General features: G+C 40.7%; 92 protein-coding genes and 1 tRNA gene. 54 read left to right on the top strand and 39 right to left on the bottom strand.

The features are described from left to right. Positions 1–176: 176 nt before the first annotated feature. The 4 genes from galE to VK159_RS17500 form a co-directional block, all read right to left on the bottom strand. Positions 177–1,232: a UDP-glucose 4-epimerase GalE gene (galE, locus tag VK159_RS17515; protein ID WP_324231462.1), complete on the bottom strand. Its 1,056-nt coding sequence runs from the start codon at positions 1,230–1,232 to the stop codon at positions 177–179. Positions 1,233–1,254: 22 nt separating this feature from the next. Continuing rightward, positions 1,255–2,118, bottom strand: a complete 864-nt coding sequence (rfbA, locus tag VK159_RS17510) for a glucose-1-phosphate thymidylyltransferase RfbA (protein WP_324231461.1) — start codon at positions 2,116–2,118, stop codon at positions 1,255–1,257. A 192-nt stretch (positions 2,119–2,310) separates the two neighbouring features. Beyond that, entirely contained in the window at positions 2,311–3,450 is a 1,140-nt protein-coding gene (locus VK159_RS17505) for an inorganic phosphate transporter (protein WP_324231460.1), read from the bottom strand. Positions 3,451–3,553: 103 nt separating this feature from the next. Next, entirely contained in the window at positions 3,554–4,204 is a 651-nt protein-coding gene (locus tag VK159_RS17500) for a DUF47 domain-containing protein (RefSeq protein ID WP_255460292.1), read from the bottom strand. A 149-nt stretch (positions 4,205–4,353) separates the two neighbouring features. Between VK159_RS17500 and VK159_RS17495 the strand changes: the two genes are divergently transcribed. The 3 genes from VK159_RS17495 to VK159_RS17485 all read left to right on the top strand — a co-directional run bounded on the left by VK159_RS17495 (position 4,354) and on the right by VK159_RS17485 (position 9,987). Next, positions 4,354–5,661 carry a porin gene (locus tag VK159_RS17495; RefSeq protein WP_324231459.1) on the top strand — a complete coding sequence of 436 codons (1,308 nt, stop codon included), beginning with the start codon at positions 4,354–4,356 and terminating at the stop codon, positions 5,659–5,661. A gap of 101 nt (positions 5,662–5,762) precedes the next feature. Further along, the gene (locus VK159_RS17490) at positions 5,763–8,576 is read left to right on the top strand and encodes a carboxypeptidase regulatory-like domain-containing protein (protein WP_324231458.1); all 2,814 of its coding nucleotides are present in this window, start codon (positions 5,763–5,765) and stop codon (positions 8,574–8,576) included. A 37-nt stretch (positions 8,577–8,613) separates the two neighbouring features. Then, positions 8,614–9,987: a hypothetical protein gene (locus VK159_RS17485; RefSeq protein ID WP_324231457.1), complete on the top strand. Its 1,374-nt coding sequence runs from the start codon at positions 8,614–8,616 to the stop codon at positions 9,985–9,987. Between the two features lie 465 nt (positions 9,988–10,452). Here VK159_RS17485 and VK159_RS17480 read toward each other — a convergent pair whose 3' ends face one another. Both VK159_RS17480 and VK159_RS17475 read right to left on the bottom strand, forming a co-directional pair. Then, on the bottom strand, positions 10,453–11,514 hold the full coding sequence (locus VK159_RS17480) for a sensor histidine kinase (protein ID WP_324231456.1): 1,062 nt from the start codon (positions 11,512–11,514) through the stop codon (positions 10,453–10,455). Between the two features lie 33 nt (positions 11,515–11,547). Further along, positions 11,548–12,234 (bottom strand): response regulator transcription factor, encoded by a 687-nt coding sequence (locus tag VK159_RS17475; protein WP_324231455.1) that lies wholly within the window; start codon positions 12,232–12,234, stop codon positions 11,548–11,550. Between the two features lie 156 nt (positions 12,235–12,390). Between VK159_RS17475 and VK159_RS17470 the strand changes: the two genes are divergently transcribed. The 10 genes from VK159_RS17470 (at position 12,391) to atpA (ending at position 22,886) form a co-directional block, all read left to right on the top strand. After that, positions 12,391–14,574: a hypothetical protein gene (locus VK159_RS17470; RefSeq protein ID WP_324231454.1), complete on the top strand. Its 2,184-nt coding sequence runs from the start codon at positions 12,391–12,393 to the stop codon at positions 14,572–14,574. A 46-nt stretch (positions 14,575–14,620) separates the two neighbouring features. Further along, positions 14,621–15,892, top strand: coding sequence for a DUF5690 family protein (locus VK159_RS17465; RefSeq protein ID WP_324231453.1), 1,272 nt, complete (start codon positions 14,621–14,623; stop codon positions 15,890–15,892). 95 nt (positions 15,893–15,987) lie between these two features. Next, positions 15,988–17,775 (top strand): ABC transporter ATP-binding protein, encoded by a 1,788-nt coding sequence (locus tag VK159_RS17460; RefSeq protein ID WP_324231452.1) that lies wholly within the window; start codon positions 15,988–15,990, stop codon positions 17,773–17,775. A 48-nt stretch (positions 17,776–17,823) separates the two neighbouring features. Further along, positions 17,824–18,036: a hypothetical protein gene (locus VK159_RS17455; RefSeq protein WP_324231451.1), complete on the top strand. Its 213-nt coding sequence runs from the start codon at positions 17,824–17,826 to the stop codon at positions 18,034–18,036. Positions 18,037–18,047: 11 nt separating this feature from the next. Further along, positions 18,048–18,536, top strand: a complete 489-nt coding sequence (locus VK159_RS17450) for a hypothetical protein (protein WP_324231450.1) — start codon at positions 18,048–18,050, stop codon at positions 18,534–18,536. Between the two features lie 87 nt (positions 18,537–18,623). Then, positions 18,624–19,745, top strand: coding sequence for a F0F1 ATP synthase subunit A (gene atpB / locus VK159_RS17445; protein ID WP_324231449.1), 1,122 nt, complete (start codon positions 18,624–18,626; stop codon positions 19,743–19,745). 34 nt (positions 19,746–19,779) lie between these two features. Next, a complete protein-coding gene (gene atpE, locus VK159_RS17440; protein ID WP_182803889.1) occupies positions 19,780–20,016 on the top strand; it encodes an ATP synthase F0 subunit C in 237 nt (78 codons plus the stop codon). Between the two features lie 93 nt (positions 20,017–20,109). Then, complete coding sequence (gene atpF, locus VK159_RS17435) at positions 20,110–20,604, top strand: F0F1 ATP synthase subunit B (protein WP_324231448.1); 495 nt, start codon at positions 20,110–20,112, stop codon at positions 20,602–20,604. A 74-nt stretch (positions 20,605–20,678) separates the two neighbouring features. Then, complete coding sequence (atpH, locus tag VK159_RS17430) at positions 20,679–21,242, top strand: ATP synthase F1 subunit delta (protein WP_324231447.1); 564 nt, start codon at positions 20,679–20,681, stop codon at positions 21,240–21,242. A gap of 63 nt (positions 21,243–21,305) precedes the next feature. Beyond that, a complete protein-coding gene (atpA, locus tag VK159_RS17425) occupies positions 21,306–22,886 on the top strand; it encodes a F0F1 ATP synthase subunit alpha (RefSeq protein ID WP_324231446.1) in 1,581 nt (526 codons plus the stop codon). A gap of 108 nt (positions 22,887–22,994) precedes the next feature. Here atpA and VK159_RS17420 read toward each other — a convergent pair whose 3' ends face one another. Continuing rightward, positions 22,995–24,365, bottom strand: a complete 1,371-nt coding sequence (locus tag VK159_RS17420) for a vanadium-dependent haloperoxidase (protein WP_324231445.1) — start codon at positions 24,363–24,365, stop codon at positions 22,995–22,997. A 320-nt stretch (positions 24,366–24,685) separates the two neighbouring features. On the opposite strand from VK159_RS17420, the gene VK159_RS17415 reads away from it, so the two are divergent. Next, the gene (locus tag VK159_RS17415; protein ID WP_324231444.1) at positions 24,686–25,825 is read left to right on the top strand and encodes a sensor histidine kinase; all 1,140 of its coding nucleotides are present in this window, start codon (positions 24,686–24,688) and stop codon (positions 25,823–25,825) included. Further along, positions 25,797–26,510: a LytTR family DNA-binding domain-containing protein gene (locus tag VK159_RS17410; protein ID WP_324231443.1), complete on the top strand. Its 714-nt coding sequence runs from the start codon at positions 25,797–25,799 to the stop codon at positions 26,508–26,510. The genes VK159_RS17415 and VK159_RS17410 overlap by 29 nt, the downstream gene beginning before the upstream one ends. Before the next feature lie 41 nt (positions 26,511–26,551). Here the strand turns inward: VK159_RS17410 and VK159_RS17405 are convergent, their stop codons facing one another. After that, positions 26,552–26,983, bottom strand: coding sequence for a GNAT family N-acetyltransferase (locus tag VK159_RS17405; RefSeq protein ID WP_324231442.1), 432 nt, complete (start codon positions 26,981–26,983; stop codon positions 26,552–26,554). Between the two features lie 229 nt (positions 26,984–27,212). On the opposite strand from VK159_RS17405, the gene VK159_RS17400 reads away from it, so the two are divergent. The 5 genes from VK159_RS17400 to VK159_RS17380 all read left to right on the top strand — a co-directional run bounded on the left by VK159_RS17400 (position 27,213) and on the right by VK159_RS17380 (position 31,210). Then, positions 27,213–27,449 (top strand): acyl carrier protein, encoded by a 237-nt coding sequence (locus tag VK159_RS17400; RefSeq protein ID WP_129131635.1) that lies wholly within the window; start codon positions 27,213–27,215, stop codon positions 27,447–27,449. Between the two features lie 45 nt (positions 27,450–27,494). Further along, positions 27,495–28,745, top strand: coding sequence for a beta-ketoacyl-ACP synthase II (fabF, locus tag VK159_RS17395; protein WP_324231441.1), 1,251 nt, complete (start codon positions 27,495–27,497; stop codon positions 28,743–28,745). Between the two features lie 75 nt (positions 28,746–28,820). Beyond that, positions 28,821–29,531, top strand: a complete 711-nt coding sequence (gene rnc / locus VK159_RS17390) for a ribonuclease III (protein WP_324231440.1) — start codon at positions 28,821–28,823, stop codon at positions 29,529–29,531. Positions 29,532–29,553: 22 nt separating this feature from the next. After that, positions 29,554–30,018, top strand: a complete 465-nt coding sequence (locus VK159_RS17385) for a hypothetical protein (protein WP_324231439.1) — start codon at positions 29,554–29,556, stop codon at positions 30,016–30,018. Positions 30,019–30,148: 130 nt separating this feature from the next. Further along, positions 30,149–31,210 (top strand): TlpA disulfide reductase family protein, encoded by a 1,062-nt coding sequence (locus VK159_RS17380; RefSeq protein ID WP_324231438.1) that lies wholly within the window; start codon positions 30,149–30,151, stop codon positions 31,208–31,210. Between the two features lie 99 nt (positions 31,211–31,309). Here the strand turns inward: VK159_RS17380 and VK159_RS17375 are convergent. Both VK159_RS17375 and VK159_RS17370 read right to left on the bottom strand, forming a co-directional pair. Continuing rightward, a tRNA-Ser gene (locus tag VK159_RS17375) sits at positions 31,310–31,396 on the bottom strand. A gap of 121 nt (positions 31,397–31,517) precedes the next feature. Further along, complete coding sequence (locus VK159_RS17370) at positions 31,518–32,282, bottom strand: TatD family hydrolase (protein ID WP_324231437.1); 765 nt, start codon at positions 32,280–32,282, stop codon at positions 31,518–31,520. 163 nt (positions 32,283–32,445) lie between these two features. Between VK159_RS17370 and VK159_RS17365 the strand changes: the two genes are divergently transcribed. Next, the gene (locus VK159_RS17365) at positions 32,446–33,339 is read left to right on the top strand and encodes a hypothetical protein (protein ID WP_324231436.1); all 894 of its coding nucleotides are present in this window, start codon (positions 32,446–32,448) and stop codon (positions 33,337–33,339) included. A gap of 114 nt (positions 33,340–33,453) precedes the next feature. Here VK159_RS17365 and VK159_RS17360 read toward each other — a convergent pair whose 3' ends face one another. Further along, on the bottom strand, positions 33,454–34,080 hold the full coding sequence (locus VK159_RS17360; RefSeq protein WP_324231435.1) for a polysaccharide deacetylase family protein: 627 nt from the start codon (positions 34,078–34,080) through the stop codon (positions 33,454–33,456). Between the two features lie 8 nt (positions 34,081–34,088). Continuing rightward, positions 34,089–35,030, bottom strand: a complete 942-nt coding sequence (locus VK159_RS17355) for an ARPP-1 family domain-containing protein (protein WP_324231434.1) — start codon at positions 35,028–35,030, stop codon at positions 34,089–34,091. A gap of 78 nt (positions 35,031–35,108) precedes the next feature. Between VK159_RS17355 and gltX the strand changes: the two genes are divergently transcribed. Beyond that, positions 35,109–36,623: a glutamate--tRNA ligase gene (gene gltX / locus VK159_RS17350; protein ID WP_324231433.1), complete on the top strand. Its 1,515-nt coding sequence runs from the start codon at positions 35,109–35,111 to the stop codon at positions 36,621–36,623. Positions 36,624–36,681: 58 nt separating this feature from the next. On the opposite strand, the gene VK159_RS17345 is transcribed toward gltX, so the two are convergent. Next, complete coding sequence (locus tag VK159_RS17345; RefSeq protein ID WP_324231432.1) at positions 36,682–37,671, bottom strand: aldo/keto reductase; 990 nt, start codon at positions 37,669–37,671, stop codon at positions 36,682–36,684. 35 nt (positions 37,672–37,706) lie between these two features. Here VK159_RS17345 and VK159_RS17340 point away from each other — a divergent pair, with 35 nt between their 5' ends. From VK159_RS17340 to VK159_RS17325, 4 genes are all read left to right on the top strand, one after another. Next, entirely contained in the window at positions 37,707–39,263 is a 1,557-nt protein-coding gene (locus tag VK159_RS17340; protein ID WP_324231431.1) for an ArnT family glycosyltransferase, read from the top strand. A gap of 71 nt (positions 39,264–39,334) precedes the next feature. Beyond that, positions 39,335–39,742, top strand: coding sequence for a cobalamin B12-binding domain-containing protein (locus VK159_RS17335; protein WP_324231430.1), 408 nt, complete (start codon positions 39,335–39,337; stop codon positions 39,740–39,742). 25 nt (positions 39,743–39,767) lie between these two features. Further along, on the top strand, positions 39,768–40,544 hold the full coding sequence (locus tag VK159_RS17330) for an enoyl-CoA hydratase/isomerase family protein (RefSeq protein ID WP_324231429.1): 777 nt from the start codon (positions 39,768–39,770) through the stop codon (positions 40,542–40,544). Positions 40,545–40,590: 46 nt separating this feature from the next. Next, entirely contained in the window at positions 40,591–41,286 is a 696-nt protein-coding gene (locus tag VK159_RS17325) for a hypothetical protein (RefSeq protein ID WP_324231428.1), read from the top strand. 5 nt (positions 41,287–41,291) lie between these two features. On the opposite strand, the gene VK159_RS17320 is transcribed toward VK159_RS17325, so the two are convergent. Beyond that, positions 41,292–42,653 (bottom strand): alpha-L-fucosidase, encoded by a 1,362-nt coding sequence (locus VK159_RS17320; RefSeq protein WP_324231427.1) that lies wholly within the window; start codon positions 42,651–42,653, stop codon positions 41,292–41,294. A gap of 86 nt (positions 42,654–42,739) precedes the next feature. Between VK159_RS17320 and fumC the strand changes: the two genes are divergently transcribed. Continuing rightward, positions 42,740–44,137: a class II fumarate hydratase gene (gene fumC / locus VK159_RS17315; protein WP_324231426.1), complete on the top strand. Its 1,398-nt coding sequence runs from the start codon at positions 42,740–42,742 to the stop codon at positions 44,135–44,137. 48 nt (positions 44,138–44,185) lie between these two features. On the opposite strand, the gene VK159_RS17310 is transcribed toward fumC, so the two are convergent. Further along, positions 44,186–44,407, bottom strand: a complete 222-nt coding sequence (locus VK159_RS17310) for a hypothetical protein (protein ID WP_324231425.1) — start codon at positions 44,405–44,407, stop codon at positions 44,186–44,188. Positions 44,408–44,477: 70 nt separating this feature from the next. After that, entirely contained in the window at positions 44,478–48,443 is a 3,966-nt protein-coding gene (locus VK159_RS17305) for a PQQ-dependent sugar dehydrogenase (RefSeq protein WP_324231424.1), read from the bottom strand. Between the two features lie 473 nt (positions 48,444–48,916). On the opposite strand from VK159_RS17305, the gene VK159_RS17300 reads away from it, so the two are divergent. Together VK159_RS17300 and VK159_RS17295 are read left to right on the top strand one after the other, a co-directional pair. After that, positions 48,917–52,075, top strand: a complete 3,159-nt coding sequence (locus tag VK159_RS17300; protein WP_324231423.1) for a hypothetical protein — start codon at positions 48,917–48,919, stop codon at positions 52,073–52,075. Positions 52,076–52,334: 259 nt separating this feature from the next. Next, complete coding sequence (locus VK159_RS17295) at positions 52,335–55,955, top strand: T9SS type A sorting domain-containing protein (protein ID WP_324231422.1); 3,621 nt, start codon at positions 52,335–52,337, stop codon at positions 55,953–55,955. Positions 55,956–56,030: 75 nt separating this feature from the next. Here VK159_RS17295 and VK159_RS17290 read toward each other — a convergent pair whose 3' ends face one another. The 5 genes from VK159_RS17290 to gldF are packed head-to-tail and all read right to left on the bottom strand — an operon-like array spanning position 56,031 to position 62,832. Further along, on the bottom strand, positions 56,031–56,735 hold the full coding sequence (locus tag VK159_RS17290) for a lipoprotein signal peptidase (RefSeq protein WP_324231421.1): 705 nt from the start codon (positions 56,733–56,735) through the stop codon (positions 56,031–56,033). 60 nt (positions 56,736–56,795) lie between these two features. After that, on the bottom strand, positions 56,796–59,255 hold the full coding sequence (locus VK159_RS17285) for a bifunctional UDP-N-acetylmuramoyl-tripeptide:D-alanyl-D-alanine ligase/alanine racemase (RefSeq protein ID WP_324231420.1): 2,460 nt from the start codon (positions 59,253–59,255) through the stop codon (positions 56,796–56,798). Between the two features lie 16 nt (positions 59,256–59,271). Next, entirely contained in the window at positions 59,272–60,243 is a 972-nt protein-coding gene (locus VK159_RS17280; protein ID WP_324231419.1) for a TerC/Alx family metal homeostasis membrane protein, read from the bottom strand. A 27-nt stretch (positions 60,244–60,270) separates the two neighbouring features. Next, a complete protein-coding gene (gldG, locus tag VK159_RS17275) occupies positions 60,271–62,103 on the bottom strand; it encodes a gliding motility-associated ABC transporter substrate-binding protein GldG (RefSeq protein ID WP_324231418.1) in 1,833 nt (610 codons plus the stop codon). A 6-nt stretch (positions 62,104–62,109) separates the two neighbouring features. Next, positions 62,110–62,832 carry a gliding motility-associated ABC transporter permease subunit GldF gene (gene gldF / locus VK159_RS17270; protein WP_324231417.1) on the bottom strand — a complete coding sequence of 241 codons (723 nt, stop codon included), beginning with the start codon at positions 62,830–62,832 and terminating at the stop codon, positions 62,110–62,112. 212 nt (positions 62,833–63,044) lie between these two features. Between gldF and VK159_RS17265 the strand changes: the two genes are divergently transcribed. Further along, positions 63,045–65,819: a T9SS type A sorting domain-containing protein gene (locus VK159_RS17265; RefSeq protein WP_324231416.1), complete on the top strand. Its 2,775-nt coding sequence runs from the start codon at positions 63,045–63,047 to the stop codon at positions 65,817–65,819. Positions 65,820–65,903: 84 nt separating this feature from the next. Here the strand turns inward: VK159_RS17265 and VK159_RS17260 are convergent, their stop codons facing one another. Continuing rightward, complete coding sequence (locus tag VK159_RS17260) at positions 65,904–66,236, bottom strand: iron-sulfur cluster assembly accessory protein (RefSeq protein WP_324231415.1); 333 nt, start codon at positions 66,234–66,236, stop codon at positions 65,904–65,906. 156 nt (positions 66,237–66,392) lie between these two features. Between VK159_RS17260 and mce the strand changes: the two genes are divergently transcribed. After that, entirely contained in the window at positions 66,393–66,794 is a 402-nt protein-coding gene (gene mce / locus VK159_RS17255; protein ID WP_324231414.1) for a methylmalonyl-CoA epimerase, read from the top strand. Positions 66,795–66,832: 38 nt separating this feature from the next. On the opposite strand, the gene VK159_RS17250 is transcribed toward mce, so the two are convergent. From VK159_RS17250 to VK159_RS17240, 3 genes are all read right to left on the bottom strand, one after another. Then, positions 66,833–67,870, bottom strand: a complete 1,038-nt coding sequence (locus tag VK159_RS17250) for a T9SS type A sorting domain-containing protein (protein ID WP_324231413.1) — start codon at positions 67,868–67,870, stop codon at positions 66,833–66,835. Positions 67,871–68,038: 168 nt separating this feature from the next. Beyond that, the gene (locus tag VK159_RS17245; protein ID WP_324231412.1) at positions 68,039–69,316 is read right to left on the bottom strand and encodes a UDP-N-acetylmuramoyl-tripeptide--D-alanyl-D-alanine ligase; all 1,278 of its coding nucleotides are present in this window, start codon (positions 69,314–69,316) and stop codon (positions 68,039–68,041) included. A 118-nt stretch (positions 69,317–69,434) separates the two neighbouring features. Next, positions 69,435–70,982, bottom strand: coding sequence for an SUMF1/EgtB/PvdO family nonheme iron enzyme (locus VK159_RS17240; protein WP_324231411.1), 1,548 nt, complete (start codon positions 70,980–70,982; stop codon positions 69,435–69,437). Between the two features lie 263 nt (positions 70,983–71,245). On the opposite strand from VK159_RS17240, the gene porU reads away from it, so the two are divergent. From porU to VK159_RS17210, 6 genes are all read left to right on the top strand, one after another. Further along, entirely contained in the window at positions 71,246–74,653 is a 3,408-nt protein-coding gene (porU, locus tag VK159_RS17235) for a type IX secretion system sortase PorU (RefSeq protein WP_324231410.1), read from the top strand. A gap of 67 nt (positions 74,654–74,720) precedes the next feature. Next, positions 74,721–75,875 carry a type IX secretion system outer membrane channel protein PorV gene (porV, locus tag VK159_RS17230; RefSeq protein WP_324231409.1) on the top strand — a complete coding sequence of 385 codons (1,155 nt, stop codon included), beginning with the start codon at positions 74,721–74,723 and terminating at the stop codon, positions 75,873–75,875. A gap of 64 nt (positions 75,876–75,939) precedes the next feature. After that, entirely contained in the window at positions 75,940–76,416 is a 477-nt protein-coding gene (gene ispF / locus VK159_RS17225; RefSeq protein ID WP_324231408.1) for a 2-C-methyl-D-erythritol 2,4-cyclodiphosphate synthase, read from the top strand. 109 nt (positions 76,417–76,525) lie between these two features. After that, on the top strand, positions 76,526–76,960 hold the full coding sequence (gene dut, locus VK159_RS17220; RefSeq protein ID WP_324231407.1) for a dUTP diphosphatase: 435 nt from the start codon (positions 76,526–76,528) through the stop codon (positions 76,958–76,960). A gap of 6 nt (positions 76,961–76,966) precedes the next feature. Next, complete coding sequence (locus VK159_RS17215) at positions 76,967–77,797, top strand: DUF4292 domain-containing protein (protein WP_324231406.1); 831 nt, start codon at positions 76,967–76,969, stop codon at positions 77,795–77,797. A gap of 85 nt (positions 77,798–77,882) precedes the next feature. Next, positions 77,883–79,226, top strand: coding sequence for a peptidoglycan DD-metalloendopeptidase family protein (locus tag VK159_RS17210; protein WP_324231405.1), 1,344 nt, complete (start codon positions 77,883–77,885; stop codon positions 79,224–79,226). Here the strand turns inward: VK159_RS17210 and bshA are convergent. Next, complete coding sequence (gene bshA / locus VK159_RS17205; protein ID WP_324231404.1) at positions 79,212–80,348, bottom strand: N-acetyl-alpha-D-glucosaminyl L-malate synthase BshA; 1,137 nt, start codon at positions 80,346–80,348, stop codon at positions 79,212–79,214. The two genes, VK159_RS17210 and bshA, sit on opposite strands and share 15 nt — an antisense overlap. A 249-nt stretch (positions 80,349–80,597) precedes the next feature. On the opposite strand from bshA, the gene VK159_RS17200 reads away from it, so the two are divergent. Further along, positions 80,598–81,971, top strand: coding sequence for a M20/M25/M40 family metallo-hydrolase (locus VK159_RS17200; protein WP_324231403.1), 1,374 nt, complete (start codon positions 80,598–80,600; stop codon positions 81,969–81,971). A gap of 27 nt (positions 81,972–81,998) precedes the next feature. On the opposite strand, the gene VK159_RS17195 is transcribed toward VK159_RS17200, so the two are convergent. After that, positions 81,999–83,564: a peptide ligase PGM1-related protein gene (locus VK159_RS17195; protein WP_324231402.1), complete on the bottom strand. Its 1,566-nt coding sequence runs from the start codon at positions 83,562–83,564 to the stop codon at positions 81,999–82,001. 192 nt (positions 83,565–83,756) lie between these two features. Between VK159_RS17195 and VK159_RS17190 the strand changes: the two genes are divergently transcribed. Genes VK159_RS17190 through VK159_RS17175 form a run of 4 tightly spaced genes read left to right on the top strand, consistent with a single transcriptional unit; the run spans position 83,757 to position 86,733 of the window. Next, positions 83,757–84,494 carry a LiaF transmembrane domain-containing protein gene (locus VK159_RS17190; RefSeq protein WP_324231401.1) on the top strand — a complete coding sequence of 246 codons (738 nt, stop codon included), beginning with the start codon at positions 83,757–83,759 and terminating at the stop codon, positions 84,492–84,494. 50 nt (positions 84,495–84,544) lie between these two features. Then, entirely contained in the window at positions 84,545–84,898 is a 354-nt protein-coding gene (locus VK159_RS17185; protein WP_324231400.1) for a DUF4288 domain-containing protein, read from the top strand. A 43-nt stretch (positions 84,899–84,941) separates the two neighbouring features. Continuing rightward, positions 84,942–85,973 (top strand): sensor histidine kinase, encoded by a 1,032-nt coding sequence (locus VK159_RS17180; RefSeq protein WP_324231399.1) that lies wholly within the window; start codon positions 84,942–84,944, stop codon positions 85,971–85,973. Between the two features lie 16 nt (positions 85,974–85,989). Beyond that, positions 85,990–86,733 carry a LytR/AlgR family response regulator transcription factor gene (locus VK159_RS17175; protein ID WP_324231398.1) on the top strand — a complete coding sequence of 248 codons (744 nt, stop codon included), beginning with the start codon at positions 85,990–85,992 and terminating at the stop codon, positions 86,731–86,733. A gap of 158 nt (positions 86,734–86,891) precedes the next feature. On the opposite strand, the gene VK159_RS17170 is transcribed toward VK159_RS17175, so the two are convergent. Beyond that, complete coding sequence (locus VK159_RS17170; protein ID WP_324231397.1) at positions 86,892–87,497, bottom strand: anhydro-N-acetylmuramic acid kinase; 606 nt, start codon at positions 87,495–87,497, stop codon at positions 86,892–86,894. 158 nt (positions 87,498–87,655) lie between these two features. Here VK159_RS17170 and upp point away from each other — a divergent pair, with 158 nt between their 5' ends. Beyond that, a complete protein-coding gene (gene upp, locus VK159_RS17165; RefSeq protein WP_324231396.1) occupies positions 87,656–88,306 on the top strand; it encodes a uracil phosphoribosyltransferase in 651 nt (216 codons plus the stop codon). 139 nt (positions 88,307–88,445) lie between these two features. Then, positions 88,446–89,456: a PorP/SprF family type IX secretion system membrane protein gene (locus tag VK159_RS17160; protein ID WP_324231395.1), complete on the top strand. Its 1,011-nt coding sequence runs from the start codon at positions 88,446–88,448 to the stop codon at positions 89,454–89,456. A 73-nt stretch (positions 89,457–89,529) separates the two neighbouring features. Here the strand turns inward: VK159_RS17160 and VK159_RS17155 are convergent, their stop codons facing one another. The 3 genes from VK159_RS17155 to VK159_RS17145 all read right to left on the bottom strand — a co-directional run bounded on the left by VK159_RS17155 (position 89,530) and on the right by VK159_RS17145 (position 94,970). Continuing rightward, positions 89,530–93,405, bottom strand: coding sequence for a zinc-dependent metalloprotease (locus tag VK159_RS17155; RefSeq protein ID WP_324231394.1), 3,876 nt, complete (start codon positions 93,403–93,405; stop codon positions 89,530–89,532). Positions 93,406–93,822: 417 nt separating this feature from the next. Then, entirely contained in the window at positions 93,823–94,674 is an 852-nt protein-coding gene (locus VK159_RS17150; RefSeq protein WP_324231393.1) for an SDR family oxidoreductase, read from the bottom strand. Between the two features lie 17 nt (positions 94,675–94,691). After that, a complete protein-coding gene (locus VK159_RS17145) occupies positions 94,692–94,970 on the bottom strand; it encodes a hypothetical protein (protein ID WP_324231392.1) in 279 nt (92 codons plus the stop codon). Positions 94,971–95,119: 149 nt separating this feature from the next. On the opposite strand from VK159_RS17145, the gene VK159_RS17140 reads away from it, so the two are divergent. The 4 genes from VK159_RS17140 (at position 95,120) to VK159_RS17125 (ending at position 98,371) form a co-directional block, all read left to right on the top strand. Further along, on the top strand, positions 95,120–95,689 hold the full coding sequence (locus VK159_RS17140) for a sigma-70 family RNA polymerase sigma factor (protein WP_324231391.1): 570 nt from the start codon (positions 95,120–95,122) through the stop codon (positions 95,687–95,689). Continuing rightward, positions 95,686–96,402 carry a hypothetical protein gene (locus VK159_RS17135; protein WP_324231390.1) on the top strand — a complete coding sequence of 239 codons (717 nt, stop codon included), beginning with the start codon at positions 95,686–95,688 and terminating at the stop codon, positions 96,400–96,402. Before VK159_RS17140 ends, VK159_RS17135 begins: the two co-directional genes overlap by 4 nt. A 465-nt stretch (positions 96,403–96,867) precedes the next feature. Next, positions 96,868–97,179, top strand: coding sequence for a hypothetical protein (locus tag VK159_RS17130; protein WP_324231389.1), 312 nt, complete (start codon positions 96,868–96,870; stop codon positions 97,177–97,179). Positions 97,180–97,339: 160 nt separating this feature from the next. Next, positions 97,340–98,371 carry a fasciclin domain-containing protein gene (locus VK159_RS17125; RefSeq protein WP_324231388.1) on the top strand — a complete coding sequence of 344 codons (1,032 nt, stop codon included), beginning with the start codon at positions 97,340–97,342 and terminating at the stop codon, positions 98,369–98,371. A 73-nt stretch (positions 98,372–98,444) separates the two neighbouring features. Here the strand turns inward: VK159_RS17125 and VK159_RS17120 are convergent, their stop codons facing one another. The 4 genes from VK159_RS17120 to ffh all read right to left on the bottom strand — a co-directional run bounded on the left by VK159_RS17120 (position 98,445) and on the right by ffh (position 101,966). Then, positions 98,445–99,254: an alpha/beta hydrolase gene (locus VK159_RS17120; protein WP_324231387.1), complete on the bottom strand. Its 810-nt coding sequence runs from the start codon at positions 99,252–99,254 to the stop codon at positions 98,445–98,447. A 74-nt stretch (positions 99,255–99,328) separates the two neighbouring features. Then, complete coding sequence (gene rimM, locus VK159_RS17115; RefSeq protein ID WP_324231386.1) at positions 99,329–99,844, bottom strand: ribosome maturation factor RimM; 516 nt, start codon at positions 99,842–99,844, stop codon at positions 99,329–99,331. A gap of 236 nt (positions 99,845–100,080) precedes the next feature. Continuing rightward, a complete protein-coding gene (gene rpsP, locus VK159_RS23735; protein WP_324231385.1) occupies positions 100,081–100,542 on the bottom strand; it encodes a 30S ribosomal protein S16 in 462 nt (153 codons plus the stop codon). A gap of 98 nt (positions 100,543–100,640) precedes the next feature. Then, on the bottom strand, positions 100,641–101,966 hold the full coding sequence (gene ffh, locus VK159_RS17105; protein ID WP_324231384.1) for a signal recognition particle protein: 1,326 nt from the start codon (positions 101,964–101,966) through the stop codon (positions 100,641–100,643). A gap of 174 nt (positions 101,967–102,140) precedes the next feature. Between ffh and VK159_RS17100 the strand changes: the two genes are divergently transcribed. The 3 genes from VK159_RS17100 to VK159_RS17090 all read left to right on the top strand — a co-directional run bounded on the left by VK159_RS17100 (position 102,141) and on the right by VK159_RS17090 (position 103,923). Next, positions 102,141–102,878, top strand: coding sequence for a glycosyltransferase family 2 protein (locus VK159_RS17100; protein WP_324231383.1), 738 nt, complete (start codon positions 102,141–102,143; stop codon positions 102,876–102,878). A gap of 42 nt (positions 102,879–102,920) precedes the next feature. Further along, positions 102,921–103,256: a hypothetical protein gene (locus tag VK159_RS17095; RefSeq protein ID WP_324231382.1), complete on the top strand. Its 336-nt coding sequence runs from the start codon at positions 102,921–102,923 to the stop codon at positions 103,254–103,256. Positions 103,257–103,371: 115 nt separating this feature from the next. Further along, positions 103,372–103,923, top strand: a complete 552-nt coding sequence (locus VK159_RS17090) for a thioredoxin family protein (RefSeq protein ID WP_324231381.1) — start codon at positions 103,372–103,374, stop codon at positions 103,921–103,923. Positions 103,924–103,956: 33 nt separating this feature from the next. Here the strand turns inward: VK159_RS17090 and VK159_RS17085 are convergent, their stop codons facing one another. The 3 genes from VK159_RS17085 to ade all read right to left on the bottom strand — a co-directional run bounded on the left by VK159_RS17085 (position 103,957) and on the right by ade (position 106,397). Then, positions 103,957–104,328, bottom strand: coding sequence for a hypothetical protein (locus VK159_RS17085; protein ID WP_324231380.1), 372 nt, complete (start codon positions 104,326–104,328; stop codon positions 103,957–103,959). Between the two features lie 67 nt (positions 104,329–104,395). Beyond that, positions 104,396–104,614 carry a hypothetical protein gene (locus tag VK159_RS17080; RefSeq protein ID WP_324231379.1) on the bottom strand — a complete coding sequence of 73 codons (219 nt, stop codon included), beginning with the start codon at positions 104,612–104,614 and terminating at the stop codon, positions 104,396–104,398. A gap of 121 nt (positions 104,615–104,735) precedes the next feature. After that, complete coding sequence (ade, locus tag VK159_RS17075) at positions 104,736–106,397, bottom strand: adenine deaminase (protein WP_324231378.1); 1,662 nt, start codon at positions 106,395–106,397, stop codon at positions 104,736–104,738. A 151-nt stretch (positions 106,398–106,548) separates the two neighbouring features. Here ade and VK159_RS17070 point away from each other — a divergent pair, with 151 nt between their 5' ends. Continuing rightward, entirely contained in the window at positions 106,549–107,274 is a 726-nt protein-coding gene (locus VK159_RS17070) for a DUF4292 domain-containing protein (protein ID WP_324231377.1), read from the top strand. Between the two features lie 60 nt (positions 107,275–107,334). Beyond that, on the top strand, positions 107,335–110,400 hold the full coding sequence (locus VK159_RS17065; RefSeq protein WP_324231376.1) for a VPS10 domain-containing protein: 3,066 nt from the start codon (positions 107,335–107,337) through the stop codon (positions 110,398–110,400). Between the two features lie 54 nt (positions 110,401–110,454). Here VK159_RS17065 and VK159_RS17060 read toward each other — a convergent pair whose 3' ends face one another. Further along, positions 110,455–112,971, bottom strand: a complete 2,517-nt coding sequence (locus tag VK159_RS17060; protein ID WP_324231375.1) for a DUF5916 domain-containing protein — start codon at positions 112,969–112,971, stop codon at positions 110,455–110,457. A gap of 324 nt (positions 112,972–113,295) precedes the next feature. Between VK159_RS17060 and VK159_RS17055 the strand changes: the two genes are divergently transcribed. Further along, positions 113,296–115,343 (top strand): WD40/YVTN/BNR-like repeat-containing protein (locus VK159_RS17055; RefSeq protein WP_324231374.1); only part of this gene is annotated, 2,048 nt, incomplete at its 3' end.

The raw sequence follows: 115,343 nt of genomic DNA, 5'->3' as shown, positions 1-115,343 counted from the left end.
CAGAAGTTTAAATAAGACGTTTGTTATGTTTTATATGAGCAGGTGGAGGAAGGCTCCAGCCTCAATTTCGCTGCAAAGAAAAGGGAAAGTTTTGAGTTGAGCAGAAACAAAAAATCGCAGAACGAACGTGCGTCGGTCTGCGATTTTTGTTGCAGCAACAAGCTGCATTTATTGCATTAATTCAGGATGCTGTTCTGGCTTCCGTAAAGGCTCTCGTCTTTTTTGAGTTTCAGCTCCCACTGCCAGGCCGTATCCATCATTTGCTCAAGGCTGTATTCGGGGTTCCAGCCTAAACGGGTTCTTGCTTTATCATTGTTAGCATAAGTTGCCACCACATCACCTGCACGACGGGGACCAATTTTATAATTGAGTTTTTGTCCGCTTACTTTTTCAAACATGTTGATGGCTTCCAGTACGGTAACGCCATTGCCCGTGCCAAGGTTGAACACTTCGCAGCGGGAAAGATTTTTTTGTTCTACCAGGTAATCAATGGCCAGTGTATGTGCATGTGCAAGATCGCAAACATGAATAAAATCACGCACACATGAGCCATCTCTGGTTGGATAATCATTACCAAACACAGTCATTTGCGGTAGTTTACCAATGGCTGTTTGTGTAATGGCAGGCACCAGGTTCTGTGGCTTTCCCAATGGTAATTCGCCAATAACGCAACTTGGGTGTGCACCAACCGGGTTGAAGTAACGCAGCAAAATAGCATTGGTTGAAAAACTCTTTACCGATTCACTTACGATCTGTTCGCCCATTTGCTTGGTATAGCCGTATGGACTTTCAGCCGGTTTGGGTGGTGTTTCTTCTGTTACAGGCACCACATCCGGATTACCATATACTGTGCAGGAAGATGAGAATACAAAATGCGGTATCTGGAACTCCTGTACACATTTCAACAGGTTGATGAGTGAAAGCAGGTTATTTTCAAAATACATTAATGGGCGTTCAACACTTTCACCCACGGCTTTGTACGCAGCAAAATGAATAACGCCAGTGATGTCGGGGTTTTCCTGCAACACAGCATATGTTTCATCGTAGTTACAAAGGTCAACTTTGTAGCTTTTTACTTTCTTACCGAGAATTGTTTCGGCACCTTCCAGCAGCTTGGTGTTGGAGCGTGAGTTATTATCTACGCAAACAACATCGTATCCGTTTTCAACAAGATCAACAATGGTGTGTGCTCCTATATAACCACATCCGCCAGTAACTAAGATTTTTTTCATAAATATGTATCGCTGTATTGTTTTATTGTTTGATGAGATTCATAATATACTGTCCGTAACCGCTTTTCAATAATGGCTTCGCCAGTTCCTGTAATTGCTCTGTTGTTATAAATCCTTTGCGCCATGCAATTTCTTCGATGCAGGCGATCTTAATGCCTTGTCGCTGTTCAATTACCTGTACAAACTGTGAGGCCTGCATCAGTGAATCAAAGGTTCCTGTATCTAACCAGGCAGTGCCACGGTCGAGAATTGACACCTTCAATTTACCAAGTTTCAGGTATTCTTTATTCACATCGGTAATTTCATATTCACCACGTGGACTTGGTTTTAATTCCCTGGCGATACGCACCACATCATTATCATAGAAATATAAACCGGGGACTGCGTAATTGCTTTTTGGGTTCGAAGGTTTTTCTTCAATGCTCAAGGCGTTCATGTTCTCATCAAAGTCAACCACACCATAACGTTCGGGATCGCTCACATGATAAGCGTAAATGATACCGCCATCAGGATCGGTGTTGTTGGCGAGTAACTTGCCTAAACCTGCACCGTAAAAGATATTATCACCAAGTACAAGCGCTACTTTATCGTTCCCGATAAATTCTTCGCCTATTACAAATGCCTGGGCGAGTCCGTTGGGAACTGCCTGTTCAGCATAGGAAAATTCAATGCCCAAATTCTTTCCATCACCCAACAGCCTTTTGAAGTTAGGAAGATCCTGCGGAGTGGATATGATCAGTATTTCACGGATGCCTGCCATCATTAAAACCGATAAAGGATAATAGATCATCGGCTTATCATAGATCGGCATGATCTGTTTGCTGATGGCAAAGGTGATGGGGTGTAATCGTGTGCCAGATCCGCCAGCAAGAATAATTCCTTTCATGTGTTATTTGTTATTTGATTTTGGCCACATAGTATATCCAAAAAAGTCAGCATACTCCCGGTCAATTTCCTTCAATTTCTTTTTTTGGATATTTCACAGGTCACTTATTGAGCCGCAAAGATGCAACTACCTGCCATAAATAAAAAATCCAACCTTGGGGGTTGGATTCTTCATTAACTATTGAAATGCTGTTTAATCAAAACCGGGAATAAAAAAATGGAACAGTGCATAAACCAATGCTGCTACCAATGCACTAACAGGAATCGTCAATATCCACGCCCACAGGAGGTTGATGGTTACACCCCAACGCACCGCACTTAAACGTCTTGTTGCGCCCACACCCACAATTGAACCTGTGATGGTATGAGTTGTACTTACCGGTGCACCCAAATTAGCTGCGGTAAATAAAGTAATGGCACCTGCCGTTTCCGCAACCACACCTTCTAATGGAGAAACCTTGGTGATCTTGGTACCCATGGTTTTAATGATCTTCCAGCCGCCACTCATAGTACCTAATGCAATTGCTGAGTAACAGGCGATCGGTATCCAGTTAGGCATTTCACCTAAATGAAACTGGTTAGGATCGTAGGCAATTAAAGCTGCCATGATAATACCCATTACTTTTTGCGCATCGTTACCACCATGACCAATACTGAAAATGGCTGAAGAAACCAGCTGCAGTTTTTTATACATGTTTGCTGTGCGGTACGCTGTTTCGCCACGCCAGTGATTATAGATATAGGTGCTCACGAAAATAACACCGAGTATAAGTAAGGCCCAGCGTTCAAAATCTTTTTTGAAAGGGATCAAGAATACACTTCCGGCAACCAATCCAACTATAATGGCAATCTTAAGCCAGAAATTTCGCTGGATGGTTACGATGGTAATGAAAACTGAGATCAGCATTCCAATGATAGGGGCAAGTATAATAAAGATGAGTGTTTTATAAATACTGGTAGGATCAATACTTTCAAAACCTGCATGCGCAATAGCTGCTCCTGCAAAACCACCGATCAATGTGTGTGATGACGAAGAGGGAATACCATACCACCAGGTAAGCAGGTTCCAGAAAATAGCTGCCACCAAACCGGAAAGTACAAGCGGCATGGTGATGAATTCTTTATGTACTGTTTTTGCAATGGTATTTGCTACGGCATGATCAGTAAAAATAAAGAAGGCAATAAAGTTGAAAAAAGCTGCCCACACAACTGCCTGGAAAGGCGTTAATACTTTGGTAGAAACAATTGTGGCAATGGAGTTGGCCGCATCATGAAACCCATTGATATAATCAAAGATGAGTGCCAGTGCTATGATGATTACAAGTAAAGTCATAAGATCAATTTGAAAATAAAGGGATTTGAGAATTTGAAAATGATATCAGCATCCGTTCGCTTTGCATTTTCAAATGATTATGTTTTCAGGATTTCAAATTGGGTTATGCGTATTTAACAATGATGGATTCAATTACATTGGCTGCATCTTCGCACTTATCAGTTGCAATTTCCATCACCTGGTAGATCTCTCTTTTCTTGATCACTTCTTTTGCATCGTTCTCGGTTGCAAACAGGCGTTCAATGCTGTAATCAAATACATCGTCAGCCTGATTTTCGATACTGTTCACACGCACTAACGCATCCGTGATTTGGCGCATGTTCTTCATATCTTTTAATTCAGTAACAGCTATTTTAATGTTTTCGCAACCTTGTACAATCAATTCAGCCATTTTGCTGAAACTCTCATGCTGCGGATCTACACGGTAGAAGTTTATCTTTTTTGCAGAAGCGAAAATATAATCGGCCACATCGTCCATTGCAGTGGCGAGATAGTGAATGTCTTCACGATCAAAAGGCGTAATAAAGTTGCGGCTAAGCTCAGTAAAGATCTTATGGGTAAGATCATCATTTTTATGTTCCAGGTCTTCGATCTGGCGGAGAATGTCGGCCCTTATATCGAACTCACGTTCATTTACCATTTTCTTTAAGAGCACGGCCATTTCTAATGAGGTTACAGATACTTCTTCAAACAACTGGTAAAAAACACGGTCTTTGGGTAAGAAGAACTTCATGAATGAACTAATAACTGACATAGCGGTTTTTAAATTTCGGCAAAGGTAAAATAATGCGATTGCGACCTACCTCAATTTAATGACTTAATGATTTCTTAACACAGAGCTAATAATTTCTTAACCTAACAGGGTGAGGGGCTTAATACCTTTGCAGCGCTTAAGGAAATTACATGAATAAATTGTTTTACAGGGCTTTAGTGGCTCTGCTCATCGCTTTGCCCCTGGCAGGCAACGCCCAGTTTCTAATGGATATGATCGATACCACCAAAGAAGCAGGCAAGGGGATGCTCGGTATTTACAAGAAATTTGATCATTTGCGCCTGTCAGGCTATATCCAACCTCAGTTCCAACTCGCTGAATCAAAAGGCATAAAGAATTTTGAAGGCACCGATTTTGCTGCCAATGTAAACAACCGTTTCATGCTGCGCCGCAGCCGTGTACGCATTGATTATGTACACTTCGGTAAAGAAACCAAACCTGGCGTACAGATCGTTTTCCAGTTTGATGTAAATGAGCGTGGCTTTACCATTCGTGATGTGTGGGGCCGTGTGTTTGAAAATAAGTACCAGATGTTTGCTTTCACCACAGGTATGTTTGCCCGGCCAATTGGATATGAGGTAAACGTGAGCAGTAGTGATCGTGAAAGCCCGGAACGTGGACGCATGAGCCAAACATTAATGAAAAGTGAGCGTGACCTTGGTGCCATGCTTACGTTTGAACCAAGAAAGAAAGATCACAAGCTTCGGTTTTTAAAAATGGACCTGGGTTTATTTAACGGACAAGGTATTAACGCCACCGGTGATTTTGATAATACCAAAGATCTGATGGGAAGAATTGCTTTGAAGCCACATCCGCTTGGAAAGAAATTTATCATATCATCAGGTGTATCTATTTTGCAAGGTGGGTTATTGCAAAACACAAAGTATAAGTATAAAACAACGGAAGAAGCAGGTGTAACAAAATTGATGGTTGATTCTTCACTCACAAATATTGGTGCAGTTTCCCCACGTAAATATTACGGAGCAGATCTTCAGCTGAAATTCCGCAACCGTAAAGGTTTTACTGAATTGAGAGGTGAATATTTAACCGGAACACAAACAGGAACAGCTACTAACAGTGAAACACCTGTTGCATTGGTTGCTGCAAATGATGGTTTTCATATCCGCCAGTTTAACGGAGCGTATTTTTATTTTCTTCAACACCTGTTCTCAGAACAACATCAGCTTGTTGTAAAATATGATTGGTACGATCCTAACAGTAAAGCAAAAGGAATGGAAATAGGTGCACCAGGATCAAACTTATCCGCAGCGAATATAAAATACTCAACACTTAACCTTGGTTACGTAAATTATATTACAGAGAATGTAAAACTCTTGCTTTACTACGCCATTGTTAAGAACGAAAAAACACAATTGGCAGGCTATACAAAAGATCTTAAGGACAATGTGTTTACCTGTCGTTTACAGTTCCGTTTCTAAAGCTGTTAACATTGGCTTAATATGCAAGTAATGTTTCCTTAACGTGGCCTTCACTTTGCGATAACATTGCAGGAGTTCCTTTGCGGCATCAACCTGATACTATGCAAAGGAAAAATTTAAGGAAATTAATTACCCTCTTTTTACTTTTATTCATCGCCCTCTCTACATCTGCACAAACCGTACGCCTGAATGGCCGTGTGCTAAACCAAAAGAATGAACCTATTGCCGGAGCGTCGATTTCTGTATCGGAGATCAACCGCTCTTTTGCAGCTGATATTGAAGGCCGTTTTGTGATCAGTTTAGAAACGGGAAAGAAATATACATTCACTGTTACGGCAGTTGGTTATCAAACCAAAGCCGTGGATGAAGTAGAAGTAAAGACAACAGAGATAGATAATACAATTACTATCATGTTGAATGTTGCTGCAAAAGAAGGAACTGAAATTGTGATCCGCAGCACAGCCCGCAGAGAAAACACTTCCGGTTTATTAAGCTTTCAACGTAACAACACTTCTTTATCAAGTGGCTTGTCTGCCGATTTTATCCGTCGAACACCCGATAAAAATACCGGTGAAGTGTTGAAGCGTGTAAGTGGAGCTTCTATCCAGGATAATAAGTTTGTGATCGTTCGTGGTTTGAGCGATCGTTACAACCAGGCACTCATCAATGGAGCACAGTTGCCATCATCAGAGCCTGATAAAAAAGCGTTTTCATTCGACGTGATTCCTTCGCAGTTGATTGATAATATCATCATCAACAAAACAGCAACACCTGATCTTACCGGTGAGTTTGCAGGTGGTTTGGTGCAGATCAATACAAAAGATATCCCGACAAAAAATTCGTTGACACTTGGTGTTGGTTTTGGTTTCAATACGCAATCAGCATTTAAACAATTCATCAGCAACGAACGTGGTGCGACTGATTTTTTAGGATTTGATGACAGAAGAAACCTTCCCTCATCTTACCCGGTGAAGTATGGCGTGTTCAATACATTGTCTGCTGAGCAACGCAGAGAGATCGCTGCTGATTTCCGTGATGATGTATGGGCTGAACAAAATTCAGTTGCAGGACCTATCCAATCGTATAATCTTACATGGGCAAATGCAGTGCGTAGTGAAAAAGGTGGAGCATTTGGATCAGTAATTGGTCTTACTTACCGCAATTCAAAATTGTTGTATAACGCAACAAAGGAGTTGTTTGAAAGAGATGGTGGCCAAGCATTTTTCTCGTACGAAGATCAGCAGAATAAATACAGCACATCAATTGGCGCACTTGCAAACTTTGCATGGACGAAAAAGAATCATAAAATTGCATTGAAGAATCTCTTCAACCAACTTTATGAAGATAATTACTATAACCGTCAGGGACCAAATACAGAAAACCTGCAGGATATTTATCTACGTTCTTCTGTGGTAAACCAAAGAAGTTTACTCTCATCACAATTAGAAGGTACACATACTTTCTGGCGTGATCTGAAAGCTACCTGGAACATCAACTATTCATACAACAGTAAAGAACAACCTGATCTGCGTGTGTTGACTTATGGCCGTAGTCTTGGTACAAACGATCCATTCGCCGTTAACCTGCGTGGTAACAATACCAACCGTTTCTTCAGCAATCTTACAGATCATGCAGCGGGTTACAATTTATCACTTGCCTACACATTCAATATCGGTAAGCAAAAGCAAACCGTTAAAGCAGGTGGTAATGCATTGGTGCGTATCCGTGATTTCAGGGCGATTATCCTTGGTTATGGTGAACCTGGTGATGCAAATCTTAACCTCCTACCTTACAACAGAATTTTTGCAAGCGAAAATTTCCTGAAAGGAAATGGTTTTGAAATGACCACTTCATTACAGAACCCACAGGATAAATATTTTGGTATCTCTGCATTGAATGCAGCTTATATAATGTTTGATAATAAGCTGGGTGATAAATGGCGTTTGGTGTGGGGCTCACGTGTTGAAAGTTTCCAGCAGTTCTTAAAGTCGCAACAACAGGGAACAGATAAAGCTGTTGTGATCAATACAGAGAAAATCGATTTCCTTCCTTCGTTCAATTTAACCTATAGTCCTGTTAACAGAACGAATATCCGTATTGCGGGTTCACGCACTGTGGCAAGACCTGAGTTCCGTGAAATTGCACCGTTTACATTCTTCGATTTTGAAACCATTGCTTCAACTGCAGGTACACCTGATCTTAAACGCAGCAGTATTTTAAATGCTGATGTTCGTTACGAATGGTATCCACAAGCCGGTGAAGTTGTTTCAGCAGCAGCGTTCTACAAACAGTTTACTGATCCTATTGAATTACGTTTGAACAGTGCGAGTGTGGCAACACGTCGTCAATACCAATTCCAGAATGCAGTAAGTGCTGATCTGTATGGTGCTGAATTTGAATTCAGAAAGAATCTTTCTTTCTTCTCTAAATCTTCTGAGTGGTTAAAACGTTTATTCATTACCGGTAACGCATCCTTTATTTTCTCTGAAGTATTATTAGCTAACACAGATGCTTCTGGTAATCCATTGCCGGCAACAAGTCGTCCGTTGCAGGGTCAATCACCCTACCTCGTGAATGCAGGTTTACAGTATGATTCTGAAGGAGGATTTGGTGCATCTATATTGTATAACAAAATCGGTCAGCGTTTAGCATTGGTTGGTAATACTGATTTTGGTGATATCTATGAGCGCCCACGTGACTTATTCGATATCCAGATCTCACAGAAAGTGATCAAACGTAAAGGTGAAGTTCGGTTAACCATCAGTGATCTGCTGAATCAACCCATTCAAACATATGAGAACAGGAACAGTGCAAAAAGTTATCAACCGGGTACCGATAAAACATTCAGCTCTTTTAATCCCGGTACAACATTCACCGTTGCCTTTACTTATGATTTTGATTTAAAAGGAAAATAATTCATCAACAAAAAATTAAAAACTACAAACAAAGAATATGAAACAGCTTTTATGGACATTGGCTGCAGCAGTTACGGTAAGTTTTACTGCCTGTATTAAAGTAAACATTGATGATTCTACTACTAACACCGGTACTACACCGGTTGGAACATCGTTACAGGATAAGTTTATTTCTGCTAAAACAATCTCAGGCGTAATTAACGAGAATGTTGAGTTGCCAAAAGGCAGATATGTTTTAAAGGGATATGTGTATATAAACAACCGTGCACGTTTAACACTTGCTGCAGGTTCAGTGATTGTTAGTGATACTGTTCAAAAAGGTGCTTTGATTGTTGAGCAAAACAGCCGTTTGATCGCCGATGGTACATCAAGCGAACCAATCATTTTTACATCAGGTAAAAAACCGGGCGAACGTAAGCCAGGTGATTGGGGTGGAATTATTTTATTGGGTAATGCACCAACAAACCGTACAACAACTCCAATTATTGAAGGTGGTGTGAATGCGGTGTATGGCGGAAGTATTGCGAATGATAACAGCGGCATCATCCGTTATGTACGTATCGAGTTTGCCGGTATTGCAGCCGATCCTAACTCTGAGATTAACGGTTTAACATTGGGCGGTGTTGGTAATGGCACAGTGATCGAAAATGTTCAGGTGTCTTATGGTAACGATGATGCGTATGAATTTTTTGGTGGAAATGTGAATTGTAAAAATCTCATTGCATTTGCGACAGCCGATGATGATTTCGATTTTGATTTTGGTTACAATGGCCGCATTCAGTTTGCTGTTTCATTGCGTGATCCGAAATTTGTAGATGGCGGCGATGCAGGCAACGGTATTGAGTGCGACAATGATGGTCCGGGTACAGTTTCTTCTCCACGCACACGCCCTCAATTGAGCAACTTCACATTTGTGGGTCCAAATGGTGCAGATGGAACATTAGGTAATCACAACTTCACAACACGTTTCCGTCGTTCAACTCAATTTGCTTTAACCAACTCTATCCTTATTGGTTATCAAAAAGCAGGCTTCCAGTTTGAAAGTGATTCAACTGCTGCTGCATACATTGATGGTCGTTCACGTTTCCGTCATAACCTGGTGCATGGTGTAGTTGAGCCTTACAAAGTAAGCAGTACTTCATTGATCAATGCTGCAACAGTGCAGGCAAAGGCTGAGGGTGTAGATAGCTGTAAAACATTTGCATCAGCAAACGATGTAATGTTAGAGAATCCATTTAACCTGACTGCGCCTAACTTCTTACCTAAAGCAGGTAGCCCGGCTTTAGCAGGTGCAAGCTTTTACGGTTTAACAGGTTTTACAACTACAACTTATATTGGAGCATTCGGAACAACGAACTGGATGGCAGGCTGGACGAGCTTTACGCCACAAACAAATGATTATTCGAAATAATTTACTCGTAAAACGAGTTGAAGGATTTCCTTAAGCAAGTATCCTCTACAGCCTCCTGTTCTCAGGGGGCTTTTTTGTGTTGGAGCTGTAAGCCTTTAGCTGTTTGCAGTAAGCAAGAAATGTTCTTAAACGGCAATTGTATTGCTAAAAGCTTGCAGCTTGTTGTTGAAATAACAATTCCTACATGCTTTGATAATAATGCGGTAAAACTGCAATTGCATCTTTACATCATCAGTTAAAAACTTAATCGTTTAGCACAGTTTATAGCAATCAATCGAGGGTTCATTTTTCTCATGACTTGACTGGGAACTACACCGTTCTGATTCTTCAGGACGGTCTTTTATTTTAGGGGAAGAAGGGTTTGCATTGTGTTGTTCGTGCAAATCCTTTGTGTCTTTAGTGGTGATTTTTCTACCACAATGAATATAAAGTTTGCTGAGGGTGCCGGTTGTTGAAGAGTAATAATTATTCCCCTTCAACCTCCACACGACCCTGTAGTGTAAAACCAAATGTAGTGCCCACATCGAGCCTGCTGCGTACATGCATGGTTTGCCCGTGTGCTTCCACAATATGTTTGCAGATAGAAAGCCCCAATCCGCTACCGCCTTCCTTTCTGCTTCGAGCAAGATCGGTTCTGTAAAAACGTTCGAAAATACGGGTGAGGTGTTCTTCTGCAATGCCAAAACCATCATCACTGATTTCAATCAATACAAGATTTTCATGGGTTTTATAAGCACTAAAGTTGATGCTGCCGTTTTGTTTGCCGTACTTAATCGCATTGTCAACCAGGTTGATCAGTACCATGCGGATCTTTTCTTTATCAGCATAAACAGTAATGGGCAATTCGCAACCTTTTTTAATAAAGGTTTTGATATTCTTGGCAGCCGCTTTAATCGAAAGACTGTCGAAGATCTCGTCAACAAGCTCCTGGATCACAAAATTTTCCTTGTACAATTCCTGTTCACCGCTTTCCAGTTTCGAAATTTCATCGAGGTCATCAACAAGGTTAACCAGGCGATCGATATTCTTAGAAGTATTCAGTAAAAATTTTTTTGCTACTTCTTCTTTATGCATCGCACCACTAAGTAATGTATCAACATAACCCTGCACTGCAAAAATGGGTGTCTTCAATTCATGACTAAGATTCTGTAAAAATTCTTTGCGGTACTGCTCGTTTTGCTTGAGGGTTTCAATCTCTGCTTTCTTTTGTTCTGCCCATTTCTCCACCTCTTCACTTACTTCCTGCAAACTTTTTTCGGGTAACAGTGATTTGTTGTAGAATTCTTCCCGCTTGGTAGCTTTTGTTTGAGAAATGAATTTGTAAATGAGTTTAATATGCCGGTAGATAAACCGTTCGGTAAAATAACGGATAAGCAGGTAACTGATAATAAAGAGCACCACAAAACTCAACAAAGCGATCCACCAGCTGCGGATAAAAAAATAATTCGCCAGGCCAACCAGTAATGAGATGGTGAAGGCGTTGATCGCTGCAACCTGGATCGGGTTTATCTGACGGGAGTTGAGCATGCTGTTTGTTGTTTAATAACAAACAAATGTAAATCAACTAGTGCCAAGTTCGAACTTATAACCAACACCTTTAACGGTTGTAATACAATCGATGTTTAGTTTTTGCCTGATCTTGCGGATGTGTACATCAATAGTGCGGTCGCCCACAATTACATCAGCACCCCACACCTGGTTCAATATTTCATGACGAAGGAATACACGGCCAGGTTTTGAAGCAAGGAGAGCCAGCAATTCAAATTCTTTTTTAGCGAGTATAATATCCTGCCCGTTGTATTTAACAAGAAACTGTTCTTTATCGATCTGCAGGTCGCCCACCTTAATAATGGTTTCATCGCCTTTGAATGTTCGGCGGAAGAGTGCATTCACCCGGCTGATGAGTACTTTGGGGCTGATGGGTTTGCTCACATAATCATCGGCACCCATTTCAAGGCCTTTGATGTGATTGGCTTCATCATTTAAAGCAGTGAGCATAATAATGCGGGTATCAGCAAAATCAGGTTGAGATCGTAAGATCTGGCAAACCTCCATGCCTGTTTTGCGGGGCATCATTACATCAAGAATAATAAGATCGGGATGCTGTTGTTTGGCGGTATGCAGGGCTTCGTCGCCATCTTTTGCCTTCACAACCGTATATCCTTCAACTGTTAGATTGTATTCTAATATCTCGAGGATATCCGGCTCGTCGTCGGCAATAAGAATTTTTTTTCCTTTGGGCTCCATGACTGTGCTGCAAATTTATACGCATGCTCCTATGCAAACTCCAAGGTAATATTATAAAATTGTTAACGAGTTTTAGCGCTTTCGGCATGTTTTTGTAAGTATACCCGATGCACCGCCTCGCTGCTGAATGAAAAATAGAGGCTAATTTTGTACATAATGAGAAAATATACACTCACAGCTTTGCTTACCTGTTCTGTTTTTGGAGCTTTTGCGCAAAACAGAATAACGTTCGATACTTCGAAGATTGATATCCCGATGACCCGTGTGATATGGCATGAGAATATTGATAAGGAACAAAAACGTACCGACCGTGTTGATGGTAAGATCGATAATTTCCTGAAGCTTACGAATAATGAAGATCTGAATATCCAGATTACAGATGTGGTGTTGCGTCGTGTTGATGAATTGCAGCTCGATATAGAACGGATGGAAGGTGATAATAATTTCAAGATCGGTCAGTTGCGTTCTTTACGGGAATTGCTGCAGGCCATAGCCGTTCGTGCAAAGGATAAGGAGATTGCTCCGCTTGTTCCACAACTGTTCAATAGTTATGAAGAATGTATGCGTTTGCAGCAGAGTGGTGAAAGCCTGATGCCTGTTTTTAATAAGTTGCCCTACCAGGGTGCTGAAGTATTATCAACCATTTTTGTACAGGCCAAAGAGTTACCTGAGATCAAAAAAATGGTGTTCCTGAAAAAAGCAAGAATTGATCCATCAAATATTTTATCGGGTATTGCTCCGTTTGAGAACGAACCCTTTGCTGATAGTTTAATTATACTTGCTGCTGATAAAATTCCGTTGGAAGTGTACACCTATGCACAGGCAACAAAAACAGTTGCAGCCAGAATCATCCGTCGTAATACCAATCCAAAGGTTCAAACCATAGCAAGACTTAGCGGTATCATGAACGGTACTTTGTACCTACCGTTTCTTGATGAGTTATTGAATAAAAGACTTGAGATCGACGATATAAAGGCAGTTGTTGAAAATGAGCTGGCTTATTATAAGTTACTGGTGAAAACACAGGTGAAGTACTATGACCGTATTTCAACCGGCGATACCCCGGTTTTAGCTTCTGTATTATACCAGATGCTGGAACGTAAAGCAACCGATGTGTTTGTGAATGTGATGAATGATCTTCATGATTCACCTGATGCAGTGCGTATGCGTGTGAGCGATCCGCTTACTTCCGAAGAAATTTATTACCTCATTGTTACAACAGAAGAAGTTATTTATACCAGCACATATACTAAGTTGTATGATCGTATGATGACACGCTTCCCCGGCCGCAGAAGTGATTCATTGCTGATGACAGTTCATTTCGACCGTTTCAAGAAGTTTATTAAAATGGCGGCGAATTATAATCGTCTTGATGACTTTCTGAAATCGATGCCTGAGTTACGTGGCACACAACTGATGCATGCTTTTGTAAATGGTTTGCAGAAAACCAACTCATTGGAGGATGCAGTGGATGTGGCCGATAGTTATGGAAGTATTACCAATGTTGATCTGCAGAATTTCTTAAAGCAACAGGTGAAAAAGAATTATGAGGAAAGTTTGCAGAATAAAGATCGGAAAGGTGAAGTGATTTATAATATTCTGCAAACATTGTTTAAGTCAGCATCAGATCCATCCATGGATCTGTCTGCAATACTTGGCATACCGCCGGTATATAAAGTAGATTACAGCAGCATAGCAGATAGCAGTGGCGCAGTGGTGCAACATGTGTTCTTTTATGGTGATGAAGATGGGATAACTTCTTTCCGCAATTTCATGGGTATGTTCAATGGCAAACCTGAGTGGAAAGTGGTAACAGGTAAAGAGTGGGTAACGATCACTTCAACAAAAGGAAAGCCTTATACGATCTATGCAAACCTGCCGCTCGATTACAAACAGGATCTTGATGCAAAAGCACAGGAAAGTTTGATTAACTATCTTACAAAGAATAATATCAATCCTTCAATTGTGGTGCATCGTGGCCACAGTTATCATTTGAAATATACCATTCAGCAAATGTTGCCCTCATCACGAATTGTGATGTTAGGTTCATGTGGCGGTTACCAAAACCTGGCGAAGATTCTGAATGTAAATGAAGATGCGCATATCATCTCCACCAAACAGGTGGGTAGTTATTCGGTGAACGAACCAATTCTTCGTGCATTGAATGAAGATATCCGCAACGGAAAAAATATTGAATGGATCCCCATCTGGCAACAGATCACTGCTTCAGTTAAGGGCGATGCAAAAGCAAGCGAACTGATGAAAGATTACGTGCCACCGCACAAAAATCTCGGCGCAATCTTTATTAAAGCATACCGCAAATCAACAGGTGAAATGTAATTTGGCCGGGTGAGTCACCCGAAAAAACATTTATCTTCCCGTTGCTTTGAGTCAACAAATAAATACCCCTTCAACTTTTACAGCTAAGCAAATAGCAGCAGCAGTTTACTTAGCTGTTGTTGTTTTCTTTACTTACGCTTCCATCTTTGCATTCCGTAAACCATTTACAGTAGCAACGTTTGATGGGTTGAAATTCTGGAATGTATCTTATCAAACCCTGCTCATCATCAGTCAGGTAATTGGTTACATGCTCAGTAAATTTTATGGGATCAAATTCATATCTGAATTACGGCGGCAGGGCCGTTGGAAAACAAGTTTACTAATGGTTGGAGTGGCATGGTTAAGTTTATTATTATTTGCTGTTGTTCCTGTTCCATTTGGAATGCTTTGTTTTCTTATTAATGGATTTACACTTGGTTTTATGTGGGGTGTTATATTTAGTTATGTTGAAGGAAGAAGGGCAACTGATTTTATTGGTGTGGTGCTGGCCGTGAGTTTCATTTTTGCAGGTGGCTTCAGCAGGAGTGTAGGCAAATGGTTATTGCTCGATTGGAATGTCAGTGAATACTGGATGCCGTTTGCAACAGCTTCTTTGTTTGCTGTGCCGTTGGTTGTTTTTTATGCGCTGCTTGAAAAAGCTCCTTTCCCGGATACAGATGATGTAGCAGAACGAACAGTGCGTTTGCCAATGAATCAACCGGAACGAAAGAAATTTTTACAACAGTTCAGCGCTGGCGTTGTTGCGTTTGTCATTATTTATTTATTGCTCACTATTATGCGTGATCTCCGTGATAATTATATGGGCAATATGTGGACTGAGCTTGGTTATGGTGGCAATGCATCCGTATTTGCAAAAACAGAAACCATTACTTCGTTGGTGGTGCTTGGATTGATCGGTATGCTTGTGTTTGTGCGAAAGAATATGCGTGCTTTCCGCATTATTCATGTGTTGCTGATCGTTGGATTTTTATTGACGGGCATTGCTTCATTCTTATACAGGCAATCATTGCTCGATGGTGCCTTGTGGATGCAGCTCACCGGGTTGGGTCTTTATATTTCTTATGTATTGTTTAATAGTGTGTTCTTCGAACGGCTGCTTGCATCCTTCAGCATTGCAGGTAATGTTGGCTTCTTAATTTATACCGCCGATGCATGGGGTTATCTCGGCAGTATTTCAGTGATGTTATCAAAAGAATTGCTGAAACTACAATTGAACTGGGTTTCGTTTTATTCGCAGTTGGTGATTGTGTTTGCGGCAGTGGGTGTGCTGGCCAGTTTGTTTTCATTGTTCTATTTTAACCGCAAATACAAATCGTAGGCTTTGCCATTCATCCTTTTTAGCTTCCGGTTAATATCCTGTATTGCTGCCGCAAAATGAAAGCGTTTAACTTTGCCCCTAAATTTTAAAAAGGCTTGGCACAGAAAGAAGGGAAAAAACAAGTATTCGATTTCCGTTTACTCGGCAGGATCATCCGCTATGCATCGCCATACAGAAGACGACTGAACAGCTCAATCATCCTGGCGATTGTTTTGGCAGTAATGGCGCCCATTCGTCCATGGTTGATCAACACAACGGTGAATGATTATATACAGCACAATGTTGCCGAAATGGTGATCCGCATTACCATCTTCCAGATTGCTCTCATCATTCTTGAAACTGTTCTTCGTTTTTTCTTTTCTTATTATACAGCATGGCTTGGACAAACAGTGGTAAGAGACCTGCGTGTCAATGTCTTCAAAAAAATACTTGGCTTAAATCTCCGCCAGTTCGACCAAACACCTATTGGTACTTTAACCACACGCACAGTTAATGATATTGAAACCATCAGTGATGTATTTGCAGAAGGCTTCATACCAATTCTTGCGGATTTTCTAACCATCATCGCTGTATTGTTTACGATGTTTTATATCAACTGGCAGTTGACGCTGGTTTGTTTAATTCCTTTTCCATTCCTTATTCTAGCCACCTATTATTTTAAAGAAAGTGTAAATAAAAGTTTTCATCGTGTGCGAAATGCAGTGGCAGCACTCAATGCTTTTGTACAGGAGCATATACAAGGTATGCAGGTTGTGCAGGCATTTGCCGTAGAGCAAAAAGAGCTTAATAAATTTAATAAGATCAACAGAGATCACCGCAATGCTAATATTCATGCCATTTTCGCTTACTCGGTATTCTTTCCGGTAGTGGAAATTATTTTGGCAATATCATTGGGTTTGTTGGTTTGGTTTGGGGCAGGACAAGCAGTATCAGCTACAAATGGTGAGGCGGCAAAAATGGCTGGTGAAATTATGGCGTTCATCATTTTGCTGAATATGTTGTTTCGTCCGCTTCGTTTTATTGCCGATAAATTCAACGTATTGCAAATGGGTATGGTGGCGAGCGAACGTGTATTTAAAGTGATGGATAATACGGATGAGATTGCGCCTTCTGCTCATCATGCATTTCAACCCGAAGGTGCTGTGCCCGGTAAAATTGAATTTGATCATGTGTGGTTTGCTTATAACGATGAGAACTGGGTATTGAAAGATCTTTCGTTCACCGTAAATCCGGGTGATACCGTTGCTATTGTTGGGCATACAGGTAGTGGTAAAACATCTATCATAAGTTTGCTCAACCGTCTTTATCATATTCAGAAGGGTGCTATTAAGCTCGATGGCGTTGAATTAGAAGATTATGAATTGGATGCTTTACGCAGTAAGGTTGGTGTGGTATTGCAGGATGTGTTCCTGTTTGCAGGTACCATTACAGATAATGTAACACTGCGTAATGAAAACATCAGTAAAGAAAGAGTGATAGAAGCAGCCAAACTTATCGGTCTGCACGATTTCATCATGCGTTTGCCGGGCAATTATGATTTTAATGTAATGGAACGTGGTGCCACCATGAGCCAGGGACAGCGGCAACTGTTGAGTTTCATCCGGGCATTATTATTCAATCCATCTGTTTTGATCCTGGATGAAGCCACTTCATCTGTTGATACAGAAACCGAACAAATGATCCAGCATGCCATCGATAAGCTGATTGAAGGCCGCACTTCCATTGTGATTGCACATCGACTTTCAACAATCCGCAAAGCCGATAAGATCATTGTATTAGATAAGGGTGAGATCAAGGAAATGGGCACCCACGATGAATTACTTTTGCTCGGCGGTTATTATGCCAAGCTGCATGAAATGCAGTTTTCGAAGGCTGTAGTTTAACTTATGCTCAAGTAGGTAAAGCAGGGGATATTTTTTATCTTGCAGACAGTGGAAAAGAAGAAGTACGATACAAATTCTGAACTCTCAATCTTGAATGAAACATTTATTCCCTATTCAAGACAAGAAGAATACGAAACAGCTAAAAGGCGGGAAGCTATTCTTATGACTGATGAGGAAAAATTCACGGTATTTTGCCGCCTCATGCGCATTGGCAAAATGCTTTCCACTGCAAAGATCACTCATAAGAAGCTGGATGAATAAACAATCAGAATATGGATGTTTACAACGACAGTCTCTTGCTTTTCTGGGAATCATTAAATAAAAATCACGTTGCTTATATCATGGTTGGCGGTTTTGCTGTTAACATGCATGGTTATATGCGGGCAACAAAGGATGCTGATATGTGGATCAAGGATTCTCTTCAAAACCGGCAAAATCTTCGAAAGGCTTTCATTGAATTGGGTTATGGGGATTATGAATCCTTAGAGACTATGCAATTCGTGCCAGGTTGGTCAGAGTTTTATATCGGAGACGGAATTGTATTAGATATCATGACAGCTATGAAAGGTCTTGAAGGCTATTCTTTTGACGATTGTTTACAAAAGGCTTCGGTTGCAGATTTGAATGGAATCATGGTACCCTTCCTGCACCTCAACCAATTACTCGCCAACAAAAAGGCAGTATCCCGACCTAAAGACCAACTTGATGTAATTGAACTCGAAAAAATTAAAGAAGAGCGCCGCAAAATGGGCCTCGATTAACCTGAACAACTTTTTTCCTTTTTCGGTTTATCATTTCCCCGTTTTTCACCTGCCGCCCCTTATCTTTGCGCCAAATTTAGGAAACGTATGGCGTTCAAGAGCATCAAATCCTTATTGGTAGCGGTTTTCAGCGTTTTTTTTATGGGAATATCAGCTCCTGTTTTAGCACAGCACGAACCGGCTGAGCATGAACCGGCAGCGCAGGAAGGCGAGCATGCTCCTAAAAAGGAAGGCTTTGATGCCAAAGAAGTGATTTTCGGCCATATCATGGACGGTCATGACTTTCATTTTTTCGATTGGAACGGTCATGCCGTAGGTTTCCCACTCCCCGTTATTATTTATTCGCAGCAAAAAGGTTTGTCGGTGTTCATGTCTTCAAAATTTGAACATGGCCATGCAGAATACAATGGTTACAAGCTTGTAAAACAAGAGATTGGCGAGAAGATCGTATCAAGCGATCCCAACGAACAGTTTTATGATCTGTCGCTCACCCGTAACGTGGTGCAGATGTTGCTGGCATTGATCGTTCTTGTTTGGATACTCATCAGCATTGCAAAAGCATACGGCAAAGGACTTGGCGTAACATCAGCTCCAAAAGGGAAGCAAAACTTTTTTGAACCGATCATTACGTTTGTTCGTGACGAGGTAGCGGTTCCAAACCTTGGCGCAAAATCACCCAAGTATCTTCCTTTCCTCCTAACTGTGTTCTTCTTTATCCTCATCAATAATATTTTCGGATTGGTTCCGGGTTCAGCAAACGTAACAGGTAATATTGCCTTCACAGTTGTGTTGGGTATTATTGCGTTCATCGTTATCCTGTTCAGTTCAAACAGACATTACTGGGGGCACATCTTCAATCCTCCTGGCGTACCATTAGGTGTAAAATTCATATTGGTGCCTGTAGAATTGTTGAGTGCTGTGTTAATTAAGCCAGGCGCATTGATCATACGTCTTTTCGCCAACATGGTGGCGGGTCACATTATCATTATCTGTTTGATCTCCTTGATCTTCGTATTCACAGAAAAATTAGGACAGGGTTTTGGTATTGGATCAACCGTGATCTCAATCCCATTCACCATCTTTATTTATTTCATCGAAATATTGGTTGCTTTCCTGCAAGCCTTCATCTTCACTATGCTTACTGCTGTATTCATCAGCCAGGCAATGGAAGGTGATCATGGTCACGGTGAAGAAGCAGCTCATCATTAATCGTTTTATTTTTCACAATCATAAATTCAAAACAATGGATTTAATTCTTTTAGATGCGGTAGCAAATGCAGGTGGTGCAATAGGTGCAGGTTTAGCAGCTGTAGGTGCCGGTATCGGTATCGGTCAGATTGGTAAAGGTGCATTAGAATCAATTGCCCGTCAGCCAGAAGCTTCTAACGACATCCGTGCAAACATGATCCTTACTGCGGCTCTCGTAGAAGGAGCTGCTCTGTTTGCTATTATCGTAGGCTTCCTTGCAATGGTACTCTAATCATTGCCGCACAAACATTTTACTGCATCCAAAGCACAGGGCGGAGGATGCAGTATTTTAAACTAAAATCGAACGTTTTAAAATATATAAATCATGGGTTTACTTACTCCCGCTTTAGGTTTACTCTTCTGGACGCTGGTTGCTTTCCTTGTTGTGTTTTTCATTCTGAAAAAATACGCATGGCCTGCAATTATCAAAGGTTTGCACGAAAGAGAGCAAGGTATTGCCGAAGCACTGGAAACTGCTGAAAAAGTAAAAGCTGAGATGGCTCAGTTGAAAAACGAGAACGAATCGTTGCTCGCAAAAGCACGTGAAGAAAGAGCCCAGTTATTGAAAGAAGCTCGTGAAACAAGAGATAAAATTGTAAACGAAGCAAAAGAGCAGGCAAAAACAGAAGCCAATAAAATTATGGTGGAAGCAACAGCTGCTATCAACCAACAGAAGATGGCTGCTATCACTGATGTAAAAAATCAGGTGGGTAACCTGGTAATAGAAGTAAGCGAAAAAGTATTGCGTCGTGAACTGGCAAATAAAACAGAACAGGAAGCATACATTGGCAAACTGGCTGAAGAAATTAAATTAAATTAATACAGCAATAAGCTGTTAGTTGTAAGCCGTTAGCTTGCAGCTTGCAGCTAAAGGCTAAAAGCTGAATTTATAACATGCAAAATCCCCGTCTCGCAGGTCGTTATGCAAAGTCTCTGGTTGATCTCGCACAAGAGAGAAATGAACTGGAAGCGGTGTATGCCGATATGAAATATTTGCAGGATGTGTGCAAGAAAAGCAAGGAGTTTACGAATGTATTGCGCAGCCCTGTTATTAATGCTGATACAAAAGAGAAGATCGTGAATGAGATCATTATCAAAAACATCAGTAAGCTTTCTTCTGCATTTGTAAACCTGATCGTGAAGAAAGGGCGTGAAAAAACATTGCCTGAAATTGCCCATGCTGTTATTGATCAGTACAATGCAATAAAAGGTATTCACAAAGTGAAACTCATCACTGTTTCACCTGCTAGCGAAGAGTTGAAAACGGCAATTGCAAATAAGGTGAAAACAGATGCGAAGCTGGCACATGTTGAACTGGAGAATGTGGTGAACGAAGCAATTATTGGCGGCTTTCAACTGGAGTATAATGGCAACCTGGTAGATGCAAGTATTGCACGTGATCTGAGAGACATCCAGAAGCAATTCCAGAAAAATACATATATCAGAAACATCAGATAAAAATTCAATTGTAAACTTTCCTCACAATTCAACAGAGCGTGGGGGCTAAATAAAGCAAGCGTCATGGCAGATATTAAACCGGATGAGATTTCAGCGATACTTCGCCAGCAGTTAAGCAACTTTAACGTTGGTGCTGATTTGGAAGAAGTAGGTACCGTATTACAAGTGGGTGATGGTATTGCCCGTGTATATGGATTGAACAACGTTCGCTACGGTGAACTGGTAGAGTTCGACAATGGTGTTCGTGCCATTGCACTTAACCTTGAAGAAGATAACGTGGGTGTGGTATTGATGGGTGAAGGAAAGGGTATCAAAGAAAGTTCTACAGTTCGTCGTACAGGTCAGATCGCCTCTATCAAAGTTGGTGAAGGTATGAGCGGTCGTGTGATCAACGTATTGGGCGAACCAATTGATGGTAAAGGTCCTCTCACCGGCGAATTATATGAAATGCCATTGGAGCGTAAAGCGCCAGGTGTAATCTTCCGTGAGCCGGTAAAAGAACCACTGCAAACAGGTATCAAAGCCATCGATGCAATGATTCCTATTGGTCGTGGACAGCGTGAGTTGATTATTGGTGACCGTCAGACTGGTAAAACTGCAATTGCAGTTGATACCATCATCAACCAAAAAGAATTCTACGAAGCAGGTAAGCCTGTATACTGTATATATGTAGCGATTGGTCAGAAAGCATCAACTATTGCCGGTGTTATGAAAACATTGGAAGATAACGGTGCCATGAAGTACACAACAATTGTTGCAGCATCTGCAAGTGATCCGGCTCCTCAACAGTTCTATGCTCCTTACGCCGGTGCTGCCATTGGTGAGTTCTTCCGTGATACCGGACGTCCTGCATTGATCATTTATGATGATCTTTCTAAACAGGCCGTAGCTTATCGTGAAGTATCATTGTTGCTGAAACGTCCTCCTGGTCGTGAAGCATATCCTGGTGACGTATTCTATCTCCACAGTCGTTTGCTTGAGCGTGCAGCAAAAGTAATTAACGATGATAGCGTTGCGAAGAACATGAACGATGTACCAGACAGCATCAAACATCTTGTAAAAGGTGGTGGTTCATTAACTGCATTGCCGATCATTGAAACACAAGCTGGTGACGTATCTGCTTACATTCCTACAAACGTGATCTCAATTACTGATGGTCAGATTTTCTTAGAAGGTAACTTGTTCAACGCAGGTATCCGTCCGGCGATCAACGTAGGTATCTCTGTAAGCCGTGTGGGTGGTAACGCTCAGATCAAATCAATGAAGAAAGTTGCAGGTACACTGAAACTTGATCAGGCTCTTTACCGTGAGTTGGAAGCCTTCTCTAAATTTGGTGGTGATATGGATGCTGCTACAAAATCTGTAATTGATAAAGGTGGACGTAACGTGGAAATCCTGAAGCAGGCACAGTACTCTCCATACAAAGTAGAAAATCAAATTGCAATCATCTACTTAGGTACAAATGGTTTACTGAATGCTGTTCCGGTACGTAAGATGAAAGAATTTGAAGAACATTTCTTACATGAAATGGAAACCAAATTACCGGATGTATTGGCTGAATTTAAGAAAGGTGCATTACCTGAAGATGGCATTAAGAAAATGGTGGATATGGCAAACAGCCTGATTCCTCAATACAAAGCTTAAGTATATAGCGAGAAGTGAAATAAGAAAGGGAGTCGAAAGACTCCCTTTTGTTTTATAGGTGTGGCTTTACAATTTTTGTGGCGGAAATGTTTGCCCTCAACAAGCCGGTTAATCTTTCAGGAATTTCAGAGAAGAAATAATGTTATGTGCAACTTTTCTTCCTTGCCAAAATCCTCTCTCAATTGAAATGCGATAGTGAATGCCTCCGTAGAGTCTTGACCAGCCGGCTTCTTCTCCAGCCTCACGGAAAGAGTTGAAAGAGCGTGGAGGTTGTTTGCTTCCTACAGGATTAACGGTTTCATAAATATAAAATGTACTGTCAGTAAAAGAATAGTTGTCGCCAAATATGGCTGTCATTGCTTCTGCATTGGCTGAAGATAATGTAGCATGACCGGCAGGATATTCCGGATGAGGTGCGCCAAGCAGTGCGGTAAATGGTTGGCCAATCACATCATCGTAATTAAATGGTCGTGCTAAAAGATATTTGTATTTATCCTGCCATGTGCTGATGGTTATATCAACATCAATAATTCCACCCAGTGCATAAGCAAGCGCTGCTACATCAAGACTTGCGTGTTGTTTTTGTAACACCTGTCTTAAAATACTTACATAATGGCCGGGGGTACTTGTTCCGGGGAAATCTCTCCACCAGAATGCTTTAAAAAAACCTTGTTCACCGGGATTTGGTTTTGCCTGAATTACTTCAATCGTCATCGCTTCAAGTTCATCATAAGGTGGGGGAGGCAATGCTGCACCATCACCGCTATTCGCCACTATTCTGCGAAGATTTCCGATATAAGGTAAACTATGCACAGGCAACACAGCTGGCGGTGTCCAATAAACACCTCCAATTTTATCAGCAGGCGGTGTATACGGATTATTGATATTCTGGTAGCCATCAGTTTCTGCCCAGTTCAATACGGCTTCGGCAACTGCTTTGCCAAATGCAACAGACCGTTCAATGATGGCCGCATCGGCTTCGTTACTGTATTGTGCAAGCAACGTTGCTTCAAGATCATCCATTGCTGCTTTATTTTCCGCACTCGCTGCAGGAAAAAGCTTTTTATTCATGTAAGCTAATGCAGCGTTGGCGCTTGCAGCCCAATGATAACCTGCACCGGGTTTTGTTTTTGGCAAACCGGTTAACCCGTTCAGTTGCGGGGCAATTGATTGGTAAGCCGGCATACCCGGTACTACTGCTTCATATAAAGCAATACCGCTGTAAGCATAATGGCGTGAGTAAGCCACGTTGCCGATAATGCCCGGATACTTATACATCTGCCATACCTGCATGTTCATCCATTGAATAGCAACATCGGCGGAAAATGTTTTGGTTTGTTTTAAATGGCCCTGGTCGCTGTTTCTAATTGCGATTTCGGATGATGTTTCTTTGCCTGTAACTGAAATTTCTTTCTGGCAGGAATAATGAAGAAATGTTAGTGATGCAAATAAAAGTGCATAGAGAATGTTCTTTTTCATAATGAAGTGTTTTGTAATTGATGATGTATAGTTTGATGATGATTATTATTTCGGTTGCTGATATTCTGTTCTGCATTTATTTACAAAGGCTCAATTCCTTTTTACGGCATGCTTGTGTAAACAAGATAGACTGCTACTTTTTTGCAACAGACATGCAATCGCTGAACGAACTTATTTGCGGAAATACAACAGGAGGGTGTGCACCAAAGGTTTTTGGCGACGAAAAATGTTGTTTGTCGGAAATACTGGCATTTAGTCTATTTCATCTTTCCGTATTGAAATGATCCTGCGTAATTGTTTAACTTGTGTAAGACAAGAAAATGAACTCCTTCCTCTATAACGAATTTATTTTTTCTTCCCGCTATCGTATATGGCGGCACTTACTTTATTGGACATTTCATGTTGCAGTATGGGCTGCCTTTTGGATGGTGATGGGCGTACCCCTTTCATATGGCCGGCAACTGCTCAATATGGTCATGTGGGTACCAGCGTTTATTATATTTGGTTATCCATTGGTGTATGGTGCTATTCCGCATCTTTTATTAAAAGGAAGAGTGTGGCAATTCTTTCTGTTTGTATTACTATGGGGAGTGGTAGGCCTTTATATTGATGCGGGTTACAGAAGTTATGTGTTAATTCCGGCGCAGGAAGCAATGGGGTTAGATAACATTTTGCCGAGAGGACCACTTGCTTTTTGCTATTTGTGTATGACCACTTCAGCAGCAAGCCCTATGATCATTAAATTCTTTAAACTGTGGACAATCAAACAACGAGAATGGATACAAGCGCAGCAGGAAAAAACAACTGCTGAGCTTCAGTTGTTGAAGGCGCAGGTGCACCCGCATTTTTTATTTAATACACTTAATAACATTTATTCTTTTTCACTCGATAACTCACCTAAAACACCCGGCCTTATTTTAAAACTTTCATCATTGCTGAGTTATATGCTTTACGATTGTAAAACAGATGAAGTGCGACTTGAAAAAGAAATCGATATCATGAAAAATTATATCGATCTGGAGCGGGAAAGGTATGGTAACAAAATTGAAATATCGTGGTGTGTAGAAGGGGAAATCAAAGACAAATTGATTGCGCCATTGTTGTTACTTCCGTTCCTTGAAAATGCATTTAAACATGGCGTGTCAGAACAAATAGAAAAACCGTGGCTTGGTGTTGACATATCGGTACAACACGGAACGCTTCGTTGTAAAATTGCCAATAGCAAAAATGAATATGTTCCCGAAAGTGATAAAGGCATTGGTATCGACAATGTGAAGCAGCGTCTTGCATTTATCTATCCCGGCAAACACGAATTAAAAATAAATGATGAAGGAAGTTTTTTTGTGGTATCGTTGATGTTGGTTTTGGCTGATGAACTTCCTGCTGCCAGTTTTACATCTGCTTCCATGTTCATCCCACAAACCACACAGCATGAAACTTCGCTGCCTGCTTATAGATGATGAACCGCCGGCATTAAAAGTGTTGTCGACCTACATTGCTGCCATTAACGGCCTTGAGATTGTGGGCCAGTGCAGAAATGCAATTGAAGCGTTGAGTATTCTGCAACAAAAAGCTGTTGATGTTATATTCCTCGATATAAAAATGCCACGCATACTTGGCACAGAGTTTCTGAAAAATCTTTCACATCCTCCCAAGGTGATCTTTGTTACGGCCTACAGGGAGTATGCTGTTGATGGGTTTGAATTAGATGCAGTTGATTACCTGGTGAAACCAGTTTCATTTGAACGTTTTTTTAAAGCGATTACTAAACTGAATCGAATGATGGGACATGAAACTTCAGCTGTAGCAACTGCGGAAACAAACAGTTCAGCTGCTTTTGTGTACCTGAAAGTTGATAAGGATATGAAGAAGGTTTTTGTAAATGAGATCGACTATCTCGAAAGCTGGAAAGATTATGTCATGGTTTTTCTGAGCGATGGCAAACACTTTCTTGTAAAGCAATCGATCTCTGCCATGGAAAACTTATTATCAGAACATAAGTTTATGCGTGTGCATCGTTCTTACATGGTATCGCTGAGTAAAATAGCCGGCTACAATGGATTGTCGGTTCAGTTGGCACAAAAAGAAATTCCTATCGGCAGGTTATATAAACAAACTGTAATGGAACGTTTACAACCCAAATAAATAAAGGGAAAAATTCTTGGGATTCAGGAGATCATTTCTTTTCACCGCAACTTCTTCACCATCTTAAAATGAGGAATCGTTAACTGTATAAACTCATCGCCTTCAATTTTATAACCCTGCTTTTCGAAAAAATGGCAGGTTGTTTTTCTGGAATGCATCATCATGGTCTTATACCCACGGTCACGTGCAATGTTTTCAGCAAAATTCATGAGTGAAGCACCAATGCCTTTCCCCTGCAGATTATTTTCTACGGCCATCTGTCGCAAACGTACAGTGGCATTATCTATATGTGTAAGAAAGCAGCAGCCCAGCATTTTCTCTTCTTCAAAGGCTGCAATCAGAATGTCGTTTTTTTCTTTCTCCAGTTCTTCCGGCGTAAAGTTCAATCCAAGCGGTTTGCGTAGTATTTCATACCGCAGGTTGATCATTTGCCGATGCTCAGCCGTTCCAAAGTCAATTTGTTTAAGCGCCATAAGTAAGTTTAAGCAGGATGAACAAGTTACATTTTTTTATGTAAAAACAAACAGTTGTAACTTAACGGAAGAGGAGCTTCATGAAAGCCTGGTAACAGTGCTTTTTGATACGGTCATGAAAATCGTCCGAAACATCCTGAAAATGAAGCGTTTCAGACAATTTTACAGGAACGCTTGCTAATTGCTTAAAAACTCTATTTTTGCAACCTGTAACCAAATTATTACGACAATGTCAGACATCGCAGCAAGAGTAAAAAAAATCATCGTTGACAAGTTAGGTGTTGAAGAGTCAGAAGTGAATCCTGAAGCTTCTTTTACCAATGATCTGGGAGCTGATTCGTTAGACACAGTTGAACTGATCATGGAATTTGAAAAGGAGTTCAACATCTCTATCCCCGATGAGCAAGCTGAAACCATCACAACTGTTGGTCAGGCAGTAACTTATTTAGAAGAACACGCTAAGTAATTCACCACTGTATATTCAGTGTAATTAATCTTTCCCAGGCAACTTATGGAGCTCAAACGAGTAGTAGTTACCGGAATTGGTGCCCTTACACCATTGGGCAAAACTCTCGATGAATATTGGGATGGTTTGACCAATGGTGTATCCGGTGCTGATTTCATCAAGCAATTTGATTGTTCGAAGTTCAAAACACGTTTTGCCTGCGAGGTGAAAGATTTTGATCCCACAACTTATCTTGATAGAAAAGAAGCAAGGAAGATCGACCGCTTTACGCAGTTTGCACTGGTTGTAAGTGATCAGGCAGTACAAGATGCGGGCATCAACAAAGACAATGTTGATGTAGACAGAGTAGGTGTGATCTTTGCCAGCGGTATTGGCGGCCTCATTACTTTCCAGGAAGAGGTTGTCAACTTTGCCAATGGTGATGGAACTCCCCGTTTCAATCCCTTTTTCATTCCTAAGATGATCCTGGATATTGCAGCCGGACAAATTTCAATGCGTCATGGTTTCCGTGGTCCAAACTTCGCTGTTGTATCAGCTTGTGCTTCTTCAACCAACGCCATCATTGATGCTTATGATAATATCCGTTTAGGTAAAGCAGATATTGTTTTAACCGGCGGAAGTGAAGCGGTTGTAAGTGCAGCAGGTGTTGGCGGATTTAATGCGATGAAAGCATTGAGTGAACGAAACGATGATCCCAAAACAGCCAGCCGTCCGTTTGATAAGGATCGTGATGGTTTTGTAATGGGCGAAGGTGCGGGTATGCTTGTGCTTGAAAGTCTTGAGCATGCATTGAAGCGTGGTGCAAAAATTTACTGCGAAATTGCAGGTGGTGGTGCAACTGCCGATGCGCATCATATTACAGCTCCTCACCCCGAGGGACTTGGTGCAAAAAATGTAATGAGTGCTGCATTGAGAGATGCAGGGTTGCAGGCGTCTGATATCGATTATATTAACGTACACGGCACCTCTACACCTCTTGGTGATATTGCTGAAACAAAAGCGATCATGAGTGTATTTGGTGAGCATGCATACAATCTCAACATCAGCTCAACCAAATCAATGACAGGTCACTGTTTGGGTGCCGCAGGTGCTTTAGAAGCCATTGCATGTGTAATGAGTGTGGTGCATGATATTGTGCCTCCAACCATTAATCACTTTACAGATGATCCTGAACTTGATCCTAAACTGAACTTCACGTTTAACAAAGCACAGAAACGTACAGTACGTGCTGCTTTAAGTAACACGTTTGGCTTTGGTGGACATAATGCTTCAGTGATTGTAAAGAAATATTCCTGAATTCCTTTAGATTTGTCAGAACATACATCTGCCGTAAAGCAATTTGTTTTTGGGTGAATGATGTAATAAACCTGTATGGTGCGGAACTTCGTCCGACAAATATTACCCGCTAAGAATAAGTTTGAGAGTAACCTGCGTAATATACTCGGGTATAGTCCGGGCGACCTTAAACTTTACAAAACTGCACTCAGCCATCGTTCCGTTAAAGAAGGTAGTGATCAAAACAATGAACGGCTTGAGTTTTTAGGCGACGCAGTATTGAGTGCTGTTGTGGCTGATTATCTTTTCAAAAAATATCCCTACAAAGGCGAAGGTTTTTTAACCGAGATGCGCAGCAAAATGGTAAACCGTGCAACGCTCAATGATATTGCTGTGCGGATGGGACTGAAAAAAGTAACACTTTACAACAAGGGCGACAACTCACTTAAGATCTCACAGATATTCGGCAATACACTTGAAGCATTACTGGGTGCTATTTATCTCGATCTGGGTTATAAGAAAACACACCGCTGGATCGTAAAGAATGTGATTGTTCCCTATTTGTTCATGGAAGATCTTGAAGCGCTTGAGATCAATCATAAAAACAAACTCTACGGCTGGGCCAATAAAAACGGGAAGGCGCTTGATTTTGAAACATTGGATGAACGATTAGAAAACGGCCGACGTTTATTTACGATTGGTGCAGTGGTTGATGGTGAAGTGATCGCTGAGGGCAAAGCATTCAATAAAAAAGATGCCAGCCAGATAGCCGCTCAATCGGCTGTAGAAAAACTGGGTATCATCTGATTCGGTCTTATTCTTTCTGCATATGACACCGCTATTTAAAAAACTCAACTACAAAACGCAGGGTACAATTGTATCCGTTAATCATCCTGATAGTTTTTTGCCGGAGCTTAAAACTATGAGTGATGAAGCAACTATTAGTGATACTCTCAGCAAAGCAAAACAAATTGATTTTGTAATCGTGTTTGCTACGAAACAGAAGGAAGTTGATAAAGCTGCTGAGCAAATTGCAAAGAAAGCCGCAGACGATGCTGTAATCTGGTTCTGTTATCCAAAAGGAACTTCAAAAAAATATACCTGCGAGTTTAATCGTGATACCGGTTGGGCCAAACTTGGTGAGCTTGGTTATGAACCTGTTCGTGCTGTTGCCATTGATGAAGACTGGAGTGCACTACGTTTTCGTAAGGCCGAAAAAATTAAAACCATGACACGCTCTTTTGCCATGACTGAAGTTGGTAAGAAAAAAGTGGCAGCAGCGAAGAAGAAATAAAGAGTTCTTTGCCACCTTGTTATATCCAGATTTTTTGGGCGACCCAATTTGTCGAGTTATTCAACAGCTGTTCAATTCAAGAAATTATCTATTTTGGATGACGATCTGAATTTTATTTAAGATGGTAATTATGAAAAACATTGCTATGAAAAAATATTTCTTAATTTGTTTAATCGCTGTCATAACCACTTCGCTTCCAGCGCAAATTAATTTTACTGTTACGGGAAAAATTATAGCTGACACTACAAATGAGATTTTTGTTTCTTATGATGGTCAGAAATCAATTGTTCAGATTTTAAAGAATGGCTCATTTTCGTTTTCAGGAAAAGCAAAAAATCCATGTATTGCAACTATAGTCTTTGGAAAAGATGAAGAAGAACAACAACTATGGTTGGATAGCGGCAGAATGGAAATTACTGTTGAAAAAGTAGTTGAACAAGGTATTTCTTCAAAGCAGCTATTTGAGATAACATCAGTAAAAGGACCAGAAACTTCAGAGAGTTATTTTAAGATCAATAAGTTGAGAAGAGAGCTTTATACAAAAGTCGATTACATTGGCGATCCTGCTGTGAGAAACGATTCTGTTTACAAACGCATTTTTTCAATGGTTGATCATTTTGTAACAAAGTATCCCTGCTCAAACCTCTCAATTGATTTTATCAGACTCTTTGGGCTGAACTTTAAAGAGAAGGAGATGCTCTTCAATAAACTTGATACAAGCTGCAACACGAATAATATTGAATTTTTATCAACTGAGATTGAAAGAGAAAAGATTTTAGCTCCCGGGAACATGATTAACGATTTTTCAATGGCAAAGCCCGATGGAGCTGTTTTTCATCTTAATCAATTACAATCGAATTATGTATTATTGGAATTTTGGTCAAGTTGGTGTGCACCTTGCCGGACAATGCGGCCAGGATTAAGCGGTTTGTATAAAAAGTATCATGAAAAAGGGTTAGAAATTGTTGGCATCTCTCTAGACGAAAACAAAGTTGACTGGATTAAAGCAATTGAAAAAGACAATGTACCATGGGTTGAGATTTCTGATTTAAAGGGTTTCAAGAGCACTCTTGCTTTTAAATATAAAATAAACGCAATCCCGTATTGGATTTTAATAGATAAGAATCGGAAAATAATTCAAACTGGGTTTTGGACAGTGCCCGAACAAACTCTTCAAAAGCTTATGCCATAAATAAAATTGAAGAGGATTACATGCGATATATAATTTGAGTGGGCGCTGCAAAAAAATGCTGCAATATGTATTTGCAGCATTTTTTTTATAAATCTAAAGCAGAGAGGAAGGGATTCGAACCCTCGATGCAGTTTCCCGCATACACACTTTCCAGGCGTGCTCCTTCAACCACTCGGACACCTCTCTGAATATTTTTGATCTAAACCAGTTACATATCATTTACACACTTTCTCCCGACTACGTCGGGACTCCTTCAACCACTCGCACACGTCTCCTTTAGAGGGCAGCAAAAATACAGTTATAAGATTCAGCTACCGAATAATTTTTGAGCGTTGCTTGTTGTTTGCGCTGCAATTTCCTCAACCGGAATATTCATGGCTTCTGCGATCTTATTAACAACATACTTCAAATAGGAGGGTTCATTGCGCTTACCTCTGAATGGAACAGGGGTGAGGTAGGGTGCATCAGTTTCCAATACGAGATATTCTAAAGGGATTGATGTCAGCACTTCAGCCAATCCTGATTTCTTATAAGTTAATACACCACCAATGCCCATCAGGAAACCCAGATCCATAATTTGCTTTGCTTCATCCACAGTTCCACCAAAGCAATGAAAAATACCCCGCAGGGTTCCATTCTGATTTTCCTTAACGATGTCAATACAATCCTGCATTGAATCCCGGCTGTGGATCACAATGGGCAGGTTCAGCTCCTGTGCCCAGTTGATCTGTTTACGAAAGGCTTCTTTTTGTTCAGCTACAAATGTTTTATCCCAATAATAATCCAACCCGATTTCACCCACGGCTGCAAAAGGCCGTTTTCGCAACCATTCTTCCACCAGTTTCAGTTCATTGGCCACATTTTCTTTAACGGAGCAGGGGTGGAGCCCCATCATGGCAACGCAGTCGGGATGTTTTTCCTCCAGTTTTAACAGGTCATCGATAGAGCTGCTGTCAACATTGGGAAGGTAGAAACGGGTGACCCCTTCTGCCTTGCCCCGATCTAGAACATCTTCAATATCTACCTGAAAATCTTCGAGATAGAGGTGGGTATGTGTATCAATGATTTCCATAAACCGCAAAAATAAGCTGTTCCGGCTAGGTACTCAACCCGGTTATTTCCCGTTTATCTATACTGAGTACCTTTAATTATTTTTAACGCTCTTTAAACCAACTGACAGGTGGTAAGTCTTTGTACTGTTCAGTTTTTAAAATAAACCACCAAAAGCGTATATCATGAAAACAAGTTCAATCTTAACAAAAGGCACATTAGCATTCCTGCTGCTGGGTGCTCTTACATTTACAGCCTGCAAAAAAGAAGCAAGCCAATCGAAGGAAGAAGAGTTAAACACTGTTGAAAGTACAGAAAGCAATAACGAAGCCGAAGCTGCTTACGACGATGTATTTAATAATACCATGGGTATTGGTGCAGAAGCCAATGGCGAATCACTTGGTATTACAGCCGGTGTAGGCATTTTCGGTCGCATGGAAGGCGGAGATATTACTGGTCGTGTAGACAGTATCCGTTGTTTCACAATAACAGTGAGTCCAAATACTCCGGGCGTTTTCCCAAAAACAGTCACAATCAATTTCGGTGATGGTTGTCTTGGCCGTGACGGTAAACTCCGCAAAGGAAAGATCATTACGGTATTCACCGGCCCTATGGGTATTCCCGGCAGCAAAGCCACTACCACATTCGAAAATCATAAGATCGACAGCGTAAAAGTGCAGGGAAAGCATGAAGTAACCAATAACAGCACCAGCAACAACCGCATCTTTACTACGAAAGTTATTGAGGGTAAACTTACCTGGGACAGTGGCCGTTGGGTAGCCTGGAACAGTGTGCGTACAGTTGCGCAGATTGAAGGAAACGGAACGCCATTCTGGCCTTTGGATGATATTTTTTCTATCACCGGCGGAGGCCGTGGTGAAAACAGCCGTGGCAAAACATGGGGACATGAAGTAATTGAACCCCTGATCAAGAAATTCAGCTGCCGCTGGATCTCAAAAGGTGTAATGCGGATCAAATTTAATAACACGGGCGGCTTGCTCAACTTTGGCGATGGCCGATGCGATAACAAGGCAGAATTAACCATTAATGGTAACGTAAGAATCATTATTCTGCCCTAAGAAAAAACACTTGCATCTGATAAAAGAAATTGTACCTTAGCAAAAGTTTTCATAGGGTACGGATTAAAAACGGGCCAGGGTTTCCACCCCGGCCCTCCTTTTTTCAGCTCATTTCTAGCGTATTACTTCAAAACGGTAACCCTCACCCGAAAATAATTTCAACACTTCAGGCAGCGCAAACCGCAGATTAGGGAAGGCCTTTTCACTATCGTGAAATACGATAATGCTACCCGGTTTTGTGTTCTTCGTTACATTCTCCAAACATTTTTGCGGACTGATGCTCGTGTCGAAATCGGCACTCAACACACTCCACATAATTATTTTAAACGGAGGGTTCGATTCTTTCAGCACTTTGGCAGGGAAGCTCCTGATCTTTCCATAAGGGGGACGAAACAGATCAGAATCGATCCATTTTGCTGCTTCTTTAATATTATTCAACCATAATTCATCTGTTGTATGAAATCCATTTAAGTGATCGTGTGTATGATTACCTACACGATGCCCTTCTGCAAAAAGACGTTGATATAATGCAGGATGTTGCTGCACATTGTTGCCGATACAAAAAAAGGTTGCTTTTGCATTGTACTTTTTTAATTCATCCAATACAAACTCAGTTGCAACAGGAGTTGGTCCATCATCGAAGGTTAAGTATAAAACTTTTTCGTTTGCAGGAAAGCTCCATGTAAGATCCGAAGGGAATAACATACGGAGCCACCACGGTGTTGTTGCAATGTAAAACATAGTTGAAGTTAGTACAGATGAGCATATCCGGTTAACTGTATAAGTACGTTTTTATAAAAAAACCGTTTTCCTTTCTTTGAAAGAAAACCGGATTGTGTTTGTGGCGAGAGCATTTCATTAGCATAAACAGCCTCATGACTATGATTTTGATTTGCAGTTGTACCAGTAAGCACAGCTTCTGTACAATACTTTTCTAATAAGCCCGGTAAGGTTTGATAAAACAATGAGGTGCTGATAAACACATCGGCTCCCAATATTTTATTACCGGTTGATGCAATGATGCCGACGATACTGCTATCCTTGCTTCTCAGTTGCTGTAAAAAATAACGGACATATTGATTGGTTGTATCAGCTGTTTTTTTATTACCAAGCAAAACAGCATACGAAGAAGAGTTGGTTTGATTGTTATGTTTCAGTAACCGTCTGATCTCATCCCACACCTTGGTTTGATTTTTTGCAGTATCAATAATGTTTTGCAAACCGCTGCCCGTTGTGCCTCTGTAAGTAAATTTCTTTTCCGCAGCACTCCAGCGATTTTCTTCGATACAATAAACAGGAATCAGATGTTGCTTTCCTGTTTCAAGAATAGTATCTCTGGCAAAAACACGATCCTGCCGGCCACCCATCACTATTTCGCCACTCTTGATCAGGAGATCTTTGCCGCTACTGTTTTCAATCAATAATACATTGATGTTGTCCAGCATATAGTTTCCCCGCTCCTTCAATTTCACGGATCCTTTTGCCATACCGGCTTTCAATGAAACAGAGTTGGGGGAAACATAGTCGCTGTCTTTTGATTGCTCGATTCTTTTGGTGGGAATCAGTTTCAGGTTACGGAAAATAATGGCACTGTCATATTCCACAACAAGCGAAGGAAATGTAAAATCAGTCTGCGCATACGTAGCAACACAAGTAAAAAGTAAAATGAGCAGACAGAAATGTTTCTTCATTGATGTGGTGAAGGTATAAAATTGAAAACGTTTAAAGCCCCTTTAGGGGTTTGGTGTTTTAGACTTTATCTTTGCGGCATGAGTGTACGAGTACGTTTTGCTCCCAGTCCAACGGGAGGTTTGCATTTAGGCGGTGTACGCACCGTGTTGTATAATTATTTATTTGCCAAAAATCATGGCGGTGAGTTTGTGTTACGGATAGAAGATACCGATCAAACACGCTTTGTGCAGGGCGCTGAAGAATATATTTTCAATTGTTTAAAATGGTGTGGATTGGAGCCCGATGAAAGTCCGGTACATAACGGACCCTATGGCCCTTACCGCCAGAGTGAACGCAAAGAGATGTACCGCAGCTATGCGGAAACGTTAGTTGCACGTGGCTTCGCATATTATGCATTTGATACCAAAGAAGACTTGGAGAAGATGCGTGAAGAATTAAAAACAGAAGAAAATCCTTCACCACAATATGATCACCGGGCACGCAAAAACATGCGGAATAGTTTAAACTTAACAGATGATGAAGTAAAAGAACTGTTGGAAAAGAATACACCGCATGTGATCCGTATTAAAATGCCGGAGAACGATGTGCTGACTTTTACAGACATGATCCGTGGTGAAGTAAGTTTCCAAACGGGATTGGTTGATGATAAAGTATTGCTGAAAGCAGATGGTATGCCTACTTATCATTTGGCTGTGGTGGTAGATGATTATTTAATGAAGATCACCCATGCATTTCGTGGTGAAGAATGGTTGCCAAGTGCACCTGTGCATTTGTTGTTATGGAAATATTTGGGCTGGGAAGCTTCGATGCCGCAATGGGCACACTTGCCATTAATACTTGGACCAAGCGGAAAGTTGAGTAAACGTGATGGTGCCAAATACGGGTTTCCTGTTTTTGCGATGAACTGGACCGATCCTAAAACAAATGAATTAACCGAAGGCTTTTTTGAAAAGGGATTTTTGCCTGAAGCATTCATTAATTTACTGGCCGTGCTTGGCTGGAACGATGGTACAGAAAAAGAGCTGTACACAATGGATGAGTTGATCGCCAGCTTCGATATTAAACGTGTACACAGTGCAGGTGCCAAGTTTGATTATGAAAAGGCAAAATGGTTCAATCATGAATGGATCAAGAGATTGCCGGTTTCAGATTTGCGATTACAGATTGAATCATACTTTGCAGCAAGCGGTATTGATGTAAGTGATACAGCAAAACTTGAAAAAGTAATTGAACTGGTGAAAGACCGTTGTACACTGTTACCTGATTTTGTACAGCAGGGAGGGTTCTTCTTTAAAGCTCCTGAAACATTAGAGCTTGATGCAGTTAAACCAAAGTGGACGGAAGAGAAGAAGCGATTCTTCGTAGAGTATGTTGATGTGTTGAAAACATTCGGCACATGGGAGTTAACAACAATCGAGAATGCGTTTAAAGAACTGGCTGCTGCAAAAGCAATCAAACCCGGTGAACTGCAATTGCCCATGCGTATCATGTTGGTGGGTGGCAAGTTTGGTCCGGCTGTATTCCAGATCGCAGAAATGATCGGTAAAGAAGAAACTGTAAAGCGGATGGAGTATGCGTTGAGCTTATTGTAAAAGACTTTGTTATAACAAAAATGCCTCTGCAGCTGCAGAGGCATTTTTTATTGCTGTGTTATCCTTGTTTTCGTATCAACTCCATCAACTCGCCAAATGAACCCTTACCCAACTCTTCAATCATTTGTTGATCGGCTTTCTCCAGTGTAAATAAACCATCCGTATTCAACTTTACCTGTTCGGGTGTACGAATACCGGGAATAATTACAGACACTTCATCATAACTTAAAATATAACTCAACGCCAATTGAGTTTTTGTGCAATTGTATTTGCTGCACAGTTTCCAAACAGGTTCTGTTGCAAGTAAAGTGGCATCAATCACTTCTTTTGTTAACCGGTTCTTCCGATGATCATTGTCAGTGAAATTAGCCTGCTCATCAAACTTGCCGGTAAGTAAACCAAACTGTAACGGCATGCGTGCAATAATGCCATAGCCTTTTACTGCAGCAGTCATCATTAACGATAATGCTTTCTGGTTAATGATGTTGAGCACTAACTGAAAACCATTCCCTAAATGATTATTCAATAAAAAAGCTGCATCATCGTTTGGTTCAAACGTATTCAACGATAAACCCCAATAGCGAATCTTACCTTGTTGCTGTAATTGTTGCATGGCTTCAATGCATTCACCGTTTTGTAAATGTGTTAAACGGGCTGTGTGGAGTTGATAGTAATCAATCGCATCTCTGTTCAATCGTTTCAAAGATGCTTCGCATGCAGCAAGGATATGGTCTTTGGAATAGTCGACATTAAATTGTTCATTGCGTGCAACATTGCCCACTTTCGTTGCAACAACTACATCGCTTTTGTTGCCGATTTCATTGCCAATCATTTTTTCTGAATGACCAAGGCCATAAATATCAGCAGTATCAAAAAAGTTGATCCCTGCATCCAAAGCTGCATGAATGGCTTTAATCGATGTATTATCGTCTGCATCACCCCAACCAATAGCTGTAGTGCCGATCATCGCACCGCCACCGATGGCCCATGCACCAAAACCAATTTCGCTTACTGATAATTCTGTGTTGCCAAATTTTCGATAGTTCATGTTGTAATTTACAGATAAGCTATTATCTTAACTTCATGAACCTTACTAAATCTGCCTGGCCATTTATTTTCTTGCTGGCACTCATCAAATTTGCATTGCCTTTTTTTCTGCAACATCCCGTTTATGAATTACACCGAGATGAATTTTTATATTTAGAACAAGGTTATCATTTAGCATGGGGTTATATGGAAGTGCCACCAATGCTTTCCTGGTTATCATACCTCACACATGTATTTGGCGGAAGCTTTTTCTGGGTAAAATTCTGGCCTTCATTTTTTGGTGCAATCACACTCATTATCACTTGTGCCATGGTTTTGGAAATGGGCGGCAAATTGTTTGCAGTCTTCATTGCTGGCCTGTGTATTATGTTTACTGCTTACCTGCGCCTTCACTTTTTATTTCAGGCAAATTTTCTGGAAGTTTTCTGGTGGACATTGAGTGCCTATTTCATTATCAGGTATATCAATACTAAACAAGTAGTGTTTCTGTATTGGATCGGTTTTGCATTTGGTTGTGCGTGGTTAAGCAAAAATTCGATTTCGTTTTTTATTCTAGGTTTTGCATTGGCCCTGTTGCTTACACAATACCGTTCACTTTTGTTAAATAAACATTTGTACGGCGCAGGGTTGTTTGCGTTATTGATCGCATTGCCCAATTTAATTTGGCAGTACAATCATAACTGGCCCTTGTTACATCACATGGAAGAACTAAGAGAAACGCAGTTGAAGTTTTTGAGTCCGGTTGATTTTTTAATTGGACAAATACTGATGTACTTCACCGCATTTTTTATTTGGGTGATGGGGTTAATCTGGTTGTATACTGCAAAAGGTAATCCGTACCGCATGCTGGCATGGATCTATCTCACAGTAATTGTATTGCTGATTGTAAGCAGCGGAAAAAATTATTACTCCATGGGTTTATATCCTATGTTATTTGCAGCAGGTTCAGTGGCTTTGCAACAATGGACAACTGTAAAACTCAAATGGTTACGATGGGTAACTGTTGCAGTCATTCTTTTTCTTGCTGGCTTTACCTTGCCGATGGCTATGCCACTATGGGAACCTGATAAACTGGCCGCTTATTATAAAGAGCGTGATGTGGAAGGAACAGGTATGTTGAAATGGGAAGATCAGCAAAATCATTCGTTACCACAAGACTTTGCGGATTACCTTGGCTGGAAAGAAATTACAACTAAAGCTGAGATACAGTTTTTATCGTTGCCGCAGAACGAAAGAGACAGTACAATTGTTTATTGCCGGCATTATGGACTTGCAGGCGCCTTAAAATATTATGGAACGGATGAACAATTCAAATCAAAAGTGATCACTGATAATGGATCGTTCCTGCATTGGATTCCGAATGATATTGGTTTCAAACATTTAATTTTTGTTGGACGAAGAATGCCCGATGCAGATGATGAAGTATTTCAGCATTTTGGAAAAATAACATTGATCGATTCTGTTACCTATAAACATTCACGCCAGTTGGGTGATCGGGTGATCTTTTTTGAGAATGTAGATTCAGTTGGTTCAAAGCTGGCAGCGCAAGGATTAAAACAAATGAAGCAGAAGTTTAGCCGTAAGAAATTGTAATCTGAGGTTCCGGCTTGACTTGTTTACAATCGTTAGCTGAAATGCCTATTTTCGCAACATAACATTGCTGTATGAACAGACCCGTACGTGTACTCGTTGCTAAAGTTGGACTGGATGGCCATGATCGTGGTGCTAAAGTAATTGCTACTGCGCTCCGTGATGCAGGTATGGAAGTAATTTATACCGGGCTTCGCCAAACACCGGAAATGGTGGTGAATGCTGCATTGCAGGAAGATGTGGATGCAATCGGCGTAAGTATTTTAAGCGGTGCTCACATGACTGTTTTTCCCCGCCTCTTGAATTTGATGAAAGAAAAAGAAATGAATGATGTGCTGCTTACAGGCGGCGGCATTATTCCTGATGAAGATGTGGATGCATTAACAAAGATGGGCGTTGGTAAATTATTTCTGCCCGGCACCAATACACAGGATATTTCGGCTTACATAAAAGAATGGGTGTCGAAACATCGTAACTTCTGATTGTACATTTCTTAAACTTACTTGTATGAGTTATCAAACATTGCTTACTTCTTTGGAAGATGGAATTTTTGTTGTTACTATTAATCGTCCCGATAAATTAAATGCACTCAATAAAACAGTGATTGAAGAATTATCTGCCGCTGTTGATGAAGTGTACGGTAATGCGGCAATCAAATGTGCTGTTATTACAGGTGCCGGTCCAAAAGCGTTTGTTGCCGGTGCAGATATTTCCGAATTTCTTTCGATGGGCACAATGGATGGTGAAGCATTGGCAAGAAAAGGTCAGGAAATGGTATTCAATAAAATTGAACGTTCGCCCAAACCCATTATTGCGGCAGTCAATGGTTTTGCATTAGGTGGAGGTTGTGAGTTGGCGATGAGTTGTCATTTTCGGTTGGCAAGCGAAAATGCAAAGTTTGGTCAGCCGGAAGTTAATCTTGGATTGATACCCGGTTATGGAGGTACACAACGCCTGGTGCAGCTTATTGGCAAAGGAAAAGGTCTTGAATTGATGATGACCGCTGCTATGATCGATGCGAATGAAGCAAAGCAACTGGGGCTGGTGAATTATGTTGTTACCGCAGATGAATTACTTCCGAAAACGAAGGACCTGCTTGCAACCATCATGGCTAAGGGTCCAACTGCAGTTGCGAAAGTAATTGCAGCCGTGAATGCACATTTCGATTCATCACAAAATGGATTTGATGCAGAGATCAAATTATTTGGTGAATGTTTTGGAACAGAAGAGATGAAAGAGGGAGTGGGAGCATTTCTGGAGAAGAGGAAAGCTGATTTTAATTAATAGAGTATCTTTAGTGTTAATGATAATAATAGAGTCACAACAGCTTATGAAAAAAACTATCACTGTCCTTTTATGTGCGTTTACTGGTTTTTATGTTTACGGACAAAAAGCAAAAACATATATTATTCAACCCGGAGAACCAATGCAAAATGTTGTTCCGTTTTCTGATGCAAACGCATATTCTCAGTTTCAGAATGGGGTAGTTTATTTTAAAAATGGAACTGCAAGCTCAGCTAGATTGAACTACAATTTTTTATTTGAGGAGATGCTATTTATCCGACCTCAAGGAGACACATTGACATTTGACAATTCAAATGAAGTACATTTCATTCAGATTGGTAAAGACACTTTTTATTCTGCCTTTAACAGATTTGTCAGAGTTGATACAGTGTTTGGAGAAATAAAAATTGCAACTGCCACCTTTTACAGAGCTGTGAGTAAAGGAAGAGTGGGAGCATATGGAAGTCCAATGCTTTCAGGTTCCGATCCATACGCATTACTACTGGCTCCCACTAACAACAGGTTAGGCCTTATTCCACAAGTAGTAACTACTATCTCTATCGGGCAGAGTCTATTCATCGGTAATAAGTTCAATGAATTTCAACCGGTAAACCGCAAAACTGTCTTGGCTTTTTATTCAGAAAAAGAAGCTGCAGTTAAACATTACATACAAACTCATAATACCGATTTTTCAATTCGTAAAGATGTATTTGCACTAATTGAATATATGAGTAAGCTATAGTACTCCTATTTTTCAATCAAACTATCAGAGATTAAATAGGCATCTATTTTTGCTATCACAGTTGTCTTTTTTTGTTCTTCAATAACCAAACTTATAAGGCTGACATTGTCAACTGCAGAGAAAGTAATAACTCGTTTTCTACCAATTGTCGTTCCCTTTATTTCTTTCAACGGTTCCTTTTTACTGTTTAAAAAGAAAATACTGAACTTAACACAGGCTTGCCCGGTTACTAAATTTTCGCTAAGTACAATGCAGTTTATTTTTTCTGGTTTCAGTAACTCAATTTTTACTTCTTTTAAAAGGTGATTTTGTTTAATGGAAAGTTGTTTTTGATTTTTTAGCAGCTCATTTTTAAAACTTTCATGACGCAACTTCTTAAATCCCACTAACGCCGCTGAATCGTTTGCATGAAACTTCCCTCTTCTGTCAGGCGGTACATTCAATAATAATGTTGCGCCACGGCCAACTGATTTTAAATACAACTGAAACAAATCTTCCGGCGATTTTACTTTGCTATCTTCTTCTGCATGATAAAACCAACCCGGCCGGATACTGACATCGCATTCGGCCGGAATCCAATGTGTACCATATTTATTTCCCGCATTCAAAGTATCTGTTGATGGTGCACCAAGTCCCGGTGTAAAACCTTCAATGTTTAACGTGTTCCAGTTTGTTGTTCCTGCAATACCTTTTTCATTTCCGACCCACCGAATATCCGGACCAACATCACTAAACACAACTGTTGATGGTGAGAGTTTTCGAACGGTTTCTCTAAAACGCTTCCAGTCGTACACTTGCTTTTTACCATTTGGTCCTTCGCCATTGGCGCCATCCCACCACAGTTCTGTGATCGGTCCATAGTTAGTGAACAGTTCTTTCATCATGTTCACAAAAACATCATTGTATTTTTCAGTGCCATAATCAGGATGGTTACGGTCCCATGGGGAAATGTACACACCGAAATTCAACCCATACTCTTTACATGCTGCTGCTAATTCTTTCAGAACATCACCTTTTCCATTCTTCCATTTACTTTCACGAACAGTGTGTGTTGAATATTTGCTGGGCCATAAACAAAATCCGTCGTGATGTTTAGCTGTGATGATAATACCAGTTGCTCCGGCCTGCTTTGCAATGCGGCACCACTGATGACAATCAAGATCCGTTGGATTGAAAATATCTTCGGGTTCATCACCATGTCCCCATTCTTTATCTGTAAAAGTGTTTGGACCAAAATGGGCAAAAAGATAATACTCTGAATTGTGCCATTTCAACTGTTGTGGCGTTGGAACGGGGTTAGGGTTTTGTCCAAAGCAAACGATAGTGAGGACAAGGCTGATTGCAGAAGAAAAAATGAATTTCGTCATATGATTTGCGTACTCAAATTAGGAAAACCAACTCAGTTAACACCTACCTTTGCGGCACTTTCCGAACTTACAAAAAATCATTCATTATGAGCTTCAGAATTGAAAAAGATACAATGGGAGAAGTAAAAGTTCCCATTAACGCTTATTACGGCGCACAAACCCAACGCAGCATCGACAATTTCAAAATTGCACAGGATATCAATCGTATGCCGAAAGAAATTATCCGTGCATTTGCTTACCTGAAACATGCCGCAGCTATAACCAACAATGAAGCAGGTGTGTTACCCAAAAAGAAAGCGGTATTGATTGGTAAAGTGTGTAAAGAAATACTCGAAGGAAAACTCGATGATTTTTTTCCATTAGTTGTTTGGCAAACCGGCAGCGGAACACAAAGTAATATGAATGTGAACGAAGTGATTGCTTACCGTGGCCATGTACTCAACGGAGGCAAGCTCGACGATAAAGAAAAATATCTGCATCCGAACGATGACGTAAACAAAAGCCAAAGCAGTAACGATACGTTCCCTACTGCCATGCATATTGCGGCATACAAGATCTTAATAGAGACAACGATCCCCGGTATTGAGAAGTTGCGGAATACGTTAGATAAAAAAGCAAAAGCATATAAGAAAGTTGTGAAGATCGGCCGTACGCATTTTATGGATGCAACGCCGCTTACAGTAGGGCAGGAGTTCAGCGGTTATGTATCGCAGTTAGATCATGGATTGAAAGCGATCAAAAATACATTGGCACATTTAAGTGAACTGGCATTGGGTGGAACAGCAGTTGGTACAGGTATAAACACACCTCCCAATTATGATGTGAATGTTGCAAAGCATATTGCCAAACTCACTAAGCTTCCGTTTAAAACGGCCGAGAATAAATTTGAAGCATTGGCGGCACATGATGCTATTGTTGAAGCACACGGTGCATTGAAAACAGTTGCAGTTAGCTTGATGAAGATCGCAAACGATATTCGTATGTTGAGCAGTGGTCCACGCAGTGGAATTGGTGAAATTTTTATTCCTGATAATGAGCCAGGTTCTTCCATTATGCCGGGTAAGGTAAACCCAACTCAGTGCGAGGCATTAACAATGATCGCTGCGCAGGTGATGGGCAATGATGTAGCGATCAATGTTGGTGGTGCAATGGGGCATTTTGAATTGAATGTGTTTAAACCGGTAATGATCTACAACTTCCTGCATAGTGCAAGATTGATAGGTGATGGTTGTGTAAGCTTTAATGATAAATGTGCAGTGGGCATTGAGCCAATTGAAGCGAATATTAAAAAGCATGTGGAAAATAGTTTGATGTTGGTTACTTCACTCAACACCAAGATCGGTTATTACAAAGCTGCTGAAATTGCACAAAAAGCACATAAACAAGGAACAACACTGAAAGAAATGGCAGTGAAACTTGGATATGTTACACCAGAGCAATTTGATGAGTGGGTAATACCAGCAAACATGGTTGGTAAAATATAAACACATCAACACTAAATAAAAAAGGAGAAGCCTGGCTTCTCCTTTTTGTTATTCATAACTGCTGTAGTAATCAGGTCCGGAATCGGGTTCATCTGTAAAAGCCGGTTGTACTTCTTTTTGCTGCTCATGAAAAAACAAACTGTACAGTCGTGATGCTGTACTCTTGTCTTCTTCACGAATGACCAGCAACTGGTTCTCGGTTTTCAATAGCTTTCTTTCGGCCGTAAATGCAACGGCCAGGAAAGATGCCGGGATGAGTATATTTTTCATGATGGTTATTTGCTTTGTTAACGGCAAAACCCCTGCCGTAGTTCAGCAAGGGTTTTGTTTTAACAGTTGTTTATTGTTTGATGATTTTCACTTTTTCATTAATTGCTTTGCCATTAATATCAAGATAGTAAACACCGGCTTTATAAGTACCCAGATCAAGCTGAACAATGTTTTTACCTTTTACAAGGTTAACTTCAATAGTCTGGATCGTACGTCCTGTATTATCGATCACATTTAATTGTGCCGATTCGTCAGCAATGGCATTGATCGTAACCGTTGTTTTTTCTGCAACAGGATTCGGGAACACATTCACATATACATTTTGTAATGCACCAAAGCTTACATCAATAATGTTCGTGTATTTCTTAGTCCCGTTGTTTTCATTTGAATGTACACGATAGTAAACTTTATTTGCCAATTTACCTGCGTTATAGTCAATGAAGTTGTAGGTAAGATTTGTTGCGGGTATGTTTTTAGCATCAACAGTCCCAATTTTTTCGAACGTGTTATTATCAAGACTGCGTTCAACAGTATAAGAAATCACATCTACTTCATTATTCACTACCCATTCAAGTCTTGAATTATCAGCAACTGCTTTTCCGGTAAAGCTGAAAAGATCAAACGGAAGAGTTGATGAAGAAGACATAAAGTAGAAACTCGAGAATGAAGTAACATCAAACTGAATAGCATGTCCATAGGTTGATTGGACATATCTTCCTGTAACAGTTTGTCCCAATGCAGTTGAAGCCATTGTTGTGCCACAGGGGTCGTTGTTTTTGAAAACAGAAAGATCGGCAATACCTGTAACACCGCTACCAGATGTAGCTACCATATCGGCGAGTTCCTGAGCTGTAAGGTATAATCGTACGGAAACAGGTGTGGCAGGAGGATTATTCTCTACGTTAATAGTTACGTTACGGTTTAAGTATTTATTTCCAAATCCTGTTCTTACCGGGTTTCCTGTTCTGGTGAAGAAGGAAGTGGTAATGTTGCCGAGATTATTATTATTAGCATCAATTTCTGCAATAATATTTCCATTTGGTCCTGTTATTGGCACCCATAAATTGTTATTTCCATTTTCAGCATTGATGGTTATTGCGGTGGCAGTAACACATCCTGCATTTGTACTTGAATCAATAGGGATACTTGTTGGTATTGTACTCGGAAATGGTGAAGTACCTGTTGGATTGTAACCAAGGAACTCATATTTGATCACACAACCAAGGCAACTGCCAACCGTAGCTGGCGGACTTCCAACTGTTGCAGCAGAGGCAGCATTTGAACGATCCATTGCAAGAAAAATTTCTTTTCCGTTTGGTGCAAAGGCAATGTCCCTGTATCGGTTTGTACTTTGAAAATAAGTAACGGTATCAGCTCCTGCAACTGGAACAACTGCTGTGCCGGCATCATTTAGCTTTAATCGAATGGTTCGTCCCCATTTTAATCCGGCAGCAAGTAAAGAGTTTTTCCATCCGGGAATTAATGTGTGTGTGTAAATATCTAAACCAGACCATCCTTCTGAGTGCCAGGTTGCATTACTTGGTGTTGAAGTTGCACCCCAGATTGCAGCTACTGATCCTGTTCCAGATGCTGGTCCTGGGTAAGCTGAAAACAGAGGATCTTTGTATGCACCATATAAACTTGCATTCGCATTGATCTCATTCATACGAGTTGTTTCATTACCAATTGGTGGAGTGGTGGAGCTGGCTGTTGTCGCAGCACCATAACTCCAGGGAACACCTGCCGAAATACTAGTACTTGTTCCCGTATTTACGTTGCCGTTATAGTTGCCATCAGCTACATAGCCAATTACTAAAGGATGACCGTAGTTCTTGAATCCTTCAATAATATTTATTTCATCATCACTGTAAGGTCCGTGCGAAGAACCATAAAGAATATTTAATGCAGGATTATAGGCAAACCCTTGATTGTTTCGCATACCAATATTCCATACAGCACTCTTTCCAACAATCGGGGCAACGTTATTGTAAGGATTGCTATCCGGTATCCATTTTTGATTACCGGTTCCTGAACACGTATCAGATAAAGCAAACCGTAAAATTTTCCCCTCATAAGCATTAATTACTTGCGCTTTCATTGGCCTTGTGATGTTAAGTGTGGGGTATTGTTGACCCGCACCCATATCACCAGCTGCATAGAATAAATAATAATCGCTTCCGCCTTGTGTCATTGGTGTAATGATCATTCGTTGCGAATTATGATCCTGGCTTCCGGGAATGGTATCGCAAATTGAAACAGGTGATTCCAGTTTATTGGTAGAAGTATTATAAAAGAAACGTACAATACGGTTTACAAATACGGCTGTTGATGGATTACTGTGTACGTATGAAATATAAACGTAGTTCTGCGGTGAGCTTGCATCTAAAAATTTAGGATGCAATGCCATGCCGGCAAATCCACCTTGTGCACCGGTGCCATTATTAAATTGGCAGTTAAATGCCTGGTCTGCCGGTGAAGAAAAGAATGTGCTGTTTTGCGAAATATCGAGCACAACTTGCTTGGCTCCCGTAACCGGGTTTATTCTGTTCAGCTTATATCCTTTTGCTTCAGTTACCCATAAATAATTATCAGGGCCATAAGTTATTTCCCATGGATCGGCCAACACATTTGCAGCAGATAATATTGTTTGCCTGTAAACTTCATTCATTTTACCTGCAGTAATGTTTGTGGTTGTAAGTGGTGCTGATACTAGAATACTTACATTGTTTGCTACTGACCCTGAAGCAGGAGTAGTTGAATAGGCAGAAGAAGAATATACTCGTATATAGTATTGTGTTGATACTGATAACCCGCTGCTTATCGTCACTTCATTTTGTCCGCAGGCAATGCTGGTTAAGCTGCCACATGCGCCGGAATAAACCTGTATCATGGCTCCGTTTGCACTTAAAGTGGCACCTGCTGTTACCGTAATGGTTGCAAAAGTTTGTGTTGAGGTAGTGGTGAATTTATACCAAATATCATCATCAGGAGTGCCCGTTGCGCAACCAATGGTAGTTCCGCTGGCCGTTGCATTTAATACACTACCTGTTGAGTTGGTAGTACCGGGAGTAAGCGTAAGTGCACCCGCACAATCATCGTTGGAAGGTACAGCTGTATATGAAACGCAAATGCTGAAGCCCCAATCGGTAGTTGTACCGCCCGTTGCAGAAGCGGTTGTAAAAACTCTGAAATAATATTGTGTTGATGGAGTAAGATTGGTTAACGAAAGAGTTGAAGTTCCACTTGCTGTTGTAGCAATGGATGTTCCGGTGAATACACCTGCTGCACAACTTGAAGCGGTGAATGCTTCAATGTATGTATTTGATGTTGTAAGATTGCCTCCAAGATTAGACGTTGCAATTTGAACATTCCTGATGTTGGCAGGAGTTGTAAATGTGTACCACACATCTCTTGTTGTACCTGCGCCGTTTGTTGGGCTACCGGTAGTGGTTGCGTTCAATAAAGTTTGATTGGCTGTAGCTCCACATGTGGTTACAGGTGTGATGTTGGTTGCTGTAGAACAGAGATCGTTTGCAAGTGGGGGTGCATAAGAAACACAGATACTATACTGCCAATTGCCCGCTCCTCCAGTAGTTGTATTAGCAGCAGTTGTGAATACTCTGAAATGATAGAGTGTAGAAGCCGAAAGTCCACTTAGAGAAAGACTCGTTCCTGTTCCTGTTGTTACGGCCGAAGTGCCAAGAGAAGTTCCGCTAAATGTTCCTGAACCACAAGAACCATTTGAAAATGCTTCTATATAAGAATTATCGTCAATGCTATTACCTGGACTTGAAAGTGTAATTGTTACACTTGTAATTCCGCTGGGTGTAGTGAAAGTGTACCATACATCTTTGGTTGTACCCGCAGCATTAATTGGGCTGCCGGTGGCTGTAGAATTTTGAAGTGTTTGACTGCCTGTTGCTCCGCAAGTTGTTTGAGGAGTTAAGTTTAAGGGAGTATTGCACGCATCTGGTGCTTGTGCAAAGGAATAGAAAGCAAAAACAAATAATACTGCAATGAACAGGATACGTTTCATGATTTTACAAGGATTGTTTGGATTTTGTAAAAGTAGGATGACTGTACTTACTCACCTATAGAAGTTTCCCTTTATTAATTGCGGAAAATACTGGAATAGGGTCAAAGTAAGGGTTTAAAAGTTTTAGTTTTAATGGCTGCATATAATTTCTAAAATATGAAATGCAAATGCAGCATTGTTTAGCATAGCACATAACCTTATCGGTATTCAACATCCTGCATGCAATAAGTCTCGTATGTAAGATGCACATAAATTTGAAAACTAAAATCAGTACAATAGCAAGCAGTCAAATTTAATAACCCTTAGAGGTAATTAAATAAAAACAATTAGTGAATAGTAAAGTAGTAATGTATTTAGCAAGTCAAAGCAGTGATAATACGTTAATGATGCGTGCTTTTTACTCTTGTTTACTTCTTTTTAAATGATATTTTTGTACAGGTTTTCCATTATCCTTTGTCAAGAATCCGTAAGCAATGTCAACGTACCTTAAGATCGGTTATAGCTATCTGTTATTATTCGTATTAATAACAATTCCCTTTATTGCATTTGCACAACCTGCAAACGATAATTGTAGTGGGGCAATTCCAATCAGCTCATCTACTTCCTGTTCTTATACATCATATAATATAAGGAACGCAACAAATGCCTCTCCAATAGGTGCGTGTGGGGGAGCAACAGCTTCTACTACATATGACATGTGGTTTACTTTTCAGGCACAGTCTACAATTACAACGATAGCGTTTGATCCAAGTGGCTATGGGAGCGCCGTTTCTTCATCAACGATGTTTAGTGAGATATTAAGTGGATCAGGTTGCGGTAGTTTCTCAAGTTTATCCTGCGGTGATGCATCTGTTGCAAGGACAGTTACCGGTTTAACCGTTGGTGTAACCTATTATTTGCGAATTTATACTGTAACATCGCCCACAGGATCAAACCCTACAAACAAATGGGATTATTCATTTTGCCTTACGCACCCTGTGCCGCCGCCGTCAAATGATGAATGTTCAACAGCTACAACATTAAATGCAGCAACAAGCTGTTCAAATACAGCAGGGTATCTTACAAGCGCAACGAATTCCGGTGTTGCTGCCACCTGTGGCGGTACAGCCGATGATGATGTGTGGTATAGTTTCACCGCTATTAGTGGTCCTTTAACAACGGTAACGTTAAGTAGTTTGGGAACAAGTCTTACTGGTAATACAACACTTGAAATATTATCAGGTACATGCGGGAGTTTAACTTCTATTGCCTGCGCAACTGGTACCAGTGTGTCGGCAGCTTTAACTGCTGGCAATGTGTATTATGTGCGTGTATATTCAACGGGGGCAACGGCAATAACTTCAAACGGGGGCTTTAATATTTGTGTTACCACACCCGTTCCTCCAACACCTGCAAACGTTTCAACAGGAAAAAGTTTTATTAATATTACAAGACCGGGAGGTGGAACAGTTGTTCCTGGTGATGTGTTGGAAATCCGTGTATCGGTAAATGTAGCGAATGCGGGCACAAACAGGATTTACAGGTCAAGATTCAATGATACAATTCCATCGAATCTTACATATGTTCCGGGTTCATTGAAACTATTAACGAATGAAGGAAAGCAATATGCAGCATATACAGATGCTGCAGGCGATGATGCTGCCATGTATAACAGTGCCAACAAAACTATTCGTTTTAATTTAGGAAGAGATACCTCCGATATGCCACGAGGATCTGTAAGTAATACAGGTATAGATAGTACTGGCGGAGGGTACACCAATTCGGGTACCCATGCTCCCCGTGGAAACGGCATGCTTGTGATTGTAACTTATCGTGTAACGGTTGATGTTGCCACTTCATACAATACCATTATCAGTTATGGTCCTGGTGCAGTACGTTATCGTAATCAACTTTCTGCAACTGGAGCTGTTGATTATATAAATAATCCCAACAGTTTATCTTTTATTATTTACCCCAACTATGGTTTGTGTAGTAATGCTACTGGTGCAAACAATGTAAGTGCGGGTAATGGTGATTTTGGATCGGGTACATCGCACAACGCACCCAACCCGGGAACTGTGCCCGGTTACACATATTTAGCTATTACCACAGGTGCACCAAACGATGGTAGTTACAGTGTGGTGAAAAATTTAAGTCCAAGCCAGAGCACAAATCTTTATACAGTTCGACCTCAATCACCGGTAGTTGACAGGGTGTTTGGTGTATGGGATATTATTGGCGATCATACTGGTGCAGCTGATCCTATTGCAGGAAATCCGGCACCGGCCAGTGGAGTGGCAGCCGGTTATATGCTTGCGGTTAATGCAGCTTATCAGTTAAGTATAGCCAATAACCAAACCATTACCGGTTTATGTGAGAATACATACTATGAGTTTTCTGCATGGTTCAGGAATGTTTGTAAACGTTGTGGTAGTGATAGTTTGGGAAGAGGTGCTTCAGGTGTAACAGTAAATGCTGCTTACATACCAACAGCACCCGGTGATTCTTCCGGCGTTAAACCCAATCTAACATTTATGATTGATGGGATTGATTATTACACATCAGGCGATATGGATTATATTGGTAATTATGGAGAATGGGTAAAGAAGGGTTTTGTATTTCTTACAGCACCTGGTCAAACATCTTTAACCATCTCTATTAAAAACAATGCACCTGGTGGTGGCGGTAACGATTGGGTGATGGATGATATTTCATTTGCAACCTGTTTGCCATCGTTAACCATGCGCCCTACAAACTCGCCTACTTATTGTAACAATAATCAAGTGGATATTTCTGTAGCAGTTTCAACGTTTTTCAATAACTATGATTATTACCAATGGGAACGCAGTACAGATGGGGGTACTACATGGATATCGGCACCGGAAATGCCCGGACAGCAGAATTTCAACTTTACCAACTATAGCGGTGAATACAGAGATACTGCGGCTTTACCTTCCTTTGTTGCCGGAACGGGTTATGATGGATACAAATATCGAATCCGTGTAGGCACAACAACTACTAATCTCACTTCAGGTGTGTGTGCATTGTATAACGATGTTGATATCATTACAATTAATGTTGAGCCCACCTGCGCAGTGTTGCCCGTGGAAATACTGCAGTTTAATGTTCAGTTAAAAGATAATCTTTCTTACCTAACATGGAAGGCAAAACAGGAACTGAACCTCACTGATTATATAATTGAAAGAAGTAGTGATGGTATTAATTTTGTTTCCATTGGAAAAGTTGCGGTAAAAGGAGCAACGACAGAGGAAATGCAGTACCTGTTTACAGACATGACACCTGTTTACGGAAAGGTTTATTATCGTCTTCGTATGACTGCAACGGAAGGTGGTTCAAAATTCAGCAATGTGCTTTTTGTACAGCCCGGTCAACAAAAGTTATTTGAAGTGAATAATATCGTTAACCCGATCAGCTCAAAATTATCTTTCCAGGTTACTTCCTATCAGAGTGAGCAGGTTAATATACAATTCATGGATGGAACTGGTCGTTCGATTCTTAATAAAAAACTCAATATTAATAAAGGCAGCAATGCAATTATGCTTGATGTTCCATCGAATCTGCAGGCCGGCTCTTATTTATTAAGGATCGTTTCAAAAAATGCAGTAGTTAATAAGGTCATTCAAAAGAATTAACATACGATCTCCTAGTTAAAGAGCCATCTCGCTTTATTCAGCAATAATTTCGAACTGAAATTCTCTCTAACTCAACTGGTTAACCAGTTAAATTCAATTCAAAAAAATCTTAATTGTGATGTTTTTACCCTGCGAACTATGTTCGCAGGGTAAAATTTTACGTGTTTTTACGGTATTAATAGGAGGTTTTGCTATAGGTGGGATAATATAAATCAACCATTTTTGTAATGGTATACCATTATCCTAAGAACCAATCACTATGAAACCGTCAAAGTACCCAAAGACTATTAGACTGATTATTTTATTCTGTTCACTTCTTTGCGTTCCTTTTGTTGAAACATTTGCGCAAAATGAATGTTCAACTGCAGTTACACTTACTTCTTCAACAGGCTGTAATAACACAAACATTAATTTAAGTAGTGCCACAGAAAGTTCCGGCATTCCTTTAGGATGTGCTGCAGCAGGTACATATAACGATTATTGGTATTCATTTACAGCTGTATCTACTACGCATACAATTACATTAAGTAACATCGGAACAAGGATCACAGCACCAAGAATTCAATTGTATAGTGGTACTTGTGGCTCATTAACATCTGTAGCTTGCTCTTCGTCTCCTCATACTTCTTTAACACAAACAGGATTAACAGTTGGGGTAACGTATTATATAAGAATATCGCAGTATGGTGCTTTTGGAGGAACAGGAAATTACAGGGCTGATATTTGTATTACTCACCCTGTTGCACCACCGGCAAATGATGATTGTAGTGGTTCTACTTTATTAACATCTTCGACAGCATGTACCAATACATCTTCAACTTTGTTTTATGCAACAAGCAGCACAGGTACAATTCCTGCCGGTTGCAGTGTTAGTGGAACAGTTTATGAAGTTTGGTTCAGATATGTGGCGACAGCAACTTCACAAATTGTAACGCTCAGTAGTTTGGGTAGCTCTCTTACAGGTGCCGGAACGTATGTGCAAATGTTCAGCAGTTCTACGGGCTTGTGCGGTGGCACGCTCACATCGTTAGGTTGCAGTGCAGCAAGCACACCGCTTACAGTTAGTTCGCTTACCATTGGCACTACATATTACATAAGAGTATTTGTATCGGGTAATCCAATCGGAATTTCTTCAGCTGCTTATGCATTTAATATATGTGTACAGCAAAGTGGTGGAAATGATGCCTGTGCAAATGCGATACAGTTGACAAGCAGTACTACTTGTAACGCTGTTTCAGGGACATTAAATGGATCAACGACATCTGCTTCTTTATTTGGCGGGGTTTGTGGAGTAACAAACGCTGCAGACGTGTGGTATAGCTTTGTTGCACAATCAACCAACCCTACAGTAGTATTTAATAATGGTGGTATTCCTAGAAATGGATCAAACAGAGCATCAGTTCAAGTGCTTTCCGGAAGTTGCGGTAGTTTTACAAGTTTATATTGTATTGACTATAGTACTGCTTTTGGTACAGACAATAATTTAGCAACTTCAGGTTTAACTATCGGCCAAACATATTATATCCGTATTTTTTCAAACCAAACAACTACACCAACAAGTGCTTGGACCTTTACATTGTGTGTACGAGATCCCTCAAGTAACTATGCCATTGAAACTGCGAAAAGCTATGTCAACATTACCAAGCAAAATGGTGGCGGTAGTATTGACGTGGGCGATGTACTTGAAATTAGAGCCACACTTTCATTAACGGGTACTGCCACCATCGACAGTTTATCGTTCCAGGATACATTAAAAGCAGGTGCAGGATTTGCCTATCAGGCCGGAACCGTTGCTATGCGTACAAATGAAGGGAAAATTTTTCCGATAGGAGGTTCTGCTTATACTGATGCGGTGGGTGATGATGCAGGTTTTGCAGCAGGTAGTGGAGCAGGTACCGATACTATTATCCGCATCAATTTTGGAACGGGCGCTACAGCTGCACGTGGAGGTAGTGCCGTGGCAACTTCATCGCAACCAAGAACAGCAGCAGGTAACTATCTTATTATGGCTACCTACCGTGTTATTGTGAACAGGGTTGAGGGAACAAGAATAAATTTTGGAGGAGGTTCTTTCCGTTATAGAGAATCAAGCTCGGGTGTGTTCAGAGTAATTACTTTCCCGAGGGATAGTATGATCGTGTATGCAAGTCCTGATGTATGTCCGAATGCAGTTTCTGCAACAAACGTAATTGGTGATGAGTTTAATGGAACTTTTGGTACCGCAACAGGAACCAATCAGCAAAACAGGACAGCTTCAGCAAATACAAATTATGTGTACAGAACATTTACATCAGGTACACCAAACGATAACTTTTATGGTATAACAAATAATACAGCATCAACAGGAACTGTTACAGACAGGCTTTTGCCAATACCAACAGCAAATACAAGTCGGGTATTTGGTGTATGGGATATCAGTGGAGATCATACAGGTGCGGTAGATGAAGCAAGAGGCAATCCGCCATGTGATGCATCACAACCTGTAAGTCCCACAAACCCCTGTGGATATATGATGGTGTTTAATGCTGCTTACAAAACTGATACCGCTTTCCAGTTTAATGTGGCCAATGCCTGTCCTAATACTTTCTACGAAGTTTCAGCATGGTTTAAAAATGTATGCTATAAATGCGGACAGGATGCAGAAGGTCAAGGCCAATGGAGCGGTAGCTCTTACGACCCTACCGGAACGTTCGACACCTCTGGTGTAAAACCAAATATTGCCATTAAAGTAAACAATCTTGATTATTACAATACTGGCGATATTCAATATTATAGTGCAGGTGTAGCTCGCATGTCAACAACAGCTGATACTGCTAACCGTTGGGTTAAGCGTGCCTTTGTTTATAAAACAGATGCAACTACCACCAACTTTACGTTAACGTTGCGTAATAACGCACCTGGCGGTGGTGGTAACGATTGGGCTATCGATGATATCTCGTTCAAAACCTGCTCACCAAGTATGCAACTTACACCTAACGCCAATCAAACATTTTGTCAGAACGACCAGGTTGATATGAGGGTATTTGTAGAATCGTATTATGATATGTATCAGTATTATGAATGGGAACGAAGCACCGATGGCGGTAACACCTGGGGACCTGCTCCTGATGTACTTGGTGCACAAACGTTCAGCTATACAAATATGGGTAATGGTTATAGAGACACAGTAGCTTATCCTTCATTACTTGCAACAGCAGCTACTAACGGCCATCGTTACCGTATTAGAGTGGCTACCACTGCCAGCGGATTATCTAATTCATGTGCTGTGTTTAATACAGATGAAACAGTTGTTATTAACGTAGCAAGCCCCGGAAGTTGCAGCGTGTTACCTGCCGAATTGCTGAAGTTTAATGTGGAATTAAACGGTGATAAAAGTTTGCTTACCTGGAAAACAAAAGACGAAAGCCTGAAAGGGTATGAAGTGGAACGAAGTAACGATGGTGTACACTTTAGCTATATTGGTTTTGTAAATGCAAAGGGCACCAACGGTAACGAAACTTCGTATTTGTTTAACGATCCTGTTGCAGTATCGGGCAAAGCATATTACCGTTTAAAAATGGTGAGTTTTGCAACCAGCAATAACAAATACAGCAATACGCTTTCAGTTACATTAAATCCACAGCAAAAATTCGAGATCACGAATCTTGTAAATCCGTTTATCAGCACAGTCAATTTCCAGTTAACGGCTTACCGCAACGAAACAGTTGAATTGCAATTAACAGATGCATTAGGTCATGCGGTTGTAAATAAAAAGATAACAGTGAACAAAGGTGCGAACGGAGTTTCGTTCAATGTGCCACAGTCGCTTGCAAAAGGATCGTACCTGTTGCGGGTGGTATCGCCATCGGGCTCTGTTCAGAAGATCATCCAGAAACAATAATAGAAAAGCCTCGCAAACTGCGAGGCTTTCTTTTTAATATCGTTCGACTGTTTTCTTTTTGACAATTTACATGAATCACATCACTTGTGCATCATCACTTACTTCGGTATTTGTTTCAACTGTTGTATTTGTTTCTTCGGGTTTGTGATGCTTGAAAAAACGTTTCTGAAAAACCAGGATCGTAATAACGCCGGTTGAGATTGCAGCATCAGCAATATTAAAAATAGCCTGGAAAAATGTGAATGGTTTGCCACCCCAAACAGGAACCCAGTTTGGCATCATCTTGTTTTCAATGATGGGGAAGTACAACATATCAACCACATGACCATGAAGGAAAGAGGCATAACCTTTACCTGTTGCTTTTGCTAATCCATCATATCCAAAATATGTATCAGTAGCTGCATTATAGATCATGCCTTTGTCGAAGATCATACCGTAGAACAAACTATCGATAAGGTTTCCCAATGCGCCTGCATAGATCAAAGCAGCACAAATGATAAAACCCCTGTGGTATTTTTCTTTTACAATTTTCACGAGGTACCAGGTTCCGAAAATAACAGCACCTAAACGGAAAAGGGTGAGTGCCATTTTTGCCCATTCACTGTTGCCCAACTTCCAACCGTAGGCCATGCCTGCATTCTCGATGAAATACAAACGGAACCAGCGACCAAGAATAAACTTTTCATCCTGGTATTCCATGGTTGTTTTGATCCAGATCTTTAAACCCTGGTCAGCAAACAGAATAATGAGAATAATAAATATTACGTAACGAAGTTTCACGAATTTTAAAATTTAGTGGACAAAGATAGGGAGTTGAGGGTAAGCAGTTGATCCATTAACTTATTCTTCAAAATACACCCTTTTCACCCGTTGACTGATACCCGTCATCAATTCATAAGCAATGGTTTGGCTTTGTTTGGCAACTTCTACCACTGAAAGTGTTGGCCCGAATACGATCACTTCATCCCCTTCCCGAACATCAGCAATGCCGGTAATATCAAGCATCGTCATATCCATACAAACCGTGCCGATAACGGGAGCGGGTTTGCCGTTTACCAGCATATGGCCTTTGCCGTTGCTGAGATTGCGTGGATAACCATCAGCATAACCAATGCGCACTGTAGCAATTGTTGAAGGCTGGGTGATGATTCCTTTACGGTTATACCCAACCGTATCACCAGGCTGCAGCTGTTTAATTTGTGCGATAGTAGTTTTTAATTGCAATGCTTCTTCCAATTGCAGTTTACCAGCAGCCGAACTTACGCCGTACATACCAATGCCCAGCCGCACCATATCGTATTGCAGTTGCGGATGACGGATGGTGCCGTGTGAATTATCTAAATGACGGATGAATGTATAATCGAGTATTGATTGCAAAAATGTACAAGCTTCTTCAAAACGGTTTGCCTGAAGTAATGTAAACTCATCTTCCGCCGGATCTTCACTTGCTGCCAGATGACTGAATACTGATTGAATCGTAAACCTATTCTTCTTCAGTACTTCTGCAAGCACAGGCAACTCCTTTTGCATAAAGCCAAGGCGGTGCATACCCGTATCAATTTTTAAATGCACAGGATAGCCGCTGACACCTTCTTTTTCAAGAAATGATTCAAATGCATGAAGAATGGAAAAGGAAAATAATTCAGGTTCAAGATTATGATCGATCAAGGCATCAAACGTCACCGGTTCAGGATTCATAACCATGATGGGCAATGTAATACCGGCCTTGCGCAGTGCTACACCTTCATCTGTAAATGCAACAGCGAGGTAATCTGCTTTCATGAACTGTAAGAGATTCGCAATTTCATAACTGCCACTGCCATACGAAAATGCTTTCACCATCGCCATGATCTTTGTGGATGGCTTTAGTAATTGCTGGTGTGCCCTGATGTTTCTTACAATAGCACTTAAGTTAATCTCTAAAACTGTTTGATGTGTTTTCTGTTCAAGCAATTGTGCAATACGGTCAAGTTCAAATACACGTGCTCCTTTAATGAGGATGGTTTCATTTTGAAAGCCAAGTGCAGGTAATTGTTCGGCAAGCTCTGCGGTTGATGAAAAGCTTTGCACTTCAATATCTCCTGCTACAAGCGGGGCAAGCAAATGTTTCGTTTTTTCACCAACAGTGATTAAACGATTGATACGATGATGATGTAATAATGCAGCAATGGAAATATAGGTTTCTGCTTCCTGTTCTTCTGTTAATTGAAAATCGGAAAGGATAACGCTGCGTTTTGTATGCTGACCTTGTTGCTGCAACATATTCAGTGCAATGCTGAGTGAACTCAGGTCGGCACTATAACTATCGTTGATGATGGTTGTGTTGTGTAAACCACTTTTCAATTCAAGACGAAGACTTACTGCACGTAACTGATTGAATTTTTCTTTAATAGCAGCAAAAGGAACCTGGAGATAAAGACAAACCGTTAAACACGTAATAGAATTTTCAATCGATGCATCGTCAGTAAAGGGAATACTGATGCTATTGCTTAATGATCCGTTGGTAAAATGAATGATAGTTTCGGCTAACCGTTTGTTGATGTTGCTGATCACAACAGTATTCTCTTTCTGTTCACCCCAGCTGAAAATATGTTCTTGCTGAAGCGAAAGTGGGTTTAATTTTTCAGGCGAGCAGATAACAGCGTTTGCGCCCTTGAATAATTTTTGTTTTTCAATCAGTTTTTCTTGTGCATCAGAAAAACCATCTGCATGTGCTTCGCTGATGTTTGTGAGTATGCCAATTGTTGGTTGAATGATTTGCTGAAGTGCATCCATTTCACCTTGCTGTGAAATACCTGCTTCAAAAATAGCCAGTGTATGTTGCGGTTGCAATTGCCACACACTTAACGGAACACCCACCTGCGAGTTATAACTCTTTGGGCTGCGAATGATATTATAATGATCGTTCAATAATTGATACAGCCATTCTTTTGCAATTGTTTTACCGTTGCTTCCTGTTATGCCAACGACAGGAATGGAAAACTGTTGACGATGATAAGCAGCTAATTGCTGCAATGCTTTTAATGTGTCCGGCACCAGCAATATATTCGCACCGGGTAATACTTTTACATCTACCTGTTGCTGAACAATGAAATGGCGAACGCCTTTGTTGTAGGTTTCGGCGATAAAATCATGCCCGTCTCTTCTTGTTGTTTTTAACGCAAAGAATAAAGCAGTTGCCGGATGAATGATGCGCCTGCTGTCGATCAGCAAATGTTCAACATGACCTGTCGTATCTGCTTTTTGCAAATAAGAAGCCTGCAGAATTGCTGCAATACGGTCAATGTTGTAATGCGACATAGGAATAAGTTGCAAACTAATCTTTCAAATCAGGTGGTGCATTTTTCTTCTTGTGATGCATCGAGTAAAGAATTGAACCGCCGATACAAGCCACAATCACCACTAAGGAAATAATTACCTGCGAAGGTTTATCAACTACTGTTCCAATCAATTCTTCTCCAAGCATTTTCAAACCAATAAACACAAGAACAATAGCAATACCCTGTTGCAGGAAATCAAATTTGCTCACAGCGCCTCTTAACAGGAAGAAGAGCGAACGCAAACCCAACACAGCAAACACATTCGACGTATAAATTACCAGCGAAGCGTGTTCACTCTTGCGATCAACAATACCCATTACTGCAGGAATTGAATCCAATGCAAAAACAATATCAGTTGTTGCAAGCATCACCACGACAACAAATAATGCTGTATAGACAGGTTTGCCATGTTGTTTTATTACATATTTACCCTGGCCATCTTCCATAGTGATAGGTAAAAATCTTTTCAGGAAGAGATACACTTTGCTTTCTCTCGGGTCATATTCTTCTTCCTGATTGCTGGTGAACATTTTAAAGCCGGTGTACACGAGGAATATGCCGAAGATGTAAAGTATCCAGTGAAAACGATTCACCAGTTCAACACCAAGGGTAATAAAAATTACACGGAACACAATTGCCATCAACACACCCACTAACAATACACGTGGTATGTAGGGTTCTTTTACTTTAAAAAAACTGAAGATGAGGACAAACACAAAAATGTTATCAATACTCAAACTCCATTCCATCAGGTAGGCACTTACATATTCCAATGCGGCCTGCTTCCCATCTTCATACCACATAAAGCCACCGAAACCAAGACCAAGTATTACCCAGAAAACAGTTTGCTTCAAGGCCTGCTTCGTTGTAAGATGCGCTGATTTTTTACTCAGCAGACCAAGATCGAACACAATTGCAAGAATCAGTACAATGCCAAAAACGAGATAAGTAATTTGAGTAGGAGTCATTATTATGAATTCAAAAATGAAAATTGATTAAGCTTTTATGCTGTAAGTCCGTTTACGCCATTGCATGTAACCAAAACCAATCAGCAATACCAGAAATACAGGCACTGCAATATTGATGAGCTGCCATTGCAACCGTTGATCGCTCACTTTTTGCGGGTTCAGCAAACGCAATGGTACATCTTTATTACGCAATGCCACAATGCCGGCATTGCCCGTCATATATTCCAATGTGTTTTGTAAAAAGGTTTTGTTGGCAAAACTACGTTCCTGCACACGGCTGTAACCCATGGGGAAAGGTTCCTGCTTTGTAAAACTATTCAACACCACATCGCCGTCGCCAATCACCAATTGCTGCGTTGGAGCATCTGGTTTTGTTTTGAATGAACCATATTCTTTTGTAAAAAACTGGCGCATTTCTGCCGATGCACGGTTGCCATAAAAACTATTGAATTGCCCTTCGAGGAAAACAGCAACAGGCAAATTCCTTTTTGTATAAAGATTTACGTCCTGTATTGTTTGTAGTTCTTGCAAACTGATGATAGCAGGCGTGCTTACAAACTTTGCATTTTCACTGGAAGTGAGTAAAATGTTTTTGCTGATGCCTTCTGCTTTAACTGTGTCAAGCGTATTGGTAAACAGGCTTAATACCGGTTCAAGATTTTTTGTGATGGGATGATTGCCAGTGGCATTGAGCAACGGGTAATAGTTAAAAGGCACATCTGCCAATTGCGGCTGACCACCTGCGTTACCAACCACCAGCTTACTTAGGTCGCATTGTTGATCCTGCAGCAAATCACGGTTGATACGTACACCATATTTAAACAGCAAGTCATCAAGATTCAATCCACGATCATAAGCCAGCGTTTGTGCAACAATTGCAAGACTATCTTTCTCCGCATGTAACATATCCAAAAACCACAACACTTTACCGCCTTGCATAATGTATTGATCGATCTTCATCTTGGTTGAATCAGTAAACCCAATAGATGGTTTTACGATCATCACAGCTGCAAAATCTTTTGGAATAACATTGGTCTTATTTGGGTCAACAAGCTGGAAGAGATAATTGGCATCTAATGTCTGTACAAGATCAAATGTTTCAGGTCCCATTGGTTGTCCGTTGCCTGTTAAGTAACCAATGAGTGGTTTTTGTTTGCGTTGAATTTTTTCAATGGCATCAGCAAACTTAAATTCAAGTAATGCTTCTGCATTGCTGATGCTTTTTGCTTCATCGGTAACCAAACTTCCTGTGAGCGGGTCACGACTGTATTCTGTTTTGCCACTTAAAAGATCAACTGAAACAACCTTATTGCCCCTTTTTACAAGAGCCGAAGGATAAATGACACGTTGCGTTGTGGCTTCTTCTTTTTCCTGAACTTCTAATGTATAAGGTAAAATGCCGAGGCTCTTTAATGAGTCGCTCATCATTTGTTGAATCACCTCTTCACGGAAATTTGGTTTTGTTTGATTGAGGCTATCCACATTCACACCATTCATCCGCAGTTCGTTGATCACTTCGCCAAACATGAAATCCTTTGCCTCATCGGTAAACATTTCATCCACCGACTTATAATTTATCTGCAATTGGCTACCACTATATTCTTTCATTTCATTCAGCAGATCGTTGGTACTGTTGCGGAGTTTGCGGAATGAAGAACGGAAATCACCTTTCAGAAATACATCAACTGTAATTGTTGTATCAATATTTTTTAATAATGCTTTTGTTTGGGGAGATAGTGAATACCGCTGTTCACTTGTAAGATCCCAACGTAAACGAAGAGAAGATGCTAGTACGTTGATGAGTACCAAAGCCGCCAACAATATGAACCAACCGTATTTCGTGGAAAAGATTTTCATCATGAGTACTTATTTTTTCCTGCCAATGCGTTGGATGGTGATGAATAAGGTGAACAGGGTAATACTTAAAAAGTAGATCACATCACGGCTATCGATCACGCCTTTTGATAAACTTCGGTAATGAAATTCCATGCCCAGCATTTCAACAATATAATCGACACCTGTACCAACAAGTTTGCTTAAAGCTGTAAATCCGCTGTATAACACAAAGCAAAAGAATGCACTCAGTAAAAAAGCAACAACAGGGTTGCCGGTAAAACTGCTGCAACAAATACCAATGGCCGTAAAGGCGGCGCATAAAAACAACAGACCAATGTATGAGCCAATGATGCCCCCTAAATCGAGTGAAGTTCCATCAGCACTCATGGCATTGATGGTGATGAGATAAGTAAGTGTTGGAAGCAATGCAATTAACACTACCAGCAATGATGCAATGTATTTCCCAAGAACTATCTGGCGGGTGGTTAACGGACGTGTAAACAAAATTTCCATTGTGCCTGCTCTCCATTCATCGGGGAAGAGGCGCATGGTAACTGCGGGGATCAACAACAATAAGATGTAAGGAGAGAGGTTGAAGAAGTTTTCCAAAGTGGCATAGCCGTAATCAAGAATATTGAAGCTGGAAAACACAAACAGGAACAACCCGTTCAGCAAGAGAAAAAGAATGATGGTGATATATCCCGTAAGATTGCTGAAAAACTGACGGAATTCTTTTTTGCAAATGGCCCACATAGAGCAGCAAAAATAAAGGAATAAACAGCTCGTGCCGAATCCTGTTTCAAATGAAGTGCAGCAGTTGTAGCCCAAGACGCACACTTGTAAAGTCATCAGTGAAACCCCTTCAAAATTGCTATGTTTTTACAATATGAACTATTATCTTAATAGTTTCCTTTGAGAAGCCGTCACTACCTACCTGCAAGAAGCTAACTATAAAACACCGAGGTATGGCAAAAAAAATTGTATGGGGAACACTATTCTTCTGTTTTAGCGCTTACATTTCCAATGCCCAGATAGCCGGCGATTTTCAAAGTAAAAACGCATCCGGCAACTGGAGCGATTTTAACTCATGGAATGTTTATAACGGGATATCATGGGTTGCCGCAACACCAGGGCAATTGCCAACTGCGTCAACAGCCGTTTTTGTTCAGAACGGACATACGCTTACCGTTGATAATGCAGCTTCTGTCTGCAACAATTTGAATATTTCCATCGGAGGAACAACAGGCCGTCTTGCATTCGCCGCAACAGGGATTTTAAACGTAAAGGGAACCATCACGATTAATAACTCCAGCGCTAATTATCTATCTCCGTGGGCAGCTGGTGGTCAATTAATTTTTTCAGGCTCAGGGAACCAAGGGATTGTTGGGTTGACCGCAGCAACAGTTTTGGAAGATGTAGAAATCAATAAGCCATCTGGGACTGTTACTATGGCTGGTTCAAATGGATTAGTAAGTGGTACACTTACATTAACATCAGGAACTTTGAATATTGGAGCCGCCGGATCTTTAACATTAAACGGCGCCTCTTTAGTTCGTACATCTGGCTTTTTAACCGCAACAAATACAAGTGACCTTACTGTTACAGGCACAACAGGCGGAACAGTAACTATTCCTCATTCTGGAAATATTTCTTTGCGAAATGTAACTATCAGCGGAACGAGAGCCATTGTTATGAATGGAATTAACGATCTTAATTTAAGCGGGGTTTTTACAGTTGGACCAACTGCAACTTTTGATAACGGAGGCGAAAGTCAGATACTTCAAAACACAGGAGGAAGTGTTGTTATTGATGGAAAATTTATTACGAGGGATGTTGAAGGATTTACTGGTACAGGTGCAGCAATACCAGGAATTACACCCGTCCTTAACACAGGTTGCACCATTGAGTTTGGATTAACGGGCAATCAAACTTTTAATGCACGATCAGATTATAAGAATATTACATTTTCCGGGAGCGGAAGTAAGTTTTTAAGCAGTAGCTGTTCTCCTGCAGGAACAGTTTATATCACGGACGACGCAATATTGGAAACACTCAACTTTACGTTTGGTGATATTACAACCAACCTCTCGATGGATGGTGGCCGTTTCAGGTTAGCAGGTACTGGCACTAAACCTAATATTCAGGGAACCTATAATTTAACGGGCGGGGTGATTGAATTTTTTGGAGGTACTCCGGCAACTAATCAAACCATCAGGGGTTCAGCAAGTATTTTTTATCACAATATTGAAATTAACAGCCCATATGTTGCCAACTCGAATGCAAACATCAACCTTAACAGCGGTGGATCTTTTACGATTAAAAACGGAGCTGTCTTTACCATAAATGATGAATCAATTACAGGGCAAACAGGAACTCAAACAGTAACATTAGAAAGCGGTGCCAGGCTTGTTTGTGGAGATATGCATGGTTTTACCGGAGGCACGGGTATAACTTCTACTTCCATTCGTGCTGATGTTGAAAATATTATTCTGAATGCAGGAAGTACAGTTGAATATTCAAGAGCGACTGCCCAGGCTTTTTCTGCAAGAACGGACTATAAGAATGTCGCTATTAGTGGGGGAGGTGAAAAAACATTAAATGGTCCCTCCACAATCTCAGGTATCCTAACCTTAACTAATGGACTCGTGTCAACAACTTCTACAAACCTTTTAACCCTAAGTGCAACGGCCACCTGCCCTGCCGGAGGTAATTCTTTATCGTTTGTAAACGGGCCGCTGAAAAAAATCGGGAACAGTGCATTTGTTTTCCCGGTTGGCAAACCAGAGTTGGCAGGACCTGCTGGTGGTGGATACCGCTTGATCGGCATTTCTGCACCTGCACAAATTACAGATGCCTTTACCGCTGAGTTTATTGTGGGCAGTGCGACTGCATTAGGTCCAGTAAGCTCAGCAATGAAAAGTGCAGGTCTTACCAGGGTCAGCAGGTGTGAATACTGGAAGCTTGATCGTACAAATGGCAGTTCTTCAATAAACGTTACTCTTTCCTGGAATGCAAGAAGTAACTGCAATGTTTCCTATGTTTCAAGTTTGCCTGAACTGGCAATAGCTCATTTCAACGATGTAGCAGATGAATGGGATGCTTTTGGAGCAGACGCACTAACAGGAAATACAACTGAAGGCACTATAACCTGGAACGATGTTTCAATCTTTGGCCCATTCTCCTTGGCCAGTACAGATTTCCTTGAAAATCTTCTTCCACTTGATCTTTCAGGGTTTAGTGCCACGGCACGCAAAACTGATGTCGCTATTGATTGGATGGTAAGCAACAATGACGAACAGGATGAATTCATTTTGGAAAGAAGCAGAGACGGTCTCCGTTTTGAGACTCTGAAAGTAGTGCCGGCCAAGGTAATCCTGTTTACGGCTGCATATGCGGAAGAAGACAGGCAACCTTTCAACGGGTGGAACTACTATCGTTTGAGGGCTTTTGACAAAATTGGGAAAGAACGGGTATCAAAGGTGGTGAGGGTTTGGTTTGGCCGTGAGCGGCAGATCAGGATCAGCCCCAACCCGGCTTCAGAAAAAATTATTGTCAGCTTTGCCGAGCCAAGCAGCATTTCTGAAATTGAACTTGTCAATATATCCGGTCAGGTGTTGCAACGCATCCAAACCATACAATTCAATAACGAAGTCAATATATCTCACTTGCAAGCGGGAATGTATTATCTCAGGATCTCAGGAAAGAACGGGCTTTCCACAAAAAGCTTTATTAAACAATAAAGACCCGAAACCAACTGCTGAAAAGCCCCTCCAAAAGAGGGGCTTTTATTTTGAATGTTTTTTCTTTCGAAGTATTAATGGCGATTAAACTGCAAAACTCTCACCGCAGCCACAGGTCCGGCTGGCGTTAGGGTTATTGAAGTGAAAGCCTTTACCATTGAGGCCATCGCTGAAATCCAACGTGGTGTTATAGAGGTATAGAAAACTTTTCATATCCGTTACCACTTTTACCCCGTTATCTTCAAATACCTGGTCGTTAGGTTTTGATTCGTTATCAAAATCGAGCTTGTAGCTGAGGCCGCTGCAGCCGCCGCCAACCACACTTACCCTTAAGAAATAGGAATTGTCGCCGGTTACATTTGCCTGCTGCATCAGGTTCGCCACTTTTTTTTTTGCCTTATCGGTTACAAAAATCATCGTCTTGTTTTTAAAGAATGAGCAATTGACGGGCCAATGCTTCATGGCTGCCGTCTTGTCTGCAAAGTTAGTCAAATTGAAAAACAGGGAAAGCCGGGTTTCTTTGTAATGAACAAAGAAGGGTTTGTAAATTGCTGCTAATTAATCATCAACCACATGAATAAAGTTGAGCATATAGGCATCGCTGTTAAAGACCTGGCCACCTCCATTCCACTGTTTGAAAAGTTATTGAACACCCATTGCTACAAAACTGAACTGGTAGAAACTGAACAGGTGAATACAGCTTTCTTTAAACAGGGTGAAACAAAAATTGAATTACTGGAAAGTGTAGACGCAAATGGTGTGATCGCTAAATTCATTGAAAAGAAAGGTGAGGGGATGCATCATATTGCATTTGATGTGGATGATATTGAAAGTGAAATGAAGCGTTTACAGAAAGAAGGATTTGTATTATTGAATGAAAAACCGAAGCATGGTGCCGACAATAAACTGGTTTGTTTTCTTCATCCCAAATCAACAAACGGCGTATTGATTGAACTATGCCAGGAAAAAAAATAGCTGCCTTTCAGCAGCTACTTTATATCTGGATGTAAGTTTTACTGTTTAACGACTTGCAGATTTTCTAATACTTTCCCATTTTCGATCAACTGAATTAGGTACAATCCGGCTGAGTAACCAGAGAGATCAATTTGTAAACGATTACCGCCAGTTGGGTTAATCATTTTTATTCTTGTTCCTTTCGCATCTATGATTTGTAATGTTTGTCCGGATTTAAATGATTCTTTGCCGTAAACTTGAGTAACATCTCCAACTGGATTTGGGAACACGCTCAGGTTTTTCCTGATCTGGTTATTAAAGCGAATGATTTCAGAATAAGTAATCTGCCCGCTGATATCAACTTGCTTCAGACGATAGTAATTGTAGCCACTCACCGGTTGCAGATCAACATGAGAATAAATACTGCGGCTGTTGCTGTTTCCACGAGCATCAAGATTGCCAATTTCAACCCATGTTTTTTGATCACCACTACGTTCAATTATGAATGAAGAGCTGTTATTCTCTACCAGTGTTGCCCATTCTAAACGAACCGTATATGGTTGTTTTTGTTCTGCTCGGAAATAGTCAAATGCCACAGGAAGAATGCCTGCTCCGATATAAGGATATGATAATACCCAAGGGCCATTAATATCAGAATTGTTATCTCTCCAAACTTCAATGCCACCAATCGAAATCAATTCAGCATTCCCAACACGGGAATTTATAAGTCCACCAGAGTAAACCTGTATAAAACTCCACTCAGCTAAACCAAGTTTACCGGGAGAGCTAAAATCGAAATCAAGTATTCCACAGACGAAAATCTGTAGCCTAGGTGTATTAACTATCCCTGACACATTTATTTTTTTTCCGGAGGGAATGCAAACAATCTGATCTACAGTTGGAACTCCAATCGGACTCCAGGAATTTGGGTCGTTCCAATCTCCACCAGCCGGTGCATTTGAAACTGCAACTTTCGTACAATTGGTTGGCATTGTATTACATCGTGGATAAGGTGTTGGAGCGTGTGGCCAGTAAGTTTGTGCAAAAGAAAATAAACTAATAAAGAGAAATAGTAGCGAGAGTAAAAATTGCTTCATAAAAGTGAACCATTAATAAATAACGTAAACGGAATAAGTTAACGGTTCGTTTCAGGGGGCTGGATCACTTATAAGTGGGCTGGAACAGGTTGAGCAATAAGTGATAATTCTTAAGGATACTTGGGGTAAGACCGTAAAAATACTAATGATTTTGACTTACGCAAGTATTCATGAAAGAATTTCTTCCATTTTCATGCTGCGGGAGCCTTTAATGAGTAAGTGTGCATTTGTAAAGTGTTGGTTTTTAAACCAATCACGTGCTTCAGCGGAAGATTTAAAATTTTCAAAAGAGTGGGGAATTTTGGTGAAATCACCTCCAACCAACACCACTTTATGCCAATTGAATTTTTGAATGAGATCGATGATGTATTGATGTTCTTCAAGACTTGCTTCACCCAATTCAGCCATTCCGCCCAGCATCAACACCTTTTTTTCAGCCGGTAATTTGGCAAAGTTTTCAATGGCCAGTTTCATACTGCTGGGATTGGCATTATATGCATCAAGAATGATCTTGTTTGTGCCAGATTCGATCAATTGAGATCGGCTATTGGAAGGTTGATAAGATTCAATGGCAGTTTTTATCTTAGTTGAAGGCACGCCAAAATGAAGACCAACAGAAACAGCTGCTAATACATTGGGCAGGTTATAATCGCCAACAAGATGAGTATTGATCTGGCCAATGTCAGGGTGGTTCGTAAAGTTTACGACAAGAAAAGGTTCGCTGCTGATAAGTTCACCTGTAGTTTCAGCATTATGAGTTCCATAACTGACTTTCTTCTCAATGCCCTTGCTCATTTCATGCAAGTAGTCAAAGTCATTATTAATGAAAATAGTTCCTTTTGTTTCTCTTATAAAATCATACAACTCACCCTTGCCTTTTTTCACTCCTTCAATACCACCAAAACCCTCAAGGTGGGCCTTGCCAACATTATTAATAAGTCCATGAGTGGGTAACGCATATTTACAATAACCGGCGATTTCTTTTTGATGATTCGCACCCATTTCAATCACCGCTATCTCTGCATCTGCTTTAACTTTCAGAAGTGTAAGCGGAATGCCGATATGATTATTAAGGTTACCTTCTGTTGTATATGTTTTGAAATGAGACGAGAGTACAGCATGGATCAACTCTTTCGTTGTGGTTTTTCCGTTGCTACCTGTAATTGCAAGAAAGGGAATGTTGAATTGCTGACGGTGGTATTTAGCTAATTGCTGTAAAGTGCTCAGGACATCTTCAACTACTATTGTGCGATCATCAGCACCAGTTACTACTTCATCAACAATGGCATAAGATGCACCTTTTTCAATCGCTTGCAATGCAAATTTGTTTCCGTTGAAGTTGTCGCCTTTCAAGGCAAAAAACAGGTCTGCTTCCTTCAGTTTACGTGTATCTGTTTGTACTGAAGGATGCTGCAGAAACAATTGATAAAGTTCTTCGATACGCATAACTCAAAGATAGCAGTATGATTATTTTGTAAGATTTATCCGGCAGTATTTCTTTCCGGTAACTACAAAAAGAAACCCCTCCGTTTTCGGAGGGGTTAAATATCATCAAACGAAAAGATTAATTTCTCTTGCGGTTGTTTTGTTTCTTTTTAGCAAACCAGTTACCGGTTTTGCGTCCATTACCTTCCTGGCTGCCGTAACGTGTCATTGCACAACGGAAACCGATCATTGAACTTCCCTGATCTTCTTCAAGGAAACGACGTGAACCAGGGCTGAGCCAATAAGCACGGTCGTTCCAGCTACCACCTTTGTACACACGACTCTTATCGCTGATCAAAGTTGTTTTTCCGTAGCCATAAGTAACATTGCTCAAAGAATCACCATCGAGGTAGTCAATTGCATAACCTTTTTGGTAGTTACGACGGTTCTTTACTTCATCATCAGTTTCATCACGGTATTTGATACGGCCAAGAGAATCTCTTTCAGCCTTACCGGTGCTTAAGTCAACACGTTGGAATTTATTACCACGATAGTAGTTGAAATCATCACCATCAGTAGGAGTCATTGGTCTGTACACATCCGCTACCCACTCACTTACGTTACCAGCCATGTTATATAAGCCGAAACCGTTGGGGAAGAAAGAATTGATTGGACCAGGAATTACAGCACGGTCATTCAAACCACCGGCCACGCCCATATTATCGCCGGAACCACGCTTGAAGTTTGCCAGGAACTGACCTTGCCAGCTGCTGCGACGTGAATCACGCAAACCGTTTACATTCTGTGCCCATGGATATACTTGTTTGTTTGCAGTTAACTCCTCACCACGTTTCTTTTCGCTACGACGTGGGTTCGGGTTCTGTGCAATTAAACCATAAGCAGCATATTCCCACTCAGCCTCTGTTGGGAGACGGTAGTCAGGTAAGATCAAACCCTCTTCGAAAGTGATGTTTGTAGGCACCTGCTTTGTGATGGGATCTTTATAGTTTTTGATGTTTTTTCCGGGAGTTGCCTGGTATTCACCTAACAGGTAAGCTTTAGTATTAAAGTTATCCTGTCCGCCACCTTGCATTTGCTTTTGCAATTCAGCCTTTTTGTTGGTAATACCTTTTTCGTAAAGGATATTTTCGTTTACACGATCTCCACGCCATAAGCAATAATCATACGCCTGCTTCCACGTTACGCCTACAACAGGGTATAAGTTGTACGATGGGTGGCGGAAATAATAATCCACGTAAGGTTCGTTATAAGCCAATTCGCTTCTCCATACCAACGTATCAGGTAATGCACGGTTGGTGATTGAAGTGTCCTGGAACACACGGTCGAGCCAGAAAAGATATTCACGGTAGTGAACGTTCGCAACTTCAGTTTCATCCATGTAGAACGAAGCAACCGTTACACGGCGTGGAATATTGTTCCAGTCACGCATAACGTCCTCTTCCACAGCACCCATTGTGAAAGTACCACCCTCCACAAAAACGAGGCCTGGACCGGTTTTTTGCTCTTTTTCTTTTGATACACGGAAGCCGCTACCATTTGGATCGTTGTAGGTCCAGCCGGTTGAACTCGATTTCGCCGGTTTCTTCTTGAATAAATTACAAGATGTAATAAGTGTAGCCCCAATTAATAGGATACCTAGATTTTTAATGCGGAAAAGGTTTTTCATCTTTTCGTTCGTTTTGATAGTTAACGAGGAAGGTTCAAAAATATTGTATTGGATTTGTCAGCCCAAATTTTAAAAAGACCGATGACAAACATAGCTGAATCTTTTTAGATTCTGAAGGAATGAAGCATCGTGTTTTCTAATTTCAGTATTTCTGCTTATATGCCTGACCGTGAAATTACGTTTCAATGCAGCATCCCTCTGGTTGAAGCAATCTGGGTGAGCAGTTTTCATTTGTCAATCAGGTATCTTTGAATTCTCTGTTTATGCGATACAGCACCCTGTTGATAGCCTGTTTTTTTATTGTTGCCGCTAATGCCCAACGCACTTATCGCAACAATTCTGTATTGGCGACAGGCGATTGGTACAAATTGTCAGTTAAGCAGCCGGGTGTTTACCGGATCAATATCGCATTTCTTCAATCATTAGGAATAAATACAACCAATCTGCAAAGTGGCAGTGTTCGCTTGTTTGGCAACGGGGGGGAAATGCTGCCGGAAGAAAATGCCGTGATCCCGGCAGATGATCTTTCTGAAAATGCTGTTTTGGTGGTTGATGGTGGGGACGGGGTGTTTAACGGTAATGATTATCTCCTTTTTTATGCAAATGGCCCCCAGCAATGGGCGAAGGATTCTGTAAACAAGCGATTCCGGCACCGAAAGAATTTATACGGCAATGAATCCTTTTATTTTTTGAATGTTTCCGGCACCGGAGCAAGAATACAAAACCGACCGGTTGCGGGAGCACCTAATCAGACGGTAACTTCTTTTAAGGACCGGATCTTTCAAGAACTTGATACCATCAATTTTTTAAGAAGCGGGAAAGAATGGTATGGTGAAGAATTCAGCAATACTCCCGGCGGCACGCTAAACCGAACATTCAACTTTACAATCCCCAACTTTGTTGCCGGCCCGGTTCAAATGGTTTCTGCTGTTGCTGCGAGAAGCAATGGTGTTGCAAGTTCATTTCTCATTAGAGCCAATAATAACAATGTAGCACAACACACAGTAAATGCGGTTGGTACCGGCACGTATGATCCGGTTGCTTCTGCACATGAGCTGGCTGCATCATTCAATCTTTCACAATCTTCACTTGGCTTACAGTACACTTATCAACCCGGCAGTGTAAACGCACAGGGCTGGCTTAATTGGTTTGAATTATTTCCACAACGACAACTAAACATGAATGGTGTTGATCAATTGCTGTTCAGAGACTGGGAAACTGTAGGTGCCGGCAACGTTGCCGAATTTCGTTTACAGGGTGCCGCAAGCAGTACATTAGTTTGGGATATTACTGATCCGCTTCGTCCACAAAACATGACTGGCACTTTCGGTGGAAATGAATTCAGGTTTGTGAATACAGCTGAACGTTTGCGGGAGTATGTTGCATTCAATCAAACTAATTTCTTACAACCAACTGCTGTTGGTAAGATCAGCAACCAGGATCTGCATGGTGCTGCTGCTCCAAATTATATTATTGTTGCACATCCTTCTTTGCTTAGTGAAGCACAACGATTGGCAGCATGGCACGGGCAGAATCAAAATCTTACAACACTAACCGTAAGTACTGATCAGGTATATAATGAATTTTCATCAGGAAGTCCGGACCCGACAGCAATCCGCAATTTCGTAAAAATGTTTTACGACAGGGCAGGTGCCGATACAACAAAGCGCCCACGTTATCTTTTGTTGTTTGGCGATGCCTCCTACGATTATCTCAACCGGGTAAGTGGTAATACGAATTTTGTTCCTTGTTACGAAAGTGATATTTCTCTTGATCCATTAGCCACATACACGTCAGATGATTTCTTTGGATTTTTGGATGATAATGATTTTGTTGGCCGGCAGTTTCCTTTAAGTCTGCTTGACATTGGTATTGGCCGTATCCCTGCAAAAAATATACAGGAAGCAAAATCAGTGGTTGATAAGATCATCCGTTATCATGCAAAAGAAAGTTTTGGCCCGTGGCGCAATGATGTAACACTGGTAGCAGATGATGAAGACAATAATATTCACCTGGATGATGGCGAGTTTCATGCATCTGTTATTGAGCAAAACAAAACCTTCAATCTTTCAAAAATTTATTTAGATGCTTATCGACAGCAAAGTGGTAGCGGAGGAAGTCGCTACCCGGAAGTTAACCAAGCCATCAACAATAAAATTTTTGCAGGTACGCTTATCTGGAATTACAGTGGACACGGAGGCTCAAGAAGATTGGCAGGTGAAGCTATTCTTGAGCAGGACATGGTTAACACATGGAGCAACAGCAATAAATTGCCATTGTTCATTACTGCTACTTGTGATTTTGCGCCTTATGATAATCCTTCAGTTAATTCTATCGGTGAAAATATTCTCTTACGGGAACGTACAGGTGCAATTGCATTAATGACAACTACAAGAGTTGTGTTTGCTTTCAGCAACCGCATCATGAACAATAATTATTTCCGCATTGCTTTGCAGCCTGATGTAAACGGTGTGAATCCTTCGTTGGGTGATGCGGTAAAACGGGCAAAGAATTTTACCTATCAAACCTTTGGCGATATTATCAATAACAGAAAGTTTACGTTGCTGGGTGATCCGGCAGTTCGTTTGGGTTTCCCAACATTGAAAGTGCGCACCACATCTATCAACAATCAAATTCCTGCAACAGACACATTGAAAGCGTTGGATCGTTACAACATTAAAGGCGAAGTAACGGATGCTGCAGGAAACAAGCTTACAAATTTCAACGGGAATGTTTATCCGGTTATTTATGATAAAGTGCAGCAGGTAAAAACCTTCGGCAACGATGCCGGAAGTGTTGCAGTGAATTTTAATCAGCAATCGAATATTATTTTTAAAGGCAAAGCCAAAGTGACAAATGGCGAATTCAGCTACAGTTTTGTTGTGCCCAAAGACATCAACTACCAATTCGGCAACGGAAAAATAAGTTACTATGCAGAGAATGGTAACGTTGACGGCAACGGTGCCGAAACAACCATCATCGTTGGTGGGGCCGGTAATAATCCTGTTACAGATGATGATGGACCAACAATAAAAGCTTATCTCAACGATGAAAAATTTGTGAATGGCGGTATTGCCAATGAAACACCTGTTCTGTTGGTAAAACTGGCTGATTCAAGCGGCATCAACACAGTAGGCACAGGTATTGGTCACGATCTTACTGCAACATTAGATGATGATAACAGTCAGTTATTTGTATTGAACGACTATTATGAAGCTGATGCCGACAGTTATCAAACTGGAACTGCACGTTTTCAATTGCCAACATTAAAAGAAGGATTACATGTTTTAAAGATCAAAGCATGGGATGTGCAGAACAACAGCAATGAATACAGGCTTGAGTTTCGTGTAATAAAAGATGAAGAATTGAAGCTTGCACATGTATATAATTATCCCAATCCATTTACAACAAGCACAAAGTTTATGTTTGAGCATAACCGACCCGGTGACCAGTTGAAAGTGCTTATTCGTATTTATTCTGTTTCGGGAAAAGTAGTAAAAACAATCACCCGTACAATATTTAATGAAGGAAACCGTTCTTTTGACATTGAGTGGGACGGAAAAGATGATTTCGGCCAAAAAATTGGAAGAGGCGTTTATATCTACCAGTTAGAGGTTAAGGATTCATTTGGCAAAAAACAATCTGCATTGCAAAAGCTCGTCCTGCTTTAACCAAAATCTGTTTATGAACCCTAATGTTCAATTTTCCTCTATTTTTATGGCTCAAATTTCAACTCTTATGAGAAAGAACGCCGCCTATGCATTAGGCATGTTGCTCTGCTTATCTTCCTTACAAACTTTTGCACAGGATTCAATTAATGTAGTTACAACTGCTGTACCTATGTTACGAATTTCACCTGATGCCCGTGCAGGTGGTATGGGCGATGTTGGTATTGCAACATCACCCGATGCGAACTCTTCATTCTTCAACCAGGCAAAAATTCCATTTGCAAAAGAACGTTCAGCAATTGGTTTAACATACACACCATGGCTGAAAGATCTTGGTTTAAATGATGTGTTCATTGCAACTGTTGCAGGTTATCATCAGCTCGATGAGTTCCAGTCAATTTCCGGATCGTTACGCTATTTTAATCTTGGTACAATTCAGTTCACTGATTTCTCAGGTAACGATCTTCAACGTTTTGTGCCGAGAGAATTTGCAATCGATGGAGGTTATAGCCGCAAACTCAGTGATAAAATAGGTGTGGGTATTGCTCTTCGCTTTATCTATTCAAATCTTGGTACGGGTACATTTAACGGAGCTACGTTAAAACCTGGTACTGCCGTAGCCGGCGATATTTCGTTTTACTATAATGGTTTGAACGAAGAAGGAACCGGTATTACTGCAGGTGCTGTTATGAGTAACCTCGGCAGCAAGATCGCATATACAAATGATGCACGTGGTAAAGATTACATTCCTGCTAACTTAGGAATTGGTGCTGTTTATACAAAGGCAATTGATGATGTGAACAAGTTCAGTATTGGTCTTGACATTAATAAACTGCTGGTGCCAACACCTCCGGGTTCTGTGCGTACACCGGAAGAAATTGAAGCATACCGCAATAAAAGTGTTGTGGGCAGCTGGTTCTCTTCATTTGGTGATGCACCGGGTGGTTTTAATGAAGAGCTGAAAGAGTTCCAGATCTCAACAGGTATGGAATACAGTTATAACGATCAGTTCTTTGCACGTGCCGGTTATTTCTACGAGGCAAAAACAAAAGGTAACCGTCGTTTCTTCAGCGTGGGTGCCGGTGTTAAATACAACAAACTTGGGTTTAACTTCTCTTATCTTGTACCAACTGGCCAGGGTATTAACCGTAACCCATTGAGCAACACAACACGTTTCAGTTTGTTGTTTGATTTGAGTGGCGATGGCGGCGAAAGCAACGAATAAGTTCAACAGATAAAAGATTTTGTCAAAAGCGGAGGTAGTTTACCTTCGCTTTTTTATTTACATTATGGGATTTAGAATAGGATCAGGCGTTGATTACCATCAATTAGCAGAAGGAAGAAAATTGTTTATCGGTGGTGTTGAAATACCACATCACAAGGGTGCATTGGGCCACAGCGATGCTGATGTATTGCTGCATGCAATTTGCGATGCGATGCTTGGCGCACTTGCGCTCGGCGATATCGGTACCCATTTTCCTGATACTTCAGCGGCATTTAAAGACATCGACAGTAAAATCTTATTGCAGCAGAGTTTTGATAAGATCAGGGAGAAAGGTTATCGTGTGGTGAATGTTGACAGCACGTTGTGTTTGCAGGCGCCAAAGATCAAACCCTATATCGCCCAGATGCAATCAACTATTGCATCCATACTTGAACTTGAAACCGATGCTGTTTCAGTAAAAGCAACCACTACAGAGAATATGGGATTTGTTGGGAGAGAGGAAGGCCTTGTGGCCTATGCAACCGTATTGCTTGAAAAATAATAATGAATCATGAAATATCAATGAAAAATAATCGAGCAATTTTTGCCAGAAGGCGATGATTATTTTTTATGGATATACTATGCGACCAAATAACAATAATAATGAACGCATGACAGTTAAGATCATCAATCAATCAAATAATCCACTACCTGCTTATGCCACTGAAGGCAGCAGCGGTATGGATGTTAGAGCTTTTATTAACGAAACCATTACATTACAACCACTCGAAAGGGCGTTGATACCAACCGGTTTATTTATTGAACTGCCGCAAGGTTTTGAAGCACAAATACGACCAAGAAGCGGGTTGGCCATTAAACAAGGTATCACCTGTTTAAACACACCGGGTACTGTTGATGCAGATTATCGTGGAGAAATTAAGATTATCTTAATCAACCTGAGTAACGAAATACAGTCTGTACATAATGGCGACCGTATTGCACAAATGGTCATTCAGAAAGTAGAAAAAATTAATTGGGAAATTTCTGTTGAACTGGAAGAAACAGAACGTAACGCCGGTGGCTTTGGCAGCACCGGGAAACACTAATAATTGATGATGAAGAATCTTGTATCTATAATTGTAACGATCGGAATGCTCTTGGCTTTCAGTGCATGCAGATCAACGAAGAAAATTCAGCAGGCAATGGTTAAGAAAGATACCGTTGCCGTTGTTCTGCCAGTAGAAAAACTTCCAACGCATGAAGACACCGTGCGTATGGTAAACGAAGTATTGACAAACGTCGAAAAAAAACACATCGACTTTAAAACATTCTCAGCGAAAATAAAAGTTGATTACAGTAACAGCAAAGGTCGTCAGCCCGACTTTGTTGCGAATGTGCGGATGTTGAAGGATAGCCTCATCTGGATATCACTCAGTAATGATATTGGTATTGAAGGCATTCGTGTACTGATATCCAAAGACAGTATTAAAGTATTGGATAAACTGGCAAACACTTACCAGGTTCGTCCGCTAAGCCATATCCAGGAATTGAGCCAGATACCGTTCAGTTTTGCTGATCTGCAGGATCTGCTCGTAGGCAATCCGATCTTTTTTAACAAAGACAGTATTACATCATATACCAATAACGTAAATGGCTACACGCTCCTGAGTGTAGCACCGTTGTTTAAAAATTTATTATCGGTTGCAACTGATTATTCAGTGCAAAAAAGTAAACTGGATGATAATGATCCTACACTTAACCGCACCTGCGATCTTATTTATAACAATTACGAAAACAAGACCGGCGTGTCTTTTTCAACACAAAGGCAGATCACCATTTCGCAACAGAATAAACTGGATGTTGAGCTGAAATTCAAGGATTATAAGTTTAATGAGGAGCTTAGTTATCCCTTTACAGTTCCTAAAAAATTCAAAAGAATCTGATAAGGCATACGTTTTCTGTTGATGCTGCGTTTACCCTTGTTCGGGGTATAAGCCTTATTTTTGTAACCAATCAAACCATATACCTATGCTGAAATTCTTGTTGGTAGTATGCTGTACTCTTTTGCAGATGGCTTTGTTTGCACAGGATAAAAATGAACTGGAAAGAAAGCGTAAACAAACGCTGCAGGAAATTGATATGCTCACCAGGCAGTACAGTGATATTAAGAAGAACCAGAAGCAGAGTATTGGCCAGCTTACATTAATACAGAACAAGATCCGCTTACGCAATGAAGTGATCAATACCATCAACAAACAGGTACGTGCAATAAATGGCGATATCAATACTTCTTACGTTGAAATGAGACGTTTGAAAAAAGATCTTGATACACTTAAGATGACTTACGCACACAATGTGGTGTATGCATACAAAAACAGAAGCAGTTACGATTTTCTCAACTTTTTATTTTCAGCTACTAATTTTAATGATGCCATACGCCGTATTGCCTACATGAAAGCATACCGCAGTTACAGAGCTGAGCAACTTGAAGTGATCAATAAAACTGAACTGATGTACAGGGATAAGATCGCACAACTTACCAATGCACGGAAGGAAAAAAGTGCGGTGTTAACAAATCAGAGTAAAGAGATGGGTGAATTGGTGAAGGATAAAGAAGAACAGGCATCGGTAGTAAATAATTTAAAGAAGCGGGAGAAAGAGATCAATAAAGATATTGCCACGAAGAAAAAGCAGGCACAACAATTACAGGCATCTATTTCTGCTGTTATTAAACGTGAGATGGCTGCGGCTAAAAAAGAAGCTGAAGACAGAGACAGGGCTGAGCGTGACCGTATAGCCAATGCAAAAAAAGAAGCCGACAGAATTGCGAAAGAGAATGCAAAGAGCAATCCAACCACAACAACAACTACGACAGCACCTGTTGTTACAGCGCCGGTTGTAAAGAAAGAAGAACCAAAGAAAACAGAGAGTTATCTTGAATATAATAAGGAAGATCTTGCGTTAGGCAACAGCTTTGAAAGCAGCAAAGGAAGATTGCCATTCCCGGTTGACAATGGTTATGTGTCAATCGTTTTTGGCCCATACACTATTCCGGGTACAAACATTAAGGGAAGTCAGGATTTCATCACCATTGCTTCACCTGCAGGAACATCTGTAAAAGCATGTTTTGAAGGTGAGGTGGTAAGTGTGTTTGATGTGGGTGGTAATACAGCTGTCATGATCAAACACGGTAAATACTTTACTACTTACAGCAATCTTTCATCTGCCAATGTAAACAAAGGACAAACGGTGAAAACAGGACAAGTGATCGGTCGTGTTGGAACCAACATCGATGGCGATGGTGAACTTAACTTTGTACTTGCACGTGAAAATCAAATGATCAATCCAAGTCCCTGGTTAAGGGGTCGCTGATACGTTTACAAAACGTTCGTATAATTCTTCATACAAAGGAACAATGTGGTGAATATCAAATTTCGCTGCTTGTTCCTTTGCTTTTTGTTTGCAGTATTGTAAGAGTTCATCGTCTTTCAACAACTCAATTCCAAGACGGCTCAGTTCTTCAATATCACCAATGTTGGCCATAAAACCTGTTTCACCATGAATATTGATCTCAGGAATCCCACCTGCATTTGTCGAAAGTACAGGAACACCTGCTGCCATCGCTTCCAAAGCTGATAAACCGAAGCTTTCATATTCTGATGTAAGCATGAACATATCTGAGATAGCAAGTATCTCTTCCATTTCCTGTTGTTTGCCAAGAAAACGAACATCATCACAAATGCCTAACTCACGGCAAAGTTCTTCAGCACCGGGTCTGTCCGGCCCATCGCCCACCATCAATAATTTTGAAGGAACAACTTTATTAATATTGGCAAATATGCGGATGATATCATTCACCCGTTTTACTTTTCGGAAGTTACTTGCATGAGCAATAATGCGTTCGCCATTTGGCGCAAGCACTTTGCGGAAAGCATCCAATGGTTTTTTATCGAAGCGTTGTACATCCACAAAGTTGTGGATCACTTCTATTTCTTTTTCTATATCGAAAGAATGATAGGTTTCTTTGCGCAGGTTGTTCGATACGGCTGTAATCGCATCACTCTCATTGATCGAAAAGGTTACAACAGGTTCAAAGGTTTTATCCTTACCCACCAGTGTAATATCTGTGCCGTGCAGTGTAGTAATAACCGGAATATCCTTTCCTTTTTTCTTGAGTATCTGTTTGGCCATATAGGCAGCCGATGCATGCGGAATGGCATAATGTACATGCAAAAGATCGAGGTCATTATTCAGCACCACATCCACCATTGTGCTTGCAAGAGTTGTTTCGTAAGGTGGATAATCGAACAACGGATAGTGCGGCACACGTACCTCGTGGTAAAAGATATTGGTGAAAAAACCACTCAGGCGAACGGGTTGCTGATACGTAATAAAATGAACCATATGCCCTTTTTCGGCTAATGCTTTCCCTAATTCTGTCGCCAACACACCGCTACCGCCAAACGTTGGGTAGCATACGATACCTATTTTCATGTATTCCTGTTGTTTGTTATTGAAACAAACCCATTGAGGGATTGTTTGATTTATATGAATGTCATTTTCCATGCCAGACCATTCATACTGATGATTTGACAGGTTGCAGAAACGAAGTTAGCACTTTCAATCAACAGGCTTTTTTCGGCACTTGCCGTTCGTAAAAAAGCAGCTTCTTAACCAATAGCTCTTTTTGCAGGTTAACAGAGTTGTTCTATTTTGGGCTTCCCAATCAAATCCAACAAAAGCATGAGAACAATTAAAGTAATAGTGGCCTTCTGTTTACTGGCCTTTTCAGCAGGAGCCCAAAACAAAGATTCGGCTATGTTTAAACGTATTGCCGACGATATTTTCACCAACAGCAAAGCATACGACAATCTCCGGTTTCTCTGTAAACAAGTGGGTCCCAGATTAAGCGGTTCGCCACAGGCAGAAAAATCAGTGAGAGAAACGTTTCGCATGATGAAAGAACTGGGCGCCGATACGGTTTACCTGCAGGAATGTATGGTGCCGCATTGGGTACGTGGTGCAAAGGAAAGTGCATTATTGGTTGATGATAAAGGCACAACTTTTTCACTCAACATTTGTGCACTTGGTAACAGTGTTGGTACGGGTAAAAAAGGACTAAAAGCTGAAGTGATTGAAGTACGTTCGTTCAGCGAGCTGGATGCATTAGGTGAGAAAGTTGTGAAAGGAAAAATTGTGTTTTATAATTTCCCGATGAACCCAACCAATGTTGAAACCTTTCGTTCGTATGGTGAAGCCGGTCAGTTTCGTGGCCGTGGCCCGTCAATGGCAGCAAAATATGGTGCAGTAGGTGCAATGGTTCGTTCACTTGCAAGTAATATTGATGATTATCCGCACACAGGTACAACAACGTATAACGATTCATTTCCAAAAATTCCTGCCATTGCTGTTTCAACACGCCATGCAGAATATGTAAGTGCTGAGTTGAAAAGGAAAAAAGGTCTGCAAATGTATTTCCGTACGGAGTGTGAAATGTTGCCTGATGTAAAAAGTCATAATGTAATTGGAGAGATAAGAGGAACAGAATTTCCCAACGAAGTGATTACAGTTGGTGGCCATCTTGATTCATGGGATTTGGCTGAAGGTGCACATGATGATGGTGCAGGTTGTGTTCAGAGTATGGAAATTATTCGTGTGTACAGGAAGTTAGGCATTAAGCCCAAGCGTACTATTCGTGTGGTGATGTTTATGAATGAAGAGAATGGATTACGTGGCGGTCGCAAATATGCTGAAGTAGCAGCAGCAGAAAAAAACAAGAAATTTATTTTTGCTTTGGAAAGTGATGCCGGTGGTTTTACACCAAGAGCATTTGGTTTTACTGCAGAAGAGACTGTGTTAAATAAACTCCGTAATTGGGTGCCATTGTTTAAGCCATATGGTGTGTATGAATTTTCTGCAGGTGGAGGCGGTGCAGATATTGGTCCGTTGCGCCCGCTTGGTACAACACTTGCAGGTTTACGTCCCGATTCGCAACGTTACTTCGATCATCATCATGCAGCCAACGATACATTTGAAATGGTGAGCAAGCGTGAACTGGAGCTTGGTGCGATCAATATGGTGTTGCTGTTGTACGTAGTTGATCAATACGGATTATAAAATAGAAAGAGTGTGAATGAATTAATCTCATTCACACTCTTTATTTAAGACTTCCACTACTTTTTTATAATACTCGACTGCCCGTTCAGGTGTGCGGCCAATAGAAACCAATCCAACTTTTCCGAACTGAGAGAGCGCACTGATCAGGTGAAACATCACGCCCTCTTCCTGTGCATTGCTGTAATGAAGATCATTTAACATGGCGATATCAATCAAATCATGCGGTGTTAATCCCTTATAACAATCCCGTTGCAGGTTATCAGTAGCAAAATAGTATCGCTTCTTTCCATCGGGCATAAAGTATTCACCTTTTTCAGGATCATAGTCACCTTCGGTTAAAAACTGTAACATTAAGTAGGGATGTGTTGTGCCACCTTTCCGTAAATTGATCTCAATGGCATAATGTTTAAATTCATTGCCCACTTTTGCACTCATAAAATCAACTGCAAAACGACCAAGCACACCTTTTTCCTTTAAGCCTTCTGCAATAACAAATCCTAAACGACCGATTTCTTTTGCATAAATTTTATCAGCAGGAAATGTTGCGCCTAAAAAGATCTGGTTATTTTCACCGCCCAGCATTTGATCGTGTGTTGATAATACTGATGCATTCCCTGACGGGTCAATCAAACATTGTACGGATGGTGATGTAATGATCTCAGCTTCCAGGAATTCTTCTACAATGCCTTCCATCTGCTCAAACTTATTAAAGAACATTTCACTGCTAAGTTTGGCAGCAACAATTTTTAATTGCTGATCAAGATGTTCAGCTATCCAGCTTCGTAATGAATCACCTGCTGGTGCACCTTCATACGAGAACACAGCATTGCCTTCACCTGAGAAACCATCATTCATTTTCACCACAGCTTTTCTTAATGCTGGTTTTTGTTGTTTGAGTGATGTAAGACAATCGATCACTTCTTCTTTATCTTTTACATCTTCAAATCCATCGGGTGTAAGTATGTTTAATGATTTGAATAATTTTCTACTTGCACTTTTTGTTCCTAAATAATTCAGTTCCGGATCGCAACCATACAATGGAATTTGTAATTGTAAGGCAAGTGACTGTTCGTGTTCCGTTACGTTAAAACAGGTAATATGTGCAGGTGAAGTTGGGTCGATCAACTGTTTGATACGTTCAATCAATCTCGGTCGTTGCAGAATTTTTTCAGTGAGTGGTGTGGAAGAAGCGTCAAAACAACTCAACAGGATCAGTCGCTGTCTTGCATGATAACCCGTAATGCCCGGCAACAGGTGTAGGTAGTAATCAATGATTGCCGGATCAATGGGTACGCTTGTTACATAAATTACCCGTGTGCGTGGCATACGTAACAACATGAGCAGGCAAAGCAAACGTTCTTCATAAAAAACATGCCCTTTAACTTTTGAAAGAATGGTGTGGTCCAGTGTAAGACTTGGAATAACCACCACCGTTCGTGGCGCCAGCTTATCAGGAAAGGTTGTTCTGAACTGTTCACGGAGCTGTTCTTTTAATTCATTGAACAATGCTTTGTCATTTGCGCTCAATGTATGAGTATGAGCAGTTGACGGCTCACTTTCTATTGATGGATGTTGCTGTATGATGTCGGGCATACCACAATATAGAAAATGAAAGGAAGGATGTCAAGCATCAGTTTTACCGATCAGATGATCATTTGCTTCGCAGCTTACCGACAGGATTCCGCCATTCACCGACTTTTACTGCAGGCTCCTCTACTAACTGTTGACCACGGTTTGATGAGACGATAGTTTTGTTCTAAATTCATAAAAATGACAAGCAATTGTATGGGATCAGCAACAAAAAAATCAAATGAAAAATGGATCGGTCTTATTATACTGGCAGTTGGTGTTATTATCCTGCTCCGTAATCTCGATCTTTCTCTGCCTGATTTTTTATTTTCATGGCCAATGATCCTGATTGTTGTTGGGTTTATTGTAGCTGTTAAGGAAGAGTTCAAGGGCGTTAACTGGCTTATATTAATGGGACTTGGTGGTTTTTTTCTTGTGTTGAAAATGGTGCCTGATTGGAATTTGCGCAACTTTATTGCACCTGCTATTCTCATCGCAATAGGATTAAGCTTTTTGTTTCGCAGAAGCAAAGTGTCTATTGGAAACGAACGGGACGACAGTTTAGCAGAAACTTTTTCTTCTTCAACAGATAGCTTTTCTACATCTTCAGTTGAGGAAGAAGATATAATTGATGCAGCTGTTGTGTTTGGTGCAGTGAAAAAGAATGTGTACTCGAAAAATTTTAAAGGAGGAGAATCAGTTGCCATCTTTGGTGGTTCTGAAATTAATCTTACACATGCTGACTTTGCCGGAACGATAAAACTTGAAGTGGTAAATGTGTTTGGAGGCACTACCTTATTTGTACCTGCTCATTGGCAAATACGCAGTGAAGTGGTTGCCATCTTTGGTGCCATTGAGGATAAACGTCAACGTCCTGCTGGTGTAAGCACTGATAAGATTCTGGTGATCGAAGGTTTTGTGATGTTTGGTGGAATTGATATTAAATCGATCTGATCGTACTGAAAATCATTGGCCATTAACCTTTATCACAACTCACTGCAATCATGAACTGGTATCTTACTAAAATAGTTTTTCAGATCATCTGTGGCGATGGAACACATACTGCACAGTTTGAAGAACAGCTGCGATTGATACAAGCGGCCGACCCAATAACGGCAGTAAAAAAAGCTGAACATATTGGAAAGCAGGAAGAACAATCGTTTCTCAATTATGTACAGCAACCTGTTTGCTGGAAATTGATTGCTGTAACAGATATTTATCCGTTTGCTGCTGAAATAGATGGTGCCGAAATTTTTTCACGCATAAGTGAAGAAGAACAGGCAGCTTCATTTATTCATAGTATGCAGTTACGTTCAGCCGATGCAGCAAAACGAATTGCAGCAAATTATCAATCCTAAACAACTGTAAGTGGCTATTTCACCTTTTCGTTCACGGCAATTCATGATTCCCTTCTGCATCAGTTGGTTCATCTGGATCAGTATGCATCAACTGGCGTTGTACCAGATGGGGTTGAATTGGTTTGAAGCGTTAACGGATAGTCTTGTCAGCAACAGTTTATTGATCTATGTATCAATGCTGATGTTTACCATCTTCCGGTTTTATTTACCACGCACAAACAATGTGTTGAATCTTTTTATCTGGATCATACTGCTTACAACCGGATGGTTCTTTGCATCTGATAAATTGTTGGATCTTATTTATAAAAATAATGCGCATTACCAGTCGCTGGTTAATAATACATGGCCCATACGTTTTGCCATTGGCTTTTTGATCAACGGATGTATAAGCCTGGTTGGTTACGCTTATTTCAACTGGCAGGAGCGTGCGGAAACCGAAAAGAAAAAAACAGAAGCAGAGCAATTGAGTAAAGAAGCGGAGTTGTATAAATTGCGTCAGCAATTGCAGCCTCATTTCTTATTCAATGCACTTAATTCAATCAATGCGCTCATTGGTGCACGACCTGCAGAAGCAAGAGAAATGGTGCAGCAGTTATCTGATTTTTTACGTACCACATTGCGCAAAGAAGAGCAGCAATGGATTAAACTTGAAGATGAAATTCATTCCTTACAATTATATCTTGATATTGAGAAAGTGCGTTTCGGACATCGCTTAAGCACACAACTGGAATTAGATACCGATGCATGGAAAATGCAGTTGCCTGCTTTGCTCTTACAGCCGTTGGTAGAAAACGCCATAAAGTTTGGATTGTATGATACAACAGAAGATTCACGCATTTACCTGCTGGCAAAAGCTGAAGCCGGTCAACTGGTGATTACAGTTGAAAATCCATTCGATCCTTCAACTGCCGCAGCACAAAAGGGAACAGGCTTTGGATTAAGCTCGGTACAACGCAGGTTATATTTGATGTTTGGCCGTAACGATCTGCTGCAAACAACAGTAAAAGAAAATATCTTTAGTACAACAGTGATCATACCACAACCAATCGTGTCCGACGTTTCAACGAATGTTTGATACATGATGAACAACTATGCAGTATAAAGTTTTAATAATTGATGATGAGCCCTTGGCAAGAAGTATGTTGCTTGAATATCTGCAGTCTTATCCGCAATTACAGGTAGTGGAAGAATGCAATAATGGATTTGAAGGAGTGAAAGCCATTCAACAATACAGCCCTGATCTTATTTTTCTCGATATTCAAATGCCCAAGATCACGGGCTTTGAAATGCTGGAATTACTGGAAGAACCGCCTGCTGTAATTTTTACTACGGCATTTGATGAATTCGCTGTGCAGGCCTTTGAAAAAAATGCAGTGGATTATTTACTGAAACCTTTTTCACAACAACGTTTTGATAAAGCTATTGCACGCTGGATGGAGCAGGATAAAACATCAGCAGCTGTTGCAACTGAGCAGGTGTTGAAAGATGCAGCAAAAAATCCATCCCAGGCAGAACGTATTGTTGTAAAGAACGGAACCAAGATCACTATTATTCCTGTGCAGGATATTCATTACCTGGAAGCGGCAGATGATTACGTGAAAATTGTAACAGCAGCAGGTAGCTTTCTGAAGAAACAAACGATGGGTTATTTTGAAGATACACTCAATGCCTCTTCATTTGTACGCACACATCGTTCATATATTGTCCGTTTGCAGGAGATCACCCGCATTGATCCGTATGAAAAAGAAAATCATCTTGCAGTATTACGATCAGGCGCAAAAATTCCTGTGAGCCGTGCAGGTTATCCTAAGTTGAAAGCGATGCTGGGGTTGTAAGAAATATGCAAGTACGAGGTACGAAATTAGAAGTACGGGAAAACTCATCCAGTATTAATTAGTTGTGGTAAACATGAAGTAATATGCGGTATTCGTCAGGCGAGGGCGTCCGACTTGGCGTAGTTCGTAAATCGTACCTCTCACTTCGTACTTTTCTTTCACCATTCCTGTCCCACCCAAACAGCACCACCAATACTATCACGCAAAGCACCGGTATCAGCAGCAAGCATATTGTTTTCTTCACGCCAGCGGAGCAATGCAAAGAAGGCCGCATAGAATGCATCGTGTTGTACGGCTTCTGGCAATGTCAATAATGTTGAAGCGAGTTTAAATACAGGATCGGCTTTGCCATTCAAGGCAAGATCGATCATACGAAAATCACTCACCACATTTACACCTGTAATAGCCGCAACCGCTGCTGCATCACCCAACGCATGACTTAATTTTGTTTCAGGTGCATGAATGGCTGTATGGCCCATCAACCCGATCAATTGTATTTGGTAATCGAGATGATGTTCATCAGTGAATTGTTTTATTTGATTCCCGATCCAATGTCCGTAATCTACATGCAATTGCAGGTAATCAACTGCGGAACTGATGGCGGCTGAGTGTAAACGTTGTTGTAGATCGGAGGGGTAAGCAATGGATGCAGTTTGTCTTATTTCAACATCCCATTTTTTCCCGCTCACTTCAAAAGAGGCAAATACAAGTTCTAAAGATTGGGTGCTGGTATTACTGGCAACGCCCAAGGCCCGGTAGATCATATATGGTCTGATTTTCGGTTGTAGAATTTATTCTTCTAACAATCCTGTTCACAATTTTATCTGTTAGATTTGTAAAAATACGGCAGCTGGTTCAGGATTAATGTTTAATGAACGGAAAGCTGGAAAATGAGCGGCCGCAAGTATAAATTTTACAGCACATGGTCATCAATTTAAGCGAGCAGCATTCATTGGTAAGTAACTGGGTGGCTGAGTTGAGGGATACCGAAATTCAGACCGACCGTATGCGTTTCCGCCGCAACCTGGAAAGGATTGGGGAAATAGCAGCTTACGAGATCAGTAAAATTCTTCCATGGGAGGAAAAAGAAATTACCACCCCTTTGGGTAGTGCCCCATCTAAAGTTTTGAAAGATCAACCGGTTTTAGCAACAATATTAAGGGCAGGTTTGCCGTTACATCAGGGATTGTTGAACTATTTCGACAGGGCCGATAATGCGTTCATTTCTGCCTATCGCAAACATCATCGTGATGGCAGTTTTGAGATAAGCCTGGATTATATCAGTTGCCCCAGCCTTGAAAACAGGGTGGTGATCATTGCAGATCCAATGCTGGCAACGGGTAGCTCACTGGTAAAAACAGTGCAATACCTGAGGGATGAGGGGCAGCCCGCGGAAATGCATATCGTTTGTGCCATAGCCTGTACCGTGGGTATTGAATTTGTTCATCGCACCGAACCAAAAGTAAAGATCTGGTGTGGTGCAATAGATGATGAATTAACGGCGAAAGGTTATATTGTGCCCGGTTTAGGCGATGCAGGTGATCTTGCTTACGGAACAAAAGTGCAGATGTAAAAGCAACGAAAACCGAAGATCATCGCTCAACAACAAGAGTATTATGAAAAACTAAATAGAAAACCCAATTATACCAATAACAAAAACCAAAGCAGCTTAAGATCGTTCAAGGACGTCTTTGCTGTATAACCGCTCTCTGATGAGAAAACTTATACTACTACCATTATTGCTGATCGTGTTGCAAACCTATGCACAGGATCCTAATTTCTCCCAATTCTTCGCCTCGCCTTTAACATTGAACCCTGCCTTAACCGGTAAATTTAATGGACTTGTTCGTGTGGCAGGTAACTATCGTAATCAATGGCCAACGATCAATAATGCATTTCGTACTGCAACTGCATCAGCCGATTTTGGTATTCTTGGAAATACCATTCCGGAGTTCGATCAGTTTGGCGTGGGTGTAATGGGTATGTATGATATTAATGGCGACGGTGTGATGAAAAACAGTTTCATCTCCGGTTCAGTTGCTTATCATAAAGGTATTGATGAAGATGGTTATCACCAGATAGGTGTTGGTTTCAGCGGAACCTATGCGCAACGTAAACTCGATATTAATAAACTTGATTTCCAGGATGAGTTAACAAGTCTTGGTTTCACAGGTAATACGGCTGAAGTTTTTGGCAGCAGTGGCTTTGTGAATATCAACTATGCTGATGTGAATGCCGGGTTTATTTACAATGGAGCCACCAATGATTATAATAATTTTTATGTTGGAGCTTCTGTTTACCATATCAACCGTCCCAAAGTAAGTTTTATGGGAGCAGAATATATTATGAACCCACGCTTTACTCTTCATGGTGGTGGATATTTTCCAATTGCGGATGCAACTACTTTGTTTGTAAGTGCAAATCACCAACGGCAAGCCGGAGCTACAGAAACAATTTTTGGCGCAGCTCTTGGTTATACAGTGAACAGTGATTTCGACAGCCCTACTGATGTATATGCCGGTGCGTTTGTTCGTTGGGGCGATGCAGTGATACCGTATATCGGTATTGAATTTGGCAACTACCGTTTTGGTGCTTCATACGATATCAATACATCACGTTTGTCAGCTGCTTCGCAACGCAGAGGTGGTATGGAAGTATCGCTTATCTGGACAAAGAAACACACTGATCCAAATAAGAAAAAATTAAACTGTCCAAGGTTTTAATTTTTTTTCAATATAAAAAACGATGCCCGCTTTAAAGCGGGCATCGTTTTTTATTACAAATACTGCTGCTACACTAATTGATCTTGATAAGCTTCACTTGTTTGCTCAGCTCACCCTGCATTACTTTCACAAAGTATGTTCCTGCTTTGTAGTTTTCTCCAAAGCGGATGTAACTGCCGTTACCTGTTAAATGTGTTTCCATCATGCGTCCATACAGGTCAAAGACTGCTACGGAAATTTTCTCTTCATCATTTCCTGTTACATAGAGTGTAAAATAATTGTTGGTTGGGTTCGGCATTGGTTTCGCATCAAGTCTGCTTGCTGCAATTGTTACAGGAATGTCTTCATCTCTTCTGACAGGTTTACCTGGTGCTGCAACAACAACTGTACTGTTGGCGCCAACAGCCATCACTGGTGCATCTGCATCGCTTGCACCCGGTTGATTGTCGTAATATACTTCACCAGTATTCTTGTTGAAGATCTTCATCCTGATCTTGTCTTCACCTGTAGTACCACCATCAAGCACAGTCATGATAAAACTGATTCCGCTTTGTAATCCTTTAATGCGGCCATTGCCTTTTATCTGTGCCAATGAATTGTTGATCGACAGGTATTCAAAATTCACAGCATTGTATTCAAAATCACCCACTTTAAATACAAACTCAGTTTCACCCTTTGGATTGGTTGATTTTTTGAAATAGTTTGCTGCAAATCCAAAAGTTGCTTTACCTGTTGCAGAGGCATCGCTCTTCAATGCACCTGCAGGAGATTGGTACCAGCCGCCACCAAATGTGTGACCACCTTCCGGATCATAAATAACAATGATCTGTTCCTGGTCGCCATTGGTTGTTGCGTATGAATTAAATCCATGCTGATCGGTAATACTCATCTTCACTTTATACACACCTGCTGCAGCGAATTTGTAACTGCCGCTTACCAATCCTTTTCTGCTGCCAGCCGGTTCAGTAACTGTTGGTGCTGCAACTGTACTTTCATCCAATATCCATTTTGCTGTGTGTGTTTTACCGGGTACATCCCAGAACTCGCCATTCATTGTTACAGTACTGCCAATTTTAAATGGTTTGCCCGATGAAGGACCGGTGATGTTATGCACCACATACACTTTTGCACTGTCTGTTTTACTGTTACCGCAATCATCAGTTGCCGTAATGTAAATGGTATAGATACGACCATCGCCATTACCTGCACGTTCAGCACGAAGTCTAACAGTATGCGCATCGGTACCCACCACTTCATAATCGATCGGTTCAGTATCACCATCACCCAAACCATTGATCGGTTCGTTACTTACAATAGAAAGTTGTTTAGTGATATGTGCCTGATCTGAACAATTATCAGCAACATCATAACTGATCGTTACCTGTACCATTTTATGATTTGGAGGCCATAAATATTCAGGTGACGCACTGATGTTTGAAATTGTCGGGGCTGTAGTATCCTTCACTGTGATGATCTGTACTTTTTCTGTTTTGTTACCACAATCATCTTCTGCTTTCCATGTACGTGTAATAATCACTTCGCCCATACAACTGCCTGGAGCATCTACATCTGAATATGTAACAGCCGGCGTTGGATCGCAATTATCGGCTGCATCTGTTACATTGCCTGTTTCAGACGGATCATCATTGTGTTCACAATTATCATCTTTGTAAATAGTGATGTCTGCAGGAACAGTGAATGTTGGTGCTGTTACATCTTTGATCGTGATGGTTTGTACTTTTTCTGTTTTCAAATTACATCCATCGATCAAAGTCCATGTACGCTCAATGATCGTTTCACCAACACATGATCCTTCTTTGATCACATCTGTATACGTTGCATTAAGAGATGTGCTGCAATTATCTGCTTCATTGGTAACATCGCCGGTTACACCAATGGCAGCATCATAATTACAGTTTGCATCTTTTTCAATCGTGATATCATCGGGCGCTGTAAATGTTGGCGGTTGATTATCACCAATTGTAAAGTTGGTATTGCTGATGTCGAAAAAGATATTATCAATCGCTTCTACTTTTATACGTGCTGTATTACTGTAAGTACAGGCAATCGTAACATCAGCCGATCCATCGTTTGCTGTACTGGCAACGAGTGTGCTGAATGTTTGTCCGCCATCGGTTGACAACGAAATTTTTACATTGGCTGCCAATGCATCACTACCGTTCACATCCCAGGTTACAGTATGTGTACCGGGGCACCAGGTTACTGCACTATTAGGTGCTGTAACGGTGAAAGGTCCATATGCATCATCAATCGTAACCACCATATTATCACTATTGGTTTGCCCTGCACCCGGATGATTATCTCTCACTGTTAAACGGAAGTTGAGCGATCGTGATACAGAAGGAAGTTTTTCCCAACGGTTGGTGTTTGTGCCATCAAGAATATTTTCCAATATTGGGAATATGCGTACAGCAGAAGTAAGTGGTGGTCTTGAACGGAACTCAGGTCCAAATGTGTGTGTAGGATTTGGTTCCCATGGGAAATCATCTTCATCCAATACATTGTCCATTTGTTCCCAGACATAGGTGAGGTTATCTTCATCTGCATCCGAACCGCTGCCTGTTAATTGGAAGGGAGTTGATTTAGGAATAGTGAAATCATTTCCGGCAGAAGCGGTTGGTGCATTATTGCCTGCCGATTGTGTAGTGCCGCAAGTAACACCAGCTAAGTATGCAGTTACCTGCTGAATACTGATTGCATGAAAATAATGATCTCTGATGGGCACTACATGGTATCCTTCAGAATCCTGGTTGCCACCATAGCTCATAATGGTGCTGCCGCTTCCGGGCTCCATCTGTGCACCATGACTTTCGTCTTTATGTGTGAACGTATGGTTGGCGCCAAACTGGTGACCAAACTCATGTGTTAACATGATTTCATCATACACACCAATTGCATTCCAGTCTGTACGACCTGTATAACCTCTTGCTTTAATATCATCTTGGCAAATACTGCCAATAGCGCCGGCATTTCCACCACTGAATCCATCATTTCTGCGACGGATAAGATGACCCACATCAAAATTATCCGATCCTATTTCATCGGTAATGGCAGTTTGTGCTTCTGCATTAAAATCATCGGAGTCGGTGGAAGTAAACGGATCAGAGGTTGGATCAAGAAAAATGATGTCTTCATTATTATCGATCATCACCATACGTACACCAAAATCTCTTTCAACATGCCCGTTTACAATTGTAAGTTGAGATACCTGCTCCGCTAAAACTTTTTCAATACGTTCAGCATCGTTTGCTTCGGTACCATCGAGGCACCACTGCGAAAATTCGCCTTGTGCAGCAAAGGCTAAACGAAACACACGAAGTTCTCCGGTGTTTGCATTTAATGTGCCAAATGCTGAACCTGAAACAGGAAGTTTTGATTTGATGCCTGTTGCAGCATTGCTAGTTGTAGTACATTCAAAATTACCCAAATCGGGCAATGCTTTTTGTGATACAACAATGTAAAGATTGTTTCCTCTTTCAATTTTTTCGATGTACAAGGCAGGCTTGTTAATAGAAAGAATTACGCCATTAAATCCCTGTGTCGTAAATGAAAAGCGAATGGTTGTGCCCGGATCTTTTACACCGGTGCCAAGATAGGAGCGAAGACGGCTGTGTTTACTTTGAAGACCAGCCTGCATCACTGATGCTTCAACTACCCTAAACTGAACAGGGTTCCCTTCTTCATCCGGTACGGTTAAATAAAAACCTGATTTTTTTGCAGAAATTGTTTTTTCAGATGGTGCATTCCGCAATTGTGCTTCCAATGCTTTTTCCTGCAAACGAAAAATAAGAAAGTTTGAAGGACGTTGTTTTTTTGCAAACACATCTTTTCGAAGTGCGGTTTCACTTTCCCTGTTCCAGTGATTTTGTTGCGCTGCAGCAAACAGGGAAAACAGTAACACTGCAGACACAAGTAGAAATTTCCTCATAGTTGGTTGTTTTTTAGATCAAAAAATCCAGGCAAATCGTTTGGAGGAAACGATCACCCATGAAAGAAATATGTTTCAAGGCTGCGGATGAGACGGTGTTCACAGAAATGGAATAGCAATTGTTATCGCATTACATCAACAGCATGGTAATGCATGTTGTGTTGTTGAGACACAATACAACTCATGGGTTCAATTAAGTAGTAACGTGGTTTACTTTTTCAGAAATTGGGTTGAAGAAGCGCTTGAGATTATTTCCGGAGTAATGATGATAAAGTTTTTACTTACTCTGAAAACAGCAGGATAAAAATATAAAAACCAAAATACGGTGCAAGTGTTTTTGAAATTATTTTACACTTGTACCCTATTTGGGGTATATGTAGAAATTGATTTGTAGTGAGAAATGAACGAGAACATAGATTATCGTTTTCGTTCTACATATTCTTTAAGTTGCAGTTGCCCTAGCTTGGGTGCAATTGTATCATGCTGCATTACTTCTACAAAAAAAGCAAGTTTATCAAACAGATTTCGATTGAATAGTTTTAAGAGAGGCAACATATTTTTAACCAAACCCAGTGGAATGGTTCTGATCTTTTTTCCTGGTGCTATTACTTCCTGTATAATTTCGTTGATTTGTTTTCGGCTTAATATTTCTGGTCCGCCAATTTCAATTGTACTTACATCTTGTTTAATTGCATTGATACATGCTTCAGCAACATCGCCTTCATAAACAGGATTGGTGAGTTTGTCTCCTTTACCCATATTTATTAATCTTCCTTTTTCTGCTAATTCAAACAGATCAATAAAAGCACTGAAGAGAGCAGGAGGTTTGATGATGGTATAATCAAGACCCGAGCGCATTAAACGTTCAGCAAATTGCTGGTGAACATGAAAATAGGTAAGCTGCGGATATCGTTCAGCATGATAAGCAGAAATATAAATGAATTTCTTTACTGTAGCTTTCATTGCTTCTGCAAGTATGTACGTATTGGCAGTAAGGTCAACATCCATAAAGCCGGGCTTACTGTTATCGTTAATGGAAACAGATTTGCCTAATGCAGAGATTACTATGTCAAAGCCCGAACAAATATGATCAAGGGAAGTATGTTGGGTAACATCAGCAATGATCGTATCGCATTGTATTGTTTGTTTTAATGTTGTTGCTTTTTGCTGGTTGCGTACAACCGCCGTTAATACATAACCCTGTTTCAACGCTTCTGCAGCAATGGCTTTGCCAAGATGACCGGTAGCGCCGAAAAGGAGAATCTTCATAAAAAAGTTTTAGTTGTTTACTCTCTCATCCATAAAATGATGAACGTAGCAAAAAGCACAAGCAGGCTTAGCAATGAAAGTGATCGAAACGAAGCATTCTGCTTCACCCATTGAATAACAGTAATGATAAACAAAACAACGAACAGAAAGAGCATGAATAGTGCCAGCAACTCGTAAAGAGCTCCTGCAACTTTCCATTGATAAATATCAACCCATTGCACAATCAGCCAGAAAAAAGCATTGATCAAACACAGGAAGAAAACAATACGTTGGCTTTTAGTACTGCTTAAATTCATACAAATGGGGTTTACAATTAAGGGTAATTAAAGATAAGACAGTTTTTTGTTTGTATTTATTGATGAAGATGCTTGTTGTTGGCAGATGGATTAAAGATGCAGATAACCGCATATTTCTTATTTTTAAGTTCAATCAATAACTGCCACCCTTGCATGTCGATCAAAAATATATCGAAGCTTTACTAATCCACGACCAGCGACTTATCAGCGAAATATACCAACGCTTTGCACCGAATATGAAAGCTTACCTGCTTTCACGTGGTTGCAGTGAAGATGATGCAGGTGATGTTTTCCAGGAAGCATTGATTGATATTTATAAACTGGCCAATGATAAAAAGTTTGTGCTTACCTGCCCTTTTGAAGCGTTCTTACTCTTGCTCTGCAAACGGAAGTTTATCAATAAAACGAAAAAAACTTCGCTTACTGTGGTAACAAATGGCGAAGAAGATGCATATACTCATATACCGGGCGATGCCAATGCAGGTGCAGCCGAACATACAGCACAGGTAGAAAAAGAGAAACTGGTGATGCTGGTGTTGGATGAAATGGGCAACTGCAAAGAAGTGATCCTGAAAAGCCTGTTGAAAAAACCGCAGGAAGAAATTGCAGAAGAATTGGGTATGACCTATGCCTATTACCGTAAACGTAAAAGCAACTGCATGGGTGAACTGGCAGAACTGGTACGTAACAAACCACAATTTAAAGAACTGATGTCATGACCTACTCGTACTCTGATATTGACGCATACCTGAACGGCGAACTGAATGCTGAAGAACAGCAACGGTTTGAACAGGAACTCCGCAGCAACCAACAACTGCAGGAACAGGTGAACGCCTATCGTTTATTGAACAGCACAGTGGGTAAACATCAGCAAGCCGAACAAACATTGCCAGAGCTAAAAAAAATACTTGATCCGCTTACACATCAATACTTCAAAAAAGGAAAAGCGAAAGTGTTTACGATGAGACGAACGATGTACATGCTGGCCGCAGCAGCATCAATTGTATTGATCTTGTTATTTGCCTTGCCTGGCACATCACCTGATAATTATTCGTTTGATGACATGCCCGGAGCTACCGTACGTGGTGCCGAAGATGAAAAAGCTAAAGCTGCGCAACTCTTTAACAACAAAAAATATGCAGAAGCTGCGACTGCTTTTGCTAAGCTAAGAACAACTACTACTGCTGATGCAACGGTTGATTTTTATCTCGGCCTTAGTCTGTTGAAAACAGAAAAGTATGATGAAGCATTGCCATTGTTTGAAACATTGGCCAACGGCACATCAGTATATACAGAAGATGCGAATTTCTTTGCTGCATTAAGTGCATATCACTTACAGCAGAATGACAAAGCAAAACAATATGCAGAAAAGGTGAAGGAGGGGAGCAGGTATTGGAAGAATGCGAAGGCGATTAAGAAGAAGTTGAAATAATAAAACTGAGGAAGCCAATTTTACTCAAACTGCCGTCATGCCGACGCAGGAGGCATCTCTAAAATTTCATAATGCTAGAACTTAATCATGCTGAAAAAATTGAACAACTTGTGGAAGTAGAGATTTCTCCTTAGTCGCAATGACGTCTACTGTATTTTTACTTCGACTAAAAAAATCCACATCATTTATGCAGTCTTGTAATTACTGCATCTTATATCCAAAATAGACTTTGAGAAAATTCGGCGTCTTGTCTTCCTTCATCTTTATTTCAATTATTCTTGCAGGAATCTATGGCATACTCCACGATCAAATTACTTACTCCATCTCGCCGGAATTTTTACAAAATTTAAATACAGACAATTTGGGTTTGTACCTGAATGGTTTGGTGGTCACAGGCAAACAGTTGCTGCTATTGGTTTTCTTGCTACCTGGTGGACAGGCCTTTTTATTGGAATTTCACTTGGCTTGCCGGCATTATTTATTCCTGGTCATAAAACAATGATCGCAACTCTCAAAAAAGCGATAAGGCTTATCTTAATTACTGCAAGTGTTGCAGGGGTTACAGGTTTTTTTAACGGAAAGTTTTATTTAGCAAATGCCGGCGTTGATTGGTGGCTGCCTGAAGATCTATCAGACAAATCCGCTTTTATAGTTGTCGGTTCCATCCACAACTTCAGTTATCTCGGTGGGTTTCTGGGGTTGCTTATAAGTATTGTTTATATAATCAGATTGATACTTCATTTAAAAGCTAAACAAAACAACAGCAAAGCGAAATGAACGGAGTTTTTTATTGAAAAAATCAATTTGATTTAACCTTCTTTGAACCATTTTATTTGTTCGCTGTTATTTTTCCACTCAACACCCGCATATAGCAACCTTCAGTAATATCCCCGGAAAAACCAATTATTCATCATTTTTAAATTAAATCAAAACACGTATGAAAAAAGGATTTTTTTCATGGGGTATACTATTGTCTGTATGCCTCATCATTGTCACAGGATGCCAAAAGCAAAACGATGTTATTGCCGACGTTAACAAATTCGAGAACGAATCGATTGCTTCCATCATTCAAAACCCAAACACAAGTTTTACAGTTAAGGGCGGAACAGGATCAACTGTTTCAAGCAGGGCTTCTGCAGGAAGACAAGTTAAGTTCACTTACCTCGCAGTTGCACTGGCACGTACCGGTTTAACAAGTACGTTATCAACGCTCAGCTCAAACTACACGTTGTTTGCACCAACCGATGATGCATTCAGAGCTGCTGGTTTCAAAACTATTCAGGATGTAGTAAAAGCACCAAAGGAAGTATTAACACCGATATTATTGTATCATGTACTTGGTGCTAAAGTTTTGGCAGCACAGGTTCCCGCTGGTCCTAATGCAGCAGTTGAAACATTAAATGGTGCTGATGCATTTGTTACATCAAACAACAATGGCGTATTTATTAATGGATCGCCGGTAATTGTTGCTGATGTGAAAGCTGCAAATGGCGTAATACATGTAATCGACAATGTATTGATGCCGCCGGTAGGAAACATAGTAACCACTGCAATAGCTTCTGATCCTGAATTTACTTTCCTGGTAGCTGCTGTATTAAGAGCAAGCCAGGGAACTACCAATGTAGCAGCTTTATTAAGTGGTGATGGTCCGCTTACTGTATTTGCTCCGGTTAACCAGGCATTTATTGATGCAGGCTTTAACAGTATTGCAGACATTACAAACGCTGATCCGGAAGATTTAACACCCATCCTTGCTTATCATGTTGTACCGGGCCGTGTATTTTCATCTGACCTCACGAATAACATGACAGTAACCATGTTTGCCGGAGGTGACACAAAAATAACTTTAAACAGTGGTGCTAAAATTTTAGGAGAAGGCAACGGAATGGATGCGCATAATATCATTAAGACAAATATTGTTACAACCAATGGCGTTATCCATGTGATCGATGGAGTATTATTGCCCTAATTAAGTAATAAAACAGAAACAGGCCGCTTTACAGCGGCCTGTTTTGTTATTCAAATGTTTTAAGCAAGTCAGTTTATTGTTTCATATCTCCAAAGAATTCAAACGCATTTGCAACCGCTTGGTGAAAAATATTTCCGTGTTGCTTATTGCTGATGTATTCAAATTGAATTATTCCGTTTGTCAGTTTTGTTTTAAGAAGATCGCTTAATGCTTTTGCATCGTCTTCCATGATCTTTCCCTCTTTGCCAACTGCGATGTAAATGGAAATCTTCTTGTTTAATGATTCAACCTTTGTCTTCAGCAGCGATTCATTATCCCACCACAAACTGGGACTTACAATCACATACTGCGAAAACAGTTCCGGTCTTTTGAATAATATTTCTGTTGCAAGTAACCCACCTAACGATTGACCAACGATCATGTTGTTTCCTGTTACCTTAAAAGAGTTATTGATGTAGGGCTGCAGTTCTTTTTCAATAAAACGGATGAATTTTTCTGAACCGCCGGTTGTAGGAAAATCTTTTTTATCCTTTTCGATTGTTGTCGGGAAAGTAAAATCTCTGCGCCGATCAACATTGGCAATACCCACCACAATTGATTTGGGCAACACATTCACCCATGGAAAATTATAGAACTGAACCAACCCCGCAACATGAATAAAATCTTCATCAGCCGAACCATCGAGTAAGTAAATTACAGGATAGCTTGAATCCTTAATAAAACCTTCCGGCAAATAAATATTTAGTGTACGGTTTTCATTTAATTCAACTGAATGCAGTTGACGGATAATGCCAAGTGGAAAAATTTTCTCTTCTTTTGTTTGAGCAGTGGTTGTTAGGCATGAAATGAAAACTGTAATGAATGAGAAGGAGCGATAAAGCATAATGATGATTATATTGATCAGTATCAAATGTAAGGTTGCTCGGCAGATCCTCGCTCCTCGGGATGACAGATGTATTAACCTAAATAAACTTCCAGCAAACCTTCAGGCAATTCAACCAGCACCTGTTTCTTTTTATGATTGATGCTGCGGATAGTTTCTTCATGCAGTGGTATCAATACTTCTTTGCCTTCAATTTCTAATCTGCATAAGATCTGCAATGGTTGTTCAATTACTTCGAGCACATTGCCTAACTCTTTCTTTCCATCGATCATTAAATAGCCAATGAGCGAAATAGGAGCAGACTTGCCGGCTTGTTTATGAAAATCTTCTTCACGCAGCCATACTTTCTTTGGCGATAATTTCTTTGCCTGCTCTTTTGTGGTAATGCCATCAATTGCAATGTAAACTTCTTCTTCGTTTTTAATTTTGGTACCTGTAATGAAGTAAGGAAGAAGTTTATCTTTCGATTCTTCAATGAACAATACTTCTAAGCCTTTCAGTGAAGTTTTTTTACCGAGATTATGTTTCAGTACCACTTCGCCGTTTAATCCGAATGTGCCGAGTATTTGTCCGATGCTGAAGTATTCCATGTGGCAAAGATATTTGTTAAGTACGATGTTAGAAGTAAGAAGTACGAAGTAAGAAAATGCTGAATAAAAAACAGAACGTACAAGTGTGCGACGCAACAAAAGTTTAATAGTAATTATGCAGATAAGTACAGTCTGTTTTTCTTCTTCCCATCTTCCTTCCCGGCAAAACATGACAAAAAAAATCCCTCGCAAAAAATTGCAAGGGACTTTTATGAAGACAAATGTAAGTAATGGGATTACTCAGCTGCTGGTGCTTCTCCACCTTCCTGGCGTCTTGGAGCCATAGGACGGCGTTGATAGTTACCACCACTGCGCTGTTTGAATCTTGCCTTACGGGCTTCTTCTCTTTTCTTCGCTTCAGTAGCTTCGTGCTCGCTGTGCCAAGATTGGAATTTTTCCATTGCAGCTGCCTGATCGAAAAGACCAAGACCAACACCACGTAAGAGATGTTTCAGGTACAATACACCTTTTGTAGAAAGGATCTTGCGTACTGTGTCAGTAGGCTGAGCTCCTTTGTGTAACCACTCCAAAGCTTTCTGACGATCGATCTGGATCACAGCAGGCTCTGTTACAGGGTTGTAAGTACCGATTTTCTGAATGAATTTTCCATCTCTTGGGGCTCTTGCGTCGGCCACTACGATGAAATAGAAGGGTCTCTTTTTTGACCCGTGTCTTTGCAGACGGATTTTAACTGGCATCGTAAATTAAAATTTAAATGCGTGAATAAATAAAGGTTAACTAAGAAAGCAAAAATAAGCGGTGATGCTCATATATCCAACCCCGAAAATATTAAATTTTACCGGCGGCCCATTCCTGGCATCATTTTGCCCATGGGCATTTTGTTCATCATGCTCATCATTTGCTTCATTTGCTCAAACTGTTTCATGAAAGCGTTCACCTCGGCAATATCTTTTCCGCTGCCCTTGGCAATCCGCAAACGGCGGCTCTGGCTGATGAGGTCAGGGTTTGATCTTTCCTGAGGGGTCATGGAATTGATGATGGCTTCAACGCCTTTAAACGAATCATCACTTATTTCAATATCCTTCATGGCCTTGCCCATTCCGGGAATCATGCCCATCAGGTCTTTCAGGTTACCCATTTTCTTGATCTGCTCCAGCTGCTGCTTGAAATCTTCAAAGTCAAACTGGTTCTTGCGGATCTTCTTCTCAAGTTTCTTGGCCTGTTCCTCATCGAACTGGGCTTGCGCCTTTTCCACGAGTGAAGTAATATCACCCATGCCGAGGATACGCTGCGCCATACGATCGGGGTAAAACACATCAAGCGTATCCATCTTTTCGCCACTGCTCACAAACTTGATGGGTTTGTTCACCGTGTATTTGATGGAGAGCGCCGCACCACCTCTTGTATCGCCATCGAGTTTGGTCAGCACCACACCGGTGAAGTTCAGTCGGTCGTTGAAAGCTTTGGCCGTGTTAACCGCATCTTGCCCCGTCATACTATCCACCACAAAAAGGATCTCGTTCGGGTTTACCGCAGCTTTAATATCAGCCACTTCCTTCATCAATATTTCATCAATTGCCAAACGACCGGCCGTATCGATAATAACGACGTTCTTGTTTTTCGACTTAGCTTCTTTAATGGCATTCTGCACAATGGCAACTGCATCTTTGTTCTCCCGTTCGCTGTAAATATCCACTCCAATCTGGCCAGCCAATACTGTTAATTGATCGATCGCCGCCGGACGATAAATATCTGCAGCCACCAACAAAGGCGATTTTCCTTTCTGTGTTTTGAGGTAGTTCGCCAATTTTCCGCTGAAAGTGGTTTTACCGCTACCCTGTAAACCGGCAATGAGTATAACCGCAGGAGCACCTTTCAGTTCAAGTTCGCTTTCGGTGCCGCCCATAAGTTCCGTCAGCTCGTCTTGCACAATTTTCACCATTTGCTGACCGGGGTTAACTGCCAGCAACACCTTTGCACCTTGCGCCTTGTCCTTTACCGTATCAGTAAAGTCTTTGGCAATTTTATAATTTACGTCGGCATCCACAAGGGCACGACGGATATCTTTCACCGTAGCGGCAATGTTGAGCTCGGTAATGCGGCCTTCACCTTTTATATTCTTAAACGCACTCTCTAAACGTTCACTTAAATTCTGAAACATAATTCGCTTAATTAAGGGCTGCAAATGTACACCCTATCCCTTAAAGGGGAAAATTGTCTGAACCATGATTTGGGTGGATTTAAACGATTGAAGTGATAAGTGTACTAATTGCCGCACAATCCTCTGAATCCTAAAAATCAGATAAATCATGGTTCAGACATTATCTTTGCCGCCATGTTCAATAACAAGAAAGTCATCGTGGTATTGCCGGCGTATAATGCGGCTAAAACATTAGAGATCACTTACAGCGAGATCCCCTTCGAAATTGTGGACGAAGTGGTGCTGGTGGATGATGCCAGTAAAGATGAAACAGTTGCCAAGGCAAAAGAGCTGGGCATTAAACATATTGTGAGCCACGAAAAGAACAAAGGTTACGGCGGTAACCAGAAAAGTTGTTACAACAAGGCGCTGGAGCTTGGTGGCGATATTGTGGTGATGTTGCACCCCGATTATCAGTACACCCCAATGTTGTTGCATGCCATGATCAGTATCATTGGGAACAATGTTTACCCGGTTGTATTTGGCAGCCGCATTTTGGGTAACGGTGCGTTGAAAGGCGGCATGCCGATGTATAAATACATTGCCAATCGGTTTTTAACATTCACACAAAACATATTACTGGGTCAGAAATTATCTGAATATCATACCGGCTATCGAGCTTTCAGCAGAGAAGTGTTACAAAACATTAAATACCAGGAGTGTAACGATGATTTTGTGTTTGATAATGAAATGGCCGCACAGATCTTTTACAAAGGCTACCAGATCGGCGAAGTAACCTGTCCTACCAAATATTTTGAAGAAGCCAGTAGTATCAACTTCAGTCGTAGTATGAAATACGGACTAGGATGTTTGAAAACATCGCTGGTGTACCGCTTATGCAAATGGGGTTTGATGAAGAGCAACTTGTATTAACAACTTGCATCTTTCAGTTGCCTGTTGTATTTTCATAAGCGAATGAAGCAACTGCTCTCCATATTTTTTCTCAGCATTTTTTTCCTGTTTCAATACGGTAAGATGATCGATTATATGGAATGTCGTATTACAGCAGCTATTGAATCAACCAAAGATTGCGGTTGCGATGCAAAGCTGCAATCGACAGCAAGTGACAATGAGCCTTCAACTCCCTATCATCAACATCACCTGAAAAACTATACAGAAGAGTTTTTTAATCATACTGTAAAGGATGAGGAAGCCGTTACCGTTTCTTCCAACACAACATACAACAGTATAACTGCGCCTCAACAACTAAGCGGTTACCTCCACGAATTATTGCAACCTCCCCGCTGCTGATCGTTTTCTCCTGAATATTTTTTTTCTAACTATTCCTGCACGGAGTATGGTGATTGCTGTATTGCAATACACCTGGTTTTTCTGTGCAGCCATTTATTATTTCAAAATTTTTATCATGAAACGATCATTGTTTTTCATCATACTCGCATTCGTATTTGTCAATGCATCAGCACAACCATTGAATAAGATCAGTAAAGACCGTAACGGGAATCCAATGCTTGAAGGTTGTTGCACACGTGAAGCGTTGTTACAGGAACCATTTGCATCGTGGTTTATCCCCGGCTATAATGGTTATAAGGTTGATAGTGCAACAGCAGTTCAACTTAAGCCATTTATAGGAAATAAAACCTTTGTCTTGTTCCTTGGCACATGGTGTGGTGATAGTAAGCGTGAAGTACCACGTCTGTATAAAATTTTTGATTATTGTGGTATACAACCTGAACAGGTAAAACTGGTGATGGTAAGTAACCATGATACTGCTTACAAAAAAAGTCCGACCCACGAAGAGCAGGGAAAAAATATCCTGCGGGTACCCACATTGCTGGTATTAGAGAATGGAAATGAGATCAATCGTTTTGTTGAATACCCGGTTGAAAGTTTAGAAAAAGATCTGTTGCATATGTTATCCCGCCCGGGATATAAACATGCTTACGATAAATCGAAGTAGTGAAAATAAGAAAGCCCCGGAACGGGGCTTTCTTTATTCTTCTTTCATATTAATGATCTTATCCACGACATACTTTGAATGACCACGCCACGGAATGGTGCCGAGGTATTCTTTATAATGCAGTTCAAATACTTTTCCGCTGTTAAGCATAAGTACATTGGCAACACTATCATCCTCCACACTAAATTCAAATTCATAGCTTGCCACAGTGCCGGGAGTTTTTGAACGAAGTCCTGATTGAATGAGTTTGCCCTCATAGGTTTTGAACACGTATCCTTTCTTCACCATGTAATTCAATTCGCCTGCTTTTACGCCTTCGCCAAAAACATAATAAAAACGCCAGTAAATAAAAATCACAAGCACCAATACAAGCACAATGGAAAAAATACCGAGGAACTTACGCATACAGGTTGTTTCAGCTAAAATAACAGTTATTACTGGTTTTTTTCAAACTGAAAGCAGTTAAGTCAAATTAATAATACAGTAACTCTTCAAGTTGCGAGTGGGTATTATCCTCATCTTCCTGCTGATTGAGCATACGACTGGAAGAAAAAGAAAATGTTTGCTGTAGCACAACAGGATCAATATCAAAGTGCCTGTCCGTAAAAAGCTTAAAAGCCTGAATAAGATCTTTTGTTTCTGAAGGGGAAAGATCAACTACTTGTTCAATGTCGTGAAGTAATGTTTGCATATTGGTTTTTTTAGAGGATGAAGGGTACTACAATATGAAAAATTAATTCCGGCAAAAGAAGATTCGGCTCATCTAATAAGCAGAATTGAAGACAACTATCAGTTGCTTCTAAGTAGTTTCCTTAAACCAAACTAAAACTGTCACCATCAAACAGCCCCATATCGCTCAACTTCAAATGAGGTATCACCAGCAACCCCATAAATGAAAGTGTCATAAACGGAGCAGCCAATGTTGAACCCAATGCTTTTGCAGCTGCATCAATACTGCTGTAAGCTTCCGCAACTTTATAACCATCATCAGCACTCATTAAACCTGCAACAGGGAGTGGCAATACCTGTTCTTCTTTTTCATTCACCACACTTACACCGCCTTTTGCTGAAATAATAAGATTTACTGCACTACATAAACTATCTGCATCAACACCTACCGCAATAATGTTATGACTATCGTGCGCAACCGATGAGGCTATAGCACCTTTCTTCAAACCAAAATTTTTGACGAATGATTTAGCAACCGGTGCATTACTGTAACGATTCACAACAATCATGTGCAACAGATCTTTTTCCGTATTGGCTTTGATGATATCATGTTCAACACTGAAAGAGGTTATCGGCTCAATTAGTTTATTGGTGATGAGTTGGTCATCCATTGCTTCCACTACATACACCTGTTCAATATTTTCTTCATCGGCCATGCCAAAGCGGTTGAGATGAAATTCAAATTCAGCAACAGGTTTTGCATCGCAGTTAAAATTATTGATGACAGACGATTGCTTACTTTCAATGAACGACTTGCCATTTTCTGCAACCAGTTCACCGTTGATAAATGTTTTCTCTGCTTTAAATTCTTTCAGATCATTTACAACAACAAAATCGGCTGCATCACCGGTCCGAAGTAAACCCACATCAAGCTTATAATGAAATACAGGCGTTACACAAGCAGCTTTTAATACATTGAACACATTCATGCCTTTTGCAACAGCTCTTGCACAAAGCTGGTTGATATGTCCTTCCACTAAACTATCGGGATGTTTATCATCGCTGCACAGCATGATCATGTCAGGGTATTCATCGATCAATGAATACAATGCTTCAAAATTTTTCGCCGCACTTCCTTCCCGGATGATGATTCTCATCCCATATTTTAACTTATCAAGTGCTTCTTCTTTGGTAAAACATTCATGATCGGTACTGATGCCTGCCTCAATGTAGTTTTTTGCATCTTCACCTCTCAACGCAGGCGCATGTCCATCAACCGGTTTGCCGAGTTCTTTAGCAGCATTTATTTTTTTCATCACTTCTTCATCGGCATGCAACACTCCGGGGAAATTCATCATCTCACTCAGGTATTTGATCTCGTCTTTTTGCAACAAGGCTTTTACATCAGCAGCATTCAACACCGCACCTGCTGTTTCAAAGTTTGTTGCAGGAACACAACTGGGAGAACCGAAGTTGAATTTGAATGGAACTGTTTTGCCGTTTTCGATCATAAATTCAACACCGGCCATACCACACACATTGGCAATTTCGTGGGGATCGCTTACCGTGGCAACGGTACCATGCACCACCGCCAGTTTAGCAAACTCTGAGGGCACCAGCATAGAGCTTTCAATATGAACATGACTGTCAATAAAACCTGGCAGGATAAATGATTCAGCTTCTTTTGTTTCGGTAGAAAGCTGGTTGATGGAAACGATCATGCCATTTTCAGCCGTTAAGGAGCCATAAAAAACAGTTTCTGAAAACAAATCAACGATATTACCTGTAATAGTGAGTAAAGCCATGGATGGTGGTGGTTTGAAATCGGGCCCAAGTTACTGGATGAACGGCAGAAAGGCGGAGCGATGCTGTTTTAATTTTGGGTCACATCCACTTTTTTTGGTATGCAACTGTAACAAAATACGTTTCTTTACAACCAATATAAAAACACAAAAAATGAAAGCGTTTAAATTATTCAGTCTGTTTGTGGCAGGTGCCTTAAGTGCGGCTACAGTAAAAGCTCAAACAGCCGATGAGATCATTGGCAAACATATTGATGCCATTGGTGGTGCCGACAACTGGAAAAAAGTTACCAGTATGGTGCAAACAGGAACAATGACCGTTCAGGGAGCTAATCTTGATGTGGTGAACACCACCTTGCATATGAAAGGTTCACGCCAGGATATTGTTGCTATGGGAATGACAAACTACCAGATCATGACACCAACTGCAGGTTGGAAATTCTTCCCGGTTCAGGGCCAGCAATCACCGGAACCAATTACAGAAGAGGAAGTAAAAGAAGGTCAGGAAAGTCTTGATCTGCAGGGCAACTTTATTGACTATAAAACAAAAGGTCATACTGTTGAAGGGTTAGGTAAAGAAGATGTTGATGGTACAGAGTGTTTCAAATTGAAGCTCACTACAAAAGGTGGAAAGGCAACTACTTATTTTTTAGATGCGAAAACTTATCTCTTAATAAAATCTACCACCGTTGTAAAAGCAAACGGACAGGAAGCAGAACTTTCTACTACCTACAGTAATTATCAAAAATTACCTGAAGGCGTTTTAGTTCCAATGAGCATGGCTATCCCTTTTGCTCCGGGAATGAATCTTGACTTTAGTATTGCAAAAGTTGAAATCAACAAGCCTGTTGATGAAGCGATATTCAAGCCTTCAAAATAATATGAACACATAACCTGGAACCCGACCCCAACGAGTCGGGTTTTTTTATAACTTATCAGTATGAAAAAAATTGTAGCAGTCTGCTCATTGGCAGTATACACGTTTTGTGCGCAGGCACAAATAAATTCTTCCACGTTCGGTATGATGGAAGCACGGCATCTTGGTCCCGGTACTATGAGTGGCCGCATCACCGATATTGTTGGTGTTAACAGCGATGGCAAAACGCTTTATATCGGCACAGCAGGTGGCGGCATTTGGAAAAGTACCAATGCAGGAGCATCATTCAAACCTGTGTTTGATAAATACACACAAAGCATAGGCGCATTGGCCATCGATCAAAAAAATCCGAAAGTGATTTATGCAGGAACTGGTGAAAGTAATATGCGGAACTCGGTTTCCATTGGTGATGGTATGTATAAATCAACCGATGGCGGCGATAATTGGGTGAAGATAGGTCTCGATAGCACGGAGCATATTTCAAAAGTTGTTGTTGATCCTGTTAACTCATCTATTGTTTATGTGGCTGCACCAGGCCCTTTATGGAGCAGCAGTAAACATCGTGGGTTATACAAATCAATTGATGCAGGTAAAACTTGGGAAACCATTTTATACATCAATGAAAATACCGGTGTGGCTGATGTTGAAATTGATCCATCGAATCCCAATGTGTTGTATGCAACATCATGGGAGTTTCGCCGTTTGCCTTATGCATTCAACAGTGGAGGAAAGGGTAGCGGTATTTATAAATCAACTGATGCAGGTAAAACATGGAAAGAGTTAAGCAATGGGTTACCAAAGAAACCATTTGGTCGTGTAGCATTGGCTCTTGCGCCATCATCACCACAAAACCTTTGGGCGATTGTTGAAAGTGAGAACACAGGTTTATACATTTCAGCTGATGCCGGTGAAACATGGAAGCAACAAAGTGCAACAAGTAATATCACATCACGACCTTTTTATTTTTCTACGCTTGAGATAGATCCAAAAGATCCGAAACGTGTGTATCGTCCTGCCTTTTCATTTTCGTATTCAAACGATGGAGGTTTTTCCTTTGCTGATGCAAGTAATGAAGGTGGTTGGGTGCACAGCGATCATCATGCATTATGGATCAATCCCAATAATACAAACATCATGTATGTTGGTACCGATGGTGGCGTGTATTTCAGTTTAGATCGTGGTGTTACCTGGAAGTTCTGCAACAACTTACCGGTTGGTCAGTTTTATCATGTAAGTGTTGATCAGCAGGAACCTTATCGTATATATGGCGGTTTGCAGGATAACGGTAGCTGGTATGCGCCGAGCAAAGCACCCGGTGGTGTTGTAAACGGCGATTGGAAATCGGTGTATGGTGGTGATGGTTTCTGGACACAACCCGATCCGGTTGATCCAAATATTGCATATGCCGAAGCGCAGGGCGGCAACATGGCAAGGATCAACATGAAAACAAATGCATCTGTAACAATTCAACCACAAGCAGTAGCAGGCGAAGAAAAACTGCGTTACAACTGGAATACACCTATTGTAACAGGTTCGCATAACAAAAAGAATTTGTACGTTGGTGCACAGTACCTATACAAGAGTACAGATCGTGGAAGTAACTGGACACGTATTTCACCCGACCTCACAACAAACGACAAGCGAAAACAGGAACAGGAAAAAAGCGGTGGTGTTACAATGGATGTAACAAGCGCTGAAAATCATTGTACCATTTTTACCATATCAGAATCACCGCTTGATGAAAATATTATTTGGGTGGGAACAGACGATGGTAATCTGCAATACACAACGGATGCAGGTAAAACATGGACGAATGTTGCTGCTAATTATGCCGCAGCCGGTATTCCAAAACAAACATGGGTGAGCAGTATTGAACCATCGCAATATGATAAGAACAAAGTATATGCTACGTTTGATAACCATGCGTATGGCGATCACCAGACTTATATTGCTATAAGTAATGATATGGGTAAAACATGGAAGAAGTTTGAAAGCAAAGAGTTCACGGGCTTTGCACACAAGATCAAAGAAGATATCGTGAACAAAAATTTATTATTTGCCGGTACAGAAATGGGATTGTTTGCAAGTGTGGATGGTGGTAATGAATGGTTCAGGATGAAGAATAATATTCCCTGGTATGCGTTGGTGCGTGATATAAAAATTCAGGAACAAACAAACGACCTGGTATTGGCAACGCATGGCCGTGGTATCATTATCGTAGAAGACATAACACCCATGCGTACTATTACTGCTGATGTTGCTGCAAATGATGTGGTGATGCTCAATACTAAACCCATCACACTCACTATGGGAAAATATGGCGGACAGTTTGAGAATGCTGCAGGCGATTGGAACGGAGGAATAGGAACTGTTATTCCTCCCATTCAATATTACCTGAAAGACCGGGCTAATAATATTCAACTGGAAGTATATGATAAGGAGGGTAAGCTTGTGCAGAAACTGAGTCCGAGTAATCGCAAAGGTTATAACAAAGTGATGTGGGCACAACGTATGCTTCCTCCTAAAACCGCAAAAGGTGGCAACCAACGTGAGATTGGGAGCTTCATTGCGCCGCAGGTATTACCCGGTGATTATACCATTAAAATGAAATTGAATGGCAAAGAATATAATCATACAATTACATTGGTACATGATGATAAGAACCCAAATTTTACGTTAGAAGATCGTCAACTGCAATATAAAACAGGAATGGAATTGTTTGGTATGCATGAGCAACTGACGAAATTAGTTGACAGTATTCTTGCAAAGCAGGAAGTACTCAAAAAGCATGTTGATTCTACACTCGATAAGAAAACAAAACTGTTGCTTGAAGATTATTATAACAAATTAGAATCACTACGGCTTACATTGGTGCCACCTGTATCAAAAGGTACTGTTGATTTTAAACGATTACGTACCGACCTGACCGAAGTGTATGCGGCTGTTGTAACACAGGAAGCAAGACCGAGCAACCTGCAGGTGCAACGTGTTGCTTTTTTGAAAACAGAAATGAGTAAAGCCGAACAGCAGTATGAACAACTGAATAAACAGTTTGAACAAAAAGCCATGCAGGCCATCGCAAAAGAATTGTTGAAAAAACCGAAGGTAAAGAAGAGTGTAAATAATTGATTGCACTTAATCTGTTATAAAAAAGAATGTCCCGCCGAGGCTGGACATTCTTTTTTATTTCTTCTTTCCCCACTTCTTCATATCAAGATAGTCGAGGAAGTAAATTACTTTTAGCGAAAGATTATTGTTTGCATCCGCATCAAGCGTATTTGTAAAATTTTTCACATAGTCCGCCTCAACAGTGCGGTTGAAATGCTGAATATAATTCTTCCATACAACATTTAAAAAGCTGCCGGGCGCAAACTGCCAGGTGTATACCATATCAATATTAAAGAGGTTCAGGTTTTGATTTGCATTACCGGCAAATGTGCTGTTAGGTAATAGTTTCCCGTTATGCTGTAAAGTAAAATACTCCTTATTGTCAACTGTACTTACATAATGGCGCATACGGTAGGTGATCCACATCATATTTGTAAAACTATACTTAAGGTTCACAATGTTTTCAATGGTATTGACTTTGCGGCGTGCAAAAATCAAATCGCCGTTATCTGGTTTGGCTGCATACCCCATGTTATTAAATCTTGGGAGATAGCCTATGTTATGTGAAATGGAGAACTTACTATTGAATCGAAATGTTTGGTTAACGCTTGCGTCCACACCAAACTGATTATAAAAATTGATATGGCGACGTGCAAATATTTCAGACGAGAACGAATATTTTTTTGCCTGGTTACTGTTTACCCAGCCACCCAAGGCAAAGCTTTGGTTTCGTGTAAAGAAAAAACCTGTTTTACGGGGTTCATAAAAATCATTTTGCTTTGAAGTGTAACCCAGGAATGTTCCTACCCACCATAATTTTTTGGTTTGAAGTTCTGCGTTAAAATTGACGTTACCTGTTTGATATGTTTCCTTTATTCCTGCAAAAGGGGTAAACAGTTTACTAACCCTTCCGTTCAAGTTTAAGAAAATGCGGTTGTACCAGTTTTTTGGCTCTATCCATTTATAACCAACCCACGCACCATGATCAAAAAAATTGTTGTTGGTGAAAAAACCAAGATCGGCATGTGAATATTTTGTATCAGTCAATTCCTGCCAAACATTGAAATTGAAACGGCCACTTGTTTTACCGAAATAGATATTATGATTGTATCCATTTACATTCTCGCCATTTTTACCATAGCTCAGCAATTGGCTCACAGCAAATTTGCCACCAATATTCCAGGTATTCTTTTTATCATTCAGATCAACTAAAGCAGCAGTAACGTTTGCGTCATAGTCTGCCCCACTTCGTGTAACATTTGTATTGATCAATGAAACGCTGCTGTTGTTCTTCATCGATTGGTTTAGTACAATAACATTATAATTGGTGAGAGGGTTCGTTACAATTTTACGCTGTTCTTTTGTGTTTATATTTTCAATTGTGGCATATTGTGTTCTTGTAACTGCATTAAGTATACCGATGCCAAGGCCGCTTTGTGTGCGACCGGATATTTTTGAAGCATTAATAAGCTTTGATTCACCGGGATTTTTTAAGATTGTATCATTTGTATTTAATCTTGATGGGTCTTGCACATCATAATAATGTAAAGGTGTGCCGCCTATCCGTCGTGAGTAAAATAATCCGCCTTTACTGAAGAGTTCTGTTCCTTCAGTAAAGAAATTCCTGTTCTCGTTAAAGCGTACTTCAAACGGGGAAAGATTTAATACCTGGTTATCACTTTGCACCTGTCCAAAATCAGGGATCAAAGTTGCATCTAATGTAAATGCCTGGTTTAATCCATACTTCACATCTAATCCGCCATTCACCTGGTTCGTAAAATTCTTTGTGCCTTGTTTATTTACAGGGTAATGATTTGCATAAACAGAAAAGTAGGGAGAAAATTGCAAGCGAACCGGTGGTTTAATATTTGTAATTCCTGTCCAGTAACCTTCCTGTGTTAAGAAACCATTGACATTCGGGTCAATGGGATTCCAGGTAAACTGTTGCCCTGTTTTTTGACGGCGACGTGTCATGTTAACGCCCCATTCCTGCATATCTTTTTTTGCAAAGCGTATAGCACCATAAGGTATAAACATTTCAAAACTCCAGCCATTATCATGTATCACCACGCCGCTTTTCCAAACTGCATTCCAACTGAAATCTTCGCTGTTGCCATTTGCATTCGGCGCCATCTTTGCATCCCACTGTTCATTCAATGGGGTAACAAAATATTCAAAACCATTAAGGTTGTCTTTATATGTGTCGAAGATGATTCCGACATAATCGTTCATACCAAATCCATCACGACCTTTTAATTCTCTGGCAATACTGTCACGGCTGCGTTCGTAACAAAAGCCGGCAAAGTAAATCCCTTCATCAGAATAAAGGAGATAAGAAATTGTTTTTGTTTCGTCAGCTTCTTTTACGCCAACTGCCGGTCTGAATTCAATATAGTCAGTTGCCAGTGGTGCGTCTTTCCATGCAGCGTCATCAAGCACTCCATCGATCTTGATGATTTCCGTTGTACGCTTTGCAGGTAATAACCTTGGGGGAGTTTTTTCCGTAAACTTTGGTGTGGTTGGTTTTGACGTTTGCGCATGCACGAACGTGCATAGGATTATTGCAAAAGCAATAAGGATTGATCTCAGCATGATGACAAGGTTTGAATGTAATACGACCCGAAAGATAGATACGTTACAATGCTGAAGTGAAAAAATTAGACGAACGGTAGAATTCTGACAACGATTTTCGGTTGCAGATTTCAAAATAGAAAATATGACTGATGAACGGAAAAAATCAAGGACGGTAATTGGAGGAATGGAAAAACAACAGGTACAATTCGCATGCCGTGCTTTTATGGGCTCAGATAATTCTTTTATAAAATAGATGAACGGCCGCTCATCACATGAAAGCAACAGTTTCAGCTTTGCACCAAAAACATTTGTAATTTCCCCATTCAACTAATTGTATTGAACATGAGAAAATCAATCTTGCTTGCAGGTACGCTTTTCAGCGTACTGTTTTTGCTTGCGCAAAAGAAGCAAACATCAACCCCGGCTCCCTCAAATGAAGAAGCTGTTTACAGCTCACTAAAGTATCGTTCCATCGGGCCTTACCGTGGCGGACGAAGCGCCGCTGTAGCTGGTAGTTATACCAACAAAACAACTTTTTACATGGGTGCTACCGGAGGTGGTGTTTGGAAAACAACCGATGGTGGTAACAACTGGAAAAACATCAGCGATAAGTATTTTGGATCATCAATTGGTGCTGTTGCTGTGGCACCGAGTGATGAAAGTATTTTGTATGTAGGTGAAGGTGAAAACACCATGCGTGGTAATGTGAGTGAAGGTTTGGGTGGCATGTGGCGTAGTGATGATGGTGGACGCAGTTGGAGAAATATTGGTTTGAAAGATGGACGTCATATCATCCGCATTTTAATTCATCCAAAAAATCCGGATGTTGTTTGGGCTGCAGTAGTTGGTCATTTGTTTGGCCCAAATGAAGAACGTGGTGTGTACAAAACAACGGATGGTGGTAAAACATGGAAACGCACATTGTTTGTGAACAATCAAACAGGTGCTTCCGATTTAGTGATGGAACCTGAAAATCCATTGGTGCTGTACGCTGGCATGTGGCGTGTAATTCGCACACCGCACAGTTTGGAAAGTGGTGGCGAAGGAAGTGGCTTGTATAAATCAACGGATGGTGGTGAAACATGGACAAATGTTTCAACGAAAAAAGGATTACCGAAAGGAACTTGGGGAATTGTTGGTGTGGCATTCGCACCATCAAATCCTGAACGCATTTATACCATTCTTGAAAATGCAAACGGTGGATTGTTTCGCAGTGATGATGCAGGAGAAACATGGCAACTGATGAGTGGCGATAATAATATCCGTCAGCGTGCATGGTATTACAGCAAAGTATTTGTTGATCCAAAAAATCCTGATCTTGTTTATTGCCCCAATGTAAATTTCATGTACAGCCGTGATGGAGGAAGAACTTTTCAATCGCTCCGCACACCGCATGGCGATCATCATGATCTGTGGATCGATCCAAACGATGGTAAACGTATGATCGTGGCAGATGATGGTGGCGGTCAGGTGAGTTTCGATGGTGGCAATAACTGGAGTACTTATATGAATCAGCCTACCGGACAATTCTACCGTGTATCAACCGATAATAGTTTTCCTTATCGCATATTGGGTGCACAACAGGATAATTCAACTGTTCGTATCAAAAGCAGAACAAGTGGCGCAGGTATAACTGAACAGGATTGGCAGGAAACAGCAGGTAGCGAAAGTGGATATGTAGTGGCCGATCCAACTAATCCGGATATTGTGTATGGTGGTAACTATGGTGGTTATCTTTCACGTCTTGATCATAAGACAGGTGAGAACAGAGCCATCAGTGTATGGCCCGATAATCCAATGGGTGCCGGTGCTGATGTATTGAAGTATCGTTTTCAATGGAACTTCCCGATCTTCTTCTCGCCACATAATCCAAAGAAATTATACACGGCAGGTAATGTATTGTTTGCAACAGAAGATGAAGGACAAACATGGACCGCACTTTCGCCAGACTTAACAACAAATGATAAAAGCAAACAAAAATCAAGTGGCGGACCAATTACACAGGATAATACCAGTGTTGAATATTACTGTACCATTTTCACCGGTACAGAAAGTTTTGTAGAGAAAGATCTGTTGTGGACAGGCAGTGATGATGGCTTGATCAATGTAAGTAGAGACGGTGGCAAGAATTGGGAGAACGTTACTCCGAAAGATGCGCCCAAATTTATGATGTGGAATTGTGTAGATGTTGATCCGTTTAAAAAAGGCGCTGCGTATTTTGTAGGCACACGTTACAAGCTGGATGATTACACGCCGTACATCTACAAAACAGAAGACTACGGTAAAACATGGAAGCTCATTACCAATGGCATCAACAAAATGCATTTCACAAGAGCGATGCGTGCAGATCATAAACGTGCAGGATTGTTGTATGCAGGTACAGAATTCGG

This window comes from Lacibacter sp., from assembly GCF_035299325.1.
Lineage (GTDB): Bacteria > Bacteroidota > Bacteroidia > Chitinophagales > Chitinophagaceae > Lacibacter.
Note: the sequence above shows the minus strand (reverse complement) of the source record. Positions and strands in the feature narration are given on the sequence as shown.

What these genes read in the sequence shown, in the direction of transcription:
- galE (WP_324231462.1), bottom strand. Translation starts at nt 1,232, where the DNA reads ATGAAAAAAATCTTAGTTACTGGCGGATGTGGTTATATAGGAGCACAC.
- rfbA (WP_324231461.1), bottom strand. Translation starts at nt 2,118, where the DNA reads ATGAAAGGAATTATTCTTGCTGGCGGATCTGGCACACGATTACACCCC.
- VK159_RS17505 (WP_324231460.1), bottom strand. Translation starts at nt 3,450, where the DNA reads ATGACTTTACTTGTAATCATCATAGCACTGGCACTCATCTTTGATTAT.
- VK159_RS17500 (WP_255460292.1), bottom strand. Translation starts at nt 4,204, where the DNA reads ATGTCAGTTATTAGTTCATTCATGAAGTTCTTCTTACCCAAAGACCGT.
- VK159_RS17495 (WP_324231459.1), top strand. Translation starts at nt 4,354, where the DNA reads ATGAATAAATTGTTTTACAGGGCTTTAGTGGCTCTGCTCATCGCTTTG.
- VK159_RS17490 (WP_324231458.1), top strand. Translation starts at nt 5,763, where the DNA reads ATGCAAAGGAAAAATTTAAGGAAATTAATTACCCTCTTTTTACTTTTA.
- VK159_RS17485 (WP_324231457.1), top strand. Translation starts at nt 8,614, where the DNA reads ATGAAACAGCTTTTATGGACATTGGCTGCAGCAGTTACGGTAAGTTTT.
- VK159_RS17480 (WP_324231456.1), bottom strand. Translation starts at nt 11,514, where the DNA reads ATGCTCAACTCCCGTCAGATAAACCCGATCCAGGTTGCAGCGATCAAC.
- VK159_RS17475 (WP_324231455.1), bottom strand. Translation starts at nt 12,234, where the DNA reads ATGGAGCCCAAAGGAAAAAAAATTCTTATTGCCGACGACGAGCCGGAT.
- VK159_RS17470 (WP_324231454.1), top strand. Translation starts at nt 12,391, where the DNA reads ATGAGAAAATATACACTCACAGCTTTGCTTACCTGTTCTGTTTTTGGA.
- VK159_RS17450 (WP_324231450.1), top strand. Translation starts at nt 18,048, where the DNA reads ATGGATGTTTACAACGACAGTCTCTTGCTTTTCTGGGAATCATTAAAT.
- atpB (WP_324231449.1), top strand. Translation starts at nt 18,624, where the DNA reads ATGGCGTTCAAGAGCATCAAATCCTTATTGGTAGCGGTTTTCAGCGTT.
- atpE (WP_182803889.1), top strand. Translation starts at nt 19,780, where the DNA reads ATGGATTTAATTCTTTTAGATGCGGTAGCAAATGCAGGTGGTGCAATA.
- atpF (WP_324231448.1), top strand. Translation starts at nt 20,110, where the DNA reads ATGGGTTTACTTACTCCCGCTTTAGGTTTACTCTTCTGGACGCTGGTT.
- atpH (WP_324231447.1), top strand. Translation starts at nt 20,679, where the DNA reads ATGCAAAATCCCCGTCTCGCAGGTCGTTATGCAAAGTCTCTGGTTGAT.
- atpA (WP_324231446.1), top strand. Translation starts at nt 21,306, where the DNA reads ATGGCAGATATTAAACCGGATGAGATTTCAGCGATACTTCGCCAGCAG.
- VK159_RS17420 (WP_324231445.1), bottom strand. Translation starts at nt 24,365, where the DNA reads ATGAAAAAGAACATTCTCTATGCACTTTTATTTGCATCACTAACATTT.
- VK159_RS17415 (WP_324231444.1), top strand. Translation starts at nt 24,686, where the DNA reads ATGAACTCCTTCCTCTATAACGAATTTATTTTTTCTTCCCGCTATCGT.
- VK159_RS17410 (WP_324231443.1), top strand. Translation starts at nt 25,797, where the DNA reads ATGAAACTTCGCTGCCTGCTTATAGATGATGAACCGCCGGCATTAAAA.
- VK159_RS17405 (WP_324231442.1), bottom strand. Translation starts at nt 26,983, where the DNA reads ATGGCGCTTAAACAAATTGACTTTGGAACGGCTGAGCATCGGCAAATG.
- VK159_RS17400 (WP_129131635.1), top strand. Translation starts at nt 27,213, where the DNA reads ATGTCAGACATCGCAGCAAGAGTAAAAAAAATCATCGTTGACAAGTTA.
- fabF (WP_324231441.1), top strand. Translation starts at nt 27,495, where the DNA reads ATGGAGCTCAAACGAGTAGTAGTTACCGGAATTGGTGCCCTTACACCA.
- rnc (WP_324231440.1), top strand. Translation starts at nt 28,821, where the DNA reads ATGGTGCGGAACTTCGTCCGACAAATATTACCCGCTAAGAATAAGTTT.
- VK159_RS17385 (WP_324231439.1), top strand. Translation starts at nt 29,554, where the DNA reads ATGACACCGCTATTTAAAAAACTCAACTACAAAACGCAGGGTACAATT.
- VK159_RS17380 (WP_324231438.1), top strand. Translation starts at nt 30,149, where the DNA reads ATGAAAAACATTGCTATGAAAAAATATTTCTTAATTTGTTTAATCGCT.
- VK159_RS17370 (WP_324231437.1), bottom strand. Translation starts at nt 32,282, where the DNA reads ATGGAAATCATTGATACACATACCCACCTCTATCTCGAAGATTTTCAG.
- VK159_RS17365 (WP_324231436.1), top strand. Translation starts at nt 32,446, where the DNA reads ATGAAAACAAGTTCAATCTTAACAAAAGGCACATTAGCATTCCTGCTG.
- VK159_RS17360 (WP_324231435.1), bottom strand. Translation starts at nt 34,080, where the DNA reads ATGTTTTACATTGCAACAACACCGTGGTGGCTCCGTATGTTATTCCCT.
- VK159_RS17355 (WP_324231434.1), bottom strand. Translation starts at nt 35,030, where the DNA reads ATGAAGAAACATTTCTGTCTGCTCATTTTACTTTTTACTTGTGTTGCT.
- gltX (WP_324231433.1), top strand. Translation starts at nt 35,109, where the DNA reads ATGAGTGTACGAGTACGTTTTGCTCCCAGTCCAACGGGAGGTTTGCAT.
- VK159_RS17345 (WP_324231432.1), bottom strand. Translation starts at nt 37,671, where the DNA reads ATGAACTATCGAAAATTTGGCAACACAGAATTATCAGTAAGCGAAATT.
- VK159_RS17340 (WP_324231431.1), top strand. Translation starts at nt 37,707, where the DNA reads ATGAACCTTACTAAATCTGCCTGGCCATTTATTTTCTTGCTGGCACTC.
- VK159_RS17335 (WP_324231430.1), top strand. Translation starts at nt 39,335, where the DNA reads ATGAACAGACCCGTACGTGTACTCGTTGCTAAAGTTGGACTGGATGGC.
- VK159_RS17330 (WP_324231429.1), top strand. Translation starts at nt 39,768, where the DNA reads ATGAGTTATCAAACATTGCTTACTTCTTTGGAAGATGGAATTTTTGTT.
- VK159_RS17325 (WP_324231428.1), top strand. Translation starts at nt 40,591, where the DNA reads ATGAAAAAAACTATCACTGTCCTTTTATGTGCGTTTACTGGTTTTTAT.
- VK159_RS17320 (WP_324231427.1), bottom strand. Translation starts at nt 42,653, where the DNA reads ATGACGAAATTCATTTTTTCTTCTGCAATCAGCCTTGTCCTCACTATC.
- fumC (WP_324231426.1), top strand. Translation starts at nt 42,740, where the DNA reads ATGAGCTTCAGAATTGAAAAAGATACAATGGGAGAAGTAAAAGTTCCC.
- VK159_RS17310 (WP_324231425.1), bottom strand. Translation starts at nt 44,407, where the DNA reads ATGAAAAATATACTCATCCCGGCATCTTTCCTGGCCGTTGCATTTACG.
- VK159_RS17305 (WP_324231424.1), bottom strand. Translation starts at nt 48,443, where the DNA reads ATGAAACGTATCCTGTTCATTGCAGTATTATTTGTTTTTGCTTTCTAT.
- VK159_RS17300 (WP_324231423.1), top strand. Translation starts at nt 48,917, where the DNA reads ATGTCAACGTACCTTAAGATCGGTTATAGCTATCTGTTATTATTCGTA.
- VK159_RS17295 (WP_324231422.1), top strand. Translation starts at nt 52,335, where the DNA reads ATGAAACCGTCAAAGTACCCAAAGACTATTAGACTGATTATTTTATTC.
- VK159_RS17285 (WP_324231420.1), bottom strand. Translation starts at nt 59,255, where the DNA reads ATGTCGCATTACAACATTGACCGTATTGCAGCAATTCTGCAGGCTTCT.
- VK159_RS17280 (WP_324231419.1), bottom strand. Translation starts at nt 60,243, where the DNA reads ATGACTCCTACTCAAATTACTTATCTCGTTTTTGGCATTGTACTGATT.
- gldG (WP_324231418.1), bottom strand. Translation starts at nt 62,103, where the DNA reads ATGATGAAAATCTTTTCCACGAAATACGGTTGGTTCATATTGTTGGCG.
- gldF (WP_324231417.1), bottom strand. Translation starts at nt 62,832, where the DNA reads ATGTGGGCCATTTGCAAAAAAGAATTCCGTCAGTTTTTCAGCAATCTT.
- VK159_RS17265 (WP_324231416.1), top strand. Translation starts at nt 63,045, where the DNA reads ATGGCAAAAAAAATTGTATGGGGAACACTATTCTTCTGTTTTAGCGCT.
- VK159_RS17260 (WP_324231415.1), bottom strand. Translation starts at nt 66,236, where the DNA reads ATGATTTTTGTAACCGATAAGGCAAAAAAAAAAGTGGCGAACCTGATG.
- mce (WP_324231414.1), top strand. Translation starts at nt 66,393, where the DNA reads ATGAATAAAGTTGAGCATATAGGCATCGCTGTTAAAGACCTGGCCACC.
- VK159_RS17250 (WP_324231413.1), bottom strand. Translation starts at nt 67,870, where the DNA reads ATGAAGCAATTTTTACTCTCGCTACTATTTCTCTTTATTAGTTTATTT.
- VK159_RS17245 (WP_324231412.1), bottom strand. Translation starts at nt 69,316, where the DNA reads ATGCGTATCGAAGAACTTTATCAATTGTTTCTGCAGCATCCTTCAGTA.
- VK159_RS17240 (WP_324231411.1), bottom strand. Translation starts at nt 70,982, where the DNA reads ATGAAAAACCTTTTCCGCATTAAAAATCTAGGTATCCTATTAATTGGG.
- porU (WP_324231410.1), top strand. Translation starts at nt 71,246, where the DNA reads ATGCGATACAGCACCCTGTTGATAGCCTGTTTTTTTATTGTTGCCGCT.
- porV (WP_324231409.1), top strand. Translation starts at nt 74,721, where the DNA reads ATGAGAAAGAACGCCGCCTATGCATTAGGCATGTTGCTCTGCTTATCT.
- ispF (WP_324231408.1), top strand. Translation starts at nt 75,940, where the DNA reads ATGGGATTTAGAATAGGATCAGGCGTTGATTACCATCAATTAGCAGAA.
- dut (WP_324231407.1), top strand. Translation starts at nt 76,526, where the DNA reads ATGACAGTTAAGATCATCAATCAATCAAATAATCCACTACCTGCTTAT.
- VK159_RS17215 (WP_324231406.1), top strand. Translation starts at nt 76,967, where the DNA reads ATGATGAAGAATCTTGTATCTATAATTGTAACGATCGGAATGCTCTTG.
- VK159_RS17210 (WP_324231405.1), top strand. Translation starts at nt 77,883, where the DNA reads ATGCTGAAATTCTTGTTGGTAGTATGCTGTACTCTTTTGCAGATGGCT.
- bshA (WP_324231404.1), bottom strand. Translation starts at nt 80,348, where the DNA reads ATGAAAATAGGTATCGTATGCTACCCAACGTTTGGCGGTAGCGGTGTG.
- VK159_RS17200 (WP_324231403.1), top strand. Translation starts at nt 80,598, where the DNA reads ATGAGAACAATTAAAGTAATAGTGGCCTTCTGTTTACTGGCCTTTTCA.
- VK159_RS17195 (WP_324231402.1), bottom strand. Translation starts at nt 83,564, where the DNA reads ATGCCCGACATCATACAGCAACATCCATCAATAGAAAGTGAGCCGTCA.
- VK159_RS17190 (WP_324231401.1), top strand. Translation starts at nt 83,757, where the DNA reads ATGGGATCAGCAACAAAAAAATCAAATGAAAAATGGATCGGTCTTATT.
- VK159_RS17185 (WP_324231400.1), top strand. Translation starts at nt 84,545, where the DNA reads ATGAACTGGTATCTTACTAAAATAGTTTTTCAGATCATCTGTGGCGAT.
- VK159_RS17180 (WP_324231399.1), top strand. Translation starts at nt 84,942, where the DNA reads ATGATTCCCTTCTGCATCAGTTGGTTCATCTGGATCAGTATGCATCAA.
- VK159_RS17175 (WP_324231398.1), top strand. Translation starts at nt 85,990, where the DNA reads ATGCAGTATAAAGTTTTAATAATTGATGATGAGCCCTTGGCAAGAAGT.
- VK159_RS17170 (WP_324231397.1), bottom strand. Translation starts at nt 87,497, where the DNA reads ATGATCTACCGGGCCTTGGGCGTTGCCAGTAATACCAGCACCCAATCT.
- upp (WP_324231396.1), top strand. Translation starts at nt 87,656, where the DNA reads ATGGTCATCAATTTAAGCGAGCAGCATTCATTGGTAAGTAACTGGGTG.
- VK159_RS17160 (WP_324231395.1), top strand. Translation starts at nt 88,446, where the DNA reads ATGAGAAAACTTATACTACTACCATTATTGCTGATCGTGTTGCAAACC.
- VK159_RS17155 (WP_324231394.1), bottom strand. Translation starts at nt 93,405, where the DNA reads ATGAGGAAATTTCTACTTGTGTCTGCAGTGTTACTGTTTTCCCTGTTT.
- VK159_RS17150 (WP_324231393.1), bottom strand. Translation starts at nt 94,674, where the DNA reads ATGAAGATTCTCCTTTTCGGCGCTACCGGTCATCTTGGCAAAGCCATT.
- VK159_RS17145 (WP_324231392.1), bottom strand. Translation starts at nt 94,970, where the DNA reads ATGAATTTAAGCAGTACTAAAAGCCAACGTATTGTTTTCTTCCTGTGT.
- VK159_RS17135 (WP_324231390.1), top strand. Translation starts at nt 95,686, where the DNA reads ATGACCTACTCGTACTCTGATATTGACGCATACCTGAACGGCGAACTG.
- VK159_RS17125 (WP_324231388.1), top strand. Translation starts at nt 97,340, where the DNA reads ATGAAAAAAGGATTTTTTTCATGGGGTATACTATTGTCTGTATGCCTC.
- VK159_RS17120 (WP_324231387.1), bottom strand. Translation starts at nt 99,254, where the DNA reads ATGCTTTATCGCTCCTTCTCATTCATTACAGTTTTCATTTCATGCCTA.
- rimM (WP_324231386.1), bottom strand. Translation starts at nt 99,844, where the DNA reads ATGGAATACTTCAGCATCGGACAAATACTCGGCACATTCGGATTAAAC.
- rpsP (WP_324231385.1), bottom strand. Translation starts at nt 100,542, where the DNA reads ATGCCAGTTAAAATCCGTCTGCAAAGACACGGGTCAAAAAAGAGACCC.
- ffh (WP_324231384.1), bottom strand. Translation starts at nt 101,966, where the DNA reads ATGTTTCAGAATTTAAGTGAACGTTTAGAGAGTGCGTTTAAGAATATA.
- VK159_RS17100 (WP_324231383.1), top strand. Translation starts at nt 102,141, where the DNA reads ATGTTCAATAACAAGAAAGTCATCGTGGTATTGCCGGCGTATAATGCG.
- VK159_RS17095 (WP_324231382.1), top strand. Translation starts at nt 102,921, where the DNA reads ATGAAGCAACTGCTCTCCATATTTTTTCTCAGCATTTTTTTCCTGTTT.
- VK159_RS17090 (WP_324231381.1), top strand. Translation starts at nt 103,372, where the DNA reads ATGAAACGATCATTGTTTTTCATCATACTCGCATTCGTATTTGTCAAT.
- VK159_RS17085 (WP_324231380.1), bottom strand. Translation starts at nt 104,328, where the DNA reads ATGCGTAAGTTCCTCGGTATTTTTTCCATTGTGCTTGTATTGGTGCTT.
- VK159_RS17080 (WP_324231379.1), bottom strand. Translation starts at nt 104,614, where the DNA reads ATGCAAACATTACTTCACGACATTGAACAAGTAGTTGATCTTTCCCCT.
- ade (WP_324231378.1), bottom strand. Translation starts at nt 106,397, where the DNA reads ATGGCTTTACTCACTATTACAGGTAATATCGTTGATTTGTTTTCAGAA.
- VK159_RS17070 (WP_324231377.1), top strand. Translation starts at nt 106,549, where the DNA reads ATGAAAGCGTTTAAATTATTCAGTCTGTTTGTGGCAGGTGCCTTAAGT.
- VK159_RS17065 (WP_324231376.1), top strand. Translation starts at nt 107,335, where the DNA reads ATGAAAAAAATTGTAGCAGTCTGCTCATTGGCAGTATACACGTTTTGT.
- VK159_RS17060 (WP_324231375.1), bottom strand. Translation starts at nt 112,971, where the DNA reads ATGCTGAGATCAATCCTTATTGCTTTTGCAATAATCCTATGCACGTTC.